Source organism: Paenibacillus sp. WC2504 (genome assembly GCF_052682475.1).
On record NZ_JBQZFH010000001.1, the window covers coordinates 863,133 to 978,475 of the forward strand.

Sequence of the window (115,343 nt, forward strand, 5' to 3'; positions counted from 1 at the left end):
TATCGGCTTTATTTAGAATGGGGGAAAAGAATGTTTAGAGTCATGATCGTCGATGACGAGCCGCTAGTAAGACTAGCCATGGGGGCGATTATTCCGTGGGGCGATTTGGACAGTGAGGTAGTGGCAGAAGCTGCGGATGGTTATGAAGCATGGCAGCGCATATCGGTACATCAGGACGTTGATTTGATGATTGTCGATATGAGTATGCCAGTTATGGATGCCCTTACTCTACTATCTAAATTGCAGGAAGCCAATTTGACTAATCCACCGCTTAGTATTGTGCTTAGTGCGTATTCAGATTTTGATTTTGTGCGGAAAGCATTCCTGCTTGGAGCAGTCGATTACATTATGAAGGCGGATCTCGATCCCGAACATATCATTCCTGTGATCAAAAAGGCGATTAGCCAGATCGAAGAGAAATCGATCACTACGGCGAATTTGATAAAAAGCAACAGTGAATCCGACTTGAAGCAGCGAGAAACCTGGCTGCGAGGCCTGTTATGCGATAAAGATTATATGTACAGCCATAATTTAACGCAGGACGATTCCTTTCAAAAGTGGATGACGCAATTTGTGAATTTTCAGCATGTTATCGTATCTGTTTTGCCGGATATACCATCGCCCGCTGCGAATTTGCCGGGGCACGCCGGTATGGATCATCAGGATCATTTAGTTAAGATCATTAAACAAGGGATGGAAATCGTTAAACACCCTTATGAATTATTGCAGGTTCAAGAGGATGAGTATGCCCTTCTGCTATGTTTTGAGTCATCGACTAGCTTTTTAAATTTACGTGGATACGTAATGGAACTTCTGGATTCTTTGCGCAATACGGTCAAAAACTTTTTAAATGTCTCACTATCCGTGGGAGTAGCAGAATCATGCACAGACTGGAAAAACTGGCATCTCAGATATAGTCAGGCGAAGGGATTGGCCAGCTTGCGATTTTCAGAAGGTCCTGGGCGTGTATACTATCCCGAAACGGTGAGCGTGAACGAGAAAGTGCTGCCTACGCCCTATGATTACACGGTGATGATGTATCTTATGGAGAAGGGAGATAGCAAGTGGCAGCAGCAATTGTACACGGGGTTAAGTCAATTAAGCGAGATGCCGAATGTAACATTGGAAAGCTCTCTCCCGATTTATGAAGAATTGATTTGGAATATAGGGGCATTACTGCATGCCAAAGGGATGAACTGGACGCATGTCATTGAAACGCGACGAAGGCCTTATGAGATTGTTGAGCAATTCACGTTCCGTGATGATTTACACGAGTGGATTGAGAAGTTGGTGTTTCGCCTGGCGGATTTATTGCATCCTGATAAAATTCGTGAAGAAAACCCGCAGCGGTTGGTGGAGAGGGTCAAACGCTATGTAGAGAAAAACTACTGTACGGCTATTACGTTGGGGCAAGTCAGTGATTGGGCGCAGGTGACCGAGAGCCATTTGAGCAAACAGTTTGTGAAAGAAACAGGCGAACATTTTATTGAATATGTGACAAAACTACGGATTAATGAGGCGACAAGGCTCATAGAAACGGAAATGAAAATGTATGAAATTGCCGTTAAGGTGGGATATGAGAACCCGGAACATTTCAGCCGTGTGTTTAAGAAATATCGGGGAATGAGCCCTCAAAAGTATCGGGATAATTATTCAAGGAAAAAAGAATGAGCACAAAATATATCAAGTTAATCACCAAATATATCAATGAAAGCGTATTCTGTATTTCTGTAATATATAGATGTAAATAGGTTACGTTATCTTAAGGGGGTTAAGAAATATTATGAAAAAGAAATTTGTTACATCCGTACTTTCCATTGCCCTAACGTTTGGATTAGCAGGTTGCGGCGCGAATACAGCGCCTGCGAACAACAGCTCTTCAGCTGCTCCTACAGCAGCAGACAGTACCAAAGAGAATGCGGTTACATTGAAACTTGCCATGTGGGATAGCGACAGCGAGTTCCTGGATAGCTGGACCAAAAAGGTAAAAGAGTTCTCAACCGTTATGCCGAACGTGAAGATGGAAGTTGAAACTTTCAAAAGTGACGGCGACTACCTGCAAGCGATGAAAGTTAGATTAGCCGCTAACGAATTGCCGGATATTATCGAGTTGAAGCCTAACTTCATCAACGATTTCAAAGCGGAACTTCTGCCGCTGGATGGTTTGAGCGTTACGGCTAAAAATACAAAAGCGAAACAATTTGCTGTTGATGGTAAAGTGCTGGCACTACCGGTTATTTCTTTCCCTGAACTTGTTTACTATCATCCGAGTGTCTTTAAAGAGTTAGGTTTAAGTGTTCCGACAACGTGGGATCAGTTTGTAAGCGTATTAACGGACATTAAGAAGAGCGGTAAATATCAGCCTTATGCGATGGGCGGTAAGGACTCCTGGCCGAACTATCCTTTCAATGAATTTATGCCGCTGTTAGCATCCGGTGACGAAAATTATTACGACAAAATCGCCGGCATGGACAAACCTTTTGAAAAGGGTACGGCTTTCTACAAATCTTACAGCGATATCCAAGCTTTGTATGATGCCAAGGTGATGGGAGCAGATCCGCTAGGATTAAGCAATGACCAAGCAACAGGATTGTTTGAAGCGAAGAAGGCAGCTGTCATTGCCGCAGGACTATGGTACTTGCCGCAATACAAATCGAAAGTAGGAAATATCGATGACCTTGCAGCATTCCCACTTCCTACTCGTCATTCTGAAAGCGAACCGCTGAAAGTAATGACGTTCACGGATAACTTCTTCGGGATTAACAACAAATCCAAAAACGTAGAAGCAGCGAAGAAATTCCAAGAGTGGATGTTTGGCTCGGATGCATATTCCTTCTATGTGAACAAGAAGCAAGCCAACTCCGTCATGGAGGGTGTCAAGGCAGATGTTCCGTTCTTGAATGACTTCTACAAAGCCAACAAAGTGGAAGAATTCAACTATCGTCCAGGCGGCGAAAACTTCAATAAATATGTAAACTCCATCCAATTGGATTGGAAAAAGCTGGGCCAAGAGATGATGGGCGGAACACCACTAGATAAGATTGCTAACGATCTGAATGACAAATGGACGAAAGCAAGAGCCAGCAAGTAAGGTTTGGCATGTAAGCGGGAGAGGGATGGCTTGTCATCTTCTCTCCTCATTTAAAGGAAATTGATGCAAATCGATTTCCATTTTTTCAAACTACTATGGTAAGCGTTTCCAAATTATGGTTTTGGTGGTTATGCCATCTTAGAAGGAGGTTGTCTTGATGACAACAAAAGTTGGACGAAAAATATTTGCTTCCTGCCTTGCTGCTTCGTTAGTTACACCTGCGTTTTATGGTCTAACAGCTCAGCAGGCAAGTGCCGCTACAACATCAATCAATTTAGATCCGAGCAACATGCAGCAATCATGGGACGGATGGGGAACGGCGCTAGCTTGGTTCGGAAATGTTACAGGCGGTTGGAATGATGCGACTAAAAACGCACTGGCCGATGCGCTCTATTCGCCGCAAGGATTGAATTTCAATATTGCCAGATACAACATTGGCGGTGGTGAAAATCCTGCGTACGATACAATGCGCCAAGGCGGTGAAGTGCCTGGTTTCTCCCCTTCTACTGGTGTATACGATTGGACACAGGATGCGAATCAACGTTGGTGGCTGGGAGCTGCCATAGCAAGAGGGGCTAATAAATTGGAGGCATTCTCCAATTCCGCTCCGTATTACATGACGGTAAGTGGAAGTACGACGGGGAATTCGGATGCTTGGAAAGATAACTTGAAATCGACGGAGTATGATAATTTCGCAGACTATTTGGCGACGGTTGTCCAACATTTCGACGCTGAGGGGATTAAGTTCAACACACTGTCGCCGATCAATGAACCGAATACGAATTATTGGGGATTTGGCGGGGGGCAAGAGGGTTCTCACTGGGATACGGCCTCGCAAGCGAAAATGATTAATGCGGCTCGTGCCAAACTCGATTCCAAAGGACTTCAATCTGTCGCAATCTCTGCGATGGATGAGACTAGTGTGGACACGTTCATGACGGATTGGAACTCCTATGATTCAACAACCAAAGCGAACATAGGACAAATGAATACCCACTCGTACAGCGGGTCGAACCGAACTGCGGTCAGAGATGCAGCTAAAAATGCCGGCAAACCGCTATGGATGTCTGAAGTGGATCTTGGTCCATCGGGAATTGCTCACAATCACGATGATTTTGAACCGGCATTGGCGTTGGCAGAAAGAATTATGACGGATATTACTTGGCTTGAACCTAAGGCTTGGGTACTTTGGCAAGCGATTGAAAGCGAGAAAAACATGCAGAAGGAAAACATGAACTGGGGTCTCCTTCACGCAGATTTTGATACACAAGATTGGTGGTACGGTAAAAAGTATTACGCAATGGCGCAATTCAGCAAATTTATCCCGCAGGGATCCAGATTCATTGCAGATAACAATGATAACACGTTAGCCGCGTATGATCCTTCCAAGAATAAAATCTATGTTGTATACAGAAATGCTAACACGACTAGCCAAAACATTTCTTTAGACATGTCACAGTTTGATGCTGTCACAGGGATTGCAACGCCATATGTTTCATCTGCTGCCGAGAATGTAGAGCGGCATACAAATGTTCCTATCGTGAATAAAACATTAAATACGACAGTTAGCCCGAAATCAATTACAACGTTTGTGATTGACGGAGCATCCTATACGGGTAATACGGTAATTCCGCAAAGTCAAATGAGTGTAACGGCGAGCAGTGCTCAATCCGGAGAAGGGCCTGAGAAAACACTGGATGGGAATGCTTCAAGCAAATGGCATTCGTCTTGGGATCCTTACGACGGAGGTCCGCATACCCTTACTTATAACCTTGGGCAATCTTATAATGATGTCTACAAGCTGAGCTATTTACCAAGGCAAGATGCCGACTGGAATGGCATTATTACCAAATATACCGTCGAAGCGAGCACAGACGGCACCGTTTTCAATCCTGTTGCGCATGGCACATGGAATAACGACAAAACCGAGAAAACGGCAACATTCTCGTCTACCGCTGCACAATATGTAAGGCTGAAAGTGGAGCAAACGAATGGTTCGGGAGCACAATATGCATCGGCTGCCGAGATCAACATTTTTAGAAAACCAGGTTTTACCGTAGATAAGGATATGCTGAACCAGACAATTGCCAGCGCAGAGGCATTGATAGCTACTGACGCAAGCTTGACGGCATTGCAAGCTTTAGTTAACGAGGGCAAGGCAGTTCGGGATACCGCTTACGTGACACAAGAAGCTATCACAAACATCGCAGGTAGAATTACCGCTGAATACATTCAGCAATCTAATTCGTTCGGAATGATCCCGCAAAGCCAAATGACGGCAACGGCAGACAGTTCCGCATCCGGTGAAGGACCAGCGAAAACGTTGGACGGTGACATCGGTACGAAATGGCATACGGCGTGGGATGGTTCCTATACACCGCTTCCTCACTCTATCACTTACAAGCTTGGCAAGGCGTATGACGGTGTTTACAAGCTGAGCTATGTGCCGAGGCAGGATGTGGATTGGAACGGGGTTGTGACCAAGTTTGAAATATCCGTGAGCCCTGATGGTATCGCTTTCACTAAAGTTGCCGAAGGAAACTGGGATGCAGACAGACTGGAGAAGTCGGCAACCTTTAATGCACACGGCGCTTCCTATGTGAAGTTTACCGCACTTGCTTCGAAAAGTGATGCAGGCAAGCAGTATGCATCGGCTGCTGAAATCAATATTTTCAACAGAGCTGGGTTTACCCTAGATACGTCCAAACTCAACAATACGATGGCTACAGCGACTACGTTCATTAATAATTTTTCGGGTGATCCTGCCTATTTGGCTGACCTGGAAACATTGCTCACGCAAGGTACGGCGCTGTTGAACAGCAGTACGGCGACCCAGGAAGAGATGGCGAGCCTAGCAAACAAACTCACTGCCGAGATCGCGAAAATCCAAAGCAATGAACAGCAGACTAACGGAATCAGTCTCTTCTACGCTCCGGAAGCTTATGCTTCTAATCCTTCTAGCCTCATGTTGGATACAAACAACGGAACGTTCTATGAATCCAATTGGGCCGCGAACGGAAGAAAATACCGCTCTGGGGATTACATCATTGTAGATCTTGGTCAGAACAAGCCGGACATTGGAAAAGTTATGGTTACGCCAAGGCAGGATAAGGCGAACGGAAGAATTGGGCAATTTAAGATTTACTACAGCGATGCGGATTTAACCAATAAACCGGTAGACGGTACGCAAGCTTATTTGGATCAGAATTTCACTTTTGCCGCGAATGGCGTTTGGGACACATCCAGCTCCAGCGCACAATCGGCAACATTCAAATCGCATAAAGCCAGATATGTAGCGATTCAGGCTATTGCTACAGGCGGCGACGGTGATACACTCACTGCCGCAGAGATTGCTGTCAGCCAGAAGAAATCCACAGGCTTCGATACGTCAAGCTTGGAGAATGCCATTACGCAATTACGCACGGCGTCCAGCATTAGCCCGAAAGTAGCGGAGACGATTGAAAGTAAAGTTTCATCGATCGGAACGCTCAGCGATTTAACTGAGGAAAGCATTCCTTACTACACTAACACTCTGCAGGACTTATACAATTTATATCAGACCGTAGGTAAAACGAATTCCATTAAAAATGGTGAAGTGTGGCTGGATGGAGATGGCGTTCCAATTCAGGCTCATGGCGGAGGCATTCTGTATAACGAGAAAAACAAAACGTACTACTGGTATGGCGAAGACAAAACGGAGAATAATGTTGGCTCAGGTTATGTACCGGTAACAGGCGTTCACGCGTACTCTTCTAAAGATTTGTATAACTGGAAAAATGAAGGGGTTGTATTGCCGGTATTCAACAACCCGCAATTGGGCGAATCGGTATTGCCTAGTGGGAATTTGCCTTTATATTTGGACGAGAATAGCGATACGTATAAGAACAGCGGAGTACCATTCGATCCGAATCGAGTTGTCAATATCACGGATCGTTATGGGGATTATACAGGTTCGATGAAATCGCCGGTTAATTCATTAAGCAAACATAATTCACCTGAACGCATAGCTGAGCTTAATGCATTGTACGTAGATAAAACGAATGCAGAGAAGCAAGCGATGTATAAAGCTTTCAACTGGGATAAAGTTGTTGAACGTCCGAAGGTTGTCTACAACAAGAAAACGGATAAATATGTGATGTGGTGGCATCAAGACGGGCCGATCGCCGGTAAGTATTGGACGGCGGCAGGCGGCGTTGCGATCAGCGATTCGCCAGCGGGTCCATTCAAGTTTCTCGGCATATCCCGATTGCCGAACAATGGATGGGGTGGCGGCGAAGGCGAAGGCATGCTGCGCGACATGACGCTGTATGTAGACGATGACGGCAATGATGCGACGGATGACAAAGCTTATTTGATTTATGCATCCGAAGGGAACGAGAGGACTGTCATCACGATGCTGGATGATGACTACACGGGTCCGGCTACGAATGCGAACGGCCAGTCTGTGGAAGGTACTCATTATGTGAGAGCCTTCCCGTGGTACAGAGAAGCGCCGACGATGTTCAAACAGGATGGTGTCTATTACATGATTACATCCGGACAGTCGGGTTGGAACCCGAACCAAGCGGAATATCATGTATCGACAAATGGCATATTCGGCCCATGGGAACATAAAGGTGATCCGTTTGTGGACGACTGGAAACACACGACACATGATAGCCAAAGCACGTATGTTCTGCCTTACCGGGATGGCAATGGCGATATCGTACCGAATAAATTCATTTTTATGGCCGATCGTTGGTACCCTAATGATCTGAAGGATTCCAGATATGTATGGCTTCCATTCGAGATAAATACCCAGAACCGAACGATTGGCGCAAGCTGGTCCTACGAGTGGAAACTCTCCGTCTTTAAAACAGGCACGACCGTGAGCTTCAACAGCAACGGTGGCAGTGAGGTTCGTTCCGTGTACGGAGCTGTACAAGGTTCCAATATTGCAGCGCCTGAAGCTCCGGTGAAGAATGGGTTTACTTTTGCGGGCTGGTATCAAGATGAAGCCTTGACGGTCGGCTGGGATTTCGGCGTGAACATGATTCCGGCAACGGATATCACGTTGTATGCGAAGTGGGAGCAAGTTGGTGCACCAGTCATTACAGGCGTTCCGCCAGTGACTGTAGCTACAGCTACCTATGTGCCACCAATTCTGCCTGCCAATGTCACAGTCGTTTATAACAATGCCACAACGGGGACAAAATCGGTTCAATGGGACCCAGTGGCTCATTCTAAGTATGCGGTGGCTGGCAGCTTTAACGTGAATGGAGTTGTAGACGGCACAGTGATACCGGCTGTTGCGAACGTGACCGTAACTGATAATGTGTACCCTGTTCAATCGATTTCTGTGAGCGGCGCAGGCGGCATTAGTACGATAACGGCACAAGGCGGCACGCTGCAAATGCAAGCCGTAGTACTGCCTTCGAATGCCAACAGTCAAGTCACATGGAGTGTCTGGGAAAACGATGGTCTCACGATGACCAATAAAGCAACGATTAACGCCAGTGGACTGCTTACGGCAAATACGAACGGAATTGTGAAAGTGGTGGCGGCAGCTGCTGACGGCAGCGGTGTTCAAGGTTTCAATTATGTCACGATCAGCGGTCAGACACCGACCGATGTGCCTCATGCTACGCTGACAGGAGCTGCAGCGGTTCAAGCAGGAGCTGAATTCTCGACCAACTTTGGTTTAACAAACGTCACGAATAGTCCATCTTCCACCGTTTATGCGGCAGACATTCAGCTAAGCTATGATGCGAATGCGATTGAATTTGTATCGGCGGATTCATTGAAATCCGGTTTTAAAGCGGTCGAGACGATAACGGATGTACCGGGTCAAGTTCGGATTATCGCGATTAGCGAAGGAGAAGCGGGAGCTATTACAGCAAGCGGAGATATATTCAGAATGAATTGGAGGGCAAAACCTCAACAATCATCCCCGACAACCAATCTGAATCTAACCAAGGTAGCCCTTTCTAATGCACTTAGTCAAAAGATGGATGCCTCCGTGGCAAATCTAACGATCTCTATTACAGCGGCTGAAGCCATAGATAAGACAACGCTGCAAACGGTGCTCAATATGGTACAGTCCATCTATGATCGTGCGATAGAAGGAACGCAAGTTGGACAGCATGCAGTAGGTTCCAAAGCGGTACTGCTAGCTGCGATTCAAGCAGCCGCTGCCGTCAATGCGACTCCGGCGGTTAGCCAGCAGCAGTTGGATGACGCAGCCATCGTGTTAAACCAAGCGATACAAACGTTTAACGAGCAGTTCATCACCACCTATGCGCCAGGAGATGTCAATGAAGATACACTCATTAATATCGGAGACTTGGGTAAAGTAGCGGTGAATTATGGCAAGACTTCCGCAGCAAGCGATTGGGACAAGGTCAAAGCTGCCGACTTCAATCATGACGGCAAGATTGACATTATCGATGTAGTAGGAGTCGCTAAACGGATCCTGCAATAACAATCAATCTGAAATGGAAGAGGAAGGCCAGCCCTTTCTCTTTCCATATTCGGATGATATTCAGAAGGAGTGAACCCCATGTTACGCAAAACAGGGTTATTTTTGACGGCTGTGATGTTCTTATTCACGATTATCCCATTCGGTACGGCTGTAGGTGCTGCCGGAATCCCTTCATTTAATGTGAATCTAAATGCTTCTCAAGTAACCGTCGGCGACAATGTGGTCGTTATGATCCAAGGTAATAATGTAACGGATTTATACGGTTACGAAGCTGTTTTAAACTATGATGCAGACCGTCTGGAATTTGACGAAAACGATAACAGTAAATCGTACGGCTCATTTGAAGGGTTTAAAATCGTACAAGATTCGGGCACTCAAGTCACATTTGCCTATTCCAAAATGAACAATAAAGCAGGGGAAAATGGCAATCTAGCTATGTTTACACTGATTTTCAAGGCTAAACAGAGCGGACAAGCTAACGTAACTTTGACAAAGATGACAACCGTGACATCGCAAGAGTTACCGTCTATTTGGAATGTTAACGCACAAGCTGCCGTAAAAATTAACGGGACGACTCCTGGTCCTGTTGGCGGTGGCGGAGGAGGCACGGTAACTCCACCAACAAAAGAAGACCCGGGACTCTATGTACCAAAAGAATCGGAGCTGCGGATTGAAACGACACAAGACGGCCAAACCTCTGTAACAGCAGTGATAGACAGCAAACGTCTGGCACAGAAATTAGCGGATCTACAAGCAGCGGGCAGCGGCACCGTTTTGAGCTTTGAGATTCCTGGCGAGCGTGAGTTGAATGCCTTGCAATTACCGTTGCCGACGTTGCTCGACAGCCTGAAGAATCATAAAGATACAATTTTGAGCGTGCGAAGCCACTTGGGCACTTACGATCTTCCGATGTCCATCCTGAACCAGGCGGATTTCTCGGGTATAGCTGACGTAGAAGGAGCAACGCTGATCATTCATATCGATAAGGCCAAATCGCTGCATGAAACGAAATTTGATCAATCCATTTCCGATAAGGGCATGGTGCGTGTGAGCAATATGATTGATTATAAAGTCATTCTGAAAACCAAGGACAAAGAAGTGGAAATTCATAGCTTCGGCAATAGCTTTGTCACTCGCGTTATTCATGTAGATGAATTGATTCAAGACTCCTCTGCAGCTACGGCGGTCGTTTATGATCCAGCTACAGGAGAAATGAAATTTGTGCCTTCCGTGTTTACAGTGAAAGACGGTAAAACCGAAGTGAAGGTGATTCGAAACACAAACAGTTTGTATGCGATCGTTCAAAACAAGAAAACATTTGACGATATGATCGGTCACTGGGCGCAGCAAGATGTGGAACAGTTGGCTTCGAAAATGATTATTAACGGGACTTCGGACCGTACGTATACGCCTGAGATGCAAGTCACCCGCGCTGAGTTTGCCGCCTTGCTCGTACGAGGTCTGGGATTGCCTGCAGAGGCTGGGCTGAATGTCTTCACAGATATCGCAGCTACGCAGTGGTACGCCCCAGAAGTAAATACAGCGGCGAAGTACGGCTTGGTTCAAGGCGTCGCGGAGGGTCAATTCAGACCGGATGCACAGATTACAAGAGAGCAAATGGTCGTGATGATGATGAAAGCGATTGGACTCGTGAAGGGAACATCAGCATCTAACGCAAGCACGACGAATGCGCCGTTCGCCGATCAAGACCTGTTGTCGGATTATGCCCGCAGCGCGGTGGCAGATGCCGCCGGTAAAGGATTGATTCACGGCAAAACAGAAACGACGTTTGCACCTCAAGATGTAGCCACTCGTGCTGAAGCGGCTGTCATTATCAAACGAGTGCTGCAATATGCGAATTTGATCAATTGAGTAGAAAGTTTATTACAAGATGTACGGTAAGCCTGCTTTCAGCAGGCTTACTTTTCAAAAGGAGGGGATTTCGTTGTCTAAGAAGATTTCAACATGCGTAGGACTTATATTCATACTATTTTTTGTCTCCGTTGCCCCGGCTTTTGCGACGACAAATAATCAAAATACAGCAAACCCCGTTGTGAATGACATTTTCACGAACCAGAAGAACTATGTCGATCTCAGATTTGGCATGTTTATCCACTATAACATGGGAACTTATCACGATCAGGAATGGGTGACGCCAGGCCAAGATCCGCTTTCTTTTAATCCAAAGCAAGTGAATACAGACCAATGGGCGGCAGCCGCCAAATCCGCAGGCATCAAATATACTGTTTTAACGACCAAGCACCATGACGGATTTGCCCTGTGGCCAACCAAATATGGAAATTATAACGTGATGAACAGCTCCTACAAGAAAGATATCGTAAGGCAATATGTCGATTCCATGCGCGCTCAAGGCATTTTGCCGGGGTTATACTTCTCCATCTGGGATCGTCAGCAAGGTATTCAAAAAGGTTCCGTCAGCAGAGCAGATATCGATTTTATTAAAGGACAACTAACCGAGTTGCTGACAAATTACGGAGAAATCCCGGTTTTGATTATCGACGGTTGGGCCTGGGAGATGGGGCATAATGAAGTTCCTTACCAAGAAATTCGCGAATTAATTAAGCGCTTACAGCCTAATATTCTTATTGTGGATCATAATGGACAAACGCAGCCATGGGATGAGGACATCATTTATTTCGAAGAACCTAAGGACGTTTGGGCACCTGCCAACAATTCGTTTGCCGCTAATCAGGGCAAGCCGCTCGTGTCCAATCAATGGTTCTGGCACAATTGGATGACGAATACAGAACCGGCAAGCGTGCAAAATATTGTGCAGGATCATCTCGGTTATTTGGAACCGCGTTATACAAACTTTTTGCTCAACGTTTCACCTAATCCGGATGGAGAGCTGGATGATAACGTAGTTAATCGGTTGGCGGAGATTGGACAAGCGTGGTCGCCGAATGCATCTCGTCCTCCACTGCCTGGGCAGCCAATCGTAATGGAGCATCCGATTACAGCTAATTCGGCTACTGCTACTAGTGGGACTGCAAGCAATGCGATTGATGGCTTTATGGATTATATAGGCACTTACGTGGAGACGGTTTGGCAAACCACCACCTCGCTGCCTCAATCCATTTCCCTGGATTTGGGTTACACCTACAACAACATTAATATGTTGAATTACTTACCTTCGCAAAATCTATCACAAGGGATGATTACATCCTATCAGTTATACGCAAGCGAGGACGGAACGAACTTCACTCCGGTTACAAGCGGCACATGGGATGGGGACAAGACCATGAAACGTGTGACTTTCCCATCGCAAACAGCACGCTATTTCAAAATGCAAGTAAGTGGGGCTGTAGGGGGCTTTGCTGCTGCGGGCGAGCTGGAAGTGGGCTCTTACACCAACGACATTCCAACTCGAACGGGGATCGATGCCTTTGATGTCAACACGCTGTATCGCATCGTCAATAAAGCAACCGGGAAAGCGCTGGGAGTTGAAAATTCTTCGACGAAAGGAGCAGCTGTTGCCGGGCGAACCCAATCAGGTTCTTTGGATCAGCAATGGGTTATCGACGATTTAGGTCTGGGTAAATATAAGATTGCCAATAAACAAAGCGGGCAAGTTATGGATGTTCCAGCTGCCAGTAAATCGCCTGGAAAGTCAGTCATTCAATGGACAGATTCGGAAACGGCTGCAGATCCTTCCGCCATCAACCAACAATGGGTCATCTCCAATGTGGGCAACGGGTATTTTAAAATTACCAACGTAAACAGCCAGTTGGCATTGGAGAACAGCAACCGTTCTACAGCTGACGGGAATCCGGTTGTTCAAAACACCTACACCGGAAGCGACAGCCAATTATGGAAAGTGGAAAGCATGCTTTCTTTGATCAAAAATGTGAAAGTGAACGGAGTGTCTGTCAAAGGCCTTAATGCTGAGAATCGGACGGCGACGTTGAAGATTTTGAGAGAAAAAAATCTGGCGATCCCAGCCGTTACAGTGGACAAAGCTTCTGAAGACGTGCAGGTGGTTATCGACCCAGCCGATAGCTTGCCAGGCGCAACGACCATCACAGCTACATCTGACGGCGGAGCGAAGCAGGAAGTCTACACGCTGAATTTTGAGCTGGTGGACCGTTATGCGAGCGATCTGAACTGGTTAAGTGCATCCTCAGGCTGGTCAACCGTTAAGAAGGACAAGAGCTTGGACGGAAATGCGATTCGTTTAATGGGCGGAAACGGCGCTGTAACGTACGAGAAAGGTTTTGGCGTACATGCGGATTCAAGAATTATGTTTGACATCTCGGGTAAAAATTATGAGTCCTTCACTGCTCTTGTCGGTGTCGACCAAGAAATGGCCAAATCGCCGTCTTACGCCGATGTGGAATTCAAGGTGCTCGTAGACGGTGTAGAGAAATTCGCGAGCGGTGTCATGAAGGTTGCCGACGTGGCTAAACCGGTAGATGTCAATGTAACTGGCGCAAGCATCGTGGAACTTGTTGTTACAAAAAGTGATAACGATAATAGCGAGGATCATGCAAGCTGGGCCAATGCGTCGTTTAGAGTTGCGGAAGGCAAGCCCGAACAGAAAATAGCATTGCCTGAAGTTAACTATTTGAGCGATCTGAACTGGTTAAGCACGGAATCCGGCTGGTTAACGGTTCAGAAAGACAAGAGCATCGACGGCAATGCGATCATATTGAATAATGGAGATCAGGATCTCTCCTTTGCCAAAGGGCTTGGGACTCACGCCAATTCAACGGTCAAGTATGATCTTACTGGAGCAGATTATGAAACGTTTTCCTCCTTTATCGGTGTAGATAAGGAAGTGAATGGCGGAAGTTATAACGGCTCGGTGAAATTTAAAGTGTCAGGCGTAAAGAATGATGACACGATCGAATCACTTTACTCCGGAAGTGTGTTGAGAGAGTCGGACAATGCGCAATTTGTGAAGGTGAATGTGAAAGGTTATAAACAGTTAATCTTGGAAGTTACGGATTCCGGCAATGGCAACAGCGAGGATCACGGTGATTGGGCGGATGCGAAACTGGCTAAGTTGGCGGTTGAAGCAACACCGGTGATTACAGGAGTTAAGCCAGTCAACGTGGTTACGGCTGCGCATGTTCCGCCGGTTCTGCCTGCGAGTGTCACAATTGTGTATGACAATGGGACCTCGGCCGAGAAGTCGGTTCAGTGGGATTCGATAGACTCGTCTAAGTATGCAATAGCTGGCAGTTTTATTGTAAATGGTGTTGTAGATGGCACCGTCATACCGGCTGTAGCGAACGTAACGGTTACTGAAACACAGCAGGTGAACGTTCAATCAATTGCTGTCACAAGTTCGGCGACGACGATTACCGAGAAGGGCGGAAGCCTTCAATTCCAAGCTTCGGTGCTCCCTGCCAATGCGACGAACAAGTCTTTGACATGGGCGGTTTATGAATCAGATGGGGTAACTGCAACAGATAAAGCAGTGATTACGTCTAGCGGCTTGTTGACTGCGCAAAAAGACGGTGTCATGAAAGTCATGGCGACAGCTACGGACGGCAGCGGCGTTCAAGGCTCCAGTTATGTCGTGATCAGCGGTCAGCTACCTGTGCCGACCGACGTACCCCAAGCTACGCTCACGGGTCCGGGAGTCGTTCAAGCAGGCGCTGCGTTCTCGACACAGTTCGGTTTAAACAATGTAACGGCCAGCGTATATTCGGCGGTGTATGCAGCGGATATTACCGTATCGTTTGACGCTGACACCATCGATTTTGTATCTGTAGATCCAATAATTTTTGGATTTACTAATGTTGAAACCAAAACCGACGTACCTGGCCAAATTCGGATTCTCGCTGTGAGCCAAGGGAATACGGGAGTCGTAACGACGAACGGAGATTTATTCAAATTTAATTGGATCGCGAAGCCGAATCACCCGTCAACGACAACGAATTTGGTACTAACCAAAGTAGCTGTTTCCAATGGGCTTAGTCAAAAAGTGGATGCTGCTCTCGCCAATCTAACGGTTTCAATTACGGCGACGACAGACAAGACAACGCTGCAGACGATCATCAGCTTGGCGCAGTCCATCTATGATCGCGCAGTAGAAGGAACCCAAGCCGGACAATATGCGGTTGGCTCCAAAGCGGTGCTATTATCTGCGATTCAAGCGACAGTTGCCATCCAATCGGATCCTGCGGCTACACAGCAGCAGTTGGATCAAGCAGCGATTGCGTTAAACCAAACGTTACAAGCTTTTAGTGGGCAATTCATCACCGCTTATGCGAGGGGAGATGTCAATGGAGATAATGCCGTTGATATTGGCGACTTGGGCAGAACTGCTATGCATTACGGGAAAACTTCGGCTAGCAGCGACTGGAATGAGGCGAAAAGCGCGGATATTAATCATGACGATAAGATTAACATTGTAGATATTGTAGCGATTGCTAAATTGATCCTGCAATAGGTAACTAGCAGTGCCCGGTTCAACGTTAAGTTGGCCCGGGCACTGTGTCGTTTCTGGCATTGTTTTAGACGATAAAAAGGTAGAGGATTTGACATCCACTACCTTTTTGGAAAATTATTGGGTCTTAAGGGGACAATAGTACTCTATTTCCTTGAAGCGGAATTCAGAATCCTCGCTTGGTTTTCGTGAACGAGATATCGATAGCGGGAGTGGCTACTCGCTAACCATGCGATTCGTCAAACTTCCCAGCTTCTCGATGGAAATAGTGACTACGTCGCCGTCTTTTAAATAAACGCGTTGATCAACCGGATCGCCAAGCACTACACCCTCCGGTGTTCCAGTGAGAATGATGTCTCCCGGGTATAGGGTCATATGCTGAGAAATATAGCTGACGATCTCGTCACAGTGGAAAATCATATCCGCCGTATTCGAGTTTTGGCGCACCTTGCCATTGACCGTGGTGCTGATCTTCAGGTCATTTGGATTGCCAACTTCGTCCGCCGTGACCAGATACGGGCCAAGCGGGCTGAAATCGTCACACGATTTCCCCAACAGCCATTGTGCAGTACGCATTTGCAGGTCGCGAGCAGAGAGATCATTGACACAGCAGTACCCGTAAACATGCTCCAATGCTTCTTCTTTGGAGACGTATTTCGCCTGCTTGCCAATTACGATAACGAGCTCCGCTTCATAATCAACTTCTTGGGTGACACGGGGGAGGGCGATATCATGGCCATGTCCTGTCAGCGTATTATTAAATTTGTTAAAAAGAATCGGATACTTAGGGATAGGGGCATTCGTTTCTTCTGCGTGCTTACGGTAGTTAAGTCCGACACAAATAATTTTGCCAGGTTCTGTGACGCAAGGACCGTAGTTCAAAGTCTCTTCATTATGCAGCAATGTATGGCGTTCATTGCTCTCAAGAGCGAGGTGGACGAGCTGCTGCAGCGCTTCAGTAGCAGCTGCCCCGCCTTGAATAGCTTCCGTAACCGTAGTTGGAACTGCGAATGCCGGTGAAAGCTGCTGGGCAGCTTGAACGACATCAAGTACACCGGAATCGGTTTGAATACCTAGACGGGAAGCATTGTTTTGGTTAAATGTAAGTAGTTTCATGTGAAAACCTCCTAAGTCATGATTTATATGAAAAGTGTATAAAGAACAGGCTAAGCATTCTTGCCAAAAGTCGCCCCGCCGTCAATGTACAACGGTGAGCCCATCATGAACCTGGAATCGTCAGAAGCGAGGAACAAAGCGGCTGACGCAACATCTTCGGGACGGCCCATTTCGTTGCTGAGCTGTCTGGTTTTCAGAGAGGCGATAGCCGCTTCTGGATCATCATAAGAGGTGCGAATGTAATTTTCGACAAAAGGAGTCATGATCGTTCCCGGCAGCAAAGCATTCACGCGAATGCCGTATGAGGCATAGTCCACCTGCATGGATTTGGTTAGCGCAAGGACGGCGCCTTTCGTTGCGGCATAGGAGGCACGGCGAGCCAGCCCGATTTCGGCAATGCAAGAAGACATGTTAATGATCGAACCCGATTTGCGTTCCATCATGTAAGGGAGTACATGCTTCGAAGGGAGGAAAACGCCCTTCACATTAATGCTCATGATACGGTCCCAAGCTTCGGGTTCCAGCTCATGAAGCGCGCCAACGCCGCTAATGCCTGCGTTGTTGAAAAGCACGTCAATTCGGCCGTAAGCCTGAATGATTTGTTCAACCATCGCCTTGACGGAGTCGGAATGCGTAACGTCTGCCTGAATGAAGCGGGCTGTCCCGCCAGCCTCTGTAATTTCATTCACTGTCTCGATTCCTTTGGCCTCGTCGAGATCATTGATGATGACCTGGGCGCCTTCCCGCCCAAATAAGAGCGCTGTGCTTTTGCCAATACCTGAAGCTGCGCCTGTGATGAGAATGACTTTGTTATGTAACCGCATGTTCAATTCTCCTTTGCTATTCGGATAGTTGATGAGCAAGCTTACAAACTTCTTCTATACAGATCTGCTTCTTTTGCTGCCACTGAGGCAACATCATCGAGCAGCTGACAGCGGCGATAACCCTCCCATGCGAGTTGCGGATCGGAGCAGCAGCGCAGTTGAATCCGATAACAGCTTCCTCCAAATCGAGCGCGAAACCTTGTTGGCGGATTTGCTCCAGGTCTTTTTTCAGTTCTTTCAAAGAGACGATGGAATGTGTAGTTAACTGTGAAAATGGTTCTTGATCTACGCGATAGAATCTATCAAGTTCTTCATCGCCAAGATCCGCCAGCATGACCTTGCCGAGTGCAGTGGCGTGCGCAGGAAGGCGCATGCCTGGTCCAGAGGCGAGCCGAACGGGCGTAAGCGCTTCCTCTTTCGCGAGATACAGAACTTCATTGCCATCTAATCTGGCTAATTGCAGCGATTCTCCCAGTTTTAGCTTGATGAGAGAGGCTTCCTTGTGGAAGGACTCGTTCAAGTCTCGATGCTGGACTGCCGCATGGCCCAGGCGAGAGAGCTCACGTCCAAGGCGGTAAGTTTCGCCGGTATCCTTCTCGATCCAGCCCAAGTTCTCCAACGTTAAAAGCAGCGAATACATCGAGCTTTTATTGATGTCAAGCGAACGCGATAGATCGATGAGTTTCAGCTGACTGGGTTGCAGCGAGATTTCCTTGAGAATAAGGTGAGCACGTTCAATGGCTGGAACGCGGTATTTATCGTCCAAAGGTAGGCCTCCCAGCTCATTTGGTTTACTATACAAAACTAAGTTTACTGACTAAAACTATCATAGCATAGGCTTGTGCAAAAAAGTAGTAGGCAAAAAGAAAAGAGACTGTCCTATAAGTCATAAAAATGACTTAGGGATAGTCTCTTCTGAGGTTTAACGCCTAGCTCTTTCGCTAACGGACACCAAAGCCGTTATTCACGTTATCTGAGTGGAATTAATTAGTCTACAGATCAATTAACGGCGCTGGAGTCCGTTAGATCTACAAGGGCAGGAGAGTGACCTTAATTAAAGCAGCAAAAAGCTACAAATACGCCGGGCTGCCTGTTATACACGTAGCCCAAGCCCATAGTCTAATCTACCTGGCGCCCGGTATGAATTGCTTCAGCCATCCGCCGAAGCTCTGCGGATTCCGCGTTTGAATAAGCACAACGCCTTCGCCGCGGAATCGGCATACGACACCTTCACCGCTTGTGAAGCTGGAGAGCCAGCCTTTGGCAGCTTTCTCAATCGTATACTGCGTATAATCCGGCCATGCGACCAGATGCCCGTTATCAATGACAACCTCTTGCCCGGGAGCAAGGTTAATGGCATGAATAGCCCCGTAGGAGGAGAGGAAGACCGTGCCTCTACCGCTGATTTCAACGATGAAGAATCCTTCGCCGGACATGAAGCCGCTCATCAGGTTTTGCATTTTCGTATTCACTTGAATCCCGGATGTTCCGGCAAGAAAACCGTCCTTTTGCACGTACAGCTTGTACGATCCGTCAAGCTCGACAGCTTCAATGTCGCCAATTACGGAAGGTGCCAATAGCACTTCGCCACTACCGCGAGTTGGGGTTAACTCCTGGAAGAAGAATTTCTCGCCACTCAGCATACGGCCAAGACCTTTCATAATACCGCCATCTACTGTTCCTTTAAGCTCAATGTTAGGCGACATTGAAACCATTGCTCCTGATTCAGCCTTAATATTTTCTCCAGCTTCAAGTTCTACGCGCAGCATTGGAAATGCGCCCTTATATAAAATCTCGTGTTTCATAAATCATCCTCCATGAATAAGTGAAATTTGAATAAGAATAAGGCTAAACTGAATTCGTCTGACGCCAGGTCTCCAAGCTGCGATTCAAGTAAACGAACATCGCACAGAGCAGCAGGATACCCATGGTGATATAGAACACCGACTTAAATCCGTACGCTGCCGCAACATGACTGCCGAGTAGAGGGCCGATCAGATTGCCGAGAAACAGCGAAGACGTATTAAAGCCGTAGGCCGTTCCCTGAATTTGAGTGGGGGCCAGCTTTAAAACCAGTACGTTCAGGGAAGGGATCATACCTCCGATGAACAGCCCCAGCAGGAACCTGCCGATTAGCAGCATTGTAATGCTGGTGGCGAAAGCCTGCGGAATGAAGGCGAGTGCCGCCATCGACAAGGCGATGATGAGTAGTTTGCGTTGGCCGATACGGTCGCCAAGCCTCCCTAAGGATGGCGCGCCAAACAAGTTGGCGATCCCCGTAATCGCCACGATCAAACCGGCGAACAGCTCCAAATGATTGCCGAAGTAAATCGTCTTGGCATAGACAGTCACGATCGGCTCGATGCTCATCATCCCAATTTGCGTAATCAGCGAAGCGGCAAAGACCGGCAGCAGAGGGCGAAATAGGCGCCATTCTGTACGCTGGCGCACTTTTTTCTGAACGGGGGCTTTGCGCTCCTCATGAACGAAAATCATCACGATGAGGCTGGCGCAGAGCATGAGACCGCCGGTAACAAAAAAGATGTGGCTATAACCGATCATACCAGCAAGCAACCCGCCGATCAAAGGACCGACAAGCGATCCGGCGATGGAGCCCGTTTGCAGCGTGCCGAGCGACTTCCCGGAATGCTCCGGGGGTGTCACCGATGCTTGCAGGGAGACCGCCATGGAGATGAAACCGGAGAAGAAGCCGTTCAGCAGCCGAAGCGCAAGCAGCTGCCAGGGCTCCGTGACAATGCCCATCAAGGCTGTCACAACAGCCATCCCGAATCCGGCTCGAAGCAGCATGATTTTGCGGCCGCGGCGATCCGCGATGGCTCCCCAGAGTGGCTGCGTTAGAAATGAGGTGATGAATTGAGCGGCAACAATCCACCCTGTCCACCGCACGACATCGCCAACCTCGTGAACCCCAAGTTGTCCAACGTATAAGGGCAGAAACGGAAGAATTAGGTTCATTCCGCACATGATGGAAAAGTTAGCCCCCCATAATATCCATAGTGACTTTTTCCAATGTAAGGGTGCAGGCATCAGAGAGGCTCCTTATCTTTTTTTCCCAGTATAGCATACTTCACTTCGATGCCATTTATTGCGTGATTGAAAATAAAAAAGGCTATCCCTAAGCGGATGGGACCGCCTGATGAGGGATAGCTGCAAGTCTATGTATTTAAACTGGACATCACGGTCCCGAATAGGATGACTACGAAAATGAGATAGAGCACGAGACCAATAGCCGCCCAAATTAAGCTGGCTTTCGCATAATTCGACTTCGACGGGTTTTCGTTTTTGCTGAAAGCCCACACGAATAACAAGACGATATTCACAATCGGTATGGCCATCAGCAGAATGGTAATCATCCAATCCTTGACGCTTAGCACGGGCGCATGTTGTTGCTCTGGCATCGAAAGATCAACTCCCTCGCAGTCATTTACCTTACTGTATTGCCAGAGAGCCCCATATATGCCTTGAGGTTGACAGAATTAGCTGCCCGCGGCTCTTCGCGTACACCTGCACTTACCGCCGGTAGGTGCGGAAAATAATATCCCGGTTGTAGTTGCCGAAGCCTTCACCGTAAAGTGTAAGCCCGCCGACATGCGTCGCATGCTCCGGTACTTCAATCCGCAGCGTCCACTCGTTGCGCGACATGCGGATGTCCTTGATCGTGACGTCCGAAAGCCGCTGCCCGTCAAGGAAAGTGCCCTGTTCGGTGATCCGTATCACCTTCAACCAACCGTATTGGTTGATAGAGTCCGGCCACCAACTAGGGGTGTAATGCCCGCGGCCTTGCCCCGAATCGCCGGGGCTTGTCCAATAGCCGAGCAGCGTGTCGTTGACATAGAAATGAATGTCCGACGGCCAATTCTCGGCAATGCCTGGCGCTTCCGAGCCAAGCTCCAGCGAAATCTCGATCTCCTCCAGCGTCTGGCTGGGGAGCAAATAATTCGGGACGCGGTACTCTACGAAGCCGCTACCAAACCAGAGAATCTTCGCATGCATGCGCTCAGGTTCGAGAAAATAGCGCGGATCGTCGTATTGTCCGATCGTATGATCGGCCGTAGCGAGCCCGCACGTAGGCTGCACTTCAAAGCGCGTGTAATGTCCGATGGGAATGGACACCTCATCGAACACGCGCTTCGGCTCGCCCTGCTGCGGCAGCTGGATCTCGACACGCGAAACCGCAAGCGTGCACATTTTGTGCGTGCCGCCCTGCTTGCGTACTAACGCCGTGTGAATCAGGCCGCCGGCCTCAAGCTTCTTCACGTGCATGGTTACGATAGCGCTGCTTAAGCCAAGCGTCTGGGCTAACTCTTTCACGTTCATCTCTTGTTCGGCCAGCAAATCTAAAATCTGAAGCCGCACATCGCTGGCTAGAGCTTCATAGAGCGGCAGCCATTTACGGTCTGTTGACGCGTGTATCATGATACAAATCTCCTCTACTCCTATCGACTCATCATTTCGACTGATTCATATAAATATAAATCCAAAACATTCCCAAAGAAAGTCTTGAAATCAAGCATTGATTATTGTTTAATAAAGACAACGCCATAATATTTGTGTTAACTGATTTATATTTTTATTAATTATACGACGAGGTGAAGGCAATGTCTATGAAAGCAAGCATGATTGTCGACAAAGATTTTAAAATCGGAGAAGTGGATTCCCGTATTTACGGCTCGTTTATCGAGCATTTGGGACGTGCAGTATATGGGGGCATTTATGAACCGGGACATCCGCATGCGGATGAGCAGGGGTTTCGCACAGATGTTATGGAATTGGTCAAAGGGTTGGATGTGCCAATCGTACGTTATCCGGGGGGTAACTTTGTATCCGGTTACAACTGGGAGGACGGTATTGGACCGATCGAGCAGCGTAAGAAAAGACTGGATCTGGCTTGGCGCACGATTGAGCCCAACTTGGTAGGACTTAACGAATTTATGGATTGGTGCCGCAAAGTGAACACCGAGGCGATGATGGCTGTGAACTTGGGAACACGCGGGCCGGATGAGGCTAGAGATATTATCGAATATTCCAATATCCAAGGCGGTACATACTGGAGCGATTTGCGGATCTCTCATGGCTACAAGGCGCCTCATAACATCAAAACCTGGTGCTTGGGCAATGAAATGGACGGCCCTTGGCAAACTGGAGCCAAAACAGCTGCGGAATACGGGCGTACAGCCTGTGAAACAGCCAAAGTCATGAAGTGGGTGGATCCTTCGATTGAGCTGGTCGCTTGCGGTAGTTCGAGTTTAACCATGGCGACATTCCCGGAATGGGAAGCGACGGTGCTTGAGCATACTTATAATCATGTTGATTATATTTCGCTGCATCAATATTACGGGAATCGCGATAAAGATTCAGCGAATTTCCTGGCGCAATCCATGGGCATGGATCGTTTCATTAATACCGTGATCTCAACAGCTGACTATGTTCAGGCCAAAAAGCGCGGTAAAAAGAAAATCAACCTCTCCTTTGACGAGTGGAACGTCTGGTACCATTCTAATGAAGCTGACCGCCAAATCGAGCCATGGTCCATTGCGCCGCCGCAGCTCGAAGACATTTATAATCATGAGGATGCACTCCTCGTGGGTTGTATGCTGATTTCCATGCTGAAGCGTGCGGATCGTGTAAAAATGGCTTGCTTGGCACAGCTCGTCAACGTGATTGCGCCAATTATGACGGCGAACGGTGGAGCAGCGTGGAAGCAAACGATTTATTATCCTTATATGCATGCAAGCTTGTTCGGGCGCGGAACGGTTCTTGTGCCTCTCATCAAATCACCTAAATATGATGCCAAGGATTATACCGATGTGCCTTATTTGGAGGCCGTTGCTGTTCATAATGAAGAGAAGTCGGAAATAACGATCTTCGCGGTTAATCGTCATTTGGCAGAGGCGCTTCCGCTTGAGCTGGATCTTCGCAGCTTCGGCGCTTGCCAAGTTACTCAGCATATCGTGCTGGAAAGTGACGATTTGAAAGCCGCGAATACGATAACCGCCCAGGATCGTGTGAAACCGCACAACGGCGGCAATGCAGCGGTGGACTCGAACGGCCAAATTCACGCAACGCTTGGGAAAGCGTCATGGAACGTGATCCGTTTGAAGTTGGCATAAGCTCGGTTTTATAGGCTGGCCAAAAAGCTATGCAAAATGAGACATGGTAAGAAGGTGCGAGTGCTTCTGCCATGTCTTTATGTTGTTCTATTTAAGCGTTTTTTAGTAGATAAGAAAGTATACGTTTTTTACTTTTGCTTCGCTCTACCTCGACAATCGCACTCGTCCTAAAAGGACGGTGAAGTCGCTTATTTTTGCATCATCTTAACAAAATAAATCGGCCTCGGGCATCACATACTATGACCAATCAGCACCGCGGGAAGTCTTTCAGTCGTTCAGACCGGCGAATTCTTTATTTTGCAGTACAGGCTCTGGTATGATGGAGGAAATCTTCCTTTAAGGAGTTTCCAGTATGAAAATAAAGCTGCTGCTGATGAGTACGATCATTTTATCTATGGGACTGACGGCCTGTGGAAATGGAAATAAACAACCAAATAATGCGCAGACAACGCCTGCACAAGCCGATCCGCATAAGGTTTATCAGAACTTTTGTATCTCTTGTCATGGTAATCAATTACAGGGCGGAGAAGGCCCCAACATTCAAAAAGTCGGAGAACGCTTGACGGAAGATGAGATCATAAAGCGCATCCAAAAGGGTGGTGGCGGGATGCCGCCGTTCCAAGTCGCGCTCAAAGAAGAGGAATTGAAGGTGTTGGCTGCATGGTTGGCAGGTCTCAAGTAAAGGCAATATATGGGTATCCTAAGGTTCCTTTAAGGTTATCTACATATTTTCTTCACATTTGGGGTTTACAATAGGGGCAAGAGGAGAGTGATGCAAGATGCACTTGAATTTGAAGCCCCGGAGCCGTCTTCGCAAGAAGCCGAATAAGAAGATGAGACCACAACGACTGGGTGCGACGATTTCGTTAGTACTTTTTTTAATTTTATTACCCGTATTATCAGTGGCCGGCATGGAGCTACTCGAGCGCGGCTCGCTGCATAATACGATGGATTGGATAACTTCTAATCAATCACTTTTTTTACTAAACGCAGGAATCACCTTTTGTTTACTTATTTTTATTTATGCCTTGGTGGGATCTTTGGCGATCTCGGGAGCCATCTCAACCTTACTTCTCGGCCTAATGGCTTTAATTTCTTACATGAAGGTGACTATGATTGGGGAGCCCTTCTTCCCGTGGGATATTTTGCTCAACAAAGAAAGTATGGATATTGCTTCGCTTGTGACGGGTAAAGCTGCGCTGATCCGAATCGGAGCCATCATTGCTTCAATTATTATCGTACTTTCATTAAGATGGATCATTCCTCGTGCCACGATTTCTATTATCTCAAGAATTGGTTTAGGACTGTTCTCGCTCTATGCCTTATATGCTTTTGGGATCAAAACACCATTAGCAGGCAAAATCCTGGACCATATCGGTGTGAATGAAATTGTATGGAATCAGCAAGAGAATTACGCGAATAATGGTACAGCGCTCGCTTTTACACTCAACGTCAAAAATTCCATCGTTCAAAAGCCGGAAACCTACAGTAATGAAGCTATTGGAGCTGTAGCGGCAAATATAGAGCAAGTCTCGCAAACACAGCCAACTATGAAAAAGGCATCCGTTGATCTGCAAGGGAAGAAGCCGAACGTTATCTTCATTATGAGCGAGGCATTCTGGGACCCGACGTTACTGACGAACGTCAAATTTAGTGAAGACCCGCTGCCTACGATCCATCGTTTGCAGAAGGAGTCGACGTCCGGATACCTCTTGTCTCCTCAATTCGGTGGGGGTACAAGCAACGTAGAGTTCGAAGTACTCACTGGTAATTCGATGAGCTTCCTACCGGGGGGATCTATCCCGTATCAGCAATATGTAAGTAAACCTGTGCCAAGTTTAGCGAGTTATTTTGCCGGTCAGGGTTATAAAAGCATGGGGATTCACTCCTACGAGGGCTGGTTCTGGGATCGTAATTCCGTTTATAAGCAGCTTGGTTTTGAATCTTTCAAAAGCAGTGAGCATTTCGTGAATCCGGAGACGAAGGGTTACTTCATCTCGGATGCCGAGGTGTCTCGAAACATTATCGATGAAGTGGATAAAACGGAAGATCCGATGTTTATCTACACGGTTACGATGCAAAACCACGGACCCTACGATGATCCGCGGTACGGTGAGAATCAATTCAAGGCGGAAGGCAATTTGACGCCGCAAGCCAAATCGATTTTGGAAACTTACACACAGGGTGCGCATGATGCGGATCAAAGTCTGAAAATGCTTATCGATCATTATCAAAATTCGGATGAACCAACGATGATCGTCTTCTACGGGGACCACCTGCCGATGCTTGGTCTCGACTACCAAGTGTACAAAGAAGCCGGGTTCATCTCAACAAGCAACGCCAATGATTGGTCGCTGGAAGAAATCAAGAAAATGCACAGCATTCCGCTGGTGACTTGGTCGAATTTCGATATGCCCAAACAGGATATCCCATTGCTTAGCGATTCTTTCTTAGGTTCTCACGTGCTCGATATGCTGCACATGGAGAAACCGGCTAACTTCGCATTGAATGCGGAAATAGCCGCTCAAGTACCTGGATTGTTAAGTAATCTGGTTGTGGATCCAGACCAAACGCTTCATGCGCAGGCGCCTGATTCGGCCAAAGCACTTATTGACGATTACAGGAACGTCCAATATGATCTCCTCTTCGGTAAGCAGTATTTGGCCGGATACCTTGATCATGATTATTTAACGAAGGCCTCACAGCCTAGTTACAATGCCGAGTTTGATCAACCGGACACGAAACTCCGGGCAGAAGGGGATAGCGGCAGTCCTCCGGAAGCTAAACCTGTGAGCGCGCAGTAAAAATATAGAAGCAATCCCGCAGTCAGGTGATGACTATAGGGGTTGCTTTTTTTATATGAAAAAAAACATTGCCATGCATAGGGGATTTTTGGTAATATGAAACTCCGTCTCTACGCTGCGGCTGCAGTGGAACATCGTTTTTTTGCACGAAAAAACATAGGAGGTGTACGATGCTTTTCGCGGTTTTAGCCCGTAAGGCATACGCAAGGAATTTGCAATATCGCGGTTCACACTTGCTCCACAATGCTGTCAGTGCCGTGTTTGGCTTCATTTATGCAAGTATCTGGTCCGGACTCGGGAGCGATTCCTCGCTGGGCGACTACGGAGCCAAAGGGATGGTCGGCTACATTGCTTTTAACCAGGCGATCCTGTGGATTACGCAGTTTACGACGAATGGACTGGGACTCGAACAGTCGGTGCGCACAGGTCAGATTGCCGTTGATCTCATGAGACCCGTACACTTGTTCTATCAGGCCATGAGCAGGGAATGGGGCCAAATATGGTATCAGTTTCTGTATAAATTTATCCCGATTTACGTCCTCTATATGTTCATTTTCTCCTTACAGCTTCCACACAAGGCTTCCGTTTACGGCTGGACGGCGATTGCGCTGGTTGCAGCAGCTTATATCTCCATTTGCATGAACTATTTGATTGGCATCGCCGCCTTATGGACCACGGAATCCCGTTGGTTGTACTGGTTGAGCTACTCCTTCAGCATGCTGCTCTCCGGATTTTTCATACCGCTTGAATGGCTGCCGGGTTGGCTTCGCACCATAAGTAGTTTCACACCTTATCCGTACCTTCTCTATTATCCGACTCGCATTTATATGCAACTTGAACAAGGCACGATTGTGCTCGGAGCTCTTCTATGGGGCATCGGGTTTACTTGTGTCTGTCTGGCCGTTACGCATGCGGTGCGAAGAAAGCTGGAGGTGCAAGGAGGATGATGTCAGTCAAGCTCTATCTCCTGTTGATCAGGGCGAGTTTACGCAGCCGGATGCAGTATAAGTTTAACTTTCTTTTCTCGGTGGTCATGGCCTCATGTATACAAGTTTCAGAATTTCTTATGGTGGCGCTGGTCATGATGCGCTTCGGCAATATCAAAGGTTGGACACTGTATGAAGTCTGTTATCTCTATGGTGTCATGATGATCTCCAAAGCGATATACCGTACGCTGGCTTCGGATGTGCATCATCTGGAAAAATATCTCGTATCCGGAGATCTGGATGCGTTATTGACGCGCCCTGTGCCGGTGCTGCTAGCGCTGATGACGCAAAACTCCCGGGTACTCTTCGCTGAAATCGGGCAGGGGATCGTCCTGCTAGTCATTTCCATGCGAGTGCTGATGGCCAAAGGGCAAATCGAGTGGTCGGCCGTACCGTTAACGGCATTAATGATTTGTACGGGAGCGGTTATTTTATTCGCAATCGGGCTGGCTACGGCGGCTGCGGGCTTTTGGCTGACCCGCATCGAGTCCTTACAAAATATGACGGAAGACGCCTCTCAAACGGCGGCTCGCTATCCGCTTACGTTATATCCGAAATGGCTGCAGGGCGCCCTTCTGGTTCTTGTTCCGGTAGGTTTCGTGAACTACATACCTACCTTATATTTGTTGCGACACGAAGGCGGTATCGGCATGCTGCTGGGAACCGTGGGTGTTGCTTGTGCAGCGCTCTGGCTGGCTATGCGATTTTGGAAACTGGGCTTATCCCGTTATCAGAGTACAGGAAGTTAATCACGTTAATAACAAGGAGGGATGGCATCCACATGATCACGGTTACGAATTTGCGCAAAACCTTTCAAACCCCGGTTATTCAAGAAGGCAGATTTTCAGGTATTCGCACCTTGTTCTCGCGGGCTTATAAAGAAAAGGAAGCGGTACGAGATCTCAGCTTTGAGATTGAATCCGGCGAGTTCGTCGGGTATATTGGACCTAATGGCGCGGGAAAATCAACGACCATCAAGATGCTGACCGGCATCCTGCATCCCACATCGGGTGAAGTGCTGATCCACGGCTTAAGTCCGCAAAAACACCGAAGGCGCGTCGTTGGCAAACTTGGCGTCGTGTTCGGGCAGCGAAGCCAGCTATGGTGGGATTTGCCGGTTAAGGATTCGTATGAAATTCTAACAGCGATGTATCGCGTGGAGGAGAGCACCTCACGCCGCAGGTTAGACGAGTTGAATGAACTCCTGGAGCTTAAAGAACTGATGGATATGCCGGTTCGCAAACTTTCGCTCGGTCAGCGGATGCGTGCTGATCTGGCGGCATCCATGCTGCATGATCCGGATATTTTGTTCCTTGATGAACCTACCATTGGGCTGGATGTTGTAGCTAAAAAGAACATACGCAGCTTTTTGCAGACATTAAATCAGGAGTTTGGGAAAACGATTTTGCTGACGACGCATGACATGGATGATATTGAGCAGTTATGTAAAAGGGTGATCGTGATTAATCACGGTCAGATCGGATATGACGGCTCACTGGATACACTAAGAGACAGAATCGGTTTGCCAACGATGATGAAGATCACGTATCGAGGGGATGTCCAAGTTCCCGAGAGCTGGGAGCTGCCGTTCCGTGTAGTGGAACAGGAGGCGAACGTGCTGACGATCGCCTGCAACCGCCAGGAGCTGAAAGCGATGGACGTGCTGCGAATGGTCAGTCTTTGGGGCGATATGGACGATGTACATATGGAAGAGCCTGAGTTTGAAGAAGTCATCCATGGGGTATACAAATAGGCAGGAGGGAGAATAAATGCCAATTGATAAAGAAGAGCGGGAGCGGGAAGACCAGCGGGTTGCCTCGGTACGCTCCCAAATTAAAGAGCGAATTATCGACTTGGGGGAGACGGTGGATCAACGCCGCTCGGAAGTAACGGAGATTGGGCGCAGCTTCTGGGACGATATCTCCGTTAATGCGGACAACGCCGACGACGTAATCGAGACAGCCGCGAGTATGGCCCAGCAGGAGCATGTGCTGATGGGTCAGAAGCGCAGCTTTCAGGTGGCGCAGGATGCGCTGTACAAACTGCAGCGTGTCGTTGATGCGCCGTATTTCGCGCGCATCGATTTTCAGGAACGCGGTGAGCAGGAGCGTGAGAAAATCTACATCGGTCTCACCTCCTTCATTGATCCGAAGACAGATGAGATACTTATCTATGACTGGCGCGCACCGATAGCCAGCTTATTCTATGACTACCCGCCGGGGCCGGCCACGTACCACACGCCGGAGATGGATGTCAGCGGGGAGTTATTGCTCAAACGCCAGTACATCATTAAAGCCGGTGAGCTGCAGGATGTGTTCGACACCGGGATCTCAATCGGAGACGAGATGCTGCAGAAGATGCTCAGCCGCAGCGCCGACGAGAAAATGCACAGCATCGTGACGACGATTCAGCGGGAGCAGAATCAGATCATCCGCGATGACCGGCACAAGGTGCTTGTCGTGCAAGGCGCGGCCGGCAGCGGCAAAACCTCGGTCGCGCTGCAGCGCATCGCGTATTTGCTCTACAAATACCGGGCGACGCTCAGCGCCGATAATATGATTCTGTTCTCGCCGAACTCGCTGTTCAGCGATTACGTTTCGCACGTTCTTCCGGAGCTGGGCGAAGCGACCATGCAGCAGACAACCTTTCAAGATTATTTAACCCATAAATTAAGCGATACGGGTTTAAAGCTGGAAGATCCCTACGATCAGCTGGAATTCATTTTGACGGGGACGGAGCAAGATCCGGCTTATAAAGCAAGGCAGCAAAGTATCCTGTACAAAACGTCGGCAGCCTTCCTCAGCGTTATTGAGGCTTATGGCGAGAAACTGAAGCATGGCGGAATACGCTTCCTCGATTTGTCGGTCGGCAAGAAAGTGCTGATTACCGCAGAAGAGTTAAGCGAGCGGTTTTACAGCAAAACTTCGATTCTCGCGCTCGGAGAACGGATGGAGCAATTGTCCGAGTGGATGCTGGAGAAGCTGGATGAGATCCAAGCGGATGCACAGAAACGTTTCTATCGCAAAATGGTGCGCGAGCCCAAATATGTGGGTACGGAGCCCGAGATGAAGAAGATGAGCAAAATGAAGGCGCATAAAGCGATCGCTCCGCTGAAGGAGAAGGCCCGCAACCTTGCTTATGTCGACGTACTCGGCATGTATCGAGATCTATATACGAGCAGAGAGCTCCATCAGGAGCTGATGGCTCAGGCTGGCCAGCAGCTTCCTGAGGCTTGGGCGAGCATCAGTTCTTTCACTTCGGCAGCCTTGGAACAAGGGATTTTGCACTACGAGGATGCGACACCGCTTGTGTATTTGAAGGGGCTTGTTGAAGGTCAACTGCGCGTTGGAACGATCCGCTACTGCCTGGTGGATGAGGCGCAGGACTACTCGCCGTTCCACTATGCGTATCTCAAGAAGCTGTTCCCGCGTGCCCGATTTACCTTGCTTGGCGACTGGAACCAAGGGATCTTCACGCACGCGAACGCAGCTAACGACGCAGGTGGCCCTAAGAACGAGTACAGCTCGATCAGCGAGCTGATGAAAGAGGAAGAGACGGAGACGATCCGCCTCGTCAAAAGTTACCGCTCGACGCGCGAAATCGCCCTGTTCGCCAGCCGCGTGCTCCCGTTCGGCGAGCCGATCGAGCCGTTCAGCCGCAGCGGCGAGGAGCCGCGTCTGCTGCGCGCGGCGAATGAGACCGAGCTCAGCCGCTTGGTCGCGGATACGGCGCTGACCCGTCAGCACGGCGGTGCGAGCTCCGTCGCGATCTTGTGCAAGACCGAGCGCGAGACGGAAGCCGCGCACGCAGCCCTTAAGCCGCTGCTGCCTGGCCTCACGCGGATCACGAAGGAGACGCTGCACTATGAGGCAGGCGTTATGATCATGCCGGCGTACCTCGCCAAAGGGCTCGAGTTCGACGCCGTGATCCTCTACGATGCCGGTGCGGCTGTCTACGCGGAGGCGAAGGAGCGCAAGCTGTTTTACACGGCTTGCACCCGTGCGCTGCATCACCTGGATGTCTGCTATCTTGGGGAATTGACACCTTTTCTCCCGCAAAAGTAGACATTCGTCCATACCCATTCGCCCTGCCTGACATAGGATCATACCGCTCTTCGAGAAATCGAGGGGCGGTTTTTTATTTGCATAATTCCACATGGATTGGAAAACTTAACAAATAAAAAGTTTCCACCTCATACCAAAGTGGGAGATTACCTCATGGCTGCACGTTATCGGAAAATTACCGCGCTTCAGTTGTACTACGTCATTATTATTTCAATTGCCATAACGAATCATGTGCTCTTAATCCCTGTACTGCTGCATTACGGCAAACGTGATTCCTGGGTGGGAGCGGGTTTATCCATTTTGCCTACATTAGTATGGGCATGTCTCGTGTACATCATCATCAAACGCTCTAAGCAGCAGAATCTACTGCTATGGGTCGGGCAGCGATATGGAAAGTTCGTTGTATTCTTTCTAAAAGTGATCGTCATTGGCATCGCCATGACGCATGCGACCATTACCATGGAGGATATGGTAACTTGGACGCACATCTCTTATTTGCCGAGGACCCCGCCGATCATGATCTCGCTAGCGTTTATGATTTTTTGCTTTTTTGCTGCTCGTGAAGGCATCCGCGCCATCGCGATAACCTCGGGCATTCTACTCCCCGTGGTTGTCTTGCTGGGCTATTTTGTGATGGGTGCCAATTTTCAATACAAAGACTATAGCTTACTTACGCCCCTGTTTACCCATGGGTATGGGCCTGCTCTGAAATCGATGTATTTAACCAGCGGTTCTTCGTTTGAGCTGTTAAGTATTGTTTTTCTCCAGCATCATGCCGATACCCGTATCCGACTGCCCGCCTTGCTTATCGTAGCGGTTTGCTTAGTGGGATTAACCGTAGGACCCTTAATCGGGGCCATTGCGATTTTTGGACCGTTTGAAGCAGATCAACTCAGGTATCCGGCTTTTGAACAATGGCGTATGGTGACGCTTGGGAAATATATTTCCCATTTGGATTTTTTATCGATTTTTCAGTGGATATCAGGCGCTTGTATCCGTATGTCCATGCTGATGTTTCTCACTATTGACGTGTTGATGATCCAAAAGAAACGTACCCGCACATGGCTGCTGATAGGGATAAGCTTTTTTTTCGTTACGATGTGTCTATTGCCGGTCACGGACAATCAAATGGTGAATTTTATTCAGGACTGGTATTACCCCATGATGTTTGTTACTGGCGCAGGATTAATCCTGGTGCTGTTTGTGCTGATCTTCCTGCCGATGAGGCGAAAGGAGAACGTGATGAAGTGAACGAGCGAGATTTGCGAGATTGGTTTGCCTCGTCGGCCGATGTCATCATTAAAGAGTACCTGTTCTCAGAAGGGGATGCCAGTAAAAAGATCCTGCTCATGTATTGCGACGGTATGATTAATAAGGATCATATTGAGCAGCGTGTACTTCCTAACCTTCAATATGTCATCTCGCATCACCGGGAAGGGGGCATGTCCAATTTCGCGCTCCCTACACTGCTTCAAATGCTGGAGATGACCGGACCTGATGTGATGGAAACGATGACAGTCAATCTATATTCAGGGTTTCTGATTATGTACTTTGAAGAGCAGCAGCGCCTTTTTGGGCTTGATTTGTCCAATCCGCCTAACCGATCGCCGGAAGAGTCTAATACGGAGACTTCAATTAAAGGACCAAGGGATGGGTTCACGGAGAGCATCGTTACCAACATCGCTCTGATTCGCAAAAGGCTGTTAACCCGCAGTCTTTGCTGCGAGAAAATGGAAATTGGCAAGCGCAGCCATACTTCCGTAGCTCTTATGTATATCGATGATGTCATCGATTCGGATGTGCTTCAGGATGCCAGGCGCCGATTGCAAGAAATTGATCTCGATGCCTTGATTTCCAGTTCGCAATTGGAAGAGCTGCTAACAGAGCAAAAGTACAATTTTTTCCCGTTGCTGGATTATGCGGGTAGACCTGACTTTGTAGCGGATAGCTTGCTGCGCGGACGATTCGTCATCATTGTTGACGGTTCGCCGATGGCCCTCATCGCTCCGGCAAATTTGATGTTTATTTTAAAATCGCCAGAAGATGTACACTCTCCTTTTTACTATGTGGCGTTCGAACGAGTACTGCGATTGGGGGGATTGATTGTAGCCACGTTTCTTCCTGGCTTCTGGATTTCGCTGTCTGCCTTTAATATCGATCAAATCCCTTTTTCTTTAGTCGCTACCATATCCTCTTCCAGACTGGGATTACCGCTATCGGGTCCTATGGATTTTATTATTATGCTGCTGCTGTTTGAATTGTTTCGAGAAGCTGGCGCAAGGCTTCCTAAAGTCGTTGGACAAACCGTTACCGTTGTTGGAGGGCTGATTGTTGGCGACGCAGCGATTCGTTCCGGTATCACTAGCCCGACGACCCTTGTTATCACCTCGATATCGACGATAGCCATGTATACCCTCGTGAACCAGACACTTGCTGGAATTGTGACGATCCTGCGGGTGATTATTTTATTGGAATCCACGATCTTTGGGATCTATGGGTTCATGGTGTCATTGATTGGGCTTGTTTTATACATGTCGACCTTGGAGTCATTTGGCGTTCCCTACTTGTCGCCACTATCACCGCCACGCTTTAAGGAAATGGTCACTGCGGTTTTCGCCAAGCCTTTCAGCGCAATGAAGAGCAGGCCTAAGATGCTAAGCCCTAAGGACGACACACGTCAGAGCGAGGATCCTCAATGATGATGAAGCGAGTAGGACGGATCATGATAGGCGTGTTGATTCTCACGAGCCTGACAGGCTGCTGGGATATGAAAACGATTCAAGACACGAACTACTTTACGGCGATAGGCTTCGATTTTCAAAAAGGGCGTTACATCGTCTATGCGCAGATGTTGGATTTCAGCTCCGTAGCGAAACAGGAGGGGGGCAAAGCTGGGCAGCCGCCTCAGATTTGGGTAGGTCGCGAAGAAGGAGCTACGGTGAATGAAGCCTTCAATCGATTGTACAAAACGACGCAACAGCGTGTTTTTTGGGGGCATGTCAGCGCCTATTTGTTCTCCAAAGAGGCTCTGAAGCAAGGGATTAGTAAATTTATGGATGGGTCCGTTCGATACAGTGAAACAAGATTTACCCAATGGATCTATAGTACAGATGAATCAATTGAGGCTATTTTCTCCGTTGTTCCTTTTTTCAATGTCTCTCCGATGGCTTCCATTTTGATGAATCCGATTGAAAATTATCGGCAACTTTCCTTTATACGTCCATACCGATTGTACAGGGCGGCCGCTTTGCTTCGCGAACCTGGCTATACATTAATGATACCGAATTTGAGCATTCGAGAGGATGCTTGGAAGAAAAATCAGAAGCCTGATCCTAAGCTGGAAGTTAGCGGTGTTTATGCGCTAGGAAAAAACAATGTAGTCGAATGGTTTACAGATAATCAGTTTAAAGGTGACCGCTGGATGGAGAAAAGCACCGCCCGTTCGCCATTAGTTGTCTACATCAAAGGAAAGCCCGTTCAGACCGTTTCCATTCATAAACCGAATCCGCGGATCACACTGCGCAAGGGAGATAACCTGATCTTTGATGTTCATATGAGATGCAAGTCGATCACGATTGAATCTCAGGTGACCGTTGATGATGAATCCGTACGCAAACAAATTGAAAAGCAGATCGCAGAAGAAATCGAGGAAACGTTCGAACATGGAAAAGACCGAGGCGTCGATATCTATCAGTTGGAGCACGTCTTATATAAGCAGAATTTCCAGTTATGGGCCAAGCTGACTTCCAACGGCGAGCAGCCACTTGAAGGGTACCAGTTAGGGGACGTTCGAGTGGACGTTCAACTCACGCATACAGGGATGTTGAGAGAGAGGGTGGAAGATCAGCAGTACTGATAGTAGTAAATAGTGCTTTGCACGCGGGAGTCGTAAGAGGTAAGCGTAGGCTTGCCTCTTTTTTATTTGTTCTTTAGCTGGAAAAACTACCGCTAATTTATTCATATCTCTGTTTTATAGCCAAATAACTGCAAAATCTCCCGCAGTTTCGCTCGATAATTGCCCCTCTATAAGAGTGAGGGTCTGATTTAACTGGAGTTTTTCCAGTTAGCAAACCTTCGCAGCCTGTAATCGCAGGAATTAACTGCATTATTTCCATTTAGTACTATTCTTACATACGTCGCAGCCCTACCCGATCAGTTTAGAAATATTTAAGAATTGTTTTAGGCGAGGTTAATAGGTCTTTTAGAAGCAATTAAGATCGAGGGGATAAGATGAATACATGGAAGCGAGGAACGCATCCAAATTAGATAAAGCGTTAGAAGACGCGGAGGCAGGTAGGTATGAATAAGAAATTAGCCATGATGGGATTAGGCGTGGCGGTAGGCAGCATGATGCTGGTGACGTCGGTTTACGCCGGTGTGGGCGATGCGCCCGGGTATGAGACGTTTAAATCAGCCGTGAAACAGACGGCAACCGTACACAATGTAACACGCCAAGTGAACGTGACGCTGCAGGATAACGGAGCTCCATTGCTTAACGTAAAATCCACGATTAAAAGCAGCGGTGCGAATCACGCAGGAAGCGCAGAAGTGACCGTGAATAACGGCACGAACGAACAAACCATACATTTCTACAACCAAGACGGCAAACAAATTATAAAAACAAATGATTCCGATGTGTACAAAGTGCTGGAAGGAGAGGGCATGGGCAAATTCAAAGATCATGAAGGCACAGAGCATACACCGGACCCTCAAGTCGTTAGCGAAGTGGAAAATGTGGTTGACGCCCTAGTCGGCAATCTCAAAAACTATGTCACGATGGATGAAGCGGCAGGCAACGTGAAGGAGATTCATTTCAAATTGTCAGGCAGTCAAATTTCTCCGGTTGTCAACACGATCGGCTCCCTGGCTATCAAGCATGCTACGATGGAAAATAGTCAACGTCCAATGCCATCCAAGGCTGATACCCTTGGTGTTGATGTGACGACACTCAAAAACAGCCTCCCTCAATTAACTTCCGACATCAAAATGGATGAAGTCGAAGTGAACGCCAGCGTGGACAGCGATAATCATATTACCAATCAAACCGCACAAATTCATATTTCCGGTAAAGATGCGCAAGGAACAGCGCACAACGTCGTATTGAGTGTGGATATGACACTATCCAGTCTGAACTCGACAACGCCGGACACGGTAGATTTGACAGGGAAGCAGTTGGAAACCGTCAAGATCGATCCTGAGAAGTCCCACCATAGAAACTAGGGAAAAAAGGAAGGAGGCAGGGGCAACTCCCACCTCCTTATTATCTTGAAAGGCGGCTAATGTATGAAGCCTGTCGTAGAAATCAATCGTCTCACGAAAATTTACAATAACTTGCGCGGCATCCACGAGGTGAATATGACCGTGCAGCAAGGTGACATTTACGGGTTCTTCGGGCCCAACGGCGCCGGGAAGACGACCGTCATGAAGATCATGACCGGACTCGCCAGAGCGCAGCAAGGAGAAGTGAAGCTCTTTGGTTATCCTGTATCGACGCACTATGAGCAGGCTATGGCCAAGGTAGGCGTCCTGATTGAAACCGCCGAAGCGTATTCCTATATGAGCGGCAGACGGAATTTGGAGCTGGCCGCAAGATTTTACCCGGGCATCAGTCAGCAGCGCATAGACGAAGTCTTGGAGATCGTCGGACTTACCCTTTTTCAGAAGGAAAAGGTAGCGGGTTACTCGCTAGGCATGAAGCAGCGGCTAGGGCTCGCGGCAGCGATGCTGTCGAAGCCGGAATTGCTCATACTCGATGAGCCGACGAACGGTCTGGATATCGAGGGGATGGTTCATATCCGCGAGATCATTATGCACCTGGCGCGAGAAGAGCGCATCACCTTCCTGATCTCCAGCCATCTCATTCATGAAATGGAGCTGATGTGCAACCGAATGGGCATCATTCATCAAGGACGGCTTGTCCGCGAAGGGCTCGTGTCGGAAATTGCTCAAGGAAGCGCGACGCTGGAAGAAGCGTATCTGCGCGAAATTAAAGAAGTAAGGAGGCTTGCTGCGCATGCATAGCCTAACCGCCAACGTGTGGAACGAAACGGTCAAAATGACGTCCAAGAAGAAAACCATCTTTTTCCTTGCGGTTACGCTGCTGCTTCCGCTCCTGGCAGGGCTGCTGCTGTCCAAGTTTCAAAACGGTATCGGAATCGGAGCGATTGCCTCGCAGGATTTTCCGATCATCATGCTGGGGCTGCTCACGAGTATTTTTCTGCCGTTATTCGTTTTCATGGGCGCTGCCGACGTATTCTCGGGTGAGATGGGCGACCGCACGATGAAGAACACATTAACGCGGCCCATTTCTCGGTTCAAGGTGTTTGCTTCCAAGCAGATTGCGCTTGGTGTTTTTATTGCGCTGTACTTAATTGCCGGATTGCTGGCATCCGTTATTTCAGCGCTATTTTTCCAGCACTTTGGCGGCTTTGGCGCGGTGATGAATTGGTTCCTCGCGTATGGCGCGGCCTTTGTGCCACTGCTTGTGCTCAGCATCGCCGCTGTGTTTCTGGCACAGTTTTTCTCCAACGCCTCTTCTGCATTGACGGTGAGCATCCTTCTTTATTTGGCTTTTAAAGTGGCCGCCTTTTTTATCCCGCAAATCGCCACGTATTCGCCTACGGCTTACACAGACTGGCATATGCTTTTGATCGGAAGCGGCATGGCGCTTGGCAAGGTGAGCAGCATCTTTATGTTTTTGATAGCGTGTAGTATATTGTTTTTTACAGCAGGTTTTTATTTGTTCGATAAAAAGGAGATCTGACCACGATGTCGATTCGCTTACGGCTGGTACTCTCATACATTGCCATGCTGCTTGTACCTCTCGTCCTGTCGGGGCTAGCCGTGATTCTAATCTCCATCGCAACGTTCGGCACACTGAAGTCCGGCTTTCAGGTCGATTTCTCCCAAGGCAACCCGATTAAACGCGTCGTTGAACAAGAGCTCGAGAATGTCGCTTACATGAAAGCGAAAACGGAAACCGAACCCGACGCGTTCCTCGATCCCGTGTTTATTCAGGATTTGGAGGACCGTTTTCATAAAATCAATATGGGCATTATCATCCGCAAAGATAAAGAAATCACGTATAGCTCTCCCTATTTGAAAGAGGGCGAAGCCCAGAACAGCTCCAAACTTCCCGCTTATGGTACCTCATCAGGCCAATTTCAGCGGAATCAGGGTTCTCTGTGGATAACTCGGCAGCAGGATTTTCTGTTTTCCGATCAAAGTAAAGGATCCGTTTTTGTATTTTTGGATGGAGGGCCTTTTCAGAAATATTTGCACCAGTTTTCCAAATCGGTTGTTTTGACGTTTATCCTTATCCTTGTGGGTACGAACGGTGTGCTGACCTATTTCGTTTCCCGCAGCATAATTAAACCTCTTAAGGCGCTCAAACGAGCGGCGGAGGAGATCAAGGAAGGCAATCTGGATTTTGAAGTGGTGCAGCAGTCCGATGATGAAATCGGGGAGCTCAGCAGAGCTTTTGAAGAAATGAGGCGCAAGCTCAAGAAATCCGTTGACCTTCAGCTGCAATATGAAGAAAATCGCAAAGAGCTAATTTCTAACATTTCGCATGATCTGAAGACGCCGGTTACAGCCATTAAAGGATATGCTCATGGTATTATGGATGGCGTCACGAACTCTCCGGATAAGCTGGAGAAGTATATTCGAACGATTTACACGAAAGCGGCCGATATGGATCGACTGATTGATGAGTTGTTTTTATTTTCCAAGCTGGATCTGGGGAAAGTCCCGTTTCAGTTCGAAACCGTGGATCTAGGCCAGTATGTGCAGGATTGCGCGCAAGAATTACAATTCGATATGGAGAAAAAAGGTGTACATTTCAAGCTGACGGAACTGCCAGATGAGCCTCTGCTTGTAACGGCAGACCGTGATAAGCTGCGGCGCGTGCTGCTGAACATCATCGAAAATGCAATCAAATACAGTGATGAAGGCAATTGCCGAATCACCTTAACCCTCAGAGAAATCGACGGCAACGCCGTCATTCAAATAAAAGATGCCGGTCAAGGCATATCCGAAGAGGCGCTGCCTCATATATTTGACCGGTTTTATCGGGCGGATCCTTCGCGCAACACCGCGACCGGGGGAAGCGGGTTGGGTCTTGCGATCGCCAAACAAATCATGGAAGAGCACGGCGGACGTATTGGCGCAACAAGCATGATCGGACAGGGAACAACCGTTTATATGGCATTACCGCTTAACAAGCAGGAGGAGAGTCAGGAATGAGCCGGATTTTAATCATAGAGGATGAACAAAGCATCGCCGAGCTGGAGCGGGATTACCTGGAGATTAGCGGCTACGAAGTCGACATCGAGAACAGTGGGGACAAAGGCCTGCATGTCGCGCTCTCGACGGAGTATGATCTCATTATTCTTGATTTAATGCTGCCGAAGATCGACGGTTTCGAAATATGCCGGCGCATTCGCAGCGAAAAGGACATTCCGATTTTGATGGTCTCCGCGAAAAAGGAAGACATCGACAAAATCCGCGGCTTGGGCCTTGGCGCGGACGATTATATGATCAAACCGTTTAGCCCCAGTGAATTGGTGGCAAGAGTCAAAGCGCATCTTGCCCGGTACGAAAGGTTGATGGGGCGGCGTGAAGCGAAGAACGATGAGGTCCGCATTCGCGGTTTGATGATTGATAAAACCGCACGCCGCGTATTTGTGAATGAGCGAGAGGTCGTGTTTACGACCAAAGAATTCGACCTTTTGACGCATTTGGCGATGAATCCCAATCGGGTGTACAGCAAAGAGCAGCTGTTCGATCTCCTCTGGGGGATGGATGCCATGGGCGAAATCGCGACTGTTACGGTGCATATCCGCAAGCTGCGTGAGAAGATTGAGCAGGATCCTTCGAATCCGCAGTATATTGAGACGATCTGGGGTGCGGGGTACCGGTTCCGGATTTAGCTTCATATAGAATAAAAAGACTGCCATTGCTCCCGGAATGTGGGGCATGTGCAGTCTTTTTATTTGGAATTTACAGAGAAGTTGTTCCGCCATGAGCCGGAAGGTTTGTCTCTGCCGACGCCTTTCGATTCAGCTTGCGTTTATCCCTCCACAGAGCTAGCCGTAGATAGAAGGAGGGGACGATAATGAGCGTAAGGATCGTGGAGACAATAAGCCCTGAGATAATGACGACGGCCATCGGTCGCCACAGGCTGCCTCCCATGATGGCCATGGGCAGGAGGCCGCTGATTGCAGTAGCGGATGTCATCAGGATGGGGCGAAGCCGCGCACGGCCTGATTCGGCAATGGCATCGTGCAAGGCCATCCCGTGATGTCTGGCGTCTTCAATAAACTCAACCAGCACGATGCCGTTGCGCACGACAATCCCGGCCAGACTGACGAAGCCCATGAGCGCCATGAATCCGATTGGAGCACCAGTTATGAATAAACCAATTAAAGCTCCCCCCATGGCCAAATAAACAGTCATCATGACCAGGAACGGTATGGACAATGAATAGAATTGAATCGCAATAATGATGAAGATAAGGCATACAACCACAATAGAAAGCTTACCGATGGAGGAGAAGGCGTCGTTCCGATCAGCGTTCTCGCCTGCAAATTCAATCGTGTAAGCGTTCGGTTTTTGCAGTTTGCTTACTTGTTGCTGCAGCTCGGCGACAATATCTGCCGGCAATCTTCCGTCCGTGTAAGCTCTCACCGTAATCGTTCGTACCAGATTGCGATGCTGCACGGAGGTGATCATGCGATCGTTTTGCACATTGATGAACTGCTTGATTGGGTACAGTTGCCCGGATTGCGAAGGAACGAGCAGTTCTCCAATCGTTTCGTCGGACGACGTCTGGTTGGCCTTGCTGAATAAAGTAACGGGAATATCCTCGTTGCCTAGTTGCAGTTTGGAAACCTCAATTCCGTCGGTTGCGAGTCGAGCGGTTCCCGACAAATCCTTTTCCGTGACGCCGTAATAACGCGCTTTCTCCTGATCAAGCTGCAGATCCATCGTATAGGTTTCATCACCGACGCTGTCAGAGACGTTAGTCGTGCCAGGGATGTTTTTCAGCATCGTTTGCAGCTGTTTGGAGAGCGATGTTAGTTCGCTTAAGTCCGGGCCACTGATTCGAACGGCAATCGGCGCTCCGACAGGAGGGCCTTGTTCCAGTTCTCTGGGCAACAACTCGATGTTCGGATATATACGCTTGAGTTGGTCTCGCCAATCGGATACAAGCTTGCCTGTTTGGGCTTGGGACTCGTCGACCTTGACGTATAATTGGCCTATTCTTGTTCCGACATTAGCGGTTTCTGCATAGTAAAACTTAGGTGTTGTCCTACCGGCATAGGTAGAAACAGACTGGACCCCATCCTGCTTAGCCGCCCAAACCGATAAACTTTTCATCATATCGGCGGTTTGCTTATAGTCGGCGCTCACGGGCATTTTCACATCAAGCAAAAATTCGCTTCGTTCCGCGCTCGGAAAGTACTGAACGCCAAGCAGGGGCAAAAGCCCATAGCTGGCCGTACCAATGACAAGACCTATCATTCCGGTTAAAAGCGGTTTTCGCAGCAGCCGACGGATGAGCTTTTCATAAAACTCGCTTAGGAGCCATATAGGTTTACCCAAAAGTCCAGGCAGCTTTTTCTGGGAGGAAACTCCTTTGCGGAGACTACGTTCGCTGCTCCATTTGCGGAAAATCGGAATGATCGTTAACGACATTGCCATCGACGCGGCTAAAGTCAAGCTAACAACGACGGGAATCGGCTTGATAAAGTCCCCGATGTTGCCTTTTAAGAAGAACAGCGGGAAAAAAGCGGCTGCTGTAGCAATCGTTGCCGTAAGAATCGAAATCGCAACTTCCTGGCTGCCTTTCAGCGAGGCGTCCAGAGGAGAATCGCCCAGAGACAATCTGCGTTCAATATTATCGTTAACGACAATGGCATCATCGACAAGAATGCCAAGTACAATGACCAGCGCGACAATGGATATCTGATTAAGATCGATGGACGTCATGCTGATCGGGAGGAAGCCGAGTGCGATGGATACGGGAATCGCGAGTGCGACGATAATGGACGTTCCGAAAGCGAGCCCCAGGATACAGACAACGAGTACCGCAGCCATCCCGATCAACATTTCCCGTGACAAATCGGCAAACAGATGATCGACGTTCTCCTTTTGCGTAAATAACGATACCATCGTCACATGCGGAGGGAGCTGAGCCTGCAATTCGGAAACCCTTGCGTCGATCCCATCTTGCAAAGTAGGAATATTTTGTCCTTTAGCCGGATAAATGACGACATCGACGGCGGGTTTGCCTTGATAGAAGACCTCCTCTTCCGTTTTCTTAGGGCCTATTTTAACTTCAGCGACATCTTTAATGCTCAGCGAATTGCCTTGCCCTGCAGGCCGGTAAACAACCGTATCGGCAATATCGTTGGCGGACTTCCATTCGCCGGTTAATTGAACATAAGTGTTGTTATTATTGGCAACCACATTCCCAATGGGTGTGCGGTCGTGCGAGGTGGTGAGCGCCTGCATAACCAGGGTCCAAGGAAGCTGCAGGCTTTCGAGCTTCTCCTTGTCCAGAATCACCTTCACTTCCTGATCGGGGAGCCCAACAATTTCAACGTCACTGACACCGGAAACTGTGCGCAAATGGTCCTTCCATGTTGTAGAAATGGACCGTAAGGACTCCAGCTCAGATGGGTTTTCCACAATTAAGTGAATGATTTGCGCAGAAGTCTTGGCTAGATCATCATCGATCTCTGGCTGTTCCGCCTCTACGGGCAGCTTGCCTTGCGCGGTCTGCACCTTTTGTCTGAGCGTATCCCATGCACGGCTGTTATCGACCCCGGGCTGCATCTCTACAGTAATGAAGGACACATTGGTAGAGGAAGTCGAATCGATCGACTTGATGGACTCCATCTTTCTAATTTCCTCTTCCAACGGCTTGGTGACAAGCTGCTCGACCTTTTCGGGCGATGCTCCGGGATAGATCGTTTTTACTGTAGCCATGGATACCGTGATTTCCGGATTCTCACGCTGGCTTAACGATAAAAAGCTGAAGGCGCCCAGCAGCACGAGCACGACAAAGAATAGCAGGGTAATCTTTTGGTATTTGATCAGTTTGGCAATCAAGCGGATTCACTCCTTCTGTCCGTCCAGCTGTTCCAGTTAGAAAATCAAAAACTACTGGCCGGGCGCTACTTTCTCCATATGTTTAAGTTGGTACTGACCGGAGACGATCAATACCTCGCCTGCCTTCAGTCCTTGGGTAATTTCCGTCATGTCATCCTTGCTGCGGCCGAGCTTGACTGTCCTTTTTTCGGCATGGTCTCCAATCAAAATGAATACATAAGGCTCGCCATCCTCGCGCAAAATGCTGCCCGCCGGTACAACGATGACCTGCTGTTCGCCGCCACCAGCCAGTAGAAGCTGGACGCGCATTCCGGATTTCAGGCGGCCGTTTTCGTTTGCGGCTTCAAGTTCCAGCGAATAGGTTTTCGTCTGGGTATTGGCCGTGTTCGCCAAATAAGTTACTTTCCCTTCATATGTATCTGGGGAGTCTGACGCTTGAAATGACAAGCTCGGTTTGCCTTGCACGAGCGCTAAGTCCGCTTCCGTTACTTCAGCACGGATTTTGATCGGTGATTGCCGCTGCACAACGCCGATTTTTTGTCCTCGGGCCAACGTCATTCCTTCCTCAATGGGCATTTCGGTCAAAAGACCAGACGCAGGCGCCTTGACTTCAAAATAAGAAAGGTTGACATCAGCATCCTGCAAATCAATATCGTTAGCTTGCAATTGGTATTGGATGGCGGCTAGCGGTTGGGTATTTTGGAGCGTTTGAAGCTTTTGCTGCAAAGTTTGAAGATTGAGTTTCAATGGTTTGACCTGAGATTCCATTTGCTCCTTCTGATCCTTCGTTGCCTGCCCGGTGTCATAGTCATTCAGAATCCGATTATATTGCTTGTTTGCATCGTCCAAGGACTGCTGGGTTATCGCAATATTGTTGGTTAACTCCAGAATGCCGTCATCCCAATCCTTTTTGGCTTTGGACAACTGTTCTTCAAGACTGGCTCTGGCATAAAGCAGTTTTTGTTTTTGGCGAAGCAAATCTTTATTATCCAGCTCGATGATCACATCGTCTTTTTGAACTTGTTCCCCGCGCTTCTTCCGTACGGACTTCACATCGCCATCCACTTTGAGCATGACATTCAATTCTAATGAAGGAACCACATCGGCCGTGAGCGTCTTAGCACCTGCCCATGCTTGTGTGGTAACCGGAGCCGTTTTCACAGGCTTGATTGCTGTCTCGGCCGCATGCTGAGCTGTTGTTGTGGAAGATAGTGGGGCTTCATTGGAACAGCCTGCGAGCGCCATAGCGGCCAGGATGAATAGAAAACCCGTTTTATGTAGTACTTTTCCGGTTGTTTTTACAAGATCGTCTTTCGGTTGATTTGAACGAGTAGCCATGTTTCCCTCACGCTCCATGATTGAGCCTCCCTGGTTATTAATTGTGTATAAGATCAGATATTGCTCTAAGTATGACTTTTGGTCAACTTTTTGGCTTGATTGGTTCGAATAAGTAAAAATATTTAATCGGAAGACCATGAAAGAGCACTAATAACTTACCGATTAACATTATATAAGTTCATTTATAGCAATAAAGTGACTTGTGGTCAATATTATTTTTGGATAGGGGGTGTCAGGAGATGAGAGGAAGGTGTGGATAGGGAAAAAGTAAAACTTTGGATTATAATTGTAACATCTATACCTATTTATCTACGAGGTTTAAATGTTAATATATTGTAAATGACATCTAGAATAGGAGAGACAACAACGATGCTAGTGACTGTGGACATACATGATTTAATAAAACTAGGAATTGCAGCTATCTTCGGTTTAATTATTGGCTTAGAACGAGAAATCAGAAATAAACCTCTTGGACTGAAAACCTCTCTAGTCATTTGTTTAAGTAGTTGCTTGCTGACAATCGTATCTATTGAATCTTCGAATAAATATGCGGTTCCCGGACTTCATGTCATGGATCCTATGCGGCTTGCGGCGCAGGTGGTTAGCGGGATCGGATTTCTTGGCGCAGGCGTCATACTTAGGAAGCATAATGATGTCATTATTGGACTAACGACGGCGGCGATGATTTGGGGAGCGGCTGGGCTAGGAATTGCCATTGGCGCAGGTTTTTTTGTTGAAGCGTTTGTGGGCCTGCTGCTAATAATGGTGAGTGTCGTGGTATTGCCGTACTATATTAAGAAAATGGGTCCAAGACCACTATTGATGAAGGATCTGCGAGTCAAGCTCATCGTATCCCATGAGGGTAATTTAACGAATATCATCAAGGACATTATCGCTAGAGGGTATAGAATGAAAAGTGTACACATCAAAGAGTTGAGTCATGAACTGCAGGAACTCAATTTCATTGTTTTTATTGACCGTAAGTATGCATCAGAAGTATATGAAGAGTTGAAGAGTATGCCGTATATTGAAATGGCTGAAGTAGAGACTTTGTAGAAAAAGGGATTGGAGCAGCAGCGAGCAGCTGTGTTCTGGTCCTTTTTGTTTGGTGCTTATATGAGCTGTTGGGGGAGCTTCGTTGCATTTTTTGCAGCGAAAGAGGTGCTTATTTCAGCCTGAAGAGCAGCTCGTTGTACAAAGTACAACGTTATTAGCCAAATGGCTGTGAATGGAACGATTTCAGCTAAACTAATTGCACATTGTACAACGAAAAGCTGAAGAGGTGCTTAATTCGATCAATTTGATTGTAAAAAGTGCAATATAGGTGGGTGTTAATAAGAAGCGAGCCCAGCGAAGTGCCAAAGCCCGCCAACATGATGTATTAGGCCGAAACAGCGACAGCAGCAGCGAATTTTGCGCCTAGTTCACGACATAATTTCTTTTGCTCGCTAGTCGGATTAAATTCGATTTTCAAACCGTCAAACACTTTCTCAGTTCCGATCTCGGCAAGTCTCTCCTCAATTGTGTCTACAGCTGCACCGAAGTGTGTATAGGAGGAGTCAGCGGAGCCGAATGCACCGGATTTGCGTCCACTTAGATCCAGATCTTCTAATTCATCGTAGAAGTCTTCGAATTCGTCCGGTAAATCGCCATCACCCCATGTATAAGCTCCAAGCAGAATACCATCGTAGTTCACGAGATCTACACCGCTCACATCCATGACGGATTTCACTACAGGCTCAATGCCTGCCTCACGTATGCCTGCTGCGATTTCTTCAGCGATTTCCTCCGTATTTCCTGACATGCTGGCGTAAACGATAATGATTTTTGGCATGGGAATCCCTCCACGAAATGTTTTTATAGGCATGTAGTCATCTTGTAATTGTCCTGCTGTTACCAACCAACTTCATATTATTTGATAATGATTATCATTGTCAACATATAATTGAGAATATATTGAGAATGAACATTTTTTGCTGAGATGGCCGGCAAGGAAGGACTATACGACTTCGAGGAAGAAATCATGTTACAATATCGAAAACATGAACTTATCGCAGCTTATGAAAAGGGGAACTGGCATGGAGGATATCCACTTGCATTTGAAAAACCTCGGCTTCACCGACTTGGAAGCCAAGTGCCTGCATGTGCTTGCCGAAAGCGGCACACAAACGGGTTATGAAATCGCCAAGCAGCTTGGCGTATCGCGTTCGAATGTGTACTCCGCGCTCCAGAAGCTTGCGGAGAAAGGCGCCGTGCTCACCAGTCACGGTGAGCCGACGCATTACCAAAGCGTGCCGATCGAGGAGATCGGCGATCGTGTCGAGGCGGAGCTGCAAGCGTCAATCCGCTATGTGAAAGAGCACATGCCGAAGCAGGGTGCGCACCGGTCGGAGTATTTCAGCTTGGAAGGCGACACGAAGGTGCTGGATCGCATCCGAACAGAACTGAGGAAAGCGAAGGAGGAGGTGCTTTGCGATCTTTGGGCACAGGAGGCGCAGCTGCTGAAGGAAGAGCTGCGGAAAGTACCCGCACAAGGTGTGCGCCTGCTTGTTTCGACGATTGGAGATGCGGCTCTGCCAAGTAGCGTACAGCAGTTCTCGCATAAACGTGATGTTACGTGGAACGAACGCAACGGGAGGAAATTTACGCTGCTGATCGACCGCAAACTGGCCATTGTCGGCACAAGAGGCGGCGACGAGCCGACACTTGCGATGTTGACTGAGCATCCAGCGATGGTTGAGCTGCTGCTCAATAATTTTTGGCGCGATGTAGTGATTCACGAGCTGCAGCAGGATATGGGCGCGAAGCTCGAAGATAAATATGGGAAAAATTTTAAGAAAATTATCCAGAAATATACCGCTCCCGAAGGCAGAGAGAAGGATGCACCATCCGTTGAGGGAGAATCGGCAACTACAACGGATGAAGGAAAAGCTGGGGAAGGAAAGAGGAAAAAGAAGAAATGATGCAGCATGATGGAAAACACTTGACGAGAGAACAACAGGAGAGCATTTTACTCGCGGCGGAAGCGCTTGTGAAGGAAAAGCTGGAGCGCGATAGCAGCGGCCACGACTGGTGGCACATCTATCGCGTCGTGCAGACGACGAAGCGCATCGCCGCCCAAGAGGGCGCCGATGCTTTCGTCTGCGAGCTTGCGGCGCTGCTTCACGACGTCGTCGACGAGAAGCTGAACGCCGATCCAGCCGCTGCGCAGCGCGAGCTGGAAGCATGGCTGGCCGCCAGCGGTACGCCGGCGGCCGCAGTGGATCACGTGCTGGAGATCATCAGCACGATGTCGTTCAAGGGCGGCGCGCGGCCTCCGATGCGCACGCTTGAGGGCCAGGTCGTGCAGGATGCCGACCGGCTGGATGCCATAGGCGCGGTAGGCATCTCGCGCGTATTTGCTTATTCGGGCTGGAAGGGCCGCCCGATTCATGATCCCTCCGTCACGGCACGTGAGCACCTGACGGAAGCGGAATATCGCGCGGGCAATGACACCGCGATTAATCACTTTTACGAGAAGCTCCTTAAGCTGAAGGAGCTGATGAATACCGCCTACGCGCGCAAGCTTGCGGAGGAGCGGCACCGCTTCATGGAGCAGTACCTGGAGCAGTTTTATGCCGAGTGGGAAGGCGAGCGGTAATTTCATTAATCACATTAAGAAAAACCGTCCAGGCAAACAGCCTGACGGTTTTTCGTCTTTTCCCAGCTAGGCGCCACCCTCATCACTCAAATGACGGCTTCGTCAGCGGACAATTCGGCAAACTAAGAATCTCCACGTTGTAAGCAGCCAGCTTATGCAAGAAATAGCAAGTTTCCGGCAGGTGATGCTCAAGGAAACGCAAGGTCAGGCGGCTAAGCAGTTCCGTATGCTGATATTCGCGGATGACCTCTTCGACGAGTCGATAGAAGCCGATCACTGTTTCTGCAACTTGTCTGGCGAACTTCTGCTGCACCGGGAAACCCGGTGCTGTGAAGCGGAGGAACCCGCGGATGGCGGTGTTTTTGACGATATGGGCGCTGAATTGCTGTGCGTATTGCTGGGTGCTTTTCAGCAGCTCCATTTCCGTTGGGTCCAAATGATTGCTCAGCAGCACGGTATGTCCAAGCTGATCCTCCAGCCACATCTCCATCAGCGCAACAAGAGGCAGGGGCTCGTAAGGCACGCCGTTCATCCAAGCGTGCAAAATCCTCAGATACTCGCCGTTTTCCAATAAAGTTCCGTTGAAATACACAGGTGTCAGTGAGATGACGACTTTATTTTCTATGCGTAAATGCTGCATAAAGCCCTCAAACTGGTAGTACCCATGCGCAACGGGGTATATGTCTTTAGAGAGCTGAATCATGGTTTCCGAGGAGACCGGGAGGGAAGGATCTGTTTTCAAAATACGGTTGCGCAGTTCGGTGAATGCCGCTATGTACCGTTTGGCAATGGTGATCCATTGCACCTCTTCATTAGCAAGCGCCTCGTCCACAAAAATGGCATGATCTTGCAGGATTTCAACCCAAAACAAATGTTCCTGCCAAGGCGTAATGGTTTCATTTAGGCTCATGGAAAGGTTCCTCCTAGGTCTCTTAACTTCGGGCCAAGCCTTGCCGATATTTCACATACCGAAGTGTATTCAACGGATTAAGGTTCGAGAACAGCTTTCGTCGGAATTTGTGGTAAAATAGAACGAATAGTGATTGAAAATCGAGAAAGAAAGAGATGTTATGACGATGAAAAAAGAAGCAAAGTATATAGCAACGGTCTCCTTAGGTGTGATGGGAGCAGGCTTTTTGGCTACAATTCCTGTAGCTTCCACGGTTTGGGGAGATTTCCTGCAAGGCGGTTTCGAAGCTGGGGTTGTGGGCGGTTTGGCGGACTGGTTCGCGGTTAGCGCCTTGTTCCGTCACCCGATGGGCATTCCGATTCCGCATACGGCGCTGCTGCCGAAGAATCGCGAGAAAATTACGAACGCCCTTGTCTCCACGGTTCAAAATGAGCTGCTTTCCAAAGAAACCATCCGCGCCCGTTTGCAGCAAATTCGTTTTCTTGAAAGAGGGCTGGAGCTGGCGGAAAGCCATCTGGATAGCGAGGCGCTTCACAAAGGCCTGAGTGCGCTTGCCAAACAAGCATTATCCGCTATTGATCTTGAAAAATTAACACCGCTGCTGGCGGATGAGATTAGCAAGGCGCTCCAGGACGTGGATACGAGCCGCTTGGTTCGCGCGCTTGTCGATACAGTCAAGGATGGCGGTTATGACGGCAAGACGTTTGATTTTGTCCTCGATAAAGTGGAAGCTTGGGCATTCAAATCAGAGACCCGTGATCAGCTTGGGGCTATGGCGCTTAAGGCGTTCGAGGGGCTGCAGTCCAATGGCTTCATGGCGTTTGCCGTGAATGCGTTCATCGGGATGGTCAATGAGGAGAAGATCGGGGGCATTATCCAGAATTTCTTGCTTTCCTATATTGAACAAATGCGCATGAAACAGCACCCGCGCAGGGAGGCTGTGCTTTCCTTCATTCGGAATGAACTAAATAAGCTGGAGAGAAATCCGAAACTCTTGGCCGAGCTGGAATCACTCAAAACGAAGCTGCCTGATATGTTCGAAATGGATGCGAAGCTGTCTGCACTTCTTGTACGTCTGAAAGCTAGAGCTGAAGAGTTTGTGGACCAGCCTGATTTTGTCCCTGTCCATGTCGTTCCGATCCTTCGGAATGTGCTTGCATCCGTGAAGGAGAATGAAGCTTTGCTGCAGCGCGGCGAGATCTGGGTGCAGGAGCAGATTGCTTCTTATTTGGAGAAAAATCATAGTAAAATCGGTCAGCTTGTCAAAGAGAACCTGGATAAATTCGATAACGAGAAGCTGACTCAGCTGATGGAAGATAAGATTGGCAAGGACTTACAGTGGATTCGTGTTAACGGTGCGATCTGCGGATTTATCATCGGGCTTGGTCTGGCAGGATTAAAGATGCTGTTTTAAAGGAAACGACTACGGGATATACCCGAGTGGGGGGAAGCATTTTGATCGAGATTAAAGGTGTCAGCAAGACGTTCGTACAGCGAATCGGCGGCAATTATAAGGCGCTGGACAATATCACATTAACGATAAAAAAAGGGGAGTTCGTCTCCATTCTGGGGCCATCCGGCTGCGGGAAATCGACGGTGCTGAACCTCGTTGCAGGCTTCGATACGCAAAGTGAAGGCACGATTGAAGTGAATGGTAAAAAGGTTGCCGGCGCTGGGGCCGACCGCGTGGTTGTGTTCCAAGAACACGGTCTGTTTCCGTGGCTTACGGTTCTGGACAACGTGGCTTTTGGCCTCAAGCAGAAGGGGATTCCCAAAAAAGAGCGCCACGAGCTCGCCATGGAGCAAATCAAAGCGGTGCATCTCAGCCGCTTCGCAGATCGTTACCCGCATGAGCTATCGGGCGGGATGAAGCAGCGGGCGGCAATTGCCAGAGCGCTGGCGATGGATCCTGAGATTTTGCTGATGGATGAGCCGTTTGCGGCTTTAGATGAGCAGACTCGCCTTATTTTGCATAAGGAATTGGAAGAAATCTGGATGCGGACGCGTAAAACGATTCTTTTCATCACCCATAATATCCGGGAAGCGGTTATCCTCTCAGATCGTGTAGTCGTCATGTCCACACGCCCTGGCACGATTAAAAAGGAGTTCATCGTGCAGGCGGCAAGACCACGGGATGCCGCAGATACGCTGCTGCACCATGTAGAGAATGCAGCCATGGACGCGCTGGCGGATGAGCTTGAGAAGGTGGTAAGGGAGGAGACGGGCGATGAGTACCGCATTAAAAAGAACGATTTTTCTGGTACTGCTTCTGATAGCTTGGGAGGCGGGATTTAGGCTGTTTAATTGGGGCTGGAAATTTCCTTCGCCGACCCAGACGCTGCAAGCTTTTTATGACGGATTGGTGCATGGCGAGCTGCTTGCAGCGACTCTAGCCAGTATGATCCGGCTATTGATTTCCTTCGCCCTATCGCTTGCGATTGGGACGACATTAGGTTTCTTATTCGCGCGGTACCGTCTGCTGGATGATACGCTTGGTTTCCTGGTCGTTTCGCTGCAGACGATTCCAAGTATTGCTTGGCTGCCTTTTGCTATTATATGGTTCGGTCTTAACGAATCTTCGGTTATTTTCATTACGACGCTTGGCGCAACCTGGACAATGGCGCTCGCAAGCCGCACAGGAATCAAGAACATTCCGCCGATTTACCTGCGCGCTGCGCAGACGATGGGAACAGGCAACGGGTATAAAATGTTCGTGCAGGTCATGATTCCAGCTGCTTTCCCGCATTTGATCAACGGGGTGCGTACGGCTTGGGCTTTTGCTTGGCGCGCCCTTGTTGCCGGGGAACTTATTGCCAAAGGGGCGGGGCTCGGACAGTTGCTTCAGGACGGGCGTAATTTGGGCGACACTTCACTGATGCTGTGTATCGTCATCATTATCGCTGTATTGGGTACGGTCTCTGACCATTTCTGCTTTAAGAAACTGGAAGATAAAGTGCTGGAGCGCTACGGCCTCGCCGGCTCGAAGTCTTAGCAGGGAGCGGATCGCATGAGAAAAAATGCATGGATGCTGCTGCTGCTTTTGCTCGTTATTACGATGCTGAGCGCCTGCGAGGAAAAGCTTACAGCTTCCGGTAAGCCGCAGGTGGTCAGGGTTGGTGTTTTTAAAAATGTCACTCATGCCGCAGCCTATATCGCACTCGAAAATGGTTATTTCGCCCGAGAGTGGGGCGATGACGTGAAGATCGAGGTCACGGCCTTCGATAACGGATCTGACTTATCCATTGCGATGGCGACAGGTGATATCGATGTAGGATTCGTAGGTCCGGGACCTGCGACAACGTTTTTTCTAAAAAGTGGGAACTATCGGGTCGTTTCCGGCTCCAATAATGGCGGCGCGGTGCTTGTTGCCCGTAATGGCGCAGGAATTAATGGCGTTAAAGATTTGGTGGATAAAACGATTGCGATCCCGTCCAAAGGGAATACGAATGAGATTTCACTGCGGATGCTGCTGCAGCAGGAAGGCATCTCTTTAGGTCGAGAGGCGGGGAGCGCACATCTTATCGTGCGCTCCCCGTCGGATGCGCTGATTTCCTTCCGGCAGAAGGAAATTGACGCGACGCTCGTTCCCGAGCCATGGGGGACGCAGATCGAGAAGGCCGGGCTCGGCAAGGTCGTCGTCGATTGGCAGGCAATCCCGCCGAATAACGGCGATTATCCGACGGTCATTATGGTGGCGAGCGATTCAATGATTCAGCGCCATCGGGATATTGTAAAAGGCGCGATCAAAGCCAACATGGACGGCATCGCGTTCATTCAAAACAACCCGGAGCAAGCCTATGAGCTCATTAACAACCAGCTGAAGCAGTATAGCGGTAAAGGGATGGACAAAGGCTTGATCAAAGCCTCGCTTAGCCGACTGAAGCTCACCACGGACGTTGATGTCAAAGTGATGGAAGAGATGGCGAGGGTCTCGATTGCTGCTCGATATATTAAGGGCATTAAGGAAAATGAGCTCGATCTCAGTAAGTTTGTTGATTTATCCATGCTCGAAGAAGTGAAGAATGGAAAGTAAGAACAAGAAGCCTGTGTCGATCCGAACGTTGGATGGATACGGGCTTTTTTTAACCTCAAAAAAAGTCGTTGCCAAATATAACCAACTCATCTATACTGAGATTAATTCCATATGGAAGCGATTCCAGAAACCGCTTTCCTACACCTAATCCTCATCATGAGGATTCTATTTGACACTAATCTGGAATCGATACCAGAAAGAATGAAAATGTCTTAGGAAGGTGGTCATGACATGGAAACGAATCTGCCGCAAGCTATTGTCAGCACTGCGGTGAAGAAGAGAAATGCTGATCTGGGAAAACGAATACGACAGCACAAGCATTTATACTTTATGCTCCTTCCCTGTCTTGTATTTTTCGTTATTTTCTCGTATATCCCTATGGGCGGATTGATGCTGGCTTTTAAGAATTATCAGTTTAACAAAGGGATACTGGGCAGTCCATGGGTGGGACTCACGTATTTCAAGGCATTTTTTAACGACTATCAAAGCGGGAAACTTATTAAAAACACATTGATTATTAGCAGCATTAAAGTTTTCATAGGATTGCCTTTTCCAATTCTGCTTGCCTTAATGTTTAATGAGATCAGACATCGGAGATTCCGAGGAATCGCCCAGAGCATTTCGTATCTGCCGCATTTCCTTTCATGGGTTATTGTGATCGGCCTCATGCAGCGGATTCTTGCTCCGGATACAGGACTGCTCAACGAGGTGATCCGATTTTTTGGCGGAGATGGAAGTACGTTTTTCATGATGGAAAGCAAATACTTTTATCCTCTCATGTTTGGCAGTCATATTTGGCAAAGTATTGGTTGGGACTCTATCATTTATTTGGCCGCTATAGCAGGCATTAATCCTGAACTGCACGAGGCCGCCAAAATAGATGGCGCTAATAAGTGGCACGAAATCTGGCACGTTACTTTGCCAGGTATTCGCTTAACGATTTCCATTCTGTTTATTTTATCGCTAGGCAATATTTTGCAGGCAGGGTTTGATCAAATTTATCTCATGCGAACTCCCGGCAATATGGAATTGGCGGATATTCTAGATACCTACATCATTCGGGTAGGGCTTCAAAATGGACAGTACGGCTATGCGACAGCTGTTGGTTTAATGCAAGGCATAATTGGATTAATCCTTGTTGTGGCTGCGAACCGAGCTTCAAAAAAGTTCTTTGACGAGTCAATATGGTAGCGATACCAGAATCTTTCACTTTTCGACAGTTGATGTGTTGAAGATCACCGCCAGGTGTTATTCATAATATTTAATGGAAAAGGGGAGTATTGGATGAGCAAAAGATGGGTTAAATGGGTGACCATGCCCTTGGCAGCAAGCTTGCTGCTAGCAGGATGTGAAAGCTCCACTCAGCCTGCGGCAGGAGGGGACTCGGCTTCTACGACACCTTCATCTGCCAGCAGCGGTAAGCCCGCAACTTGGATTGCAGACCGAACCATTAAAGGACTACTGTTTATTGACAGCGATGACATAACGAAAGATATCAACCCGGAGATTGCTAAAAAAGTAAAGGAAATGACAGGGATTACGCTACAAATGGAAGGTGTAAATTCGCAGCATGCGATTGATGGACTCATTGCAGGGCTGGCTTCCAATGATTTGCCGGACTTCATCGTTTATTATCTGAACAACAGCGGCCGCCCGGAAATGCCCGTCATTTTGAAAGCAGCCAAAGAAGACATGTTAACAGATCTAACTCCTCTTATAAAAGGGACCAAGGTGTTCAGCAAGTATTTGGATGATAAGTATTTACCGCTGGATACGAAAAACGGTGTGATGTTCCGGCCAGAATTTAACGGCTCGAGCTATTTTGTCCATATGAACGTCCCAAGAGAAGGCGGCTACGAAGAGCGCAAGTATGTTTCCGGTCCTTACATTCGTAAAGACATTGCCGAGAAGCTGAACGTTGATCCACGAACGATTAACACAACCGATCAAGTGTATGAGCTTGCTCAAAAGATCAAAGAAGGCAACTTCAAGGATAAAAACGGTAAGGATATTACGCCGATTGGCCCTCGCTACTGGGGAAACAGCAATCATGAGAACGGCACGTTATTCAGCAGTTTAACCTGGGGGGCCATTGATCAAGGCTTCGACAAGAATAAGGACGGCAAAATTGTTCATGAAAGCAAAACGGAGTATCCGCTAAAGCGCATTGAATTTGTTCAGAAGCTTCTGAAGGAGAAATTGATGGTGCCGGATTACTACGCCATGCAGGAGAACAAAGCAACGGAGGGAGCTATTAACGGATCATTTGGTATTATCGGCGATATGCATAACTATCTGGAGTTCAATAAGGATATGAGTTACATCCCGCTAGGGCCTATTAATTCTGTGGATGGGACATATCGGATGAACGTTGATTTTAAGAGCGGGTATATGGCCTGGTCGATTCCAAAAACAACGAAAAATCCGCAAGACGTCGTCAAATTTGCAGATTTCCTGGCCAGTCGCGAAGGGAAGCTGATCTGGCAGTACGGTCTGGAAGGAAGGGACTATACGTTGGATGCCAAAGGCAATCCATTAGTCAAAAAAGAAGTGCTGGAGCTTCGCAACAAGGATCCGAAGGCGGCCAAAGAATTGGGCTTTGACGGCGTAGGCAATGGCTGGGGAGGTTATCTCGGCAGTACGGATATCAACAGACTGGGTGATTTCGGCGAAATGCAGTATGCCGATGCGGTCTCTCCGGAAGCGAATGCGACACCGCTGAAAATTGCCGATTACTGGGGCTACGATGAGAAAAAGAAAAACGCCAATATCAACGATGGTTATCGCCCTCTCTCCTTCATTAACGAGCTTCCAACGGGCAATGAGTTGAAGACGGCTTTAACGAACTACAATGAAAGCATCATTCGCGCATTTTACGCCAAAAGCATGGATGAAGCGCAGAAAATTCTAGATGCTTCGAAAAAGCAGCTGCAAGCAGCGGGCTTGGATCAATTCGAAGCGCTGCTTCAGAAAAAAGACAGCGATCCTAAAACGAAAGTCATTCTCAAATAGTCCAAAGCTGAGTTAGGAGGCTGGCGCTCCTGCAGGAATAGCGGGAGCGCACTTCTAGTATGGGGAGAGATTAACGTGGGAAATGAATTCTATAAGCTCTCAGCAGGCGAGAAAATATTTAAGTTCGTTAATTATGCCCTGATTATTCTCCTGTGCTTATCCATCGTGCTTCCTTTTCTGAATATATTGGCGCTTTCCTTTAACGCTGGTAAGGATGCCGAAAGAGGGGGTATCTATTTCTGGCCCCGCGTATGGACGCTGGAAAATTACCGTGAAGTGTTTACATCGGCTAATATCGGCAGAGCCTTTGCCATTTCTATATTTCGTACGGCTTTGGGTACGATTGCCGGCGTATTTCTATCAGCCATGGCTGCGTATACGCTAAAAAGCAAGACGATGCCGGGCGTCCGATTTTTTACGCTGATGGTTTTCTTTACCATGCTGTTCTCCGGCGGCATTATTCCTTATTATATGCTGCTCAAAAGCTTGCATTTGACGAACACCATCTGGGTCTATGTTCTTCCGGGCCTGTATAGCGCGTGGAATTTGATCATCATGCGTACGTTTTTCCAACAAATCAGCATCAGCCTGGAGGAGTCGGCGAAGCTGGATGGCTGCAGCGATTTCGGCATTTTTATGCGAATCATCATGCCGTTAAGCAAGCCTGTGCTGGCCACAATCTCCTTGTTTACGGCAGTGGGTCATTGGAATGACTGGTTCACAGGTGCTTTTTATGTCAGAACCGCATCACTGAGACCGTTATCCACCTTGCTGCAAGAGATGCTGACCAAACAGGATGCTATTCGGGAGTCCCTGATGCAGGCAGCAGGTTCGTCCCAGTTTCAAATGCTGGAGCGGATGCAGCTAACGGGTGATTCTCTGAAGATGGCCACGATTATTGTAGTTGTGGCGCCCATTATTGCGGCATATCCATTTATACAGAAATATTTTGCAAAGGGAGCTATGATCGGATCGGTCAAAGAATAAACGGCTTGCAGCCGAATAATTGATGATCTTCGCCATGCCCAATGTGTGATAAAATGTATAAATATGGTTCTGTCGACTACAGAGAAAACTGTTCATGTTGCGAGTAAGGAAGGATGATAATCATGGCGCCCAAAATCAAAGATGTAGCCCAAAAAGCGGGAGTATCCGTCACCACGGTCTCCAGAGTATTAAACGGAGAGAAGTACGTGAAGGACGATCTGAAGGCCAAAGTGAAACGAGCGATTGACGAGCTTGGTTATGCGCCCAGCCATATCGCGAGAAGCTTGGTGCGGAAGAAAACGAACCTGATTGGAGTGATTGTTCCCGATCTAACCTCAAGCTTCTATTCGACGATCTTGAGCAGCATCGAGGAAACGGCGAGTTTGAATGATTACAACCTGCTGGTCTGCAACATTATCGAGGATACGGATAAAGAACTGAAATATTTGAATGTATTTCATGAGATGCGTGTAGACGGCATCATTATTATGCATGAAAAGTTAAGCGAAGAAATTCGCAATTTTATTCATAAATTGGATATTCCGATCATTTTTTCAAGTGTAAGACCTGTCGATCATAAGTTCATTTCTGTCATTATCGATGATTACGAGGCAGCCTATGATGCGACCAAGTATTTAACTGAGCTCGGTCATGAGCGGATTGCTTTTATAGGCGGGGATATGCGAGACGTTACCTCCGGGCAGAATCGTTACGTAGGGTACCGGAATGCCCTGAAGGATCAATCGGTCAGAATCATCAACGATTATATCCGATTTGGCGACTATAAGACGCAAAGCGGATATGACATGATGAAGGAACTGCTGGCCTGTGAACCTCGTCCCACCGCTTTATTTGCAGTGAGTGACGATATGGCGGTAGGCGCTATGAACTGTATACATGACCATCAGCTTAAAGTCCCTGACGATATATCGATTATCGGATTTGATGGAAGCCAACTGACAGAACTCGTACGACCGCGGTTGTCCTCTATGGAGCAGCCCATTCAGGAGATGGGGAAAATTACGGTAAATACGATGATTGACATCATCTCGAATCCCGGCTCCAGTCCGCGGGAAGATTTGGTACTGAAACACAAGCTCGTCGTTCGCGATAGCTGTAAGGTATATCAAAAAGAGAGATAGGCAGAGAACAGAGCGGAAGAGGGAGAGCGGCGTGAAGAAGTTTGATGCGGTAGTCATCGGCGATGTCAATATTGATCTCGTGGTAGTGGGCTGTAATCAAATCCCTCAACCTGGACAAGAAATTTTCGTAGATAACATGATGATGCATGTGGGCGGAGGCGCAGCTTTATTTACAATTGCGTTAGCTAAGCTAGGGCTGCATGTTGCATTTGACGGTATTCTTGGAAATGATGGCTACGGTCATTATATCCGGGAACGTTTTGTTGGATATGGTATCGATACCAGTATGGTCCGAACAAGCGAAACAAGTCGGACAGGAATCACAATTGCCATTAATCCTGAGCTGGACCGTTCTTTTATTACCTATGTGGGATCCAATGCTGAACTGCATGTAGAGGAACTGGATTTAGGGCAAATCGCGTTAGGCAGGCATGTGCATGTTACCGGCTACAGAGGGCGGCGCAACCACACCGAATTCGTGGCCATGGCTAAGCGATTGAAGGAAGCGGGAGCTACCCTTTCTTGCGATGTAGGTTGGGATGATACCGGAGAATGGTATTCGGGTGTTTTTGAGTTGATGCAGCATGTGGATGTTTTCCTGATGAACGAAACGGAGGCCCGTCATTATACAGGATTTGAGTACATCGAGGATAGTTTAAGCTATATGTCGGGCTTCAGTCCTCATGTTGTCATTAAGCTTGGCTCACAAGGAGCCGCAGCGATGAAAGACGGCTTGCAAACGATGAGCCCCGGATTCCCGGTGGAAGCCGTCGATACGACAGGAGCAGGGGATTCGTTTAACGCCGGTTATATCTATGGTTTTTTGACGGGGTTAGATGTGGAGACATGTCTGCTGTACGGCAATGTATGCGGAGCTTTGTCAGTTGGAGCTTACGGCGGGAGTACGGGCACGCCAGACCGTGAAGGGCTGGAAGCCTTTATCAGGCAAAACAGGTGAGGAGGATTTTGAATGCAGAAGATGCACATACAAGGTGTAGACAAAGCCATTTCCCGCTTGATCATGGGCACTGGGGATTTGAGGAAATTGGAGGAACCGCAGCGGATGATGCTGGATGCTTATATACGCGCAGGCGGCAATACCTTCGATACAGCTCATCAATATCGGAATAAAGAGGTTATTCTCGGCCAGTGGCTGGAGGAAAAGCAGCTGCGGGAGAAGGTTGTCATTCTCACCAAGGGTGCTCATCATGACGATGGCAGCCCCGGTCCGCGGGTGAATCCACAGGCCATTCGAAAGGATCTGCTGGAGAGTCTGGACAGATTAGGGACGGAATATGTCGACTTGTACGCCCTCCATCGCGATGATCCTGATACAGCGGTAGGTCCGATCATGGAAGAATTGAATGAGCACATTCAAGCATCACGCATCCGGGCTATCGGAGCTTCCAACTGGTCCTTTGGGCGTATTCAGCAAGCGAATGAATATGCTGCTTCCCATGGATTGATAGGGTTTACGTTCAGCAGCCCGAATCTAAGCCTTGCTAAGCCGAAAGAGCCCAGATGGGAAGGCTGTGTATCGGCCGATGCTGACACCTGCGCATGGCATGGGGGCAATCAACTGCCGCTCCTTGCGTGGTCCTCGCAGGCAGGAGGTTTTTTCTCCGGCCATTTTACGCCGGACAATCACGAAAATTCTGAAATGGTAAGGGTTTATTATAGCGATGATAATTGGGAGCGGTACCGTCGTGCAGCCAAACTTGCCGCGGAAAAAAGCGTCAGCCCCATTCAAATTGCATTAGCCTATGTGCTGAATCAGTCTTTTCCGACTTGTGCAATCATCGGTCCGAAAAATCCTGAAGAACTGCAAACTTCAATAGAAGCTATGCATATTCCGTTTACGCCGGAGGAGCTTGCGTGGTTAAATCTAGAACGGGAGGAAGCTGCGAAATGATTAGACAGAAGCTGGCAGCCCAGTTGTATACGTTAAGAAACGAACTTAAACAGGATTTTCCGGGCGTGTTAAGAGAGTTGAAAAAGATGGGGTGGGCAGCCGTCCAAATCGACGGATTGCACGGGTATCCCGCCGCGGACATTGCGGCTGTGATGAAGGAAACCGGCCTGCGTACGGCAGGCATGCATGTAGGCTTAGAGCGGATGAAACACGATCTTGAGGCTGTATTGGAGGAAGCCAGGCTATTCGATACCCGGGATATCATCTGTCATTCCCTGCCGAATGGCCTGCAAAATCCGGAAGGCTACCTCAGCGTGCGCAACGATTTGCATCAAGTTGCTTCTGTGGTGAGCGGCTCAGGCTATCGGGTCGGTTACCACAATCATGACTTTGAATTTCATACGACGATGGATGGAAAGTTTGCGCTTGAATATCTGCTCGAAGACCCGGCTGTTTATCCGGAAATCGATACGTATTGGGTCCAAAAAGCAGGTCAAGACCCGCTTTCTTTCATCAGTAACTACGCGTTCCGTATGCCGATTCTTCATTTGAAGGATATGACCTCTGACGGAAAACAATATTTTGCCGAGATCGGCACAGGAATCATCGATTTTGCACCTATTCTAGCATGGGGATTGCAAAATGGCGTTGAATGGTTCGCTGTTGAGCAGGATTATTGCCCAGGCAGTCCAATGGATAGTCTGGCTATCAGCTTAGCCAACTTGTTGGAGCTGGAGAAGAAATTGGTTTAGGCCCTGTAGTTCCCTAGGAAAACACAAATAAGGACTGTCCCCCAAAGAAACTTTACTTCTTTGGAGGACAGTCCTTATTAATTTCCGCCGGAAGCAGCTTGCTGCTCGTTTTTCTGCTGCTTATGCGCCTGCGCGTCGATGACCTTGCCGCCGCCGCTTTTGTCGCTCACGGAAGCGATTTGCATCGCGCTGCTGCCTTGGAAAATCCCGCCCTCCTGAACAATGAAGGAGCGGACATCGATGTTGCCCACCAGCACGCCGGAGCTGGTGACGAGGAGCTTGCCTTTGGTCTGTATGTTGCCTTTCACTTTGCCGGCAATGATGACGTCGCGCGCTTGGATGTTGGATTGGACGACAGCATTTTCGCCAATGGTGATATCGCCTGCGCATTCAATGTCGCCATGCAGCTGGCCTTCAATACGAAGGCTGGCTTCGGACATAATTTTTCCTTCGCAGATGGTACTTGCCCCGATTAACGTGTCCGTTGTTTTCGTATCTATGCGCTTCGGTTTCGAGCTTCCAAGCATTAGCGTTCATCCTTTCTATTGCTTATTAGATAAGGGGTGGGGTCAATGGGGACACGGTTTTTCTGTACCTCGTAATGCAGATGGGAACCCGTGCTTCGCCCTGTGGAACCAAGCAGGCCGATCAGTTGACCTTTTGTTACTGATTCTCCGCGTTTCACGAGCATTTTATTCAGATGCATATAACCGGTTTGAATGCCGCGCGAATGATCGACAATAATACGGTTGCCGTACTCATTGTCGAAGCTGGCTTCGATCACTTTGCCTGAAGCAGTTGCATAAACGGGATCGCCTAACTCGCCGTCGAGGTCAAGGCCCGTATGCATGGATGGCTTACCTGTGAAGGGATCTTTGCGGATGCCGAAACCGGAAGTAAGACTATGCGTGGTGATGGGCCAGAGGGTTGGCGTGATGCTCCTTAAATAGTCGGCTTCCTTCAATCGCGCTTCCGACTCGCTGAGATTAACAAGCAGTGCGTTGATATCCCCGACCAAGGTAGAAAGCCCTTGTTTGGTATTGCTCACAAGCTGAGTCACTTCCTGTGAAGTGACCGGGACCTCGTTGCCGCCAACATCCGAGTTGGCAGTAGAGTCACTTAATGCGGACAACTTTTTGCTTGTCCTGTTTGGTTCTTCTGATTCGCTCATTAACTGTATGACATGATCTAGTTTCTTAATTTCTTCGAGCTTGCTCTTAAACTCATCTGCTTGCTGGGATAAGTCAATCAAATTAGCTTGAAGCTGCTCAAGTTCATTATCTTTAAGTGTAATTTGATTAACTAGTTGGCGTTCTTGTCCATCGAACGTTCGCTGCAAGTTTTCTTTCGTTTGATGGGAGTAGGTATTCATAAAGTAAATCGTGACAAAAAAACCAATCAGCACGAGCAGGATCACGCTAGGCACAATATACAAGCTACTGTGCGGAAGCTTAAATCTTACGGTACGGCGGTTGGCGCCCGGAATGATCATGAAGGTTAATTCTTTTTTACCCCATATGAATCTCAACCGATCCTCTTCCTTTCCGTAATAAAAGTCCCCCCTCCTTGATTGGATTGTATTCGAAAAGAAGAGGAGTCATGCCTAATTTATTCATTTGCAAAAATTAGCCAATGAATTCCCTGATGCAGGACATACTAAATTTGGGTATAAAATTGGGTGTAGGCAGGATGTTCCCGTACTCAACTTTTTTAGAAAAAATTACGTCTATAGGGAAGAATGGCGCAGTACAAGAAGTGAAAGGAGTGATTTGGATGTTGAAAAAATATGTACCTATATTGGCGTTAGCTGCTATGACGCTTGCCGGATGCGAGTCGTCCGGAACGACGAACGGGGCTGTGAGCGTGTCCGATTCACCTCAGCCGACAGCGACTACAAGTTCACAACCAACCGTACAACCAACGGATCAAACGGCAACTCCCTCTGGCACACCCGTCTCCGGAACCAGTGATAAACCATCGAAAGTTGCTATGACGGGAGTGACGGCTGTTCGCTTGGCGGATGCCAAATCCGGATGGATTGGCGGTCACGGGTGGATTGCTCATACGGATGACAGCGGTGCTAAGTGGCAGGTTCAATATGAGGGCAAAGGCGATGTCAAACAATTGTTTGCTTTGAATGGAAAAGAAGCTTGGGCGAGTGTCGGGAAGGAAGGCAGCTTGCTGAGCACCAAGGACGGAGGCCAACATTGGGCATCTGTCGGTCAAATGCCGAACGCCGCCTTCTTTCATTTTGTATCGAAAAGGGAAGCGTTCAGCGGGAATGCTCACACCGTGGATGGCGGCGTGAAGTGGACGAATATGCCTGTACCTGACGGTATTACAGGAGATGCTTATTTCCATGATGCGAGTAACGGGTGGGCCGTCAAGCAAGGAAAAGACACAGTGGAAGTGATGAGAACCCAGGATGGAGGCAAAACGTGGAACAGCGTAATGTCCCGCAAAAGTGCCGCGGGCCTCACTGGCACTGTGATTCGTTCCGCCGGAGCGAACGATGCCTGGATTGAGCTGATCGGGGAGTCAGGGATGACCCAAACCTCGTATTCCTTGTTCCACACGAAGGACGGCGGGAAGACCTGGCAGACGGTGCTCGCGAACAGCACCGCTGGAGGCGGGCCGGCCCCCGGCATCCCTGCAGGTGATACCGCAGGCCCGAAGAACACGGGCTCGAAGCCCGGGCCGCTCTACGTCGTAAGTCCCGACGTAGCCTTCATGGGCGGCCAATGCCCGAGCTGCGACAAGCCGAACTCCGTCGGATGGACGAAGGACGGCGGCAAAACCTGGGTGAACGGCAAAGAGACGTTCACCGGCTACGGCGAGCTTCTGCTGGGCATGGCAGATGCGAATCAAGGCTGGCTGATCACGAATGACAATGAGCAGCCGAGCGTGATGTACACCACCGGCACAGGTGGTGTGAACTGGACGAAGGCGCATACCTTCGATGCACCGAAATAACAAAAAAAAAAGCCTTACCGGAAGCTGATGGCTAACGGTAAGGCTTTTTCTCATCCATGAAATTCCAACGGTTACGACCCCCTAACCACGGAAGTGGTGGTAGAATGGTATGTATAGACTTGCTATATCTGCACATACACAGGAGGTCAGACATGCTAGCCCCTAAATATACGATTTCTACGCTAGTCATCGCACTTGCCGTACTTATTGGTTTTACTGTGAAAAATCCGGAAAACATGGCGCTGAACGCGGCATTGACGAATACGAACGATCATCAAACCATACCAACAGAACCGGCACCACCAGCACTTCCAGCTGAATCGGCAACCCCGGAACCAACCCCCTCAGCAGTACCTATAACAAAAAGTACGGTAGAGACAGCACCTTCCACGTCATCCCCGGCTCGGACAGCGAAGCCAATAGCGAAACCTTCAGCGACGCCCAAAGCAGCAGCCCCAAGCTTATCGCCACCTGTGATACTGCCTGGGACTGGTGAAGAAGAGACTCCCACGGCAGCGGCTCCAGCTACAACGACAGAGGTACAAGAGAACTTGGCACCACCACAGGCAAGCCAGGCACCAGCTGTGGTCATTTCTGCGACGCCTTCTATAAATAAGCCTGCGTTAGAGCAGGTTCGAGAGGGAGATGACCCCGTTCCGGGTGTGAAGAAGGTGAATCTCGCCTCCGCTGAGATTGTGAAAATCAAAGAACAATACGAACAAAAGGCGACTTCCGATAGTAAGGATGAAATGTGGAAACGTAAAGCTGACCCTCTCATTATCAAAGGAATGAGCTTCCTTGGTACCCCTTACGTATTCGGAGCGAAGGGAGGTCAAACCGATGCATTCGACTGTTCTTCCTTTCTCCAATACCTGTTTGCGACCCAAGAGGTAAACTTGCCTCGCGATACAGGTCAGCAAAGTGAACGAGGGACCGAGGTGTCCATGAACGAATTGCGCGAGGGTGATCTCGTGTTTTTCACGACTCCCAAGCGCAAAAACAAAGAAGGTACCGAACAGATCGGCCATGTGGCGGTCTATATGGGTAACGGACTTATCCTGCATACCTTCCGTACAGGCATCGGCGTAACGATCTCGGAGCTTGATGCTGTTTGGAAAGATCGCTTTGTTAAGGCCAAGCGTGTGCTGTCTTAATGAATTTTCGCGGGGATGGCCTTGTTATAGCCAAGAAGCTCCGATACGGTGATTAACTTGTATCCCCTGTTTTTTAATTCAGGCAAAATAATCTTCAAGGCGGCGATGGTTTGCGTCGGGCCTTCAATATAGTCATGGAACAAAACGATGTTCCCATTTTTTGCATTTTTCAGCACTGTGTTCACAATGCGATTGACCCCCGGTGTATCCCAATCCTTCGTATCCAGCTGCCAGCTCCACATGATCATTTTGTAGCCCTCATCTTTGACAACGGACACAAGTCGTTCGTTGTAGAAGCCCCCAGGCGGACGGAACAATTGTGACCGCTGCCCTGTTTTTCCAACAATCAGATCCTCCGTCGTATTCAGCTCTTTCTTGATATTGGTATTCCGCCCGATGTAGGCATGGCTGTATGTATGATTAGCAATCTCATGACCTTCTCGAGCTGTTTGTTCCAGCACATCGGGATAGAGCTGAATTTTGTTGCCGACGACGAAAAAGGTTGCCTTCGCGTCATACTGCTTAAGCAGTTCTAGAACTTGCGCCGTATACTTGGGATGCGGACCGTCATCGAAAGTAAGAGCGATCACTTTCTCATCCGTATTCACTTCCCAGACAATTTCTCCACGGTTTTCATAGTAGCTACGGTCTTTCTTAGGGGCGGCGCTGGCTGCTACTGGCTGCATCAAAAACAAGCAAATACACAAAGCTGCAATGATTCTCATGATGTCTCCTTCGTTGATTTGGTACAAGTAGCGTTTCCAATTCTCCTGAAAGGAATTCAAGATTTCGGCGGTTCACTTCCGTTGCCATTCCCATTTCCGTTTCCGTTTGTAGTTCCATTCCCATTGAAGAAGGTAGTCGTAAGCGCCTTGATTTTTTCCATAAATTTACCATACCCATAACCGGTCAAAAAAGCGATAGAAATGCGTGCCGACATGGAATCGCCGACCTGCAGCAGCATAATGCCGCTCTCGAACAAGACGATGGTGATGATCGCTGAACCGAAACAGAGGATAGGCCTCATGAAATACCAGTACATCCACTGCGAAGTCAAGTCATGATAATGTTCGTGGAACATCCTCAGGCCGTACAAGGCCCCGCCCAATGCGCCGGCAAAGCCAAAACAGGCATACTCATGATACCGGCTTACGTCAATGCCTAATAGTTTCCCCTGAACGGACCCGCTGCCGAGTACGGCCATCATCCAGAGACTGCCGATGAACCATGCGAGCAAATAAACAAAGATAGCCTGCTTGCCGAATCGTTTCAAGGGGTCCAAAAAAAATCACCGCCCTATACATGGTTAATACCATTGTATGAGCGGTGTTGTTGTTGATGCCTGCCGATAGGGACGTTGATCGGATAACTTTAAATACTGAATGATCGCTCTGGAGCAATCTTGGGCGCCGAATTTCTGATGCTTGCGGATCGTGATGCGGCGTTTCGAAAGCTCGGGATACTGCTCCAGCAACAGCTTGAACCAGTGATCGACCATTTCGAGAGATGTAATCATTTGACCGTAACCTTGATCCTGAAAATATTGGCAATTCATTTCTTCCTGTCCGGGAATGGGGCTGTAGAACAGCATCGGAATGCCTTTGGCCATAGCTTCGGTACAGGTCATCCCACCAGGTTTGGTGATCAATAGGTCCGAAATGTCCATTAGTTTATTAATCTCATTGGTGTACCCAATCAGATGGATGTTCGGCTGCCGGAAAATCTCTTCCTCTAACAGCTGCTGGCGTGCTTTCTCGTTCGTCCCGAGACAGATGAGAAGCTGTATATCCTTGCTCCAGCCGGCTAAATACGTTAACAATTCTTCTTTTTCTTCCTTCTTAAAAACACCCCAACCGCCGCCCATTACCATCACTGTAGGCATGGCGTTAAGCCCGAACTGTTTGCGGGTCTGCACTTTGCTATGCTCGAGATGGAAGTCAGGGTGGACGGGGATGCCTGTAACTTCGATGTTCGTCTCCGGTACGCCGCGGGCGATGAGACGCTCTTGCACCTTCGGCGTCGAAACCAGGTATTTGTCTACGGCAGAGTCAATCCATGCACCGTGGACATCGTAATCGGTAATCACGGTGAACAAAGGCACCGTAAGTCCGGCGCGTTTCAATCGTGAAACGATCGCGCTTGGAAAAGGGTGCGTACACACGATAATATCCGGCTTGAGCTGTTTGATAATCGCTTTGGTTTGGGAATAAAACATCCGGTGCAGGAAGAGTCCTGCAAAGCGGCCCAGTGACTTTTCATATTGATTGCGGTAAAGCATACCATAGAGTTTGGGTTGTGAAGTAACCGTGCGGCGGTATGCCGAGAAGATCCAAGGTGCAAGGGTAGGGTGCAAAAATGCGCCGAGCTCAAGAACGCGTGTAATAATTTCCGATGAGTTTTGTCTCAGCTCAACGGAAAGTGCGTGTGCAGCTTGTGTATGACCTTTCCCGAAGCCCTCAGATAAGAGCAAAATCCGTTTTTTTCGCAAGGAACTCACCTTTCTTTGACAACCATATCAATCTTATTCATAGATTAGACGTAATTTGCGGGGAAATCCCTACAAGTTAACAGTTAAGCGTTGCTTTCAGCTTCGATGCGTAGCATTTGCGGCAGACAGGGACATAACTTTCATTGCCGCCGATTTGAATCTGCTCACCGTGGAAGATAGGCTCTCCATCCTTGCAGCGCATGTTCATGATCGCTTTCTTGTCGCAATACCAGCAGACCGTTTTAATTTCCTCAATCGTATCCGCCGCCGCAATCAGTGCCATGCTTCCTTCAAAGAGTTGCCCCATGAAGTCCGCCCGCAAGCCATATGCGATAACAGGGATGTTCAAGTCATCAACAATCGTGATCAATTGCGCGACCTGTCCTTTGGTTAAGAATTGCGCCTCGTCCACAAGGATACAGTTAGGAGACTCTATTTGCGCCAGTTCAACCATGTCCAAAGTATCGTCTACCACAATGGCATTTTTTTGCATGCCGATTCGGGATACGACCTTGCCAACACCAAAACGGTCATCAACGACGGATGTCAGGAGGAGCGCTTTTTTACCTTGTTCTTCATAATTATGCGCAACGCGCAGTACTTCAATGGATTTGCCGCTGTTCATCGTACCATAACGGAAATATAATTTTGCCAAGCTGGGCCAGTCCCCTCTGAAGATCTAGGATCGAATGGATGTATGACTATATGTTAAAAAAATAAGTAGCTGAAAGAGATTGAAGCTCTTCTAATTTCACGGCGGCCTGGAAACTTGTTTCCGAAGCCGGTTTGTCGCCGATCAGCGGCTGTTTCTTGTATATTTTACGAATATTGACTTCAATACTGCCCTTCACCGGCTCTTCCGTAATCTGAATGCGATGGGGTTCGTACATTAAAACATGCATCGTGTCCTTAGCCACCGGGTTTGCACTTTGCAGCAGCTCCTGAATGAGCTCATGATCCAAAAGGGATGGAAGCTTTTCTTTCATACCCGGGTTCGTTTCGCAGTGATGAGCCACCGCTTTGGCGAGCAGCGCATCCATGGCAAGGAAGGGAGGGCTAAGGAAAATACGGTGGTCCTCCACGACCGCATGAATAAGCGCAGCTGCCGTTTCTTCATCTGTTTCTATATAATTGCCGCGAAGGCGCAGCTTACGGACGAGATCGGAAGGCGGCATGAGCTGCAGCCCGGCATAATGCGTATCCCGCAAAAAACTGTCCAGATGATCAAGGCCCATCAAGGAAGTTTTGTTCGTTAAAGGGCTGTCCTGATTCAAAATGGATACAATCGCTGCTGGAGAGATGCCATGCTCAGTCAGGATGTCGGCAACGAGTCCGTTCAGGATCAGTCGCTCTGTATGTTGATGGTGGTCATAACCGAGTGTTCGTTCCACCGCATGCGAAAAGGGCAAATGGCCGATGTCATGCAAAAGTGCAGCTATGCGAAGCAAGGGCTCGTCCGGGCAAAAATGGGCCATCAAGGACCACACACCAACAGTGTGCTCGAACCGTGAATGGGTCATTGGCGAAAAAAGCGCGGAAGCTCCGAAGTGATGCAAAAACTTCAAACGGCGTACCGGCTGCGATCGGAAAAGCTGGACTTCAACCGGATGGGCTGGTATATGCCACTTATAAAGGGGCTCCCAAATCATCCCAGTCGAAAAAGTATGCTGTAGACTCAAAGCAGCGTTCCTCCTAGGCTGTGGAATCTGGATGTATATTTCATTTCAGCGCATTAGCTATCATAGCATGAAACATAGAAAGTTCGCTATCATGAGCGTATGAAAAGGCAGCGTAAAACATGCACAACAAGCTGTGGATGCTTCTTTCATGCGGGGCTGGCAGCGGCAGCTGCACTTGTTAATTATGGGCGGAATCGCGGTTTAAGTTGAAGTTCCTCCATTGAAAAATAAAGCGGATAGCGATACTTGGCCGCCACTTCCTTTTTTTAGGACTATCTTATAAAAATATTAAAATGAAAACCTTTACAATTAGATTGAACTATACTATTTCTGGTGTTAATATAATATAAAAAATATTGAGACTATTTCACCAATTTGTACTATTCAATATATTTGAGTGAAATAGGCGTCACCATGATTCGACAATTTAATACTTTAAAGCGTACATTGGACAAAGTGTGTCCAAAAACCAGAAAAGAAAGGTTGCACAACATGACCAAAAACGGGTTACCTCCCAAGCAAGGATTGTACGATCCTCAGTTCGAGCGTGATGCCTGCGGTATCGGCTTTGTAGCCAATATTAAAGGTGTTAAATCGCATGAAATCGTCAAGCAAGCGCTTCGTGTACTTTGCAATTTAGATCATCGCGGTGGTCAAGGCAGTGAGCAGAACACAGGCGACGGAGCGGGAATTTTGATGCAAATTCCGGACGCGTATCTCCAAATTGCTTGTGCGGAGGAAAACATCAAGCTTCCTGCAGCAGGTCACTATGGTGTAGGTATGGTCTATTTGCCTCAAGATCTGGAGGCGCGCCAAGCATGCGAGAAAATCATTGAGCGCATTGTTAGCGAGGAAGGTCAGCAATTCTTAGGTTGGCGAACTGTTCCTACAGATAACAGCTCACTTGGAGAATCCGCACAGTCGGCAGAACCTTTCGTACGCCAGGTATTTATTGGAGAAAGTTCGGATGTGGCGAGCAATCTCGATTTTGAACGGAAGCTGTACGTCATACGTAAACTTTCTGAAAACGCTATCAAGTCGTCGATTCAGGATTCGCAATTTTACTATTCTAGCTTGTCTAGCCGAACAATCGTTTATAAAGGGATGTTGACGCCTAAGCAAGTCGACGCTTACTACATGGAGCTGCAGGACGAGAAGGTGGAGACCGCGCTTGCGCTCGTTCACTCCCGGTTCAGTACGAACACATTCCCAAGCTGGGAGCGTGCGCATCCCTACCGCTATCTGATTCATAACGGTGAGATCAACACGCTGCGTGGAAATGTGAACTGGATGTATGCACGTCAGGCGATGTGCGATTCGGAACTGTTTGGCGAAGATTTCAAACGCATTCTTCCTATTATTGATACCGACGGATCGGATTCGCAAATGTTTGATAATACGCTTGAGTTCCTCATGCTTTCAGGACGTTCGCTGCCGCATGCGGCGATGATGATGGTGCCTGAGCCGTGGTCCAAACATGAGTCGATGGATGACGCCAAAAAAGCGTTCTACGAGTACCACAGCACACTCATGGAGCCGTGGGACGGACCGGCAGCAATTGCCTTCACGGATGGCAGTCAGATTGGCGCTATCCTTGACCGTAATGGTTTGCGTCCATCGCGTTACTATGTCACTACGGATGATCTCATCGTTCTGGCCTCAGAAGTTGGCGTTTTGGACATTGAGCCTGAGCGGATTTTGTACAAAGATCGCCTTAGACCGGGTCGCATGCTGCTGGTTGATACCGTATCAGGCCGCATTGTAGCCGACGAAGAAATTAAAAGCGGCATTGCCGGCGAGCAGCCTTATCGTGACTGGTTGAATGAACATCTTGTTTCATTGGAGGACTTGGATGATGCGCCTATCGTGCTTGGTTCCGATCATGACACGGTCTTGCAGCGTCAGCAAGCTTTTGGCTACACATTTGAGCAACTGCGTAAAATTCTTGAGCCTATGGCCAAAACAGGCGTAGACCCTATCGGATCTATGGGTACGGATGCTCCGCTTGCCGTGTTGTCCGATCGGCCGCAACTGCTATACAACTACTTTAAACAATTGTTCGCACAGGTCACGAATCCGCCGATCGATGCCAATTTCGAAGAAATCATCACAGCGCAGGGCACAACGATCGGGCCAGAGCGCAATCTCATAAGCCCTGAGCCGGCGAGCTGCCGTCAAATTCGGTTGAAAACGCCGTTCCTCTCCAATGAAGAATTGGCGAAGCTGCGTCATATTCAGCGTGACGGCTTTAAGACGGTAACACTTCCTACCTTGTTCGAGGCTGCTCAAGGCACGGCTGGCTTGGAAAGCGCGATGCAAGCCCTTTATGCTGCTGCGGACGGGGCGATCCAAGATGGCGCTTCCTTGTTAATTCTTTCGGATCGCGGCGTGGACGGGCAAAAGGCGCCGATCCCAGCACTGCTGGCAACATCAGGACTGCATCACCATCTGATTCGCCAAGGGACTCGGACCAAAGTCAGCTTGCTTGTCGAGTCGGGCGAACCGCGCGAAGTGCATCATTTTGCTTTGCTGCTTGGCTATGGCGCAGGTGCGATCAATCCGTATTTGGCTTTGGAAACGTTAGATGACATGATCAGACGCAATCAGCTTGTCGGCATTGATCATGATAAAGCAACTTATAACTACATCAAGGCAGTGACCAAAGGCGTCGTGAAGGTTTTGGCGAAAATGGGCATCTCCACGATTCAAAGTTATCGTGGGGCGCAAATTTTCGAAGCGATCGGCCTCAGCCAAGAGCTGGTTGATGCATATTTCACTTGGACCTATACGCCGGTTGGCGGTGTAGGAATCGATGTTGTGGCTAAGGAAGCGGTGCTTCGCCACCAGCGTGCTTTCTCTGAGCAGGAGGGGCGCGATAAGGTGCTCGATACCGGCGGTGATTTGCAGTGGCGCCGGGACGGGGAAGACCACCTGTACACACCGGAAACCGTGCATGCTCTTCAATCGGCGGTTCGCACGAACAATTACGCCCAGTATAAGAACTTTGCGAAGCTCATCAAACGCGAAGATGAGAAATATATGGCTTTGCGCGGACTGCTGACCTTCAAAGCAGGCCGCGGGCCGATCCCGATCGAAGAGGTGGAGCCGATCGAGTCGATTTTTAAGCGCTTCAAGACGGGAGCCATGTCCTACGGCTCCATCTCCAAAGAAGCGCATGAGACGATCGCGATCGCGATGAACCGCATCGGCGGCAAGAGCAACACCGGCGAGGGCGGCGAGCATCCGGAGCGCTTCACGCCGGATGCGAACGGCGACTTGCGCCGCAGCGCGATCAAGCAGGTGGCGTCCGGCCGCTTCGGCGTCACAAGCCATTATCTCGTCAATGCCGACGAGATTCAGATCAAGATGGCGCAGGGCGCGAAGCCCGGCGAGGGCGGCCAGCTCCCGGGCACCAAGGTGTATCCTTGGGTGGCCGAGGTTCGCGGGGTTACGCCAGGCGTAGGTTTGATTTCGCCACCGCCGCATCACGATATTTATTCGATCGAGGATCTCGCAGAGCTGATCCACGATCTCAAGAATGCCAACCCGCGTGCACGTATCAGCGTTAAGCTGGTATCCGAAGTTGGGGTTGGCACCATCGCTGCCGGCGTAGCCAAAGGGAAAGCGGACGTCGTCCTTATCTCCGGCTACGACGGAGGAACGGGCGCGTCACCGCAGACGAGTATCCGTCACGCGGGACTGCCTTGGGAGCTCGGTCTTGCGGAAACGCATCAGACACTCGTTCTCAATGACCTGCGCAGCCGTATCACCGTCGAGACGGACGGCAAGCTGATGACAGGGCGCGACGTGGTCGTAGCTGCGCTGCTCGGTGCCGAGGAGTTCGGCTTCGCGACGACTCCGCTTATTACAATTGGCTGCGTGATGATGCGCGTGTGCCATCTGGATACTTGTCCGGTTGGAGTGGCTACGCAAAATCCGGAGCTGCGCAAGAAATTTGCCGGCGATCCGCAGCATGTGGTGAATTTCATGACCTTCATCGCGCAGGATGTGCGTGAGCTGATGGCCGAGCTTGGCTTCCGAACCATTGAGGAAATGGTTGGACGTACCGATGTGCTTGAGTCCAAGCAAGCTGTGGCGCACTGGAAAGCCAAAGGCGTTGATTTATCGCCGCTTCTGCATCAGCCGAATGTCGGCGAAAATGTGGGCCGATTCTGCCAAATGCCGCAGGATCACGGATTGGATCGCTCTTTGGACGTTACGAAGCTGCTTGAGATCTGCGAACCTGCGATTGAGCGTAAGGAACATGTGCATGCGAGCATGGACATCGCCAATACGAATCGCGTTGTCGGCACGATTGTCGGCAGTGAAGTCACTCGCCGCCATGGCGTAGAGGGCTTGCCTCACGACACGATTCGCCTTCACTTTAACGGCTCGGCCGGCCAGAGCTTCGGCGCTTTCGTGCCGAAGGGGGTTACGCTCTCGTTGGAAGGCGATGCCAACGATTACGTGGGGAAAGGGTTATCCGGTGGTAAACTGGTCATTTTCCCGCCTTCCCAATCTGCTTTTGTCCCGGAAGAGAATGTAATTATTGGAAACACAGCTTTCTATGGGGCTACCGATGGTGATGCGTACATTCGAGGTATTGCCGGCGAGCGCTTCTGTGTAAGAAACAGCGGTGTGCGGGCAGTTGTCGAAGGCGTAGGCGATCATGGCTGTGAATATATGACAGGCGGACGTGTTGTTGTGTTAGGATCGACCGGTCGTAACTTTGCGGCAGGGATGTCCGGCGGAATTGCTTACGTGCTGGATGAGAATGGCGATTTTGCCGACAAGGTTAACAAAGAGATGATCCATCTCGAGCAGGTTGAAGAAGCTTTTGAAATGAACGAACTGAGAACGATGATTCAGCATCATGCGACATTTACGGATAGCAGCGTTGCCCACCGCGTCATACAGCACTGGGATGAATACGTTTGGAAGTTCGTGAAGGTGATACCGAAGGACTACAAGCGGATGTTTGATGCCATCGAGAAGGTGAAACGATCCGGACTTGGCCAGCAAGAGGCCATCATGGTTGCTTTCGAGGCAAATATGCGGGATGTTTCCCGTGTCGGTGGAAACTAACGAATCGGAGCAGAGGCTTACGACGTAAGTTTTGCTAAAGCAAAACTCTTAGGAGGGACTAAACGTTCATGGGTAAACCAACGGGTTTTATAGAACATCGCCGAGAAGTGGCCACCGAAGCCGCTCCGCTGGTCCGTATTGGCCATTGGAAAGAGTTCGCGACACCGCTGACGGATGATAAATTGCAGACGCAAGGTTCAAGATGTATGGATTGCGGCATTCCGTTTTGCCACACGGGAGCTTTGATCAGCGGCATGGCTGCCGGCTGCCCGGTTAATAATCTCATTCCGGAGTGGAATGATCTCGTGTATCGTGGACAATGGCGGGAAGCGCTCGATCGTCTGCACAAGACGAACAACTTCCCGGAATTCACGGGACGTGTGTGCCCTGCGCCATGTGAGGGTTCCTGTACAGTGGGGCTCAAGGACACGCCGGTTACGATCAAAAGCATCGAGAAAGCCATTATTGATAAAGGCTTCGCAGAAGGCTGGATCAGGCCGGAGCCGCCTGAAGTGCGCACAGGCAAAAAGGTTGCCGTCGTAGGCTCGGGTCCATCCGGGCTCGCTGCCGCAGCGCAGCTGAACAAAGCCGGACACTGGGTGACGGTGTTCGAGCGCGCGGACCGTGTGGGCGGACTGCTGATGTACGGCATCCCGAACATGAAGCTGGACAAAAAGTACGTCCAGCGCCGTGTGGACCTGCTTGAAGCAGAGGGGGTCACGTTCATCACCTCCGCCCACGTCGGTGTGAACTATCCGATCGAGAAGCTTCAAGAGGAGTTCGATGCCATCGTGTTGTGCGGCGGCGCCACCAAGGGCCGCGACCTTCCGATTGAAGGCCGCGAGCTTGGCGGCATCCACCTGGCGATGGAATTCCTCAGCAAGAACACGAAAAGCTTGCTGGATTCCGAACATGCCGACGGTGAATTTATTTCCGCGGAAGGCAAAGACGTTATCGTGATCGGCGGCGGCGATACGGGGACGGACTGTGTGGGCACTTCTTTGCGCCACAAGTGCAAAAGCGTGACACAGTTCGAGATCATGCCGAAGTCCCCGGAGACGCGTCCGGCGAACAATCCTTGGCCAGAGTGGCCGAAGGTCCTCAAAGTGGACTACGGTCAACAAGAGGCTGCTGCGGTTCAAGGCGAAGACCCGCGCCAGTACTTAATCAACACGAAGAAGTTCGTGGGGGATGAGCACGGCAACTTGAAAGAGCTGCACACGGTGCTGATCGAGTGGCAAAAGAACGAGAAGGGCGCGTTCGTCCCTGTGGAAGTGCCCGGCAGCGAGAAGGTGTATCCAGCGCAGCTGGTCCTGATCGCGATGGGTTTCACAGGACCGGAGAACACGGTGCTGGATCAGCTTGGCGTCGCCAAAGACGAGCGCTCCAATGCGAAAGCGGAGTATGGCAAGTTTGCGACGAGCGTGGAAGGCGTTTTTGCCGCTGGTGACATGCGACGCGGTCAAAGTCTTGTTGTCTGGGCGATCAATGAGGGGCGTGCGGTGGCACGTGAGGTTGATCGTTATTTGATGGGTTCGTCGAATTTACCATAGGATGGAAAATAGGAAAGGAAGGTCCCTTGGTTTAGGGCCTTCCTTTTTGTATGTTGAGCTGAGCACTCCATCCCTTGAAGGGTGTGCTGCTATCGATTGGCGGTTCCTCTCTGGCAGGGGGGGAACTACAGGGTGCTATTTCATCAAAATAGGCTCTATTTCGCGTGTAGGGGAACTGTGGGCCGCTATTTGTCCGTCTTCTTAAAGAAAACGGGGTTAGGCGGTCAAATAACGCCCTGTAGTTCCGCCTGAACGCGGAAACGGGCGGAATTTGATGGAATAGCGGCCAGTAGATCCTCAAATTTGTATCGTTGTCTACTTTGACGTTAGTATGAGGCTCCCCTCCGCAAAGTGTCTCAGTAACGCTGAATTTTTAGCGGCGCTGGTGTTCTCCACCTCAAAAATTCGCTCCAACCAGGCTCTTAACAAGCATTGGCTCGTACCGGGCAACTCCTCTAACGGACTGGGGCGACCTTATTTACCGTATTTTGGCCGGATACAAGTTCTAACGGACCCAGGAGACGCTAACAGCCTTGAAATTACTTAATACTGCTCTAAAGTTCACAGTTAACGCCCACCCAGTCCGTTAGTTCCAAATAGGCTGCCGAATTTCTAAAATAACGGATTCTGAGTCCGAATCGTCTACTGAAACCGCCGAATAGCCGGCACACAAAGCACACTGGCGACAATGGCCAGGCCGATCGAAGCAAATATCGTGATGGTGATCACGCCTCCAATTTGATCAGCAATCCAGCCGACAAGGAAATAGCTCAGCGGCAGTAAGGCGAAAGAGCCTAACAAATCCAAACTGACCACCCGCCCGAAAGCTTCGGGGGGCACTAGCTCCTGAAGGCTGGTCTCCCAGATGAGACCGAAGATCATCAGCCCGAAGCCTTCGACGGCCATGAGCAGCGAGAGCGCAATAGGTGACGTTATGAAAGTCATCGTCAGCAGTGCAACGCCACTTAAGATCACTGCGCCATAGGCGATTATGCCCCGGTGATGCCACTGCCTTTTAGACCCAAAGAGAAGTGCTGCTGCAATAGCTCCAACTCCGGAGCATGTGATGCCTATCCCATACGCGAGTGGATCGAGCCCAAGATGAACCTTGAACAACCATGGGATGAGAATGACAATGATGCCCGTATAGCAAATATTAATGAAACAAAAGGCGAGGATCGTGATCCAGAGCCAGGGATGACCTTTGAGGATGGTGATACCTTCAAGGAATTCGCGCTTCCAAGTGAAGGTAGAATTGCTTGTTGAAGTTTCCGGCTTATTTTGATGCGAAATTAGCGATTTTTTTACTAATACCAGCAGACACAGATAGGAAATTAGGTAGGTCAGCGCGTCCAGGCCGAACCCGTAACTGGCGGACATGGAGGAAACGATAAGCCCGCCTAGGACAGGTCCAATGAGTCTGACCCCTTGATTGCTCACTTGTGTCAGCGCATTGGCGGCATTGCGAATGTCTGGCGTGAAGACGGTCGCGCGTACGGCGGAATATGCAGGTTGAAAAAGCCCTTCCATAAGGCCATAAAGGCTTACCAAGCCAAAAAGCATAGGGACGGACAAGACGTCTGAGAAAATAAGTACGGCTATAGCCAACATGACGATGAAGCGGACGATATCGGAAAGCATCATAATTCTCACGCGATCATAACGGTCGACAATCCATCCCGAAAGGGGGAGCATGAGGACATAAGGCAGCATGTAGGCGCTCATGACCAAGCCCATCATCGTCGTTGACCCCGTGAGCGAATAAACGACCATCGGTAAAATAACGGTTGTAACGGAACCGCCAAGCATAGAAATGAGTTGACTTAGCCATAAATAAGGAAAGGAGCGCGATTGGATAAAAGGAAGTAGGAAGGAGTCCAGAACGCGTGGTTTCTTTTTGAGTGGTGCATCAATGTGCATAGGAACATGCCCCTTCTGTTAATTTCTTAGGTTGAGTAGATTGCAGACAATCAAAAAGGTGAACAATTCGTGAGCATCATGTACAATAGAGGGAACAGGTTAACGTCGGACGAGCACGGACGCCTAGAATCGAACCGGAATTGGAGGAAGCACATGAAGAAAGAGGATCTCATAAAGGCGGCAGAACTTTATGCGCTTCTGGCCGAGAATGGCGAGGGCACTCTCGATTTTGATGCGGATGAACCTATAGGAACGCAGCATGTGATTGATCTTCAAAAAGCAGTCTTGCTGCTCTCCCGGCAGGTTGCCGATCTTCAATCTCAGCTTCATGAGCACCTTGAGCTCCATAACAAGCAGCAGGAACAGCTGCTTCGGCAAATGAATCACCAAATGGAACATAAGCTTTATGAGCAGATCATTCACCGGGTTGCCGGAAGACAGGACGTCTCGGTGGAGGAGGAACGGACACAGCTGCAGAACATTGAAGCAACGCCGTCAACAGCATTGGCTCTAATTTCGGAAGAGCAGCCACCGGTGGAGCAGCAGCCTACTTATTCTCGTGTGAAAAGTTACCGGAAAATCCGCAAGAGAAAAAAGGGATTTCTGGAGAGGCTTTTTGAATAGTGAAAAGCGGTTTGTGGACCGCTTATGAATCAGTCGGTTGCGGTGCTCGCGGTTAGCTCGAACGACGAATCTCAGCAACCGGTCCCGCTGGTCCCGCTCCAAACAAACACAACAGCGATACAAGATCTACTCTTGTATCGCTGTTGTTCGCTTTTAAGCGGCCTAAATCATACCTTCCTCATGCGCCTTTTTAGAAGCCTGCACGCGATCTCGCACGTCCATTTTGGAGTAGATGCTGGAAATGTAATTTTTCACTGTACCTTCGGACAGGAAAAGCTTCTCGGCAATCTCCCGGTTGTTCAGCCCGTCAGCGATGCAGTGCAGCACCTGCACTTCGCGCTCGCTCAGTCCGTAAGCGTCAGTGCGAGCCGGCTCCTCTCTGGCCGGTCTTGAAACCTCCGTATCACGAACGGTTGGCTCGGCAGCGCCTTTGGCTTGCTGGACGAGCATTCTCGCGATATCCTGCGGGATGAGGGTGCCGCCTTGATGCACCCATTTGATGCCGGCGGCCAAATCCTTCGGATGAATGGCCTTGAGCAGATAGCCTTCAGCTCCCGCTCCCAAGGCGTCAACGACATAGGAGATCTCCTGGAAGGTGGTCAGGATAATGACACGGATTTGCGGCCATGTCTCCTTAATTTTGCGTGTCGCTTCGACTCCATCCATGACGGGCATATGAATATCCATCAGGACAACATCAGGCTGATGCTCTTCGCACTGCTGGATGGCGATATGGCCATTCTCGGCTAAGCCTACGACTTCAATGTCCGGGTCCATGCCCAGCACAATGTGAAGGCTTTCTCGTATTAAATCCTGGTCGTCGACCAGGAGCAGTTTCAGTGGGGCAGGGTTCATACGGGACTCCTCCTAGCTTAACTTGCTTGTGTGTTGTTAGGCATATTGTATCATTCACGGCTAGCAGCTTGGAAGAAAGCTTTTAAAAAGAAGACAAACGCTTAGCAGGAATGAAACATTCGACAACGGTTCCCTGACCGACGGTTGAACTTACCTGTAACGTTCCTTGCAGCGCAAAGATCCGTTCCTGCATGGCATTAATCCCGAAACCGACTTTGAGCTGCTCGGTGCCGACGCCATCATCTTCAATGCGGATACCGACCCCATCATCCACATAGTTGAGCTTGATTTCGACCGTAGTTGCGCGGCCATGCCGTTTGGCATTGGTTAAGGACTCCTGCAAGCAGCGAATGAGCGAGAGCTTGGTTTGTTTCGGAATCTCAAATTCCTCCCCGATAGTCGTGAACCGGATCTGGGTGCCGGTATGGAGGGCAAACTCGTTAGCCAGCCTCGTTAATTGCTGCGAGAGCAGCATATCGCCTTCTTTGGGCACCATTTGATGAATGCTGCGCCGCACTTCTTCCAATCCGTTGCGGGTTACGCCCCGCAGGACGTCCAGCTTTTCTTTGGCTTTATCAGGCGCAGCCTCTATTAAATAGGAAACAGCGTCCATGCCCATGATGACGGAAGTAAAGGTGTGCCCGACGGTATCGTGCAGCTCCCGAGCCATCCGATTGCGTTCCTCCAGCAGGGTCAACTGCTCGATTTGGTTGGCGTACTGCTCTAAGGCATTATTTTGCTCATGAATAAGATAGTATTGTCGTTGATTTTCCGCTAAAAGCTTTTCCGTTTTTTCGTTAGAAGTTACAACTCTCTGCAAGCTAAGGCCGATCGCGAAAAACAACACCGCATTCAGGATGATGCTGAACAGCTCGCTAACACCCATACCCATATCCCGATGAAGGATCAGGAAATAGGCAACAGGCATCGCGACAAGCGAGATTGGAGCGGCCCACCAAGCGTTTTTTCGATCGGTAAGGAATCCAATGACCATTAATGGGCAATTAATAGTAAGGTAGGCATCTTCTTGCATCCATGATAGATAGATTTGTAGAGGAATACCTGTGAGGATTACGGAAATCGGGTACAGTGTTGTGTTAATGTAGGTAGGCCTCCAAAATAAAAAAGGAATACCATAGGATAGAAGCAGGGCAAATATGGTTAAAAAGATATTACCGTGCTCGTTTTCGTTCATATGGAGCAGCGCGTAAAGCAGGCCTAGCAGTACAGAGCCGGTCAAAACGATAAATAAGGACCACTCCACGCCATGCCACTGTCTTCTTTGAATCATAGAGGAACTCCTTCTAGGTAAAATCGTATAAGATCATTGTACATAATTGTTGGAAAAATCCATAGTGAGCGCAGTCATATTGTCAGCAGTAATCAGGTATGACTCTTATGACTTATAGCGGTAGGGAGCGATAAAACATGGCAGCAGCAGTGCAAGATCAGTCACCGATTGTACAAATTGAGCGGATAACCAAACGAATCGGTACGAAGACGATTATTGATCAATTAACGTTCGACGTCCCACGGGGGGAAGTTTTTGGATTTCTAGGCCCGAATGGGGCCGGTAAAACAACAACGATACGAATGATGGTTGGACTCATGTCGATCACGGAAGGAGATATCCGGATTGGCGGTTATTCGATTCGGACCCATTTCGAACAAGCGATTCGCCATGTCGGCGCGATTGTTGAAAATCCGGAAATGTATAAGTTTCTGAGTGGCTACCACAATTTGGTCCATTACGCCAGAATGTTTCCGGGAATAGGAGAGGACCGCATTGAAGAGGTCATTGAGCTTGTAGGCATGGAAAACCGGATTCATGATAAGGTGAAAACCTACTCTTTGGGCATGCGCCAAAGACTCGGTATTGCGCAAGCCTTGCTGCATAAGCCGGATGTGCTGATTCTGGACGAGCCTACGAACGGCCTGGATCCAGCCGGTATTCGTGAGCTGCGCGATCATTTGCGCAAGTTGACGCGCGAGGATGGCATCTCGGTTATTGTATCCAGTCACCTGCTGGCCGAGATGGAACTCATGTGCGACCGGGTTGCCATTATACAGAATGGGAAGTTAGTCGATGTTAGATTGATCAAAGAGTACGCTAGGACGGACGGCAAGCTCCATGTGGCTTTTGAAGTGTCGTCGCCGGATAAGGCATTGGCTTTGGCTGCTTCACATTCTGTGAAGGCTGAGGCGGAGGGCGATGAACTGATCCTGATGCTGGATAAGGAAGAAACGGCCCTATGGAACAAACGTTTTGTAGAGGCAGGCATTGCGGTTTATGGAATCCGTACGGCAACGAAGTCGCTGGAGGATCAATTCTTAGAGATGACAGGGAGTGATCCGATTGCTTAATTTAATCCAGAATGAACAGATGAAAATTTATCGCAGGCTGCGTACTTGGATACTGGCCCTGCTGCTGATCGCTATTGTCGTCTTGGCTGGTCTCGTTTCTCATCCGGGTACGGATGAAGACGCAAGCGATAAATGGAAGGTTAGCGCTGCAGAAACGATTGAGCATAATAAGAAAGAGCTGGAAAACAACGATCTTCCGGACAAATTCAAACAGCAGATGAAGGAAGAAATCGCGCTTCAACAATACATGTTGGACCATAATTATCCTCCTACGGATAACACGCTCTGGGGCGGAGCCATTAGGGCCTCTGGCATAATCATCGTAGTGACGCTGTTTACCGTCATTATTGCCGGGGACATGGTGGCTGGCGAATTCACTTGGGGAACGATCAAGCTGCTGCTTATTCGTCCAGCGAGCCGGGCCAAAATTCTTCTGTCCAAATATCTAACGACGCTCCTGTTTGCTGTGACCCTGTTGATTGTGTTGTTTGTTACGGCTCTCATTGTGAATGGGTTCCTGTACGGCTTCCAGAACCTTGGACTTCCTCACCTGAAAGTGGATGCAGAAGGGCAAGTGCATGAAGGGAGCATGCTGGTGTTTACGCTAGCTACTTATGGGTTGAAGTTGATTGAGCTCGTGATGATTGTAACGTTGGCATTTATGATATCGACCGTATTCCGCAGTTCCTCTTTGGCCATCGGTCTCAGTATCTTCATCATGTTCGCCGGACAGATCATTACCATGCTGCTCCTGAGATACAGCTGGGGCAAATACTTCTTATTTGCCAATACGGATCTTACGCCCTACTTAAAGGGGCAGCCGCCGCTTGCGGAAGGCATGACACTTGGATTTTCCATTGTCGTTCTGGTTGTCTACTTCCTGCTGTTCATTCTGCTTTCCTGGGAAATATTTCGGAGACGCGATGTGGCGGCGTAAACAAGTAAGGTTCCCCTAAAAAATAAGGCTGCCCCTTGGTCAATTCATGACTTGGGGACAGCCTTTTTTACGTTAGCGTCTTATTTATTTCTTGATATACGACTGAATAGTGGTTGGAACTTCTTGCAAGGAACCGAGCTGGTAGAACGCTCCTTGAGGCTTGATATCGATCGTACCTGTGTTGTAAGCCCAGTCCTGTTCAACAGGAATGTGAATGGAGTGGATCCCTGCATGGAGGGCAGGCAACACATCCGTTTTGACGGAGTTGCCAATCATCCACGTATGTTTGCGATCAAAACCTTGCTCATGCATGATCGTTTCCATGAATTCCTTGGTCTTATGCACGGTTACGAAGATTCGGTCATGAAAATAGGTGTCCAGGCTTAGGTCCTTGACCTTTTTCATTTGAATCGATGCATCGCCGCCTGTGTACAGGAAGAGACGATGGCCATCCTGCTGCAGTTGATCGAGTGTTTCGTTCATGAGCGGATAAGGTTCGACCGTGTATTCATACACGGTATGACCTAATTGCATCAGCCATGATTCTTCTTTAGCGCTCATTTTCCGGTTGAAGTGCCTGCTAAACCATTGATACGTTTCAACAAATGACTTGGGAAAACGCTCGGGCATGAAGCCATGGATATGAATGCCGGCGAGATCAATTTGGAGCTGTTTTTGTTTAATGTCCTGCGCGTTAAGCCCATGTCCGGAAAACCAGGTCAGCATGAGATCAACGAACTGGTCAATGACGACGTCAAAATATTTATTACAATGGACTAATGTATCATCAAGATCAAAAAGTATCGTTTGTTCTTTCATAGGCGCTGTCTCCTGCAGTTAGAAATGAATTTCCAACCATTATACCATGCTCTTATCGCATCTCCTAGGGGCAGCGTTGATGCTCCATTTACTTACATCGCAATGGTATTTCCTTTGTAGGTGCCATTTGTAGTGGATGCAGGAGGATTCATATGGCTATCCGGCTCGTTTTTTGGCTGAGGTTGAGGTGCTGCTGCAGCGGATGTTGTTTCCATCTTGCTGTTTCCTTGGAATTGCCCACCTTCTTCAATAATAAAAGAAGCAGCGCTAATGTTGCCATGCAACGATCCTGTTGACGTTATGGTCAGTTTGCCTTTGGTGATAATGTTGCCATGGACATTCCCTGCAAGAATGACATCTCTGGCTGAAACATTGGACTTCACGACGCCGCGCTCCCCGATGATGACATCCCCGGCACATTCGATATCCCCTGTGATGCCGCCTTCGATGCGAATGCTGGCTTCCGATTTAATTCGTCCTTCAAAGGTGGTCCCTTCGCCAATCAACGTATCTGTCGTATTTGGATTCATAAGGTTTTTCTTGGATTTAAACATGATGTCTAGTCATCCTTTCGATTCGCTTTGAGATATGGTTTAGGATCAATGCTTTCTCCATTTTTGAGCACTTCATAATGAAGATGGGGGCCAGTGCTGCGTCCTGTGGAACCAACTAGGCCTATAGTACTACCTTTGGTGACGTTGTCTCCATTGTTGACAAGAATTTTATTTAAATGCATATACCAAGTGCGTAGGCCCTTGGAATGCTCGATGACAATGTTATTGCCGTGGTAAATATCCTTTCCGGTGCTGACGACTTTTCCATCAGCGGTGGCGTAGACGGCATCATTCTCCCTGGCCCCGAAGTCAATGCCGGAGTGAAAGCTCGGGCTATGTGTGAAGGGGTCGGTTCTATAGCCAAACGTCGACGTGACGATCCTCACATTCGTCGGATACAGCGTAGGCGTTATAGCGAGTTGGTGTTGTTTATCGGCAACCTTTTGTTTCGTTTCGGTTAAACTGGTTTGCAGTTCTTTCACTTCGCTGTTTAGCGCTGTAAAAGAAGCGGATGTCTGCTCGCCTAGCTGCATAATAGCTTCCTGAGAAGCTGGATTAGGACTTCCGCCTATTCCGCTCGTGGCAACAGGGGGAGTCTGTTCCTCCGTAGATTTGTTTTCATTAGCTGCTGTCGCGCTGGCGACCGCTTTGCCGGTTACGTTGGCATCGAGACCCGCGATGGATTTGAGATCATTCTCGAATTTTTTCATTTCTTCGACTTGCGATTTCATCTGCTCCGCTTGCTGGGACAGTTGAATGACTTCATTTTGCAACTGTTCAATTGCTTTGTCTTTCGAGGTTAAAGTCGCGTTCCATTGCTGGCTCGCTCCGCTAAGTTTAGCCTGCAGCGCGTTGGCTTTTTTCGTGGTTTGCGCGTGCAGGGCATACGTAATGAGGGTTATAAGGAGCAGCAGTGAAAAGCAGGCCGCTGCGATATAAGCGAATAAATGGGGTACTCGAAACCTGACGACCGATTGATTGGCATCCGGTATGATCACCAGCGTCAGTTTTTTGGGCTTCCATTTGAGCTTCATAAAGGCTAATTTGTCTCCTTATCGTGGTTGAATTTGGTAAAGTCTATCTAACAACATCATTCGTCATGATCCGATAAAAACCTTCCTTATACCTACTGGTCCTAGTCAAAATGAGTCGAAAGTAGGAAGGAATAGTGTCGGATATAATCGAATGTTCTTAACAATTACAGGAAAGACAGTAGATTTGGAGTGGAGGCACGCATGATTAAGCTTGCAGGTATTGATATTGGTAACGACAGCATTAAGCTGGTGCTCGATGGGTCCAAGGATCCTTTAGTCATCCCGAACATTATTGCGCCGGGTTACGAAAGGCACATTTTACAGGAAGAGGATTCCCCTTGGAAAGCGCTAGACGTCATGATTTACAGTCCCTCTCTCTCTCAAAGAAATCAGCGTTATTTCGTCGGTCAGCTTGCGCTGGAACACGAAGACAACCTGGAGCTGGAAGACACCGATAATAAAGCGGTTTCGGATCAATCCCTTATTGTCGCGCTTACTGCGTTGGCCTACCAAGGTCTCGCCACTCAAGCCTTCAACAGCGGTTACGGCGCCGTGGATGAAGTGGAGTACACGCTGGGAACGGGGTTGCCCGTTCGTGCATTTGCGAAGTACAGTCAACAATTCGAACAGAGGTTACTTGGCGAGCATGAAGTTACGTTCCTATCCACGCCGCAATTCCATAACCGCAAAATTAAAGTATCCATTCGCAAAGTCGCTGTTTCAATTGAAGGAGCCGCAGCTATTTTTCATCTGGCCACCCACGACAGTTTAATGGTGAAGGACGAAGAAATTTACAACGGTTGTATCGGCGTTTGTGAAATTGGCGCATTGACGACGGATTTCCCTGTTATTAAACGGATGGCGATTGATAATCATTTCAGCCATGGCGAGCAAATTGGCATCGCTACGTATCTGGATGCGATCATTCGCGATGTGGAAGATGCTTACAGCTACGTGTTTCCAAGCCGAGCCAAGCTCGTGCAGCGTATTAAGCAACGTGATTTCACGATTCAATTGCTTGGCGAAGGTCAAGTTGACATCCGCCCGATCGTGGATCAGCACTTCCGGCGCGCAGCTTTGCGCATGATCGAGATGATCAAGAAACGCTGGCGCAAATATCCTGACATTCAATGCTTCTATGTCATTGGCGGTGGCGCTTCAGCCTTGAGACCCTACATCCAAGAGGCGGCAGGTTCACTTAAATTACGTTTCGCGAACGATAGCGAATTCCTCAATATGCATGGCTACCTGAAGGTGGCCAAAAGTCGGTTAAACCAGGCAGCTCCTGTCTAAACCGAGCAAGCACCTGTGAATCGGGTGCTTTTTTTTATGCCCGCTATCATTTGCCGGCTTCCAATTGTTTCAGTTGGCTCACCTCCATATAAGTCGTCAACGAGGCCAGCAGCATGCAGATGGCGAAAATGATGGCGCAGACGCTCCCGATGGCCGAATGGTATTTACTGAACATAAGTCCTACCATCAAGCATAGAGCCGCAAGGATCATCAAGGCATTGCCTCCCCAAAGCCAGTGCTTGTAGGATACACGTTGACTAAGTTTTCCAATTTTTTGAGACGCTTGCACGCTGGAATTCTGACTGCTTGGCGAGCTGTCTTTCATATAGGCTGGATTGCCCGACTTGCGTTTTTTCCGAGCGATGGCTACGACGAGAATAGCCATCACCAGAGGCTGATAGGCCAGCGCGAAAACTGGAGCGCTGTAGTTAGAGAACGCTAATAGATCTGTTGTGTTTCTGAAGGACAATAACGTGGTCATCACAATGCACAGTGCAACAGGTTTGTTAATCGTCGGGTAGTTGCGTTTATCCAGGATGGCAGAGATACCTAGCAGAAGCGCCATATAGATCGTAATCATTTTACAAGTCACCGTTGGATACCAGATCATCAAGATGATGAGATCAACACGATCGAGAAAGTCCGTGACATGAATCGTTTGAACCAAATTGTATATGGGATACAAGAAATTTCCGGGCATCTTGGGTCCAAGAACAACCAAGATCAGGAAAACCGCCATGGTGAGCAGGAAAATGCCAAGCAGGGAGCCATGTCGGATGGAAGACCTGACTTGGTTGGAATTGCTCATCATATGAAGAAAAGCCCCGAGAATGAAGATATCTCCTGCATTGCCGATCGTGAGTATAGAGCCTGCGGCAACATGCTGCAGCGGCATGGTCATGGCAGGAGTAATAAGCTGAAGATATAACTCGTTCGACAACAAGAGCGGCATACTCAGCACGGTTACGACAAAGAGAGGGTAGAATAAATCATTCACCCGGGCGATCACTTCCACGCTGCTTTTGCCGAAATAAATCAGCAGCAGGCAAGGCAGCAGCGTTAGTATTTCAAGTGGTGTATTGTGAAGCAGCAGCGTAGTACTAAACCTGGATACGGAAGAAATATCGCGCATCACAATTTGCCAGAAATGAAATATCATAATTAGATTAACGATGGTACCGCCAACACGGCCCAGCAATTCTTGTGTAATTTCAAAAATATGTTTTTGCGGATAATGTTTCGTGATGTAGCCAAAGAAGCTGGCCACCCCAAAAACATAGAACACAGAAGGTAAATAGCTGTACCAAGCATCCATCTGTGAGATACGGATCAGCACATTTTGCAAGGTGAGAATCCCTCCGCTTGTGATGACAGAAGACGCTAACCAGGAGAGTTGCCGCTGATTGATCACTTGTTTTCGATCCATGGTGAATCCCACCCTTTTCCCTTAATGCTTATCCCTTAGATGCCCAGTATTCTTGCAAACCAAGGGGAAACGGTATGAATAAAGAAACGCGAAGGCATAGGGACTTTCCAGTGCAAGTACTTGCTGAAGAAGAGGCCTAGGGTGAGAAAAGTAAAAAAACCATAGGTGATCTTGATCGAGCCCTTCTCTTGCCTTAGCATCCTGCGATCGATGAGAAGCGAACCTGCCATAGTAATCAGAAAACATATCATGAATATGCGATCCAATAGGTTACATCCCCTCTTTGATAACATTTTTGTTGATCAGACCGGTTTCTTCAATGGTAGCACTGACGTGAATGCGGAACTCCGCATCCTTTAAATAAGCTTCCCATTTCGCTTCTATACCATTGTTCCACTCATACGGATGGCTTCGCCAAAGAGTCAAACCAAGATGAGCAGAGTCCGTTCCTTCTTTTTGCATCTGCTTAACCGCCGCCTGAATAGACTTGATAATTTGTTCCGCAAGTTGCTTCTCAACTCTCCGCATCACTTTGGCCTTGTTCAGATCCAGATTCGATAGATCTTCTTTCACAGAGCCGTTCGCGTCGATGAGGATATCAAAGATGACCTTGTCTTGTTGAAGCCTAGGTTTAATTTGCGTCTGCCCTTTCGTCACTGTAATGGAAATCTCGTTGGCGTTTCCCTCCTCTGGCGGGAAGGAAACGAGATATTCTTTCACATGATTCCTCAGCCACATGAGCCCTTCTGCTTCGTGGTTCTTGTAAATGCCAACCAAGCGGTCGCCTTTAAATTGTCCATACCCAATCATTTGAATTTCATGGGAAGGTTCCTTGGAGGCTTGCGATTGCTTTGGTTCCAAATAAGTCAGGATTGGATCGCTGTTGAAGCTCAACGTAATGCCAATATCCTTGGTGGAAGTACCCAAGGACTGCCTGGATTTCGTCAGCTCCCGAATGACTTCAGCCGGGAATCGTTCGAATTTCGGCTCGGTGTTCAGCAGGTCATAGCCCTTGCCTTTGGTTATGACGAGGAAGGATGTCATCCGGCTTTCAGGTGAGCGTGGAACGGTGTCAAAGATGACACCGATGCCCTTCTTGGCCAACTTCTCTCCAATCACGATCGTCCTCCGATGGGAGAGAAACAAACGGCGCGACATGCGCATCTGGAGCCTTGTGTTGGCTTCGTGAAACGTATTGCCTACATCGGAGTCGATGTAGTAGCTCTTGCCGCCAGCGGTGCCTCCGCCTCCGCCGCTTGCACCGCCCATGGAACCGGGGAGAGGCAGCATGTAGGAGACACGAAATTTGCCGTCATCCTCCAAGTCGACGGCAGACGTGAGAACAAACGCGATGTCGTTGGTTTCAGTTCGATCCCAGCAGCCTGTCAGGCAGACAATCAGGAGGGGGAGCGGTAAGAGCTGGCATAGCCGTCTAGGATGAACCATTCTGATTGCCCTCCTCACTGGAGTGATGCTTATGCTGGATCGAGCTACCGTCTAGGCCTCCGTCCTGCATGATCTGTTGACTGAGTTTGTCATCCATTCGGTGAGCATCTTGAACGGGCATGAATTCCGGACGTTTGTTAAGATCCCACCAAGGGGCACGAACGAATACATCCTTGATATCGCCCGAGGATAGAGGTCCGATAGGTGACAAGTAAGGCACGCCAAAAGAGCGGAGGTTCGCCATATGTCCGATTAAAATCATCAACGAGAAGAAGATGCCATAGAAGCCGAAGACCGCTCCCGCCAAAAGGATGGGGAAACGCAGCATACGAATGGCGATGGCGCCGTTAAAGCGCGGGATTGTGAAAGAAGCAATCCCGGTAATGGAAACAACGATAACCATTGGCGCAGAGACAATCCCTGCTTGCACGGCTGCCTGACCTACGACCAGCGCCCCCAAGATGGAAACCGCAGAACCAACCGCTTTGGGGAGTCGGATGCCGGCTTCGCGCAGCGCCTCGAACGTTATCTCCATGATGAAGGCCTCTACGGCCGCGGGAAACGGTATGGCTTCTCTGGATGCCGCAACGCTTAGCATTAATGTCGTTGGTAGTAGTTCTTGATGGAACGTCGTTATCGCGACATACAAAGCGGGCGTCGTCAGCGATAAAAAGACGAAAACATAACGAAGCATCCTTAGGAGAGAGCCGATTTGGAACCGCTCATAGTAATCCTCGGACGTCTGCATCGTTTGGATGAAAACAAAAGGCACGATGAGCGCAAACGGCGTGCCGTCCGTGAGAATGGCCACCCGTCCCTGCATCAAGGCTCCGGCCACAACATCAGGCCGCTCCGTATACTGCATCTGCGGAAAGGGGGAGTATGCATTGTCTTGAATCAGCTCTTCAATCATGCCGGACTCCAGAATCGCGTCGATCTTGATGAGCTCCAGCCGTTTGACCACTTCTTCGACAAGGGAGGGCATCGCCAAGTCATCCATGTAACAGATGACGAGATTGGTGTTGCTCTCTTTGCCGACGCACATGGACTTCATTTTCAGCCTGGGCGTCTTCAGCTTGCGGCGGATCATCGAGGTGTTCGTGCGAATGCTCTCCACGAACCCCTCCTTCGGTCCGCGCACGACGGTCTCCGTCTCCGGCTCTGCAACGGAGCGCTTTTCTGTTCCGCGGATGCCGAGCAGGATCGCCTTCGCGTTTCCTTCAACGAGCAGGGCGGCGTCCCCGCCCAGCACGGAAACGAGCAGGTCTCCGTAATTATCGGAGATCTGTGTTTGGGAGACGGGGAGAATGGCGTCTGCGATGCGCTGGACGGACGTTTCTCCGCCGCCAATCAGCATGAGCGATTTCATCGTGTCATTCAGCAGTTGGGTGTTCGTGAGCCCGTCAACGAATAACAGAAGTGCGGGAATGTTCGGCTCAATGTCGAATTGGCGAACGACGACATCGGAGCAGTCCTGGAAAATGGCTTTAATGAAGGCGTGATTATCATCCAATAGCAAAGAGAGTGGTGTTTTCTTCAACTCTTCGATGAATTGATAGTCCAGCGAATCATGTAGTTCTTTTTGCTCGCCACTAGAATCCTCCTGCTTGTTTGATGTGCGCTTGCGCAGGATACTTTTCATCAATGGATTGGATGTTTTGACCATGCGAATGGCACCTCCCGCCAGAATGATCATAGGAATGCGTTTATTATTCTCTGCGAAATGAAGGATTTTATTACGAAAGTTGGAAAATTTTATTGTTTCCATGACTTGAAGGCAGATCAGTATAGAGGGAAAGCCCTTGGCAAAAGCTAACGTGACAAGGAATTAGAAGGAAGTTTTTCGCGCTACGAAGAGGGGTGAAGCTCGTGATTTGGATGGTTGGTGTACTGCTTCTTTTCATTTTTCAGACAGCTACGATATTGATTGGTGAGTACAAAAGGCCCGCCAAGACGGTGGCATGGCTGTTCGTTTTATTTATTCTCCCGATCATCGGCTTCCTCATGTACTATTTCTTAGCCAAGGAATACACCCAGCGCAAAACGGTTCGACGTAAAGGGCGCCGTAGAAGTTCCGAAGCCAGACACCAGTGGCTGGGCAGGGGAAGCCACAACCAGGAGAGAATCGAAGAGCAGCACTATCAACTCTTCGAGGATTCACGGCTATGCGGGCTGCTTCATAACATTCCGGGCTCGGCCATTTCGCCGAACAACCGAGTGAAAGTGCTGACCAATGCGGATGTCACATATGAGGCGATGCTGGAAGCCATCGAGAAGGCCGAGAAGCATATTCATTTTGAATTTTATACGATTCGGCATGATGCCATAGGTACCAGATTTCAAGAAGCCCTCATTCGCAAAGCGTTGCAGGGGGTGAAGGTTCGCGTCATTTATGACGGAATCGGTTCCTACTCGCTTTCGTCAGCTTATATCGATAGATTTAAACAGGCGGGGATTGAGGTTTATCCCTTTTTGAGACCACTTATTGCGTTTTTCGATAAACGAATGAATTACCGTAATCATCGCAAAATCATCGTCATCGATGGGGTGGTTGGTTTTGTCGGGGGTATTAACATCGGAGACGAATATCTGGGGGGTGACCCCAAGCTTGGCTTTTGGCGCGATACGCATCTTATGCTGAACGGGGACTCAGTGTATTACTTGCAGACGACTTTTATGACGGATTGGCTGTTCGTAAGCGGGGAGCGTTTGGCTGATGATTCCATGTATCCGGAGCATCACGAATCGGAGACTTCCTTGGTTCAAGTGATTTCAAGCGGCCCGGACGCTTACTGGGATGCGATACAGGAGATGTTTTTTGCAGGAATTGTTGCGGCCAAGAAGCGGGTGTATATGACGACACCCTACTTTATTCCGGATGCAAGCATAACGATGGCGCTCAAAACGGCCGTTCTCAGCGGTGTGGATGTCCGCATTATCCTTCCTTACAAAGCAGATTCCCGTATTGTTCAATATGCCTCCCGCTCCTATTTATTAGAACTCATGCAGGCCGGGGTTCAGTTCTACCTCTATCGGAAAGGATTCATGCATGCCAAGGTCATGATCATCGATCATATGATGGCAACCGTAGGAACCGCCAATGTGGATATGCGCAGCTTCTTTAGCAATTTTGAATTGAATGCGGTTATGTTTAATCAGGACGTGATTGATCGTCTGGAAGATGACTTTTGGATGGATTTAAAAGATAGCGATGAATTGAAATTAGCCGAATTTGAGCAAAGATCGCGATTGGAGAAGGGGAAAGAAGTGATTGCCCGACTGCTGTCACCTTTATTTTAAAGGAGTTCTATACAGAACGACTAGCTAGCCGAGTCGGGCTAAAATCGCGTCCAGGTTTTGGAGAGGAACCCCTTCAATCAAGTCGCCGTATTTCTTTAACCGGTCGAGGACCGTATGTAAATTGAATTCACGAGGGCTAGGACGCAGTTCAACCTCTTTCCATAACAGGGGAGTGGAGACGGATGCGTCTTTTTTGGCGCGCGGCGTATAGGGGGCAGAGAGTGTTTTCCCGTACCAATGCTGAAGGTAGTCGATATAGATTTTATCCCCGCGGTTCTTCTTGAACCGTTCGATCGTAAATAGATTCGGGTAAATCTTGACGACATACGAGGCGATAAAATAGCCGATTTTCCGCAGCTGCTCGAACGTGTAGCCAGGCTGAATTGGAATATAAATTTGAACACCTGTGGCGCCGGAGGTTTTGGCAATGGACTGAATGCGCAGAGAGTCCAGCACCTCACCGATGATATGCGCGGCTTCCATAATGCGCGGCTCTTCCTCCAAAGTTGGGTCGATATCAATCACCCACTCTGCCGGCAGCGTGTCCCCGATATGGTGAAAAGAGGGATGGAACTCCAAACAAGCCAGATTCCCCAGCCAAAGAAGCGTAGATAAGGAGTCCAAGTTAACGTACTGAATGCCATCGAGCGGAGCCAGCTTCACGAAGTTAGGTACCGGATCGGGGGCATTTTTTTGGTAAAAGGACTTTTGATCATACCCGTTGGGGAAGCGGATAGTCGTTAAGTGCCGGTTGCGGCAGTAACGCAGCAGGTAGGGTGACAGCTCGGATAATTTGGAGAGATAATCTCCTTTCGTTATGCCTGCTTCAGGCCAGAGAAGCTTATTGGGGTTGGTGATGGTCAGCTCATGACCTTCCACGAGCAGTGTTCCTTTGGTTGTGACCGCCATGGGAATATCCCTCCTGCACTTTGTTTAGTTCTGATTATTCCCTCCTGGACGAGTTCTCAAACTTTAGAGGAGATTTCCGTGTTCAAAGTGGTTGACAAAATTCGAAGAATAAATCATAATAATAAAAGTAAATAACAAATAGTAAGTAACATATGAAGTGGAAGATGATGCTGTTTTGTTATTAAATTTATTTTATACATTACACTAAATCACATGTGATGGAGGAGATTTTATATGAGTAACAATGCGGTAGAGAAAAGCAATGCTTTCCTGAAAGCTGTTAAAGAAAGACGTACGTACTATGGACTAAGCAAAGGAACTGTTATTTCTAACGAACGCATTCAAGAGATTGTGAACGAGGCTGTGAAATACACGCCATCCGCTTTTAACTCACAAAGTGCCAGAGTTGTTGTCTTGTTCGGCGATCAATCCGATAAATTATGGAGCATCACCAAAGAAACGTTGAGAAAAGTCGTGCCTGCAGGCAGCTTCGCGCCAACAGAAGAAAGAATTAACGGCTTCAGCAACGGTTCCGGTACTGTTCTTTTCTTCGAAGATCAAACTGTTGTGGAAGGACTTCAAGCTCAGTTCGCCTCTTATGCCGATAACTTCCCGATTTGGTCCAACCAATCTTCAGGCATGCTGCAGCTCGTTATTTGGACGGCGCTTGAGCAAGAAGGTCTTGGTGCATCCTTGCAGCACTATAACCCGCTGATTAATGATGAAGTTGCTCAAACATGGAATATTCCAAGCGAGTGGAAGCTGATTGCCCAAATGCCTTTCGGTAAACCAACTTTTGTTCCTGGCGACAAAGAGTTTCAACCGCTTGAAGATCGCGTAAGATTCATCTAATCGAATTGAGAGAATGCCCCTTTCATTGTCAGACGACAGTGAAGGGGGTTTTTTATTTATTTTTTAAAATAAGCAAACCGCCTATGCCTAAGCTTCGTTACCTTAAGTAGCAAAAATAAGGAGGAGTCATCGCGCATGGTTAATGTGAAAAAAGTAATCGTATCTTCCCTCGTATTATTAGGGTTAGCAGCAGGTGCTACGGCTTTATCAGCCGCGGCGGCGGAACCGCTGAACGTGAAATCCGAAACGGATATTGCGGGAGACTTGGGTATTCTGCAAGGAGACGGCAGCGGCTTGACCGCGGAATATTTGAACAAATCGACGACAAGGCTGCAAGCGGCGGTTATGTCTTTGAGGTTAAAAGGTTTGGAATCCGAGGCGCTGGCTTATAAGGGGACTGAGAACTTTAAGGATGCAAGCGGCGTTTCCAAGGAGAATCAAGCGATTCTTGGCTATTTGAAAGCGAATCCTGCTCTTGGTTGGCAAGGAACGGGTTCCGATATTTTCGAACCTATGGCTGGTATTACGGCGCAGCAGTATTACAAAGTTTTGCTGGAATCCCTTGGCTATGGGCAAGGAACTGATTTCCAGTACGACGATGTCATTACGTTTGCAGCCAAAAATGGTTTGTCCAAGATTGCTGGTGTGAAATCATTCAAGAACCTACATATCGCGACTGCTACGCTCGAGGCGTTAAAAGCGCCAATCAAAGGGTCATCCAAGACACTGGCGGTAGACTTAAGCGACAAGGGCAAAATTAGTGCGAGTAAACTTAGTGTGCTCGAAACTCCGGCGCTTGGCTTGAAGATGAGCGATGCTTTGGGAAGTTATTTAACAGATGCCAAAGGGATGACTTTATACTATTTTACTAAAGATGTAGCGAATGTTAATTCTTGCGTAGACGCTTGTTTGGCGAACTGGCCGATTTACAATGCCAATAATTTTACGGTTCCCGCTGAATTCAGCGCGGCAGACTTCGGAGTTTTCACGCGTGCTGACGGCAAGGATCAGATCACTTACAAAGGGTGGCCGCTGTATTACTTCGCGAAGGATCAGAAACCGGGAGACACGGTTGGCGATAACGTAGGCAAGGTCTGGTTCGTTATTAAGCCTTCGAATGGCGGAATCGCAATGGGCACGAAACCCGATCTTGGCAATTATCTGACCGATGCTCGCGGCATGGCGTTGTATTACTATGATAAAGACACGAAAGGCGTTAGCAACTGCTCGGGCAAATGTTTGGAGAAATGGCCAGTATTCTACTCAAGTGCAATATCCGCGCCTACGGGAGTGAACTCGGCTGATTTCGGCACCTTGGTCCGCGCAGATGGCAGCCTGCAAACGACGTACCAAGGATTTCCGTTATATTACTGGGTGGATGACAAGAAAATGGGAGACACAACGGGACAGGACGTTGGCCATGTTTGGTACGTGATTGATCCTGTGAAGTTCAGTGGAACACAAGCTGTAAATTCCTCTGTAAAAACAAGTAAATCCGATGCGCTAGGTACCTATTTAGTTGATCAAAACGGCATGGCCCTGTACTTGTTTACCAAAGATAAGGCTGATCCTAATTCCTGTGTAGGTCCTTGTTTGGTAAATTGGCCGATCTTCTACGACGAGAACCTGACGGTTTCCACGGATCTTGCGGCAAGTGATTTCGGTGTGCTGACGCGAGCTGACGGTAAAAAGCAAAGCACTTACAAAGGCTGGCCGCTTTACTACTGGGTGAAAGATCATCTCCCTGGTGAAACGACGGGACAAAATGTAGGCAAAGTCTGGTTCGTTCTCGATCCGGCCAAGACAGAAGCGAGATAAACAAGACAGCTTTCAAACGCTCCGGCATGCTGGCAAGCTCAGCGATGCCGGGGTTTTCTTTTTCTATAAATCTATTGCCAAGACAACATGCGGGGAGATAAGGTAGTAGTATTAACTTTATTTCCACTCGGAGTGTGCCGAATATGCGAAATCGAACGGATGCCGAACTCATGAAGTTGGTCTTGGGTAAGCACCATCCTGCACTGGAAGAGCTTTACGATCGTTATGCGAAGCTTGTGTATTCCTTTGCCCTGAAGTCTTTGAAGGAGGAACAGGCCGCCAGAGAAATTGTTCAGCTTGTTTTTACACGGCTCTGGACGACGGAGAAGGGCTATGACGCAAGCAAAGGCGGCTTTGTAAATTGGATTATTACCGTTACGAGGAATATAACGATTGATTATTTAAGGAAGAAACGAAGACTTGAGCAAGTGGTCCGTTTTGAACCTAGAGAATGGGAACATTCCCTTGTGTCTGACGCTCCGGATCCGGAGTCCGTGATCTCACGCAAATGGATCGGGGAGCAAATTCACGAGGCGTACGTACATTTGTCAGAGAGCCAGATTCAATTGATCGATATGATGTATTGGCAAGGTTATTCCTTAAGTGAGATAGCCTCTCAAACCAACGAACCGGTGGGCACGATCAAAAGCCGCTTGCATCAATGTTTAAAAATACTTCGTAAGCATCTGACATCACTGAGGGAGGGATGACGTCATGAAAGAACATGAAACTGTGGATTGCAATGATTTGGTCAACTATTTGACCGGCGATTGCACAGAGCTAGAACGCGCGGCTTTCGAGCGGCATCTGCGAACTTGTGCCAGCTGCCGCGAAGAATTAAGAGACCTGCAGGATGTTTGGCAGGCTTTGCCTTTTGAAATGGAAGAAGTGGAGCTGCCGCCGGACTTAAAGCAGCAGGTCATGCAGTCCATCCTGCCACCAGCTAAGATCGAGGCGATAATAAGCAAGAAAAATCGGTCATACAAATGGATTTACGGGTTGTCCGCTGCGATTATCTTAGGATTGGCAGTAGGTATTTGGTGGAGCAGCCAACCGAAGAATTCAGCCCTATCCGTGAATCCGGGTTTAAGTGAACCGGCAGAAATCATGCATACGTTCCAATTAAAGTCCGTTGAAAGCACAATGCCAACGGCTTCAGGAACGGCATGGGTGCTTCAGAACGGCGATGTTCACAACGTGGTTATTAATTTGCAAGGCCTCCAAGAGACAAAGGGAGATACGGCGTACCAAGTTTGGTTTAATCGGAACGGAAAGCGGTATAACTGCGGAACGCTCCGCGTTGATGAGAAAGGCACAGGGGTGTTGACTTACAGTATTCCGGTGAAAGGCAAGGATTTTCAGATTGACTCCTTCGGCGTTACGCTTGAGCCCGATCCTAACGGGCTGCAGCCGCGCGGGAAGAAGATATTGGGCACCTCCTAGAACGCTGCCTATGAGAATGAACAAGCCGCTTTATGTACGATTGGGTTCATAAAGCAGCTTGTTTGCTTTGCTCTAACTTGGCAAACTCGCTCGTCCTAGAAGCACGACGAAATCATTTATCTTGGTGAATGCGTCCCGGGGGGCGAAAGGAGTGGGAACCATGGGGCGTTATTTCACGGGAAATAACCGTATGAGCCTGCGAAGGGGAACTGTGGTCTCTTATTTCGTAATTTAGGCGCGATTTGAGCTTATTTCGCTGAAATAAGAGCCTACAGTTCCCTCCAGATGCGAAAAACCGCGCTTTTTAGCTAAATAGCGCCCTGTAGTTCCTTACATGAGGATTGTCTCCGTCCAATGCACGGCACCTGTTGTTGTTGGTCTGCCCCGGCGATACCGGGAATGAGTAGAAAATCAGGATTCCTTGACAAGACAGGGCAAATTTCAGATGATGGCTTCAAATGCCAAGGTGTGATTTGGCGGAATCTTTATCAGTGAGGAGAATGAGATTGTGTTGTTATCCATATTGATCTTTGTTGTCGCAGGGCTAGCGGAAATCGGCGGGGGTTATCTGGTTTGGCTATGGCTGCGGGAGTCCAAGCCTTTGTGGTACGGCATCATGGGAAGTATCATCCTCATCGTATATGGGATTATTCCAACCTTGCAGAGCTTCCCCTCATTTGGTCGGGTGTACGCAGCTTATGGCGGAGTCTTTATCATACTAGCCGTATTATGGGGATGGGTCATCGACAAAAAAACACCGGACCTTTACGACTGGACCGGAGCGGTTGTCTGTGTCATCGGTGTTTCAATTATGTTATGGGCGCCCCGGGGATAGGGGAGACTTATTTTCAACGGGCGAGCTTTGTTTCTCCGTGTTTGCGTTTCCAACCCAGCAACATCATCGCAATAAGCGCTCCGATTAGACCGAGTCCCATATCTTTTTCCGAGTCAAAGACATCTCCTTGCATACCGACATACTCCTGGCCAGCTTGACCTGCCACATAAGCAGCACCCATTTCTATGATTTCGAAGAAGGAGCTGAAACCGAAAACGACCGCCACGGGCATCGCATAAGACCAGAAGCCTCGCATGCCGCCGGCGCGGGTCAGCCATTCTCGGGCAGGATATGCCCAAAGCAGCCCGAACAGGAGATGCACAACCCGATCATAATAGCTGCGATGGGTATGGAAGGCTTCTTTTAGCCAAACGTCGAAAGGGGTACCTTGATAAGTATAATGAGCTCCATAGGTATGAAAGCACAAGAAGATAAAGATGAACAAATAGGACAATTGAGAGAACCGAAATCTTTTATAAGTGAAAAGAAGGACAAGAACGACAGAGACAAGCAGTATATTTTCCATCAGCCACTGCATGCGATCCGTTGGTGAAATCGCCATGAATACCCAGTACGCCGCAAAAACGGTGATCATCACGTACAAAGGCCATTGCTTTTTACCCATCCCCATCAAGCCCACCTTCTCTAGATGACTATTTTGAATAACAAATCTGCTTATTCTTATAGTGTGGACATAAATACAAACGTCATGCAGCCCCTAGGTAATAACCTTCAACCACAGATATAGACCAAGTAAAGTGATGAGCAGCGTAGGGATAGTAAGCACGACGCCGATTCTAAAATAAGTCACCCAGGTGATCGTTACCCCTTTTTTCGAAAGAACGTGGAGCCAGAGCAGTGTCGCCAGTGACCCGATCGGTGTCATTTTAGGCCCCAAATCCGACCCGATCACATTGGCATAAATGAGAGCTTCTCGAATCACGCCGTCAGTCCCCGTGCCATTCACCGCCAGTGCGCCAATCAGTATGGTCGGTAAATTATTCATAATCGAAGAGAGAATAGCTGACAGGAACCCCATGCCGACAGAGGCAGCCAACAAACCATACCCCGAAATAACTTCAATTACTTTTCCTAATGCATCGGTTAAGCCGGCATTTTTTAAGCCATATACGACGACATACATGCCAATTGAAAAAATAACGATAGCCCATGGAGCGTCTTTGACGATCTGCTTCGTTTGGATGGCCTTGCTGCTGCGGGCAAGCAGGATGAAGACGAGCGTAGCGATTCCTACAATGAAGGAAACAGGGATTTTAACGAATCCGCTGGCCAAATATGCCGCTAGCAGGACACCTAGAATGACCCAGGACAGTCGAAAAAGCCGAGGATCTCGAATGGCGGCAGATGGATCTTTGAGATGAGTCCCGTCATAATCCGCAGGAATATCTTTCCTGAAGTATAGATACAGCACCAGTAGACTTGCTCCTAATGAAAAAAGGCTGGTGACGAACATCCGGCTGGCATAGGTCGTAAAATCAATATTGAAAAAGTCGGCCGAAACAATATTCACCAAATTGCTGACAACGAACGGGATGGAAGTTGTATCCGCGATAAACCCGCTGGCCATGATGAAGGGGAGAATCATTTTATCCGGAAATTTTAAAGCCCGAACCATGGCGAGCACAATAGGCGTCAAGATGAGCGCAGCACCGTCATTGGCGAAGAAGGCCGAAACTGCGGCTCCCAGCAGGATGACGTAGATGAACATGCGTTTGCCATTGCCCTTTGCCATACGCGCCATATGCAGGGCTGCCCACTCGAAGAAACCTATATTATCGAGGATGAGGGAGATCAGAATAATGCCGACAAAAGCCAAGGTCGCATTCCAAACGATCCCTGTTACGGTGGCGACGTCCTGCAGTGAAACAACTTGAAAAATCAGTGCCAATAAGGCGCCTGCCGAAGTGGAGTAGCCGATATTAAGTCCCCGTGGCTGCCAGATGACGAATGTAATGGTAAGTAAAAAAATAAAGACAGCCAAATAAATCATGTATTCCTCCCGACTCGGATTTCTTCAACATTTTCATAGTTCCTCTATCATTTGTCAATGCTTAAATCAAAGATTTGATAAAGGGGGTCAAACCGTACCTTTAAATCGAAGTAGTGTGTTAAAATGATGTATCTTATTTTCGAGGTGCAGATATGTCCAAAGAACGATTACCCAAAGCGGTCTACGAGCAGCTAGCTTTATTTCGATATCAGATCCGAAAGTTTATACATTTCAGTGAGTCAGCGGCGAGAGCGCATGGGCTCACCCCGCAGAATCATCAGCTGATGCTGGCGATCATGGGGTTTCCGGGGCGGGATTATGCAACGCCAAAAGAGCTTGCCGAGCGCTTGCAAGTTACACCGCACGCCTGTGTGGAATTAATTAACCGTTGTGAACAGCTACAATTGGTGTATCGTATGCCTAATCCGGATGACGGGCGGAGCATATTCATCCGTTTGTCGGAGTCCGGCATGCGCCTATTGGAGGACCTTTCGGAAATTCATATGAATGAATTAAAAAATATCGGGCTTTTGGAATTCCCGGAAGAGGATTAATGTTATAAAACTTAACGTATATAATGTGATAATCAAAACAATATCTAAAAATTAGGTGTTTTAATGTTATGTAAATTAACATAACCCCTTGATTTTTATCGCAGTACGATATATATTTTGTTGTAAGTAAGTATAATTCGTTTGCGAAGATGTCGCTTTTCTTACATTTATACAAAAATTAATCACGTGCATCTTGCACGTTAGCGCTGGTGAATCAACATGACAACAAACAAAGTGAAAAGCGTCTGTCCCTATTGCGGTGTTGGATGCGGAATTGTGCTTGAGGTATCAGGAAACCGCGTGCTCAAAGTGACGGGTGATAAAGAGCATCCGACTAATTTTGGCCGTCTGTGCACCAAGGGCAACACCTGTGCGCAAGCTATCGCAGAGTCTGGGCGGATGGAATACGCATATAAACGTCTAGCGCGTAAGAAAGAACCTGTCAAAACCGGGATGGCCGATGCCATCAGGGAGACGGCGAAGCGGTTGCGTTCTATCGTTGACAAGTACGGGCCGGATGCCATGTCTTTCTATGTGTCGGGTCAAATGTCGCTGGAGGCGCAATATCTGGTTAATAAGCTGGCGAAAGGCTTCATCCGAACCAATAACATTGAATCCAACTCCCGCTTATGTATGGCTAGCGCAGGCAGTGGCTACAAGCTGTCGCTTGGGGCGGATGGTCCGCCGGGCTCGTATCAGGACATGGACCGCACGGATTTATTTTTCGTCATTGGAGCCAATATGGCGGATTGCCATCCCATTCTCTTCCTGCGAATGATGGATCGGGTGAAAGCGGGAGCTAAGCTGATTGTGGTGGACCCCCGCCGTAACGCGACTGCAGACAAAGCAGGGCTTTACATGCAAATTAAGCCTGGGACTGATCTTGCGCTTCTGAATGGCCTGCTGCACTTGCTTGTGAAGAATGGCCATACGGACCCGGCTTTTATAGCGGAGTTCACGTCAGGATGGGAAGGTATGCCGGCATTCCTGGAAGACTACACGCCGGATAAAGTTTCTGAACTAACCGGCATCCCCGAAGCCGACATCCGTCAAGCGGCATTATGGATTGGCGAGTCGCCGGAATGGATGACGTGCTGGACGATGGGGCTGAACCAGAGCACTCACGGAACTTGGCATACCAATGCCATCTGCAACCTGCATCTGGCAACAGGCGCCATCTGCCGACCTGGAAGCGGGCCCTTCTCCCTTACGGGCCAACCCAATGCCATGGGGGGCCGGGAGATGGGGTACATGGGCCCTGGCTTGCCAGGGCAGCGATCCGTGCTGGCGCCGGCTGACAGGGATTTTATTGAAGACATGTGGGACGTACCGCGGGGAACGTTGAAAACCGAAGTAGGCACAGGAACAGTGTCGATGTTCGAAAGCATGCAGGCCGGAGATATCAAAGCCTGCTGGATTATTTGTACGAATCCGGTCGCGACGGTGCCTAACCGCAAGAATGTGATGGCAGGTCTTGAGGCCGCTGAGCTCGTTATCACGCAGGATGCTTTCTATGAGACAGAGACGAATGCGTATGCGGACATCCTGCTTCCCGGCGCCTTATGGGCGGAGGCCGAAGGCGTTATGATCAACTCCGAGCGGAATTTGACGCTAATGGAGAAAGCGGTCGAGCCGCCCGGCGAAGCGATGCCGGATTGGCAAATCATCGCCAAGGTGGCTTGCGAGATGGGGTATTCCGCTGCGTTCACTTACACGTCCTCGGCGGAAGTGTATCAGGAGATTCAGCGGGCGTGGAATCCTAAGACCGGCTACGATATTCGGGGAGCCTCCTATGAAAGGCTGCGCGAAACATCGATGCAGTGGCCAGTTGCGCCAGACAGCCGGAATGATCGCAATCCGATTCGTTACTTGAATGATGGGGTCAGCCAGCATTTGAAGGAACTTGCGGACGGAAAACGTCCGCGCATCGTTTTTGCGACAGAGAGTGGGAAAGGAATATTCTTGGCCCGGCCATATTTGCCGCCGGCGGAGATGCCGGACTCCGATTTCAACTTTGTGTTGAATACAGGCCGGTTGCAGCATCAATGGCATACCATGACGAAGACGGGGAAAATACCGACGCTGAACAAGCTGAACCCCGGTCCCTTTCTCGAAATTCACCCGGAGGATGCCGAGTCGCTTGGCGTCAAGGAGCAGGACAAAATAGAAATTCGTTCGCGTCGCGGACTTGCAATCCTGCCTGCGGTCATAACCGATCGCGTGAGGCCGGGGAACTGCTTCGCTCCTTTTCATTGGAATGATGTGTTCGGAGAGAAGCTGGCCATTAACGAGGTGACAAGTGATGCGGTTGATGGTATCTCCTTTCAACCGGAACTCAAGTATTGTGCGGTTTCACTAGCTAAACAGAAGGAGGAAGTGAAGATGGCTACGATGGCACCTATAGATACGCTTGCAACGATGTTGGGCATTCAATCCGCACCGCCAATGACGCTGGATAATCATGAGAAGATGTATCTTTCCGGATTTTTGACAAGTCTCCGAGCGGAAGATTCCCGTCAGGTGCCAGGTATTCCTGTTCTGCCTCCTACAGCGCCTTTGGAGGCATCCAAACGGTATTGGCTGGACGGTATGCTGGCTGGTATGTTCTCTCGCACTTACCTTCCGGAAGCCATAACGCTGCCTGTGATAACGCCGGAGACCCAGCCAGAAGTGAAAGCAGCAGTAACAACGCAGTCTGATAAAGCATCGGTGACGATACTATGGGCCTCACAAACTGGGAATGCAGAAGGGGCAGCGATCCAATGTGCGCAGAAATTGCAAGAAGCGGGCTACAACGTGCGTCTCATGAATATGAACGCCTATGCAATGGCAGATTTAAGAGCGGAACGTTACGTTTTCTTCTTGGTTAGCACGTTCGGTGCCGGAGATCCGCCCGATAACGGTGAGAGCTTCTGGAACGCGCTAAAAGGAGAAGCGATGACGCGTTTACCTGAGTTGAATTACTCCGTTCTGGCCTTCGGGGATTCCAACTATGATTTGTTTTGCGGCTTTGGGCGCAATTTGGATGCGCGTTTGGAGCAGTTGGGGGCTAAACGCATTAACGGGCGGGTCGACTGTGATACGGATTACGAGGAACAAGCCGCAGCGTGGATGAAAGCCGTTGTGATGAAGTTAAGTGAACCGACTGCTGCAGTTACAACCGAAGCCCAAGTCACCTATGACCGCAATCATCCATTAACTACACGAGTTGTAAAGAGTAGGCTTTTAAACGGAGAAGGTTCCGAAAAAGAAACCCGTCACTATGTTTTCGATCTGGCGGGCAGTGGGATGTCTTACGAGGCCGGGGATACGCTTGGCGTATGGCCAACCAATGATCCGAAGATGGTCTCGGACATATTGGAAACCGTTAAAGTAGATCCATCGACACAGGTGACGGTAAAAGACAAAGGTCAAATGACCGTCACCGAGGCGCTTAGCCGTCACTTCGAACTTGCCAGGGTCACACCGGGGATTTTGGAGTTCATTCAGGAGCGTGTCCACAGCGAAATGCTGGGTAACTTATTGAAAAATAAAGCGGAATTGAAAAAGTGGCTTTGGGGCCGCCAATTGGTTGATGTGCTGCAAGCTTACCCGATGAGTAAAGCTGTCTCTGCGGAGGAACTTCTACAAGTGTTAAAACCGCTGCAGCCTCGCCTGTATTCCATTTCCTCTAGTCCCAAAGCGGAAGCTGATGAAGTCCACATTACCGTATCAACCGTTCGTTATGAAATCGAGGGCAAACCGCGGACCGGTGTTTGTTCCGGATTCCTGGCAGATCGCGTCCAAGGCGAGGGCGAGGTGGGACTCTTTATCCAAAAGACCGCTCACTTCAGACCTCCGGCCAATCCGGACGCTGGCATGATCATGATCGGACCGGGTACAGGAATCGGGCCTTTCCGGGGCTTTCTTCAAGAGCGTCAGGCGACTCGCGCCAAAGGGAAGAACTGGCTCATTTTCGGGGAACAGCGTGCAGCGTGTGATTTCTACTTCAAAGAGGAGCTGGAAACCATGCTGCAAGAGGGGACGCTGCACCGTCTGGATACCGCTTTTTCCCGTGACCAGGAGGAAAAAATCTACGTTCAGCACCGCATGCTGGAGCATGGGGCAGAGCTGTGGGCATGGCTGAAGGCTGGCGCTCACTTCTATATTTGTGGAGACGCCAGTTCAATGGCCAAAGAGGTAGATGCCACGCTGAAACAAATTATTCAGCAGCATAGCGGCATGAGTGCAAGTGAAACGGAGAGTTATGTGAAAGAAATGTCGCGTACCAAACGATATGCGAAAGATGTCTATTAAGTTTCAAAGAGAACGCGCCCTGTTTGGGATAGATTATATCCTTGAATAGGGCGTATTTCATTATGGAAAACCTCCGATTGCAGCACTTCTTTTACCCGCTCGATCCATGACAGATTCTCTGGTTTCTTCAGCATAACAAGATCAACGCGCTCTTGAATGAGCGGAATGAAATCGACGCCACCGACCATAGAAGCCGCTTTTTCGATCCCTACACCGAAATCTCCTTCCCCAAGAGCCACTTTGCCTGCCACGCCCATATGATTCGATTCCTCACGTTCATAGCCGATAAGATCCCGATAGGAAATGCCATGCAGACGGAGCTGCTCATCGAGCAAAACGCGGGCGCCGGAGCCCTTTTCGCGGTTAATCAGCCGAAGGCCTTTCTGCTTGAGATCAGCCCAGCGCTGAATCTTTTTGGGATTTCCTTGCTGGACATAGAGACCTGCCGATCTTGAGACAAGATTGATGACAACATAAGAGGAGCCGATCAGTATTTTGCGTACATAAGGAATGTTGTATTCTCCGGTGTCACCGTCCAAGAGGTGTGTGCTGACGATGTCGGTTTCCCCTCTGTACATGGCGATTAAGCTGTCCAAACTTCCGACATAAGACCGTAGGGGCCATCTGTCAGGGACTTTTTTCTCGATATGTTTGGCCAAAATGTCCAAGCTAACATCCTGTCCGGTGATGACAAGCGTGTTTTTGGGGACTGATGACAAGCCGGATGAAGTGGCTAACGATGTATTTGACGGCGGCGCTAAATCCGCAGAGTTCACTTTGAGCGTAGTAGGCATATCACCTTTGGCGCGCGTTTTATAAGCCTCCAAGTCCGAGGCGTCTACACGCATTTGCTTACCTACCCGATAGGCGGGTAAATCCCCCTTTTTAATGAGGTCATAGACCGTTAGTTTGGAGATTTTTAAAAGCTTCGCGATCTCTTCCGTGGTATAGGATATATCGGCTGTCATGGTCACCCTCCGTGGCGCTCTGGTTATTCGTTATCCTCTATCATAAGCGGATCTATGGTGTAAGACAATCTCAATCAGTTCTAGAAAAAAGAATGATTATATAATAGAATGAAACTAAATCATGCTATTTATAATTAAATAGATACAATAATAATGATGGAGGGGTTGTTTTGTTTAAAAAAGGACTATTTAGTTATGTTTTATTACTTCTAGTTATTACTTCAATGGTATTTACAGGGTGCGCTAGTACGAAAGAGCCATCGGCCACTGCTCCAGCAGCGACTGCGCAAACGACGCAAGCTACACCATCGCCAGCACCGGCCGCAACAGCGTCAACACCGGCGGAGAAAGTGGAATTGACCATTTCTGCTGCTGCCAGCTTAACGGATGCCTTGAAAGAAATTCAAACGAGCTACGAAGCTAAAAATAAACAAATTAAGCTGAACTATAACTTTGGCGCTTCTGGAGCGCTTGGGCAGCAAATTGAGCAAGGAGCTCCAGCCGACGTATTTTTATCGGCAGCGACCAAAAATATGAAAGCACTCGTTGACAAGCAGTTGATTGATGCCGCACAGCAAAAGAACCTGCTGATCAACGAATTGGTGCTTGTTGTGCCGGCAGATGGCAAAGTAGCTGTTCAGAAAGTGGAAGATCTAACGTCGGATGGAGTTAAACACGTTGCGATTGGCGAGCCGCAAACCGTTCCGGCAGGAAGTTATGCCAAAGAAGCGCTGACACAAACAAAGCTTTGGGATGGGCTGCAAGCCAAAATCGTACAGGGGAAAGACGTTCGTCAGGTACTGACTTATGTAGAATCAGGAAACGCTGAAGCTGGTTTCGTCTATAAAACCGATGCGCTGACTTCGCAAAAAGTGAAAGTTGCGTTAAGTGTCGACTCCAAAACCTACACGCCGATCGAATATCCGGCAGGTATTGTCAAAGCAACAAAACATAGCAAAGAAGCTGCGGATTTCTATGCGTACCTTCAAACGAAAGAAGCGCAGGATGTCTTTGTGAAATACGGTTTCACGATTCCGAAATGATGGAACAAATCGCTTGGCGTGAATTCTTTGATCCCATTCTGCTTTCGCTGAAAGTAGCGGCGGTATCCAGTGTATTCGTTCTTGTCCTTGGCGGCTTGGCGGCCTGGGGAATGTCGCGGCGAAGCTTCCGGGGGAAGTCCTTCGTCGAAACGGCGATCTTGCTGCCTTTGGTGCTGCCGCCGACCGTTGTTGGCTTCATCCTGCTGGTGGTTCTCGGCAAAAAGAGCTGGATCGGTGCAGGGATGGAGATGTTATTCAATCAGTCTATTATTTTTACATGGGGTGCTGCCGTCATCGCTTCGATTGTGGTAGCTTTTCCCCTAGTCTATCAAACGATGAAAACAGGCTTTGCCTCCGTTAGCAGAGATGTGGAGGACGCAGGAAGATCGTCGGGAGCCAAGGAATGGCAGGTGCTGCGTTACATCACACTGCCACTTGCGTGGCGCTCGATAACGGCCGCTTACATCCTGGGTTTTGCCCGGGGGTTGGGTGAATTTGGCGCAACACTCATGATTGCGGGCAACATACCGCATAAGACGCAGACGCTGCCTACAGCAATCTATATCGCAGTGGAGTCGGGGAACCAGACCCTCGCGTGGTGCTGGGCAGGGGCGATTATTGTGATCTCATTTGGTTTGGTGTTGTTCGTTAATCGCAAAAGTGTCAATTAAAGAAACGAAAGCGTGTTATCTCGTCAATTTTGACGAAATAGTACGCTCTAGTTTCTTTTTTTATATGCTGGCGGCGTTAATTTTCCAAGGATGGCAATAATAAAGAATACCGATTAAACAAGTGGAGGAATGTATGGAACTAACGCCTGTAATTCCTTTCGAGCCGATTAGCACAGAGGCACTGCCCGAGTCTGGCGATTGGGTGGCGCAAATCAAATGGGATGGCGTCCGAATGCTCACGTATTTCGATGGCAACGAAGTCCGTCTCATCAACCGAAGATTAAACGATCGAACGATGCAATACCCGGAGATAGCTAATATTTCAACCTACTGCAAAGCCAAATCCGTTATTTTAGACGGGGAAATTATTGCACTCAAAGACGGGAAGCCATCCTTTCATGAAATCATGCGAAGAGACGGTGTAAGAAACTCGAAGAACATTCCACAGCTCCTAAAAACAGTCCCCGTCGTTTATATGATTTTTGACATCCTGTTTCATGATGGACAATGGGTGGTTGAGCAACCACTGCAACAGCGGCAGCAACTTTTATCTAAAGTGGTCTCGACGAGTGAAATGATCCAGGTTGTTCCTAACCATTCTGATCCTGCCTCGCTATATGCCGTGATGGAGCAGCATGACATGGAAGGGATTGTGCTCAAAGACTTAAACAGCAAATACCAACTTAATGGCAAAGATAAGCGATGGATGAAAAAGAAAATCATTCATGATCTTGTCGCTGTCGTAGGCGGGGTAACGAAGAGAGGGAAGTTAGTAAATGCTGTTATGCTGGGGCTTTATGACGATGCCGGGCAGCTTTGGTACATAGGCCATGCAGGAACCGGAAAGCTGACGCAAAGTGATTGGAGATCGTTAACGGAAGTCACGGATAAAATGGTTTTGGACAAAAAGCCGTTTTTTAACACGCCCGAAAGGTCCAAAGAAGCCATCTGGATTCAGCCTCTCATTACGGTCAAAATCAATTATATGGCCTGGACGCGAGAACGAAATTTACGCCAGCCCAGTATTCAAGCTATTGTTTCCGTATCGCCTGAGGAATGCAATTTCAGCCAACTTTAGCTGCCAGCTCAACAAACAAAAGCGCTCATCCTTAATCCAAGGATCAGCGCTTATTTATTTTACGTAACAGGTTCCTTCGCTTTTTTGGCGCGCGGCTTAGCTTTTGGTTTCTTTTCCTCTGTAACGGTCGCATCAGACTCCAAAGTCACTTTGCCGTCATCGGAGGATTTGGTAGCATCAAGGCTCGCTTGCAGAGCAGCCATAAGATCGATAACGCTCGTTTTTTGCAGAGCAGGCGCGGCTTGTACTTCTTCCCCTGCAATTTTGTGCTCGATAGCTTCCAGCAATCGTCCCCGATATTCATCTTTATATTTTTCCGGTTCAAAAGGAGAAGATAACTGGCTGATCAGCATTTTGGCCATATCCAGCTCACGTTCGTTCACGGTAACCTTCTCCGGCAAGTTAGGAACTTGCGAGATGGGACGAATTTCGTCGGGGTAGAAAATAGTCTCGAGCGCCAAGCAGTTCTCAATGACACGAATCGCGGCCAAAGAGCTCTTGGAGCGGATAGAAACTTTGGCGATGCCGATTTTGCCGGTTTGGCGCATCGAATCGAGCAGCAAATTATAGGCGCCAGCACCCGTATCCCCAGGCCCTAAATAATACGTTTTTTGAAAATATACAGGGTCGATATCCGTCAAGTTGACGAAGTCCAAAATTTTGATCTCTTTATTTGCTTCTCCTGAGATCGTTTCCAACTCTTCCTTTTCAAAAAGGACGAATCGCCCTGGTTCATATTCATAACCTTTCGTAATTTCATCCCACTCTACTTCTTTGTCGCAAGTCTGGCATTTGCGTACATAAGCAAGCGGGGTTATGCAGGTTTTATGTATATATCGCATGGAGATGTCCTTATCTTCCGTAGCCGAAAACATTTTCACAGGCACATGTACAAGTCCGAAAGAGATAGCGCCTTTCCAAACCGTATGCATCGCTTGATTCCTCCCCAAATGAGCTTCATTGTACTAGTATTCTCTTGATTTCTTTCCTTTATACGGATGCAATTTGAGAGAATGGTTTGCTACCTGAGTGGGTACGTTAATGATGCAAGTTTAATGCTAACTAGCTTGTCATAGGCAAAGCTAATGCTAAGGAGGGATTCACGGATGGCACAAGATTCAAATGCATCCCAAGATACAAGTAATCAGGGTCAAGAAGATCATTTTATGGATATTGACCGTATGATTAATGAGGGCTTGGGAGGCGGCAACGTCACCATGCATAACGGATTAATCGAGTCCACGTCAACGGATACGATGGATCATCCAGAATCCGTATTGGATGAGCCATGAACCTTCATCGCGCTCAGGAAATTTTAGCCGCTGATGAAAAGATTACGGTTGAACTTAACGGCGTTCCCGTCTGGATCGACAGTGTCGACTCCAACAAAGCGCTCGCTAAGGTTCATGCCGAGGAAAACCCGGCCGATTCCCGATTAGTGACCGTTCAAGAACTTGAAGAGGTTCACTGAGGAAATGGCAAGCCGGCCCCGATGTAATTCGGGGCCGGCTTTTTTTCATTTCAGGTTGCTGTGGCCTACTGGCGAAGTCTATAATAGGAGCAGCAAGCGCAATCGGAAGAAAGGGATGAGATCACTGGCTCAATCCACATTTACGTACTACTCCCAACATGAGGATGACACGGATCTACTTGGGAAATTGCTGGCAGCTTATTTGATCCCCGGCTCCGTCCTAACTTTAGACGGTGATTTGGGAGCAGGCAAGACGAGATTTTCGCAAGGTTTTGCAAGGGCGATAGGCATTCAAGAACACGTTAATTCCCCCACATTTACAATTATAAAAGAATATGAGGGAGCTAGGCTTCCTTTCTACCATATGGATATGTACCGCATTTCCCAAGAGGAGGCGGACGAGCTGGGGTTGGAGGACTACTTCTATGGAACCGGCGTGACCTTGATTGAATGGTCAAGCTTGATTGAAGATCTTCTGCCGCAGGAGCGACTTGCCATTACGATATCCCTTCAGGGGGATCAAACCAGAGTGTTTCACCTGACTCCGCACGGAGATCCGTATGTGAGTTGGTGTGTGCAGATGAAGGAGAACGGACATTTACAATGACAGACCGGACCAATTATTCAGGACGATGCTTAGCCATCGATACCTCATCTTCAGCGATGACAGTTGCGATTCTAGAAAACGGAAAGATGCTGGGCGAGGTAAGTTCGCATGCTGAGCGGAATCACTCTATCGGATTGCTTCCCCATATTCAAGATTTGCTGGCTGCGCTGCAGCTGAAACCGAAAGACCTGCAATCTGTTGCAGTGGGACAAGGCCCGGGCTCGTACACTGGGGTGCGTATTGCTGTTTCCGTTGCCAAGACATTTGCCTGGTCGCTGGGACTTGATCTTATCGGGGTATCCAGCTTGGAAGCCATGGCGCTTGGTGGAGCGATGAAGCAGGAGGACAAAAGCAATAAGAGGCTCACGTGGGTCGTGCCGCTTTTGGATGGAAGGCGCAAGCAGGCGTTTACTGCCGTTTACGCGTATTCGGGTGTTTCGCCGATGTCAGATCAAGTGGCGCTAACTGCAGATTGGCATGAAGTGCTGCCGGATGGTATTCGAGTCATTGGAGCCTGGTTGACGCAGCTGCTCGAGCAGGCGGCAAGTGCAGAGCCTGAACAAGTGCCGCATAAGATCCTTTTTGTAGGCGAAACGGAGGGCTTCAGCGAAGAACTTGCACAATTTGCGCAAGATTGGAAAGGGAGCTCTGAGCAGCTTTCCTACGGGATCGAAGCCCAGTATATTGGCGCGCTTGCCTACCCTCGATTAGCGAAGGGTGAGAAGGCGGATGTGCATACATTTGTGCCAAATTACACAAGACTGCCGGAAGCAGAAGCGAATTTGCTGGCCGGCATCCAAGTGAAGAAGGGAGGGAATTGATTGTGGAACAACATCAACCGCAGACAACGGAAGAAACGTTGGTTTTTCGCTCCATGCAGATGGATGATATTCCCTTTATTTGTGAAATTGAGCAGGAGGCCTTTACGACACCTTGGACCAAAGGCGCTTTTGAAAATGAATTAACGAACAATCAGTTCGCTCATTATATGATCATGGATATTGGCGGCGACGTCGCTGGATACGGCGGCATGTGGCTCATTATGGAAGAGGCGCATGTAACGAATATTGCTGTCCGAGACTCTTACAGAGGCCGTAAGCTCGGAGAGCGTCTTATGCGTGAGTTGATGAAAACAGCCGCTTTTCTCGGGGCGATTCGCATGACGCTTGAGGTGCGGGCATCGAACTACGTGGCGCAAAATTTGTATGAAAAAGTCGGCTTCCGCTCCGTTGGTGTACGCAGAGGTTACTATACCGATAATCGTGAAGATGCGGTCATTATGTGGGCGGATTTGCCTAAGAGAAGAAAGGATAGTCTCGGGGATTGAGGCTTTCGGCAGGTGAAGAATGTGAGTAAATTGGATCAACAACAACGAGAAGTTGCGGAAACAAGTACAGATAAATCTAGTAAACCCGTCTATATTTTGGCTATCGAAACAAGCTGTGATGAAACCTCTGTCGCCATTGTCGAAAATGGTAAAATCATACGCTCGAATGTGATTTCGAGCCAGATTGAGACACATCAGCGTTTTGGCGGCGTCGTGCCTGAGGTGGCTTCCCGGAAGCACGTGGAGTCGATCACGTGGATGCTGGAGGAAGCCGTTGAAAAAGCCGGGGTATCGCTTCAAGAGCTGTCAGCGATTGCCGTCACAGAGGGCCCCGGTCTGATCGGGGCTTTGCTGGTTGGCGTCGTTGCAGGCAAAGCGCTGGCTTGCGCACTGGATCTGCCGCTCATCGGTGTCCACCATATCGCGGGACATATTTATGCGAATCAGCTCGTGCATGAGCTGGAATATCCGCTGATTTCCCTCGTCGTGTCCGGCGGGCATACCGAGCTCGTGCTGCTTGAGGAGCCGGGCAAATTCCGCATCATCGGGCGAACACGCGATGATGCAGCTGGCGAAGCCTACGACAAAATCGCCAGAGCCATGGGGCTGCCATACCCTGGCGGCCCTCACGTGGATCGGCTTGCACAGGAAGCCGAATCCGAGATCAAGCTGCCGCGCTCGTGGCTTGAGGCAGATTCTTACGACTTCAGCTTCAGCGGATTGAAATCCGCTGTGCTGAACGTCGTCAACCAAAGTAAAATGCGCGGCGAAGCCGTCCAAACCGCGCAAATCGCCAAAGGCTTCCAAGCATCCGTCATCGATGTGCTTGTCGAAAAAGCGGCGCGCGCCGTCCGCGAATACGGCGCCAAACAGCTCCTGCTCGCGGGCGGAGTCGCAGCGAACAAAGGGCTACGCAGCGCGCTGGCTGAGCGCTGCGGCGAGTTGGACGTGCCGCTGCTGGTGCCTCCGCACGCCCTATGTACGGACAACGCTGCGATGATAGGCGCAGCCGCTTTCCTGAAGTGGGACAAGCAGGAGTTCGACTCCATGGAGCTCAAAGCGGAGCCGCAGCTTAAGCTGGAAGAATGGTAGTCTGAAAAAAATAAATGTTCAGATAACGGTATTGACTTTGCCAAATGTGCATATTATAATCACAATCAATACTTTAAAACGCATCGAACGGGATTAGTACGGAACCTCAGTTTCGCTCAGAGAGCTGTGCGCTTGGTGAAAGCACAGACGAAACGTGACCAGAACTCGCCCGGGAGCGGTAAGGCTGATATGGATGCCAAGGATCCAGCACCCAAGTAGGTCTTGACGGTTGACCCCCGTGATCGGGTACATGAGTGGTTTCGAGTGTAACAGCTCGGATCAATTAGAGTGGTACCGCGGAAGGTTCAGACCTGTCGTCTCTTATTATAGAGATGGCAGGTCTTTTTGGTTTTCGAATATAGAACAAACGCAATGAACAAGAGTAGTAAGGGCTCACTTCTACGGTACAGAAAGCTGCGGGTTGATGCGACGCAGACCGTGAACGCCCCGAACTCGCTTGGAAGCGGTCATCCTGATCGGCAGTTTCACCTGCTGTTAGGGATGAACGGATGACCTCCGTGATCAGGTGACATAGCAGCCGCTATGTCTGAGGTGGGCTTCGTCATGCGGAGCCAACAAGAGTGGTACCGCGCTGGGTGAAGACCCGTCGTCTCTTATGTGGAGATGACGGGTCTTTTTGTCGTCTCCGTCTCCCGGACGGGAGCTCTGCCTCGATCGGCGGCGGAAAGGGAATTCCAGGGCGCTATTTCGTCGAAAAAGCCTTTAAAAGTTTTGGGAGGGGAACTATGGTCCGCTATTTCAGCGTATTTGGTGAAAATATGGCCCGCGGAGAGAGAATAAGGCCCTGTAGTTCCGCTTCGTGAGTGGAACTTCATCATTCCGTATGAATAGAGGAATGAGGTTCCCTTAAGTGAAAAAGTGAGTCACGATTTTCGGGGAATAGCAGCAAAAGCAACAGCAACAGCAATACCAGCAGCACTCACCAACAACACAAACAACTTATCATCCAGCCGACGACCGGCAAGTATCAAGCATCACCACCAACAAACCACAGCCAACAAAGATTGGCTCTAATTCAAGGAGGAATTGAACCATGGAAAATAACACAAACCGCCGCATTCGCATTTTTGATACGACACTTAGAGACGGAGAACAAGCACCAGGCG

Annotated in this window: 92 protein-coding genes and 2 other annotated features (1 of these 94 only partly in view); of the genes, 60 read left to right on the forward strand and 32 right to left on the reverse strand. The window is 48.8% G+C overall.

Translation table 11 applies throughout. The features are described 5' to 3' along the window. The first annotated feature begins 30 nt into the window (after positions 1-30). The 5 genes from ACUN27_RS03975 to ACUN27_RS03995 all read left to right on the forward strand — a co-directional run bounded on the left by ACUN27_RS03975 (position 31) and on the right by ACUN27_RS03995 (position 15,972). Positions 31-1,671 (forward strand): response regulator transcription factor, encoded by a 1,641-nt coding sequence (locus ACUN27_RS03975; RefSeq protein WP_326060791.1) that lies wholly within the window; start codon positions 31-33, stop codon positions 1,669-1,671. Positions 1,672-1,783: 112 nt separating this feature from the next. Then, the gene (locus tag ACUN27_RS03980) at positions 1,784-3,091 is read left to right on the forward strand and encodes an ABC transporter substrate-binding protein (protein ID WP_445558406.1); all 1,308 of its coding nucleotides are present in this window, start codon (positions 1,784-1,786) and stop codon (positions 3,089-3,091) included. A 157-nt stretch (positions 3,092-3,248) separates the two neighbouring features. Then, the gene (locus ACUN27_RS03985; protein WP_445558407.1) at positions 3,249-9,551 is read left to right on the forward strand and encodes a discoidin domain-containing protein; all 6,303 of its coding nucleotides are present in this window, start codon (positions 3,249-3,251) and stop codon (positions 9,549-9,551) included. A 78-nt stretch (positions 9,552-9,629) separates the two neighbouring features. Beyond that, on the forward strand, positions 9,630-11,423 hold the full coding sequence (locus ACUN27_RS03990; RefSeq protein WP_315953060.1) for an S-layer homology domain-containing protein: 1,794 nt from the start codon (positions 9,630-9,632) through the stop codon (positions 11,421-11,423). A 73-nt stretch (positions 11,424-11,496) separates the two neighbouring features. Continuing rightward, the gene (locus tag ACUN27_RS03995) at positions 11,497-15,972 is read left to right on the forward strand and encodes an NPCBM/NEW2 domain-containing protein (RefSeq protein ID WP_445558408.1); all 4,476 of its coding nucleotides are present in this window, start codon (positions 11,497-11,499) and stop codon (positions 15,970-15,972) included. A 213-nt stretch (positions 15,973-16,185) separates the two neighbouring features. On the opposite strand, the gene ACUN27_RS04000 is transcribed toward ACUN27_RS03995, so the two are convergent. The 7 genes from ACUN27_RS04000 to ACUN27_RS04030 form a co-directional block, all read right to left on the reverse strand. Next, positions 16,186-17,085: a fumarylacetoacetate hydrolase family protein gene (locus ACUN27_RS04000; protein WP_326060787.1), complete on the reverse strand. Its 900-nt coding sequence runs from the start codon at positions 17,083-17,085 to the stop codon at positions 16,186-16,188. A 50-nt stretch (positions 17,086-17,135) separates the two neighbouring features. Beyond that, positions 17,136-17,909 (reverse strand): SDR family NAD(P)-dependent oxidoreductase, encoded by a 774-nt coding sequence (locus ACUN27_RS04005; RefSeq protein ID WP_326060786.1) that lies wholly within the window; start codon positions 17,907-17,909, stop codon positions 17,136-17,138. 16 nt (positions 17,910-17,925) lie between these two features. Further along, on the reverse strand, positions 17,926-18,675 hold the full coding sequence (locus ACUN27_RS04010) for an IclR family transcriptional regulator (RefSeq protein WP_445558409.1): 750 nt from the start codon (positions 18,673-18,675) through the stop codon (positions 17,926-17,928). 358 nt (positions 18,676-19,033) lie between these two features. Beyond that, the gene (locus ACUN27_RS04015) at positions 19,034-19,714 is read right to left on the reverse strand and encodes a TIGR00266 family protein (RefSeq protein ID WP_315953065.1); all 681 of its coding nucleotides are present in this window, start codon (positions 19,712-19,714) and stop codon (positions 19,034-19,036) included. Between the two features lie 43 nt (positions 19,715-19,757). Then, positions 19,758-20,957, reverse strand: a complete 1,200-nt coding sequence (locus ACUN27_RS04020; protein ID WP_445558410.1) for an MFS transporter — start codon at positions 20,955-20,957, stop codon at positions 19,758-19,760. Positions 20,958-21,085: 128 nt separating this feature from the next. Further along, positions 21,086-21,328 (reverse strand): hypothetical protein, encoded by a 243-nt coding sequence (locus tag ACUN27_RS04025; RefSeq protein WP_315953067.1) that lies wholly within the window; start codon positions 21,326-21,328, stop codon positions 21,086-21,088. A gap of 112 nt (positions 21,329-21,440) precedes the next feature. Further along, positions 21,441-22,346: an ArsR/SmtB family transcription factor gene (locus ACUN27_RS04030; protein ID WP_315953068.1), complete on the reverse strand. Its 906-nt coding sequence runs from the start codon at positions 22,344-22,346 to the stop codon at positions 21,441-21,443. A 182-nt stretch (positions 22,347-22,528) separates the two neighbouring features. Between ACUN27_RS04030 and arfA the strand changes: the two genes are divergently transcribed. The 15 genes from arfA (at position 22,529) to ACUN27_RS04105 (ending at position 40,824) form a co-directional block, all read left to right on the forward strand. Next, positions 22,529-24,040 carry an arabinosylfuranosidase ArfA gene (gene arfA, locus ACUN27_RS04035; protein WP_445558411.1) on the forward strand — a complete coding sequence of 504 codons (1,512 nt, stop codon included), beginning with the start codon at positions 22,529-22,531 and terminating at the stop codon, positions 24,038-24,040. Between the two features lie 352 nt (positions 24,041-24,392). After that, positions 24,393-24,722, forward strand: coding sequence for a cytochrome c (locus ACUN27_RS04040; RefSeq protein ID WP_315953070.1), 330 nt, complete (start codon positions 24,393-24,395; stop codon positions 24,720-24,722). Positions 24,723-24,819: 97 nt separating this feature from the next. Continuing rightward, the gene (locus ACUN27_RS04045) at positions 24,820-26,844 is read left to right on the forward strand and encodes an LTA synthase family protein (protein WP_445558412.1); all 2,025 of its coding nucleotides are present in this window, start codon (positions 24,820-24,822) and stop codon (positions 26,842-26,844) included. 170 nt (positions 26,845-27,014) lie between these two features. After that, positions 27,015-27,791 (forward strand): ABC transporter permease, encoded by a 777-nt coding sequence (locus ACUN27_RS04050; RefSeq protein WP_315953072.1) that lies wholly within the window; start codon positions 27,015-27,017, stop codon positions 27,789-27,791. Further along, entirely contained in the window at positions 27,788-28,579 is a 792-nt protein-coding gene (locus tag ACUN27_RS04055; protein WP_315953073.1) for an ABC transporter permease, read from the forward strand. The genes ACUN27_RS04050 and ACUN27_RS04055 overlap by 4 nt, the downstream gene beginning before the upstream one ends. Before the next feature lie 32 nt (positions 28,580-28,611). Further along, positions 28,612-29,583, forward strand: a complete 972-nt coding sequence (locus ACUN27_RS04060; RefSeq protein ID WP_445558413.1) for an ABC transporter ATP-binding protein — start codon at positions 28,612-28,614, stop codon at positions 29,581-29,583. A gap of 16 nt (positions 29,584-29,599) precedes the next feature. Further along, positions 29,600-31,894 carry an RNA polymerase recycling motor HelD gene (helD, locus tag ACUN27_RS04065; protein WP_445558414.1) on the forward strand — a complete coding sequence of 765 codons (2,295 nt, stop codon included), beginning with the start codon at positions 29,600-29,602 and terminating at the stop codon, positions 31,892-31,894. Between the two features lie 153 nt (positions 31,895-32,047). Further along, entirely contained in the window at positions 32,048-33,145 is a 1,098-nt protein-coding gene (locus ACUN27_RS04070) for a GerAB/ArcD/ProY family transporter (protein WP_445558415.1), read from the forward strand. Next, positions 33,142-34,593, forward strand: a complete 1,452-nt coding sequence (locus tag ACUN27_RS04075) for a spore germination protein (protein ID WP_315953077.1) — start codon at positions 33,142-33,144, stop codon at positions 34,591-34,593. Before ACUN27_RS04070 ends, ACUN27_RS04075 begins: the two co-directional genes overlap by 4 nt. Beyond that, positions 34,590-35,750: a Ger(x)C family spore germination protein gene (locus tag ACUN27_RS04080; protein ID WP_445558416.1), complete on the forward strand. Its 1,161-nt coding sequence runs from the start codon at positions 34,590-34,592 to the stop codon at positions 35,748-35,750. The genes ACUN27_RS04075 and ACUN27_RS04080 overlap by 4 nt, the downstream gene beginning before the upstream one ends. Before the next feature lie 443 nt (positions 35,751-36,193). Next, positions 36,194-37,114 carry a hypothetical protein gene (locus ACUN27_RS04085; protein WP_315953079.1) on the forward strand — a complete coding sequence of 307 codons (921 nt, stop codon included), beginning with the start codon at positions 36,194-36,196 and terminating at the stop codon, positions 37,112-37,114. 63 nt (positions 37,115-37,177) lie between these two features. Then, a complete protein-coding gene (locus tag ACUN27_RS04090) occupies positions 37,178-37,915 on the forward strand; it encodes an ABC transporter ATP-binding protein (RefSeq protein ID WP_315953080.1) in 738 nt (245 codons plus the stop codon). Beyond that, the gene (locus ACUN27_RS04095; protein WP_315953081.1) at positions 37,908-38,657 is read left to right on the forward strand and encodes an ABC transporter permease; all 750 of its coding nucleotides are present in this window, start codon (positions 37,908-37,910) and stop codon (positions 38,655-38,657) included. Before ACUN27_RS04090 ends, ACUN27_RS04095 begins: the two co-directional genes overlap by 8 nt. A gap of 5 nt (positions 38,658-38,662) precedes the next feature. Beyond that, positions 38,663-40,138, forward strand: a complete 1,476-nt coding sequence (locus ACUN27_RS04100; protein ID WP_315953082.1) for a sensor histidine kinase — start codon at positions 38,663-38,665, stop codon at positions 40,136-40,138. Beyond that, entirely contained in the window at positions 40,135-40,824 is a 690-nt protein-coding gene (locus tag ACUN27_RS04105; RefSeq protein ID WP_315953083.1) for a response regulator transcription factor, read from the forward strand. The genes ACUN27_RS04100 and ACUN27_RS04105 overlap by 4 nt, the downstream gene beginning before the upstream one ends. Before the next feature lie 70 nt (positions 40,825-40,894). On the opposite strand, the gene ACUN27_RS04110 is transcribed toward ACUN27_RS04105, so the two are convergent. Further along, a complete protein-coding gene (locus ACUN27_RS04110) occupies positions 40,895-44,011 on the reverse strand; it encodes an efflux RND transporter permease subunit (protein ID WP_445558417.1) in 3,117 nt (1,038 codons plus the stop codon). 51 nt (positions 44,012-44,062) lie between these two features. Then, the gene (locus tag ACUN27_RS04115; protein WP_445558418.1) at positions 44,063-45,367 is read right to left on the reverse strand and encodes an efflux RND transporter periplasmic adaptor subunit; all 1,305 of its coding nucleotides are present in this window, start codon (positions 45,365-45,367) and stop codon (positions 44,063-44,065) included. Positions 45,368-45,730: 363 nt separating this feature from the next. Here ACUN27_RS04115 and ACUN27_RS04120 point away from each other — a divergent pair, with 363 nt between their 5' ends. Next, positions 45,731-46,405 (forward strand): MgtC/SapB family protein, encoded by a 675-nt coding sequence (locus ACUN27_RS04120; RefSeq protein ID WP_407075621.1) that lies wholly within the window; start codon positions 45,731-45,733, stop codon positions 46,403-46,405. A gap of 325 nt (positions 46,406-46,730) precedes the next feature. On the opposite strand, the gene ACUN27_RS04125 is transcribed toward ACUN27_RS04120, so the two are convergent. After that, positions 46,731-47,183, reverse strand: a complete 453-nt coding sequence (locus ACUN27_RS04125) for a flavodoxin (RefSeq protein WP_127453647.1) — start codon at positions 47,181-47,183, stop codon at positions 46,731-46,733. Between the two features lie 208 nt (positions 47,184-47,391). On the opposite strand from ACUN27_RS04125, the gene ACUN27_RS04130 reads away from it, so the two are divergent. Both ACUN27_RS04130 and ACUN27_RS04135 read left to right on the forward strand, forming a co-directional pair. Next, positions 47,392-48,312 carry a TrmB family transcriptional regulator gene (locus ACUN27_RS04130; RefSeq protein WP_315953087.1) on the forward strand — a complete coding sequence of 307 codons (921 nt, stop codon included), beginning with the start codon at positions 47,392-47,394 and terminating at the stop codon, positions 48,310-48,312. Further along, a complete protein-coding gene (locus ACUN27_RS04135; RefSeq protein WP_315953088.1) occupies positions 48,309-48,989 on the forward strand; it encodes an HD domain-containing protein in 681 nt (226 codons plus the stop codon). Before ACUN27_RS04130 ends, ACUN27_RS04135 begins: the two co-directional genes overlap by 4 nt. Positions 48,990-49,071: 82 nt before the next feature. On the opposite strand, the gene ACUN27_RS04140 is transcribed toward ACUN27_RS04135, so the two are convergent. Continuing rightward, entirely contained in the window at positions 49,072-49,899 is an 828-nt protein-coding gene (locus ACUN27_RS04140; RefSeq protein ID WP_315953089.1) for a DUF2935 domain-containing protein, read from the reverse strand. Between the two features lie 166 nt (positions 49,900-50,065). Here ACUN27_RS04140 and ACUN27_RS04145 point away from each other — a divergent pair, with 166 nt between their 5' ends. The 11 genes from ACUN27_RS04145 (at position 50,066) to ACUN27_RS04195 (ending at position 61,737) form a co-directional block, all read left to right on the forward strand. Next, on the forward strand, positions 50,066-51,313 hold the full coding sequence (locus ACUN27_RS04145; protein ID WP_445558419.1) for a DUF445 domain-containing protein: 1,248 nt from the start codon (positions 50,066-50,068) through the stop codon (positions 51,311-51,313). 41 nt (positions 51,314-51,354) lie between these two features. Further along, the gene (locus ACUN27_RS04150) at positions 51,355-52,194 is read left to right on the forward strand and encodes an ABC transporter ATP-binding protein (protein ID WP_445558420.1); all 840 of its coding nucleotides are present in this window, start codon (positions 51,355-51,357) and stop codon (positions 52,192-52,194) included. Further along, the gene (locus ACUN27_RS04155) at positions 52,127-52,891 is read left to right on the forward strand and encodes an ABC transporter permease (protein WP_445558421.1); all 765 of its coding nucleotides are present in this window, start codon (positions 52,127-52,129) and stop codon (positions 52,889-52,891) included. The genes ACUN27_RS04150 and ACUN27_RS04155 overlap by 68 nt, the downstream gene beginning before the upstream one ends. Positions 52,892-52,906: 15 nt before the next feature. Continuing rightward, positions 52,907-53,932, forward strand: coding sequence for an ABC transporter substrate-binding protein (locus ACUN27_RS04160; RefSeq protein WP_315953093.1), 1,026 nt, complete (start codon positions 52,907-52,909; stop codon positions 53,930-53,932). A 231-nt stretch (positions 53,933-54,163) separates the two neighbouring features. After that, positions 54,164-55,123, forward strand: a complete 960-nt coding sequence (locus ACUN27_RS04165) for an ABC transporter permease (RefSeq protein ID WP_315953094.1) — start codon at positions 54,164-54,166, stop codon at positions 55,121-55,123. Between the two features lie 93 nt (positions 55,124-55,216). Further along, positions 55,217-56,944 (forward strand): extracellular solute-binding protein, encoded by a 1,728-nt coding sequence (locus tag ACUN27_RS04170; RefSeq protein ID WP_315953095.1) that lies wholly within the window; start codon positions 55,217-55,219, stop codon positions 56,942-56,944. Between the two features lie 75 nt (positions 56,945-57,019). Then, positions 57,020-57,931 carry a carbohydrate ABC transporter permease gene (locus tag ACUN27_RS04175; protein WP_315953096.1) on the forward strand — a complete coding sequence of 304 codons (912 nt, stop codon included), beginning with the start codon at positions 57,020-57,022 and terminating at the stop codon, positions 57,929-57,931. Positions 57,932-58,053: 122 nt separating this feature from the next. Then, on the forward strand, positions 58,054-59,073 hold the full coding sequence (locus ACUN27_RS04180; RefSeq protein ID WP_315953097.1) for a LacI family DNA-binding transcriptional regulator: 1,020 nt from the start codon (positions 58,054-58,056) through the stop codon (positions 59,071-59,073). A gap of 31 nt (positions 59,074-59,104) precedes the next feature. Further along, the gene (locus ACUN27_RS04185) at positions 59,105-60,031 is read left to right on the forward strand and encodes a carbohydrate kinase family protein (RefSeq protein WP_315953098.1); all 927 of its coding nucleotides are present in this window, start codon (positions 59,105-59,107) and stop codon (positions 60,029-60,031) included. A gap of 12 nt (positions 60,032-60,043) precedes the next feature. Then, positions 60,044-60,985: an aldo/keto reductase gene (locus ACUN27_RS04190; protein ID WP_445558422.1), complete on the forward strand. Its 942-nt coding sequence runs from the start codon at positions 60,044-60,046 to the stop codon at positions 60,983-60,985. After that, positions 60,982-61,737, forward strand: coding sequence for a sugar phosphate isomerase/epimerase family protein (locus ACUN27_RS04195; protein WP_315953100.1), 756 nt, complete (start codon positions 60,982-60,984; stop codon positions 61,735-61,737). Before ACUN27_RS04190 ends, ACUN27_RS04195 begins: the two co-directional genes overlap by 4 nt. 77 nt (positions 61,738-61,814) lie before the next feature. Here the strand turns inward: ACUN27_RS04195 and ACUN27_RS04200 are convergent, their stop codons facing one another. Further along, the gene (locus ACUN27_RS04200) at positions 61,815-62,264 is read right to left on the reverse strand and encodes a bactofilin family protein (RefSeq protein WP_315953101.1); all 450 of its coding nucleotides are present in this window, start codon (positions 62,262-62,264) and stop codon (positions 61,815-61,817) included. Further along, positions 62,264-63,265, reverse strand: coding sequence for a M23 family metallopeptidase (locus ACUN27_RS04205; protein WP_315953102.1), 1,002 nt, complete (start codon positions 63,263-63,265; stop codon positions 62,264-62,266). Before ACUN27_RS04205 ends, ACUN27_RS04200 begins: the two co-directional genes overlap by 1 nt. 245 nt (positions 63,266-63,510) lie before the next feature. On the opposite strand from ACUN27_RS04205, the gene ACUN27_RS04210 reads away from it, so the two are divergent. Together ACUN27_RS04210 and ACUN27_RS04215 are read left to right on the forward strand one after the other, a co-directional pair. Continuing rightward, complete coding sequence (locus ACUN27_RS04210; RefSeq protein WP_445558423.1) at positions 63,511-64,710, forward strand: YCF48-related protein; 1,200 nt, start codon at positions 63,511-63,513, stop codon at positions 64,708-64,710. Positions 64,711-64,862: 152 nt separating this feature from the next. Further along, positions 64,863-65,864, forward strand: a complete 1,002-nt coding sequence (locus ACUN27_RS04215; RefSeq protein WP_445558424.1) for an NlpC/P60 family protein — start codon at positions 64,863-64,865, stop codon at positions 65,862-65,864. On the opposite strand, the gene ACUN27_RS04220 is transcribed toward ACUN27_RS04215, so the two are convergent. The 5 genes from ACUN27_RS04220 to ACUN27_RS04240 form a co-directional block, all read right to left on the reverse strand. Next, entirely contained in the window at positions 65,861-66,589 is a 729-nt protein-coding gene (locus tag ACUN27_RS04220) for a polysaccharide deacetylase family protein (protein WP_326061615.1), read from the reverse strand. The two genes, ACUN27_RS04215 and ACUN27_RS04220, sit on opposite strands and share 4 nt — an antisense overlap. Before the next feature lie 56 nt (positions 66,590-66,645). After that, complete coding sequence (locus ACUN27_RS04225; protein ID WP_445558425.1) at positions 66,646-67,146, reverse strand: hypothetical protein; 501 nt, start codon at positions 67,144-67,146, stop codon at positions 66,646-66,648. A gap of 24 nt (positions 67,147-67,170) precedes the next feature. Then, the gene (locus ACUN27_RS04230) at positions 67,171-68,352 is read right to left on the reverse strand and encodes an MGDG synthase family glycosyltransferase (RefSeq protein ID WP_445558426.1); all 1,182 of its coding nucleotides are present in this window, start codon (positions 68,350-68,352) and stop codon (positions 67,171-67,173) included. Between the two features lie 76 nt (positions 68,353-68,428). Beyond that, positions 68,429-69,007, reverse strand: a complete 579-nt coding sequence (locus tag ACUN27_RS04235) for a thymidine kinase (RefSeq protein WP_445558427.1) — start codon at positions 69,005-69,007, stop codon at positions 68,429-68,431. Between the two features lie 46 nt (positions 69,008-69,053). Further along, a complete protein-coding gene (locus ACUN27_RS04240; protein ID WP_445558428.1) occupies positions 69,054-70,031 on the reverse strand; it encodes an HD domain-containing protein in 978 nt (325 codons plus the stop codon). 492 nt (positions 70,032-70,523) lie between these two features. Here ACUN27_RS04240 and gltB point away from each other — a divergent pair, with 492 nt between their 5' ends. Both gltB and ACUN27_RS04250 read left to right on the forward strand, forming a co-directional pair. Beyond that, a complete protein-coding gene (gltB, locus tag ACUN27_RS04245; protein WP_315953110.1) occupies positions 70,524-75,116 on the forward strand; it encodes a glutamate synthase large subunit in 4,593 nt (1,530 codons plus the stop codon). A 68-nt stretch (positions 75,117-75,184) separates the two neighbouring features. Further along, positions 75,185-76,669 carry a glutamate synthase subunit beta gene (locus tag ACUN27_RS04250; protein ID WP_315953111.1) on the forward strand — a complete coding sequence of 495 codons (1,485 nt, stop codon included), beginning with the start codon at positions 75,185-75,187 and terminating at the stop codon, positions 76,667-76,669. A 642-nt stretch (positions 76,670-77,311) separates the two neighbouring features. On the opposite strand, the gene ACUN27_RS04255 is transcribed toward ACUN27_RS04250, so the two are convergent. Next, positions 77,312-78,589, reverse strand: a complete 1,278-nt coding sequence (locus ACUN27_RS04255; RefSeq protein WP_445558429.1) for an MFS transporter — start codon at positions 78,587-78,589, stop codon at positions 77,312-77,314. A gap of 153 nt (positions 78,590-78,742) precedes the next feature. On the opposite strand from ACUN27_RS04255, the gene ACUN27_RS04260 reads away from it, so the two are divergent. Next, on the forward strand, positions 78,743-79,213 hold the full coding sequence (locus ACUN27_RS04260; protein ID WP_445558430.1) for a hypothetical protein: 471 nt from the start codon (positions 78,743-78,745) through the stop codon (positions 79,211-79,213). A 162-nt stretch (positions 79,214-79,375) separates the two neighbouring features. On the opposite strand, the gene ACUN27_RS04265 is transcribed toward ACUN27_RS04260, so the two are convergent. Beyond that, positions 79,376-80,068 carry a response regulator transcription factor gene (locus ACUN27_RS04265; protein ID WP_315953742.1) on the reverse strand — a complete coding sequence of 231 codons (693 nt, stop codon included), beginning with the start codon at positions 80,066-80,068 and terminating at the stop codon, positions 79,376-79,378. A gap of 82 nt (positions 80,069-80,150) precedes the next feature. Further along, positions 80,151-81,359, reverse strand: a complete 1,209-nt coding sequence (locus tag ACUN27_RS04270; RefSeq protein ID WP_315953743.1) for a sensor histidine kinase — start codon at positions 81,357-81,359, stop codon at positions 80,151-80,153. Positions 81,360-81,496: 137 nt separating this feature from the next. Here ACUN27_RS04270 and ACUN27_RS04275 point away from each other — a divergent pair, with 137 nt between their 5' ends. Both ACUN27_RS04275 and ACUN27_RS04280 read left to right on the forward strand, forming a co-directional pair. Then, entirely contained in the window at positions 81,497-82,432 is a 936-nt protein-coding gene (locus ACUN27_RS04275; RefSeq protein WP_326063486.1) for an ABC transporter ATP-binding protein, read from the forward strand. Then, on the forward strand, positions 82,416-83,369 hold the full coding sequence (locus ACUN27_RS04280; protein WP_326063487.1) for an ABC transporter permease: 954 nt from the start codon (positions 82,416-82,418) through the stop codon (positions 83,367-83,369). The genes ACUN27_RS04275 and ACUN27_RS04280 overlap by 17 nt, the downstream gene beginning before the upstream one ends. Before the next feature lie 84 nt (positions 83,370-83,453). Here the strand turns inward: ACUN27_RS04280 and ACUN27_RS04285 are convergent, their stop codons facing one another. The 3 genes from ACUN27_RS04285 to ACUN27_RS04295 form a co-directional block, all read right to left on the reverse strand. Next, on the reverse strand, positions 83,454-84,188 hold the full coding sequence (locus ACUN27_RS04285; protein ID WP_445558431.1) for an HAD family hydrolase: 735 nt from the start codon (positions 84,186-84,188) through the stop codon (positions 83,454-83,456). A 92-nt stretch (positions 84,189-84,280) separates the two neighbouring features. Next, the gene (locus tag ACUN27_RS04290; protein WP_315953747.1) at positions 84,281-84,742 is read right to left on the reverse strand and encodes a bactofilin family protein; all 462 of its coding nucleotides are present in this window, start codon (positions 84,740-84,742) and stop codon (positions 84,281-84,283) included. A 5-nt stretch (positions 84,743-84,747) separates the two neighbouring features. Next, on the reverse strand, positions 84,748-85,776 hold the full coding sequence (locus tag ACUN27_RS04295; RefSeq protein WP_445558432.1) for a peptidoglycan DD-metalloendopeptidase family protein: 1,029 nt from the start codon (positions 85,774-85,776) through the stop codon (positions 84,748-84,750). Positions 85,777-85,977: 201 nt separating this feature from the next. Between ACUN27_RS04295 and ACUN27_RS04300 the strand changes: the two genes are divergently transcribed. Next, complete coding sequence (locus tag ACUN27_RS04300) at positions 85,978-87,069, forward strand: ParM/StbA family protein (protein WP_315953749.1); 1,092 nt, start codon at positions 85,978-85,980, stop codon at positions 87,067-87,069. 46 nt (positions 87,070-87,115) lie between these two features. Here ACUN27_RS04300 and ACUN27_RS04305 read toward each other — a convergent pair whose 3' ends face one another. The 3 genes from ACUN27_RS04305 to ACUN27_RS04315 all read right to left on the reverse strand — a co-directional run bounded on the left by ACUN27_RS04305 (position 87,116) and on the right by ACUN27_RS04315 (position 91,583). Further along, positions 87,116-88,495, reverse strand: coding sequence for a GerAB/ArcD/ProY family transporter (locus ACUN27_RS04305; protein ID WP_445558433.1), 1,380 nt, complete (start codon positions 88,493-88,495; stop codon positions 87,116-87,118). A 270-nt stretch (positions 88,496-88,765) separates the two neighbouring features. Then, positions 88,766-89,941, reverse strand: a complete 1,176-nt coding sequence (locus ACUN27_RS04310; protein WP_445558434.1) for a Ger(x)C family spore germination protein — start codon at positions 89,939-89,941, stop codon at positions 88,766-88,768. Then, entirely contained in the window at positions 89,928-91,583 is a 1,656-nt protein-coding gene (locus ACUN27_RS04315; protein ID WP_315954014.1) for a spore germination protein, read from the reverse strand. The genes ACUN27_RS04310 and ACUN27_RS04315 overlap by 14 nt, the downstream gene beginning before the upstream one ends. Before the next feature lie 227 nt (positions 91,584-91,810). On the opposite strand from ACUN27_RS04315, the gene cls reads away from it, so the two are divergent. After that, positions 91,811-93,241, forward strand: coding sequence for a cardiolipin synthase (gene cls / locus ACUN27_RS04320; protein WP_445560592.1), 1,431 nt, complete (start codon positions 91,811-91,813; stop codon positions 93,239-93,241). Between the two features lie 24 nt (positions 93,242-93,265). On the opposite strand, the gene ligD is transcribed toward cls, so the two are convergent. Then, positions 93,266-94,150 (reverse strand): non-homologous end-joining DNA ligase, encoded by an 885-nt coding sequence (gene ligD / locus ACUN27_RS04325; protein WP_445558435.1) that lies wholly within the window; start codon positions 94,148-94,150, stop codon positions 93,266-93,268. A 234-nt stretch (positions 94,151-94,384) separates the two neighbouring features. Here ligD and ACUN27_RS04330 point away from each other — a divergent pair, with 234 nt between their 5' ends. From ACUN27_RS04330 to ACUN27_RS04350, 5 genes are all read left to right on the forward strand, one after another. After that, positions 94,385-95,002: a nitroreductase family protein gene (locus ACUN27_RS04330; protein WP_315953753.1), complete on the forward strand. Its 618-nt coding sequence runs from the start codon at positions 94,385-94,387 to the stop codon at positions 95,000-95,002. Between the two features lie 135 nt (positions 95,003-95,137). Beyond that, positions 95,138-96,820 carry a hypothetical protein gene (locus ACUN27_RS04335; RefSeq protein WP_445558436.1) on the forward strand — a complete coding sequence of 561 codons (1,683 nt, stop codon included), beginning with the start codon at positions 95,138-95,140 and terminating at the stop codon, positions 96,818-96,820. A gap of 143 nt (positions 96,821-96,963) precedes the next feature. Then, on the forward strand, positions 96,964-97,530 hold the full coding sequence (locus tag ACUN27_RS04340; RefSeq protein ID WP_127453570.1) for a sigma-70 family RNA polymerase sigma factor: 567 nt from the start codon (positions 96,964-96,966) through the stop codon (positions 97,528-97,530). 4 nt (positions 97,531-97,534) lie between these two features. After that, positions 97,535-98,263: an anti-sigma factor domain-containing protein gene (locus ACUN27_RS04345; protein ID WP_445558437.1), complete on the forward strand. Its 729-nt coding sequence runs from the start codon at positions 97,535-97,537 to the stop codon at positions 98,261-98,263. 508 nt (positions 98,264-98,771) lie between these two features. Then, a complete protein-coding gene (locus ACUN27_RS04350; RefSeq protein ID WP_326063838.1) occupies positions 98,772-99,098 on the forward strand; it encodes a YnfA family protein in 327 nt (108 codons plus the stop codon). Positions 99,099-99,111: 13 nt separating this feature from the next. Here ACUN27_RS04350 and ACUN27_RS04355 read toward each other — a convergent pair whose 3' ends face one another. Both ACUN27_RS04355 and ACUN27_RS04360 read right to left on the reverse strand, forming a co-directional pair. Continuing rightward, complete coding sequence (locus ACUN27_RS04355; protein ID WP_315953757.1) at positions 99,112-99,723, reverse strand: DUF2238 domain-containing protein; 612 nt, start codon at positions 99,721-99,723, stop codon at positions 99,112-99,114. A 93-nt stretch (positions 99,724-99,816) separates the two neighbouring features. After that, positions 99,817-101,109, reverse strand: a complete 1,293-nt coding sequence (locus ACUN27_RS04360) for an arsenic transporter (RefSeq protein WP_445558438.1) — start codon at positions 101,107-101,109, stop codon at positions 99,817-99,819. Positions 101,110-101,261: 152 nt separating this feature from the next. On the opposite strand from ACUN27_RS04360, the gene ACUN27_RS04365 reads away from it, so the two are divergent. Beyond that, entirely contained in the window at positions 101,262-101,663 is a 402-nt protein-coding gene (locus ACUN27_RS04365; protein WP_315953759.1) for a MarR family winged helix-turn-helix transcriptional regulator, read from the forward strand. A gap of 219 nt (positions 101,664-101,882) precedes the next feature. After that, the gene (locus tag ACUN27_RS04370) at positions 101,883-105,959 is read left to right on the forward strand and encodes a sulfite reductase subunit alpha (protein ID WP_445558439.1); all 4,077 of its coding nucleotides are present in this window, start codon (positions 101,883-101,885) and stop codon (positions 105,957-105,959) included. Here the strand turns inward: ACUN27_RS04370 and ACUN27_RS04375 are convergent. After that, entirely contained in the window at positions 105,956-106,927 is a 972-nt protein-coding gene (locus ACUN27_RS04375; RefSeq protein WP_445558440.1) for a substrate-binding domain-containing protein, read from the reverse strand. The genes ACUN27_RS04370 and ACUN27_RS04375 overlap by 4 nt on opposite strands. A 170-nt stretch (positions 106,928-107,097) precedes the next feature. Between ACUN27_RS04375 and modA the strand changes: the two genes are divergently transcribed. From modA to ACUN27_RS04390, 3 genes are all read left to right on the forward strand, one after another. Next, positions 107,098-107,970, forward strand: a complete 873-nt coding sequence (gene modA, locus ACUN27_RS04380) for a molybdate ABC transporter substrate-binding protein (RefSeq protein ID WP_394358171.1) — start codon at positions 107,098-107,100, stop codon at positions 107,968-107,970. Beyond that, positions 107,970-108,641: a molybdate ABC transporter permease subunit gene (gene modB / locus ACUN27_RS04385; RefSeq protein WP_445560593.1), complete on the forward strand. Its 672-nt coding sequence runs from the start codon at positions 107,970-107,972 to the stop codon at positions 108,639-108,641. The genes modA and modB overlap by 1 nt, the downstream gene beginning before the upstream one ends. A gap of 133 nt (positions 108,642-108,774) precedes the next feature. After that, positions 108,775-109,719 (forward strand): ATP-dependent DNA ligase, encoded by a 945-nt coding sequence (locus tag ACUN27_RS04390; protein WP_315953763.1) that lies wholly within the window; start codon positions 108,775-108,777, stop codon positions 109,717-109,719. A 59-nt stretch (positions 109,720-109,778) separates the two neighbouring features. Here ACUN27_RS04390 and ku read toward each other — a convergent pair whose 3' ends face one another. After that, positions 109,779-110,651, reverse strand: coding sequence for a non-homologous end joining protein Ku (ku, locus tag ACUN27_RS04395; RefSeq protein ID WP_315953764.1), 873 nt, complete (start codon positions 110,649-110,651; stop codon positions 109,779-109,781). A 174-nt stretch (positions 110,652-110,825) separates the two neighbouring features. Here ku and ACUN27_RS04400 point away from each other — a divergent pair, with 174 nt between their 5' ends. From ACUN27_RS04400 to ACUN27_RS04430, 7 genes are all read left to right on the forward strand, one after another. Next, positions 110,826-111,011: a hypothetical protein gene (locus ACUN27_RS04400; protein ID WP_315953765.1), complete on the forward strand. Its 186-nt coding sequence runs from the start codon at positions 110,826-110,828 to the stop codon at positions 111,009-111,011. Next, positions 111,008-111,190 (forward strand): H-type small acid-soluble spore protein, encoded by a 183-nt coding sequence (locus tag ACUN27_RS04405; protein ID WP_315953766.1) that lies wholly within the window; start codon positions 111,008-111,010, stop codon positions 111,188-111,190. The genes ACUN27_RS04400 and ACUN27_RS04405 overlap by 4 nt, the downstream gene beginning before the upstream one ends. Positions 111,191-111,305: 115 nt before the next feature. After that, complete coding sequence (tsaE, locus tag ACUN27_RS04410) at positions 111,306-111,797, forward strand: tRNA (adenosine(37)-N6)-threonylcarbamoyltransferase complex ATPase subunit type 1 TsaE (RefSeq protein WP_315953767.1); 492 nt, start codon at positions 111,306-111,308, stop codon at positions 111,795-111,797. Further along, entirely contained in the window at positions 111,794-112,618 is an 825-nt protein-coding gene (gene tsaB, locus ACUN27_RS04415) for a tRNA (adenosine(37)-N6)-threonylcarbamoyltransferase complex dimerization subunit type 1 TsaB (RefSeq protein WP_445558441.1), read from the forward strand. The genes tsaE and tsaB overlap by 4 nt, the downstream gene beginning before the upstream one ends. Before the next feature lie 53 nt (positions 112,619-112,671). After that, positions 112,672-113,124 (forward strand): ribosomal protein S18-alanine N-acetyltransferase, encoded by a 453-nt coding sequence (gene rimI / locus ACUN27_RS04420; protein WP_315954017.1) that lies wholly within the window; start codon positions 112,672-112,674, stop codon positions 113,122-113,124. A 30-nt stretch (positions 113,125-113,154) separates the two neighbouring features. Then, complete coding sequence (gene tsaD, locus ACUN27_RS04425; RefSeq protein ID WP_445560594.1) at positions 113,155-114,216, forward strand: tRNA (adenosine(37)-N6)-threonylcarbamoyltransferase complex transferase subunit TsaD; 1,062 nt, start codon at positions 113,155-113,157, stop codon at positions 114,214-114,216. A gap of 74 nt (positions 114,217-114,290) precedes the next feature. Further along, positions 114,291-114,541: a binding site (T-box leader), on the forward strand. A gap of 38 nt (positions 114,542-114,579) precedes the next feature. Next, positions 114,580-114,834 (forward strand) — a binding site (T-box leader). A gap of 436 nt (positions 114,835-115,270) precedes the next feature. Continuing rightward, positions 115,271-115,343: the beginning of a 2-isopropylmalate synthase gene (locus ACUN27_RS04430; protein WP_157317788.1), read on the forward strand. The gene runs 1,496 nt beyond the window's last position; 73 of the gene's 1,569 nt are visible here — the first part of the coding sequence; it begins with the start codon at positions 115,271-115,273; its stop codon lies off the right edge, out of view.

What these genes read in the sequence shown, in the direction of transcription:
- ACUN27_RS04310 (WP_445558434.1), bottom strand. Translation starts at nt 89,941, where the DNA reads ATGGTTCATCCTAGACGGCTATGCCAGCTCTTACCGCTCCCCCTCCTG.
- ACUN27_RS03985 (WP_445558407.1), top strand. Translation starts at nt 3,249, where the DNA reads ATGACAACAAAAGTTGGACGAAAAATATTTGCTTCCTGCCTTGCTGCT.
- ACUN27_RS04220 (WP_326061615.1), bottom strand. Translation starts at nt 66,589, where the DNA reads ATGAGAATCATTGCAGCTTTGTGTATTTGCTTGTTTTTGATGCAGCCA.
- ACUN27_RS03975 (WP_326060791.1), top strand. Translation starts at nt 31, where the DNA reads ATGTTTAGAGTCATGATCGTCGATGACGAGCCGCTAGTAAGACTAGCC.
- ACUN27_RS04040 (WP_315953070.1), top strand. Translation starts at nt 24,393, where the DNA reads ATGAAAATAAAGCTGCTGCTGATGAGTACGATCATTTTATCTATGGGA.
- ACUN27_RS04000 (WP_326060787.1), bottom strand. Translation starts at nt 17,085, where the DNA reads ATGAAACTACTTACATTTAACCAAAACAATGCTTCCCGTCTAGGTATT.
- ACUN27_RS04315 (WP_315954014.1), bottom strand. Translation starts at nt 91,583, where the DNA reads ATGAAAAGTATCCTGCGCAAGCGCACATCAAACAAGCAGGAGGATTCT.
- ku (WP_315953764.1), bottom strand. Translation starts at nt 110,651, where the DNA reads ATGCATACGGTTTGGAAAGGCGCTATCTCTTTCGGACTTGTACATGTG.
- ACUN27_RS04115 (WP_445558418.1), bottom strand. Translation starts at nt 45,367, where the DNA reads ATGGAGCGTGAGGGAAACATGGCTACTCGTTCAAATCAACCGAAAGAC.
- ACUN27_RS04055 (WP_315953073.1), top strand. Translation starts at nt 27,788, where the DNA reads ATGATGTCAGTCAAGCTCTATCTCCTGTTGATCAGGGCGAGTTTACGC.
- ACUN27_RS04190 (WP_445558422.1), top strand. Translation starts at nt 60,044, where the DNA reads ATGCAGAAGATGCACATACAAGGTGTAGACAAAGCCATTTCCCGCTTG.
- ACUN27_RS04165 (WP_315953094.1), top strand. Translation starts at nt 54,164, where the DNA reads ATGGAAACGAATCTGCCGCAAGCTATTGTCAGCACTGCGGTGAAGAAG.
- ACUN27_RS04015 (WP_315953065.1), bottom strand. Translation starts at nt 19,714, where the DNA reads ATGAAACACGAGATTTTATATAAGGGCGCATTTCCAATGCTGCGCGTA.
- ACUN27_RS04275 (WP_326063486.1), top strand. Translation starts at nt 81,497, where the DNA reads ATGGCAGCAGCAGTGCAAGATCAGTCACCGATTGTACAAATTGAGCGG.
- ACUN27_RS03990 (WP_315953060.1), top strand. Translation starts at nt 9,630, where the DNA reads ATGTTACGCAAAACAGGGTTATTTTTGACGGCTGTGATGTTCTTATTC.
- ACUN27_RS04020 (WP_445558410.1), bottom strand. Translation starts at nt 20,957, where the DNA reads ATGCCTGCACCCTTACATTGGAAAAAGTCACTATGGATATTATGGGGG.
- ACUN27_RS04265 (WP_315953742.1), bottom strand. Translation starts at nt 80,068, where the DNA reads ATGAACCCTGCCCCACTGAAACTGCTCCTGGTCGACGACCAGGATTTA.
- tsaB (WP_445558441.1), top strand. Translation starts at nt 111,794, where the DNA reads ATGACAGACCGGACCAATTATTCAGGACGATGCTTAGCCATCGATACC.
- ACUN27_RS04025 (WP_315953067.1), bottom strand. Translation starts at nt 21,328, where the DNA reads ATGCCAGAGCAACAACATGCGCCCGTGCTAAGCGTCAAGGATTGGATG.
- arfA (WP_445558411.1), top strand. Translation starts at nt 22,529, where the DNA reads ATGTCTATGAAAGCAAGCATGATTGTCGACAAAGATTTTAAAATCGGA.
- ACUN27_RS04335 (WP_445558436.1), top strand. Translation starts at nt 95,138, where the DNA reads ATGGTTAATGTGAAAAAAGTAATCGTATCTTCCCTCGTATTATTAGGG.
- ACUN27_RS04145 (WP_445558419.1), top strand. Translation starts at nt 50,066, where the DNA reads ATGAAAAAAGAAGCAAAGTATATAGCAACGGTCTCCTTAGGTGTGATG.
- ACUN27_RS04405 (WP_315953766.1), top strand. Translation starts at nt 111,008, where the DNA reads ATGAACCTTCATCGCGCTCAGGAAATTTTAGCCGCTGATGAAAAGATT.
- helD (WP_445558414.1), top strand. Translation starts at nt 29,600, where the DNA reads ATGCCAATTGATAAAGAAGAGCGGGAGCGGGAAGACCAGCGGGTTGCC.
- ACUN27_RS04105 (WP_315953083.1), top strand. Translation starts at nt 40,135, where the DNA reads ATGAGCCGGATTTTAATCATAGAGGATGAACAAAGCATCGCCGAGCTG.
- ACUN27_RS04300 (WP_315953749.1), top strand. Translation starts at nt 85,978, where the DNA reads ATGATTAAGCTTGCAGGTATTGATATTGGTAACGACAGCATTAAGCTG.
- ACUN27_RS04005 (WP_326060786.1), bottom strand. Translation starts at nt 17,909, where the DNA reads ATGCGGTTACATAACAAAGTCATTCTCATCACAGGCGCAGCTTCAGGT.
- ACUN27_RS04200 (WP_315953101.1), bottom strand. Translation starts at nt 62,264, where the DNA reads ATGCTTGGAAGCTCGAAACCGAAGCGCATAGATACGAAAACAACGGAC.
- ACUN27_RS04170 (WP_315953095.1), top strand. Translation starts at nt 55,217, where the DNA reads ATGAGCAAAAGATGGGTTAAATGGGTGACCATGCCCTTGGCAGCAAGC.
- ACUN27_RS03980 (WP_445558406.1), top strand. Translation starts at nt 1,784, where the DNA reads ATGAAAAAGAAATTTGTTACATCCGTACTTTCCATTGCCCTAACGTTT.
- ACUN27_RS04135 (WP_315953088.1), top strand. Translation starts at nt 48,309, where the DNA reads ATGATGCAGCATGATGGAAAACACTTGACGAGAGAACAACAGGAGAGC.
- ACUN27_RS04375 (WP_445558440.1), bottom strand. Translation starts at nt 106,927, where the DNA reads ATGACAGCCGATATATCCTATACCACGGAAGAGATCGCGAAGCTTTTA.
- ACUN27_RS04295 (WP_445558432.1), bottom strand. Translation starts at nt 85,776, where the DNA reads ATGAAGCTCAAATGGAAGCCCAAAAAACTGACGCTGGTGATCATACCG.
- ACUN27_RS04345 (WP_445558437.1), top strand. Translation starts at nt 97,535, where the DNA reads ATGAAAGAACATGAAACTGTGGATTGCAATGATTTGGTCAACTATTTG.
- ACUN27_RS04390 (WP_315953763.1), top strand. Translation starts at nt 108,775, where the DNA reads ATGGAACTAACGCCTGTAATTCCTTTCGAGCCGATTAGCACAGAGGCA.
- ACUN27_RS04050 (WP_315953072.1), top strand. Translation starts at nt 27,015, where the DNA reads ATGCTTTTCGCGGTTTTAGCCCGTAAGGCATACGCAAGGAATTTGCAA.
- ACUN27_RS04095 (WP_315953081.1), top strand. Translation starts at nt 37,908, where the DNA reads ATGCATAGCCTAACCGCCAACGTGTGGAACGAAACGGTCAAAATGACG.
- ACUN27_RS04270 (WP_315953743.1), bottom strand. Translation starts at nt 81,359, where the DNA reads ATGATTCAAAGAAGACAGTGGCATGGCGTGGAGTGGTCCTTATTTATC.
- ACUN27_RS04255 (WP_445558429.1), bottom strand. Translation starts at nt 78,589, where the DNA reads ATGCACATTGATGCACCACTCAAAAAGAAACCACGCGTTCTGGACTCC.
- ACUN27_RS04030 (WP_315953068.1), bottom strand. Translation starts at nt 22,346, where the DNA reads ATGATACACGCGTCAACAGACCGTAAATGGCTGCCGCTCTATGAAGCT.
- ACUN27_RS04130 (WP_315953087.1), top strand. Translation starts at nt 47,392, where the DNA reads ATGAACTTATCGCAGCTTATGAAAAGGGGAACTGGCATGGAGGATATC.
- ACUN27_RS04080 (WP_445558416.1), top strand. Translation starts at nt 34,590, where the DNA reads ATGATGATGAAGCGAGTAGGACGGATCATGATAGGCGTGTTGATTCTC.
- ACUN27_RS04045 (WP_445558412.1), top strand. Translation starts at nt 24,820, where the DNA reads ATGCACTTGAATTTGAAGCCCCGGAGCCGTCTTCGCAAGAAGCCGAAT.
- ACUN27_RS04290 (WP_315953747.1), bottom strand. Translation starts at nt 84,742, where the DNA reads ATGTTTAAATCCAAGAAAAACCTTATGAATCCAAATACGACAGATACG.
- ACUN27_RS04140 (WP_315953089.1), bottom strand. Translation starts at nt 49,899, where the DNA reads ATGAGCCTAAATGAAACCATTACGCCTTGGCAGGAACATTTGTTTTGG.
- ACUN27_RS04400 (WP_315953765.1), top strand. Translation starts at nt 110,826, where the DNA reads ATGGCACAAGATTCAAATGCATCCCAAGATACAAGTAATCAGGGTCAA.
- ACUN27_RS04340 (WP_127453570.1), top strand. Translation starts at nt 96,964, where the DNA reads ATGCGAAATCGAACGGATGCCGAACTCATGAAGTTGGTCTTGGGTAAG.
- ACUN27_RS04155 (WP_445558421.1), top strand. Translation starts at nt 52,127, where the DNA reads ATGAGTACCGCATTAAAAAGAACGATTTTTCTGGTACTGCTTCTGATA.
- tsaE (WP_315953767.1), top strand. Translation starts at nt 111,306, where the DNA reads ATGAGATCACTGGCTCAATCCACATTTACGTACTACTCCCAACATGAG.
- ACUN27_RS04260 (WP_445558430.1), top strand. Translation starts at nt 78,743, where the DNA reads ATGAAGAAAGAGGATCTCATAAAGGCGGCAGAACTTTATGCGCTTCTG.
- ACUN27_RS04195 (WP_315953100.1), top strand. Translation starts at nt 60,982, where the DNA reads ATGATTAGACAGAAGCTGGCAGCCCAGTTGTATACGTTAAGAAACGAA.
- ACUN27_RS04215 (WP_445558424.1), top strand. Translation starts at nt 64,863, where the DNA reads ATGCTAGCCCCTAAATATACGATTTCTACGCTAGTCATCGCACTTGCC.
- ACUN27_RS04360 (WP_445558438.1), bottom strand. Translation starts at nt 101,109, where the DNA reads ATGATTTATTTGGCTGTCTTTATTTTTTTACTTACCATTACATTCGTC.
- ACUN27_RS04125 (WP_127453647.1), bottom strand. Translation starts at nt 47,183, where the DNA reads ATGCCAAAAATCATTATCGTTTACGCCAGCATGTCAGGAAATACGGAG.
- ACUN27_RS04180 (WP_315953097.1), top strand. Translation starts at nt 58,054, where the DNA reads ATGGCGCCCAAAATCAAAGATGTAGCCCAAAAAGCGGGAGTATCCGTC.
- ACUN27_RS04085 (WP_315953079.1), top strand. Translation starts at nt 36,194, where the DNA reads ATGAATAAGAAATTAGCCATGATGGGATTAGGCGTGGCGGTAGGCAGC.
- ACUN27_RS04070 (WP_445558415.1), top strand. Translation starts at nt 32,048, where the DNA reads ATGGCTGCACGTTATCGGAAAATTACCGCGCTTCAGTTGTACTACGTC.
- ACUN27_RS04060 (WP_445558413.1), top strand. Translation starts at nt 28,612, where the DNA reads ATGATCACGGTTACGAATTTGCGCAAAACCTTTCAAACCCCGGTTATT.
- ACUN27_RS04100 (WP_315953082.1), top strand. Translation starts at nt 38,663, where the DNA reads ATGTCGATTCGCTTACGGCTGGTACTCTCATACATTGCCATGCTGCTT.
- gltB (WP_315953110.1), top strand. Translation starts at nt 70,524, where the DNA reads ATGACCAAAAACGGGTTACCTCCCAAGCAAGGATTGTACGATCCTCAG.
- ACUN27_RS04370 (WP_445558439.1), top strand. Translation starts at nt 101,883, where the DNA reads ATGACAACAAACAAAGTGAAAAGCGTCTGTCCCTATTGCGGTGTTGGA.
- ligD (WP_445558435.1), bottom strand. Translation starts at nt 94,150, where the DNA reads ATGGCGGTCACAACCAAAGGAACACTGCTCGTGGAAGGTCATGAGCTG.
- ACUN27_RS04210 (WP_445558423.1), top strand. Translation starts at nt 63,511, where the DNA reads ATGTTGAAAAAATATGTACCTATATTGGCGTTAGCTGCTATGACGCTT.
- ACUN27_RS04330 (WP_315953753.1), top strand. Translation starts at nt 94,385, where the DNA reads ATGAGTAACAATGCGGTAGAGAAAAGCAATGCTTTCCTGAAAGCTGTT.
- ACUN27_RS04305 (WP_445558433.1), bottom strand. Translation starts at nt 88,495, where the DNA reads ATGGATCGAAAACAAGTGATCAATCAGCGGCAACTCTCCTGGTTAGCG.
- ACUN27_RS04090 (WP_315953080.1), top strand. Translation starts at nt 37,178, where the DNA reads ATGAAGCCTGTCGTAGAAATCAATCGTCTCACGAAAATTTACAATAAC.
- ACUN27_RS04285 (WP_445558431.1), bottom strand. Translation starts at nt 84,188, where the DNA reads ATGAAAGAACAAACGATACTTTTTGATCTTGATGATACATTAGTCCAT.
- ACUN27_RS04250 (WP_315953111.1), top strand. Translation starts at nt 75,185, where the DNA reads ATGGGTAAACCAACGGGTTTTATAGAACATCGCCGAGAAGTGGCCACC.
- rimI (WP_315954017.1), top strand. Translation starts at nt 112,672, where the DNA reads ATGCAGATGGATGATATTCCCTTTATTTGTGAAATTGAGCAGGAGGCC.
- ACUN27_RS04365 (WP_315953759.1), top strand. Translation starts at nt 101,262, where the DNA reads ATGTCCAAAGAACGATTACCCAAAGCGGTCTACGAGCAGCTAGCTTTA.
- modB (WP_445560593.1), top strand. Translation starts at nt 107,970, where the DNA reads ATGGAACAAATCGCTTGGCGTGAATTCTTTGATCCCATTCTGCTTTCG.
- ACUN27_RS04160 (WP_315953093.1), top strand. Translation starts at nt 52,907, where the DNA reads ATGAGAAAAAATGCATGGATGCTGCTGCTGCTTTTGCTCGTTATTACG.
- ACUN27_RS04355 (WP_315953757.1), bottom strand. Translation starts at nt 99,723, where the DNA reads ATGGGTAAAAAGCAATGGCCTTTGTACGTGATGATCACCGTTTTTGCG.